The sequence below is a fragment of the Exiguobacterium sp. E17S genome (assembly GCF_057772545.1).
Window position 1 is genome coordinate 56,344 of record NZ_JBYLRU010000005.1, and the last position, 85,163, is coordinate 141,506.

The window sequence follows — 85,163 nt, forward strand, 5'->3', positions numbered from 1 at the left end:
CGGATCCAGGTGGTTTGATTGCTTCATTCTTTGTAACACCTAAAGTACAATTCCCGAATATCGTTAAAAATCCACGTCTTGTCGTTGCACCGTTTCTCGCAGCGATGATTTCAGCTCCTGTCGCGACGCTCCTTCTCTCTTTGAAAGTACCGTATGAACTCGCAGGACTTGGATTAAATTCGATGATTGCCCCACTCAATATCTTCGTCAACCAAGGTCCTCAGGCGTTCCTCGTCTTCTTCTTGACTGGTGTCGTTCTACCTGGCGTCTTGACGCTTGTCTTCTATCGATTGACGACCGTCGCAGGGTGGACGAAGCGTGGCGATCTTCATCTCGAAATTCAATAAAACAGTTTACCTGCCTACCAACTATTCCTGATTGATTTCGGGAATAGTTTTTTTAACGCAAAAAAAATCGCTCCTTCAAAAAGGAGCGATTTCGGTATGATTCTGACTGGGCTCGAACCAGCGACCTCTACCCTGTCAAGGTAGCGCTCTCCCAGCTGAGCTACAGAATCATGCTGTGTTGTTACTGGGTATGTTTTTATTATAGCAGCATATCGAAAAGTGTAAAGCCTTTTTAACAAAAAAAATTTATCTTTTTTCAAAAAGATCTTTTTAAATAAAAACAGTTTTAAAGTTGCGGGTTCTATGAGTGTCCTCTACTATGTAAATAAGCACATATAAAAAGAAAGGAGCGTTCATATGAACTTTTTAACCCGATTTAGTTTGAAGAACTCGGTTGCTGTCTTCATCATTGCAATCCTATTGATTTTAGGAGGCGTGTATTCCTTCTCACAATTAAAAGTCGATCAGTTCCCAGAAATCGAGTTTCCTCAGATTTCAATCGAAGCGGTTTACCCTGGTGCATCTCCTGACGATGTCGATAAACAAGTTGTCTCAAAGCTTGAAACTTCCCTTAAAGGAATTGAAGGGGCTACCAAGCTAACGAGTTCTTCTTATGAAAGTATCGGTATCTTAAACATCGAATTCCCGTTCGATACCGATATGGATAAGGTCGAACAACAAATCGATGCTGCAATCCAAGATGCGAATCTACCGGAGGAAGCAACGACGAAATTGAATCGTTTGTCCTTTGGATCGTTCCCGATCTATAACATCTCTTTCTTTAGTAAGGATGGTAAAGACATCGAAAAAATCCTAAAGGAAGATATCGAACCTGAACTTAGTAAGATTCCAGGAATCAACAGCGTCTCCGTTGGTGGCTATAAGGATGATCTCGTTCAAATCACCGTCGATAAGGAGAAAGCGACGGAAGCGGGTCTCTCGCTCTCGAGCATCAAGGAACAAATCAATGGAAAGTATGTCTCGTTCCCATCTGGTCAGCTATCAGAAAACGATTCGAAAATTCCGATTCGCGTTGAGGAAAAACTAGAAAATCTAGATAAACTAAAAAATCTACAATTGACACCTGCTGCAGGTGCGACTAGTTCATCAAGTAACGGTCAAACAGGTGGTTCATCTGCTGGCGGTCCACCACAAGGTGCAACGCAAGGTCCACCAAGTACAACAGGTGGAGCAGCTGCAGATCAGGCGTCTGAACCTGCAGAACCGATTCGCCTAGAGGATATCGCAAAAATCGAAGCAGTCTCGCAACAAAGTGAAAAAACACGTTACGACTTAAAAGATTCCTTATCGATGGCAATCACGAAAAAACAAGATGCCAATACAGTCGAAATCGCAGATGAAGTCACGAAGATCCTCAATAAATATGACGATCAAGTCGACTATACGATTGGAATCGATTCAGCGAAGGATATCGAGGAGTCCGTTGCGACACTCGTCAAAGAAGGATTACTTGGTGCACTCTTCGCATCACTCGCTGTACTCTTGTTCTTACGGAACCTTCGCGCGACGATCATCGCCATCGTCTCGATTCCATTATCATTACTCATCGCTGCTATCTTCTTGAACTGGCAAGATATCTCCCTGAACATCATGACACTTGGTGGGATGGCTGTTGCAGTCGGTCGTGTCTCGATGATAGTATCGTTGTCATCGAGAACATCTTCCGGCGCGTCCGAAAATCCGAATCCGGTATGACGGATGAGATCATCGAACAATCGACAAAAGAAATTCTAAAAGCAATCACGTCATCGACGCTGACGACCGTCGTCGTCTTCCTGCCGATTGGATTTGTCGGTGGCATTACTGGTAAGTTCTTCTTACCGTTCGCTTTGACGATTATTTTCTCACTACTTGCTTCACTACTTGTGGCAATCACGATCGTACCGATTCTCGCGAAGTTTGCATTCAAGAAGGTACCAGCGGAAGAAAAAGAAGGAGTTCTTCAACGGTGGTACGGCAAGCTGATTGAAAAATCACTCTCGCACAAGGCGATCATCTTGGTCGTATCGTTTGTCCTTCTCGGTGGTTCCCTGGCGATCGTACCGCGTCTCGGCTTTACGTTCATTCCGAACGAAGCATCGAAGACCTTGACGGCATCGCTTGAACTTCCGGCTGCCACATCACTTGAAAAAACAAGTGACGTCTCGTTTGAGATGGAAAAAATGTTTGATAAAGAAAAAGCCATTGCTGACGTGACGACTTCTGTCGGAGCGCGTGACTTCACGACAGGCTTACGTCTCGATAATAAAGCAAGTTACTTCTTGAATCTAAAAGACGGTGTAAACGTCGAGAAAACGATCAAGTCACTTGAAACACAGATGGAAGACATCGCTCAAGATGAAAACGTCGATGTCAAAATCAGTGTGGCTGAACTATCGACAGGTGGTCCTCCGTCGAATAACAATGTCGATGTCGACTTGTTCTCGAACGACCTCGAAGCCCTTCAAGAGGCGGCAAAACTCGTCGAGGATAACATGTCGAAAAATAATGATTTGAAATATATCACGAACAACTTCAGCGAAAAACAAAAGCAGTATCTCGTAGAAATCGATCCTGAGAAAGCAAGTGATCGCGGACTATCTGGTTTCCAGATTCTCGGTACCGTTAACGATCAAACGAAGCCAGTTACGGTCGGAACGCTCAATCTCGACAATAAGGATCAAGACATACAATTATCTTATGAAGAAGGACTCGTCTCGAAAGAAGATCTCGAAGACGTCCAACTCTTCTCAGCAAACGGACCTGTCGCTTTGAGAGATGTCGCGAACGTCAATGAAGTCGAGACCTTCACATCGATTCAGAAGCTCGACGGAAAAGTATATGCTCGCGTATCTGGACAAGTTAAAGGAGACGACGTTCAAAACGTATCGAACGCTGTAAAAGCTGACGTCGAAAAAATCGATTTACCAGACGGTGTCTCACTGACAAGTGGTGGTGGAAATGATGATACGGTCGAAATCTTCCAATCACTCGGAATTGCGATTGTCGTTGCCATCGGACTCGTGTACCTGACAATGTTGATCACATTCGGAAAAGCTCGGATTCCGTTCATCATCTTGTCCTCTCTGATCTTTGTTCCGATTGGTTCACTCGTCACGCTCTTCCTTGCAAATGAACCATTGTCTGTCAGTGTCATGATCGGCTTCCTGATGTTGATCGGAATCGTCACCACGAACGCAATCGTTCTCGTCGACCGCATCGGTCAAAACGTCGGACGTGGTATGCCGATTCGCGAATCATTGATTGAAGCTGGTAAAACGCGATTACGCCCAATCCTGATGACCGCATTTGCAACAATCATGGCATTGGTGCCTCTCGCATTAACCACTTCTTCAGGAACATTGATCTCAAAAGGTCTTGCCTTGACGGTCATCGGTGGATTAACGACCTCTACGTTGTTGACACTTATCATCGTTCCTGTCGTCTATGAATTGTTCTTCTTCAAAAAAGCAAAAAAAGAACGTACGACTAAGTAAATGCACATGAAAGAAGCCTATCGCTTGGATCGCGATAGGCTTCTTTTCATTCTATCAGGCTTACGACTCTAACTGTTCATCCGTTCGTTCCAACGTACCATCATGTTGCGCCACTAATCCGTCGAGGACGGATGGTTCAAACTCTTCACCGATCGCGATGATTCCTGTTTGCCCAGGCGGAATGACGCCGAGTGTTCGTTTGAATGTTTCTTGGATTTCTTGATTTTCCTTCATGTCTTTCGATCCACCAATCAGCATACCCGTCATCGAACCAAGTAAGATGCCGAATGGGCCTCCTAGAATACCAACCGCCATTCCAATTAACGACCCTTTGACGGCGCGATTCGATCCACTTAGGTCTACAGCATCTTCAAACGAAAAAGCACCATTCTCATTTCGCTTGATGACGGCAATCTGTTCGAAATCGACTTGACCTCGCGCATGATATTTCTTCAATTCACTGAAGACTTGATAGGATGTCGCTTCTTCTTTGAACGTAAACGTCATGATGTGATGTTTCGCATCTTTTTTTGCCATTCGTTCCACCTCTTTCACCTGAGACGAATAACCGACTAAGCCAACATCCTCTATTTACCATGTTTTTAAGGAGTCGAAACCTTTACCGGTTTCCATGGTGCGAGGTGGAAGTACTCTTCCATTGTTAGTCCACTGACTTTTAGACGAGCGGCAAGCGTTGCTCCGACATACCGATAGTGCCAGCTCTCATACGTATACCCCGTCCAAGATTCTTTACCAGATGGATAGCGGAGATGGAAGCCGTAGCGGTGAGCATTCGCAAACAACCATTTTGCCTCTTTTGTTTTTGAAAAGCTAAACGTGGCGTATTTTGTTGAATCAGCGCCTCCGATATCAAACGCAAGACCTGTTTGATGTTCACTTTTCCCAGGTTCCGCACTGTACGTACTCGCCTTCTCATATCCATCCCGCGCAACATATTTATCAAACAACGTTTTTTGATAGGCGTAGGAGCGATATGTACTAAACGCAACGAGCGTAATTCCCTCTTTTTTAGCCGCTACACGCATTTTCTCAAACGCAGCTCTTGCTTGTTGATTCTCACCAGGAGCGTACGTCGAGCGGAGCGCTAAGTTCTTATTCGCGATGAGTGTCTTACCGATCCGCTTTCCACCGATTTGTTCATCCGTCAGTAGATACTTCGTACTCGCATAACCAATCTTCGTACCATATTGTACTTTTGACCATGTACCGACTTTCGAAAGTTCCGTCACATAGATCCCTGTCGGAATAACCGCAAGACTCGGTTGATCAATCGATGCTCCTTTACGCAAATGAAGGGATGTCTTTGCTTGCCGATAAATAGAAGTCGATGCTTCGACCGTTGGTATATACACTGATGTACAGGCCGCTGTTAATGTCAACGTCGTGATGAGTGTCGTGATGTATTTCATGAATCGTATATCTCCTTTATGCATGTTCTAATCTGCATCCATATTTTAGATTAGAATACCATTCTTTTTTTCAAACAGGGTTCTTTCGGAATGCTTGTCATGAAAATGAAGTATTTCTGAAGTTTTCTAAATGTAGCTTAAGGACGAATTACAATGGGTAAATAACGATGTATGCGTTTTCGAAACATGATTCTGATGCAGAAAGGAGTAGCGTACGTGTCACTTTGGGAATGGATCTTCAGTATCGGTAGCATCTGTTGGATCGGTGAGATGATTCGTTTCCGGAATCGCTCTGAGTCCAAGTCAGGCGCAGCAGAACAAGTTAGTTTTTATTTGATTTTCCTTGTCCTAAGCGGAACGATCGTCTGCGCTTTCCTCTTTGCGAATGAGAGAGTTTCTACATTCATGCGCATCTCTTCATGCATTCTGTTGTGGTGTGGCGTTTCCTTACGTCTGTGGGGAATTCTTCACTTAAAACAACAATTCACACGTCATGTCGTCGTGGCATCTGGTGATCAGCTCGTCAGCAGTGGTCCTTACCGCTTTTTACGTCACCCATTATATAGTGGATTGTTATTGATTACGATGAGCTTCCCCCTCTTCACCGGTCAGTCCGGACTTTTTGTTCTCTCTGGACTTCTGATGTTCTTTTTCTTGCTTTACCGAATTCGAATCGAGGAAGCGATGTTAACGAAAGGTTTTGGACCTGCCTATACAGTATGGGCTGCGAAACGAAAGCGATTGATTCCATTCATCTACTAAAAGGAGAAGTGATTCATTTGAAGAAACGCGCAATTGTCATTGGAGCAGGTCTTGCTGGTATGTCTGCCGCCATTCGTTTGGCTGGAGATGGTTATGCAGTCACGATGCTTGAAAAGAATGCAAACGTCGGAGGGAAACTGAATCAACGTAGTGGAAAGGGATTTACTTTCGATACCGGTCCTTCCATCTTAACGATGCCTTGGGTACTCGAACAACTCTTCTCAAGCGTTCATCGTAACTTGGATGATTACTTAGAAATCGAGCGCATTGAACCGCAATGGCGTACATTCTTTGAAGATGGAACAAAAATCGATGTCAAAGGTGACTTACCTGGAATGCTTGAAGAAGTCGAACAAGTCTCGTCACGAGCTGATTTTGTCGAATTGTTCCGGTACTCCAAACAAATGTACGACTTGTGCCTCGACAGTTTTTATAAATACAGTCTCGAAGATTTAAAGGACTTAAAAAAATACCATACGATGTCTGATTTATTAAAGATGGATCCTATGAATACCGTCGCGACCGGAACAAAGAAACATCTCAATGATCCATATCTCGAACAGCTATTCAACTATATGGTCATGTATGTTGGTTCCAACCCTTATCAAGCACCTGCTGTCTTCAATCAGATGATTTACGTTCAAATGGGACTCGGCATCTATTATGTCAAAGGTGGCATGTACCAAATCGCGCGTGCCATGAAACGGTTGCTTGATGAGCTCCGTGTCACGGTTCATCTCAACTCACCCGTTGAACAAATCGTCCTTGAAAATAAAAAAGCGGTTGGCGTCTTATCAAACGGAACGTTTCATGCAGCCGATATCGTCGTCTCAAATCTCGAGGTCATTCCGACTTATGAACGGATCGTACCGGAGAAAAAAGCCCGGAAGCAGGCCAAAAAATTACAGGCGTCGTTCGCTCCTTCCGTTTCAGGTCTTGTCCTGCTGCTCGGTGTAAATCGCGAGTATCGCGGGCTAGCGCATCATAATTTCTTTTTCTCGGAAAATCCAGAGCGTGAATTCGCCCAAATGTTCAAAGAAGGTATCCCTCCTGAGGATCCGACGATTTACGTTGGTGTCTCGTCAAAATCCGACGCTTCCCAAGCTCCTGAAGGGAAGGATAACTTATTCGTCTTAACGCATGTTCCACCGCTAACACTTCAAAAAGGTGAGGTCGACTGGAATGCGTACCGCGAAGTCGTTCTCGATAAACTAGAGCGGATGGGACTTCACGGACTTCGTGAATCAATCGAGTTTGAATATCGCTTCACCCCAGAAGATTTGAAGGAATTATACGGTCCAAACGGTGGATCGATTTATGGTGTCGCAGCCGATCGGAAGAAAAATGGTGGATTCAAGATTCCATCGAAGAGTGACTTGTACGAAGGACTTTATTTCGTCGGTGGTTCGACACACCCAGGCGGCGGTGTACCAATGGTCACCTTGTCCGGTCAATTAACAGCTGATTTGATCCGAAAACATGAAGGTGCTGTTCCTACGCCTTAAGATTTCTCCAATTACAAAAGAGACGGAAACTGATTCACTCATCAGTTCCGTCTCTTTTTTTACTTTGTATTCGTCAAAAGTGGTACGACATGAATGTCCGCCTTTTCTCCTAATCTCACATCCATTCGACATACGGCTGGCATCGATAAGGATTTCCAAAATGCGTAATCAAACGTCGAATCAAATGTTTCTAAGAGTAACACCATGATGTTTCCGTGTGTTCCAAGAACGACTATTTCGTCAGGATGCTTCTCCACTAGTTCGTCGATGAATGGCCGAATGCGTTGCGACGCTTCGTTGTTCGTTTCGCCTCCATACGGATTTTCATTCGGATGTTGCCATACATATGTGACCGCTGCTTGAAAATCGTCAAGCTCTCCCGGTGCTAACAATCGCTCTCGTAGTTCCTCTACCTCAATGATTGGTTGTTGACGTGCCTCCGCAAGCGGTGCAATCGTCTCGATCGCCCGTTGATATGGGCTGCTGTAGAACCTGTCGATTGGAATTTCTTGAAACGTTTCAAGTAAACGTATCGCATCTGCTCGTCCTTTATCGGAAAGTGGCCGTTTCCGTTCATCTAGTGAATATGTCGAGTGTGCGTGCCGTACGAAATAGAGTGTCGTCATGTTTTGATTTTCCCCTTTATTGGTGTGTCCATCGGTATCCGATTCCGCGAACTGTTTCGAGATGCTGTTCAATCGGAAAACCGCAAACACGTAGTTTTTCTCTTAAATGTCTGATATGCGAGTCGATCGTCCGCTCGTCTACAGACGCTTCCGCTCCCCATAACATCGTCGTTAGTTGATCGCGTGTCCAAACACGTCGTGGAGAATCTAAAAATACACCTAACAACTCAAACTCCGTCTTCGTTAACGAAATCTTTTGTTGGAGGTAACTACAACGATAGCTTTCCCGGTCATAGGATAGACCATCATACTGTTGCTGTAATAAAACTTCCATTCGCCCGATCAGTTCCCCTTCTTGAATCGGTTTTGATATGTAATCATTCGCTCCTACTTCTCGTGTCCTAATGATGTCTTCCCGCTGATTCCGAGCCGTAACCATCAAGATTGGGATGTTAGAGTGTTCTCGAATGAGACGACAACATGTCCAGCCATCCATATCCGGCATCATGACATCTAGTAAAATCAGGTCGAATACGTGCTGACGGCAGAGATCAAGAGCTTGTTGCGCAGAATCCACAAGCTGACACGTGTACCCATACGGCTGAATATACAGTTTGAGCAGTTCAAGCATTCTTGGTTCATCATCTACGATCAATACATGCGGCATTTTATTTCTCCTTCCACTGCAGTGTCACTTGTGTTCCATGTCCAAGTTGACTCTTGATGTTCAATTCTGCACCATGTGTCTGAGCAATTGCTTCAACGATGGAGAGTCCGATTCCAGTTCCTCCATGTTTTCGAGAACGAGATGCTTCCGTTCGGTAGAGCCGTTTCGTTACATGAGGTAAAGATTCTGCAGCGATCCCTTCTCCTGTATCTTCGATTTGAATGAAAGCCCCTACTGCGTTGACACCATAACGAACGATAATTTTTCCCGACGTCGTATGTCGCCGTGCATTTTCAATGATATTCACGATCATCTGACGGAGCTGCTGAGCGTCACCCATCACTTCTAATCGCTCACCTTCTATCTCGAACGAAACATTTTCTTGTTCGATGTCTGGACGCATCAATCGTATCACTTGATGAATCAAGTCTTCGACATCGACAGGTTTTTGCTCCATCATAAAAGCATTGGCGTCAATTCGTGCTAGCCAAAACAATTGCTCAATCCATTCATTCATTTGCTGACTTTCTTCTCGAATGATCGTAATGTAGCGTTGTTGCTCATCCGGCGTCAACGTTTGGCGTTCGAGAATATCCGCGTATCCCTTTATATATGTCAATGGTGTTCGTAGTTCATGAGATACGGTTGCTAAAAATTCGGATCGTTCCCGATTCAAAAAATCGAGATCTTGTTTTAATTGCTGAATCGAACGCGCCAATTGTCCCAGTTCATCTTTTCGATCAATCGGCAACTCTCCACCTTCCCCATCCAATAGACGCGCTGTCGCTTTTTCCATCTGAATCAACGGACGAGAAATGAGTCGGGTCGTCCAAATGCTTGCCGCACCCGCTAATAAAAGCGCTAGCAGCCCCACTTGGAGAAACTGCTGTTTCAACGGATCAAGTACGTGATCTACGATTTCTTTAGAAGCGAACATGAATACATGACCACGATGTTCCCCGTCAATGGTGATGGGACTGTCCGTCATTAAAAAGTCACGCATCGTCACGATTTTTCCTTGTTGACGGTAATCAAAATCCGTATGCTCTAACATGCTCTTCATCTCATTCGACAAATGTCGTGACGCTTCGAGTTGTTTTCCATCTGCATCAGTGATCACCACAGTAAACGATGAATCTGCTTCCATCATGCTGACATGGCGCATCGTCGTTTGGTCATAGGAATCGACAAGGACATCACGGTGTGTATTTCCTCGGTTCAGTAAACCGTCTACTACTTCCTGCGTTCGTGTTTGAGACAACTGATAATACAATGTCCCAAACAACACACTGCCACAAATTAAAAATGCCGCAAGCACGATTCCTCCGACTGAGTATGAAATACGACGCATGACGATTCCTCCTTTTTCTCTCCATTTTTAGTATAGCTAAAAAAAACGCGATCGACGCAGGCAAACGAAACTGTCACCTCATCTGCACACGATTTGCATATACGCTGGGTATAGTAAAGAAGACTAGTGACTTCAGGAGGGTTTTATATGAAAAAATCATTGACATTAACCGCACTTGCTCTTAGTTCTACGCTTTGGCTCGGTGCATGTGGATCCGCCAATAACGATGGAAGTAATAGTGACTCACACGATATGTCTCATGGAGATATGATGCATTCGAGCGACGGAAAGCTACCATCCGGTTTAAAGGAAGCCAGTGATCCGACTTATCCGAAAGGAAGCAACGTCACGTTGACGACGGATCATATGGACGGTATGGACGGAGCTAAAGCAACGATTGCGGGAGCTTACGACACCGTCGTCTATGCGATCAGTTACAAACCGACTACTGGTGGAAAGATGGTGAAAAATCATAAATGGGTCATTCAGGAAGAACTCGATCCCGTTCCAACTAAGCCACTGCAAGTTGGTGATGAAACAACTGTCAAAGCGGATCATATGAAAGGTATGGATGGAGCAAAAGCGACGATTGATGAAGTAAAGGAAACGACGGTCTACATGGTGAACTATGAACCGACGGACGGTGGAGAGATGGTGAAAAACCATAAATGGGTCACAGAGGATGAGATAAAGAAATAATAAAAAAAGCCCGCTTTTCCTATAAAGGAAAAGCGGGCTTTCGGTATGATTCTGACTGGGCTCGAACCAGCGACCTCTACCCTGTCAAGGTAGCGCTCTCCCAGCTGAGCTACAGAATCATGTTTGCAGTACATTATGTACTTGCTAGGACATGTATTAATATATCAAGAAACTAAAAGGCTGACAAGTCTTTTTCTGAAAAAAAAATAAAAATTAAAATGGAGGAATTGAACCCCGCTTCCTCCATTTTGAATGACTTACAGGAAGGTCGATACTTGATCAATCGGTAAACGTAGTGCCGGACGCTTTTTCGCATCTTCAACCGCTTTTCCGACAGCAATCAACATGACCGGTACATACCGTGACTCGGTGATGAACGTTTCCGCAAAACGTTGATGATCGAATCCACCCATTGCGAGTGTTGATAATCCACGCGCTTCTGCCGCAAGCATCAATTGCATCGCAGCAAGGCTCGCATTCGACATTGCCGCATCGCGCCCATAGGCTTCACTTTGATAAGCGCCTTCTACCTGTGCCTTGATCGAATCAAATAAATCCTCTGTCATGCCACCTGCTTCTACTGCTGGACCGTACACCGGATTGTAGTTTCGATTAGCTTGAACATCACCTAAGATCGCAATGACTGCTGAAGCCGAAGTGATAGCCGGCTGATTGTATGCGATCGGTGCAAGCTGTTGCTTCGCTTCTTCTGAATGGAAGACCGTGAAATGCCAGTGTTGCAAATTCCAAGCACTCGGCGCCGCTGTCGTCCATTCTAATAGTTCTTCCACTTCCTGTTTTGAAAGTTTGAACATTTCGTCGTAATGACGAACCGAACGTCTTTCTGTTAAGACACGCATTGTATCAAGTGTTGCATGTGTCATGTGTAAATCCCCCTTATTATTATCAGATTACTTAGATATCGTAGCATGTCTCTTTTTTATTGTCCTCTATCAATACTTCAAACGAATTTACTGTTATAAAACAATAGTTGACATTAAACTTCTGTACTAATACAATAAAAACAAGAAAAAAGACCATTGCGTTTATTTTGAAGGAGGAAAAACACATGGAACAACCCCTTTACCAAGAAGCATCTGCTGCATTCTATCGTGAGCTTCCCGTCAAGACGTGTGCCCATTGCGGAAAAGAGATGGATGAACAATGTGAATCCTATCAAACAGAATGCGATGAGTGTGCTGTAACAGAACACTAATAACACATGAAACAATCACTTATTCAGTGGTTGTTTTTTTATTTCTTACAAACTTCTTCTAAATAAATCGATATTTTTTAGAAAAATCGATTTTTCGTCATCTTTTTGTCATCTGTTTGTTACAAAAGAAACAGTCAGAATGTTACATTATCTGTATATGATATTTTTGACAAAAGGAGCGACAGACAACGATGGATCCATTTACCTCAAGCCACGCTAGCGAACTCGGTCCACGACCGCGTACAAAAAAAAGAAAGTTTTTCCCTCGATTTTTCTTACTTCTCACACTTGTTTTTCTCGGAGTTGGGGGATATGTCGCTTATCGATACGTTTTTACTCCTGAACAGCAATCCATTACGACAGGTAAATCCATTACTGAAGTACCTGTCGTCAATATGGAAAAAGCACGCGTGGAAAAATGGAATGGTGTGACGAAAAAAGTCGCTTATTTAACATTCGAGGATGGTCCATCCGCATTAACACCGGACTTACTTCGAACATTGGATCAACTTCAGACTCGTGCCACTTTCTTTTATCTCGGATCACAAGTAGATGCTTTTCCGCAAGAAGTCAAAGCTACTGCTAAAGCTGGACACTATATCGGATTACACGGGGAAACACACGATTACGATACATTGTACGAAAAAGGAAAGTATGTCTCAGAGATGCAAAGTGTTCAGAAGAAAATCCATGAGTTGACGAAGCTAACACCACATTTGACACGACCACCTTATGGCTCTGATCCCGGCATCACGAAAAAAATGGCATCTGCCATTCATTCAGCAGACTTCCGTGTGTGGGACTGGTCAATCGATTCAATGGACTGGTATTACAAAGATAGTGCAAAAGAAGTAGCGAATACGGTCATTCGGCGAGCAGAGCGTCCGTTTGAAATCATACTCTTACATGAACAACCACAAGCCATCAAGGCACTTCCAGCCATTGTTGCCGGACTTCAGAAAAAAGGCTATCAATTCGCGATTTATGATGAAGATTTCCATATTCCGTACAACTTCGCGCAACACTCGAATTTATAAGGAGTTACTATCCAGATGAAAAAAACATTCGTAGCAATACTGTTCCTGTCGAACTTCGGACTCGCTGCCTGCTCCAACGATTCACCAGCCTCTCTTCATGAACAGCTAGAGCAACAAGTGAAAGGTGAAGAGAAGGCATTTACGCTAGCTGATCAACGTGCTCGTAAGGATGAAATTTCAGTTAATACGTACCAAGCTGTTCTTGATGCAGGTGCTGAAGAAATCAAACGCTCTCAAAATGAACGAGAGGAATTAGAAGCCTTAAATGACGAACGGCTTGCTTTATTGAAACAAGAAGAAACGTTACGTAAGGAAACGTACGCTGCACTCGATCTTGAAGAATTGAAGGATGCTGTCAACAAACTTGATGGTAAAGCAAAAACAGAAGGAACTGCCTTAGTGACAATCATCAAGGAACGCGAGCAGACATTTCAAACGTTCTCGAAAACGTATCGACAAGCGATGGACGCTGAAAAGAAAGTGCTTTCACGCTTGACGAAAAAACCGGATTTCGTTAAGATTGATGAGTCAACAGCGGATTTAAATCGTTTAACACGGAAAGCTACCGCGTCATTAAAGAAGTGGAATGCGCTGACCGTTCAGTATAATCAAACGAAAACCCGGCTGTATCGTTTGCTCGACACATCAACTCAATAAATCACACAGGTTGCAACCAAACCCTGTCCAAAAAACCTGGACAAGGCCCCGTTGCAACCTTTTTTGTGTGGTTTTTACTAAAAATGGAGGGAAATTATTCATGCATCGCTCAAAAGCCACTTTATTCGTTCTGATTGGCGCTATCAGTTATGGTGTCCTCTCAACGATCGTCAAACTCGCTTATGCTGCTGGATTCAACTCAGCAGCCGTTTCAGGTAGTCAATTTTTCTTCGGCTGGCTGATGATTTTCGGACTTGCCTTATTTACGAAAAACCTTCGTCTCGATCTCAAAACAGCTGGTCTTCTCATGCTGATTGGTATTTCAAGCGGTACAACCGGTTATCTCTATTACCAAAGTCTTCAGACCGTATCGGCATCCGTTGCGATCATTCTCTTATTCCAATTCACTTGGATCGGTGTCATCATTGATGCGCTCGCATTCAGACGTTTACCTACTCGCGCGCATTTCCTGTCCGCGATTCTACTGATTGGCGGAGCCATTCTTGCGAGTGCTGCTTACTCGAGCCCACTCGACCTGCGTGGAACATTATTCGGTCTTGGAGCTGCTGTTAGTTTTTCGATTTTCCTACTCGCTAGTGGACGCATCGCCAATCATTTACCCGTCATTAAGAAAAGTTTTTACATGATGACAGGTGGTCTTGCTTTCGTCATGATCATGTATCCACCAACGACGTTCTTGTCGTCTGCGAACTTCGAAAATGGACTTCTGTTATACGCGATTCCGCTCGGTCTATTCGCGTTGATTTTGCCACCACTCTTATTTGCTGCAGGCGCCCCTCATCTGTCTCCAGCAAGCGTTTCTTTGCTCGGAGCGGCTGAACTACCGACAGCAGTCATCTGTTCCGTCTTAATTTTAGGAGAACATCTGATGAGTTCCCAATGGATTGGGATCGTCATCATCTTGATCGGAATCTTTTATCCAATCTATCGCTCAAGCAAAACAGCACCTGTTGCGAACGTACAACAAAACGACCTTTCCTGAGTTCAGGAAAGGTCGTTTTGTTTACTTCTGTCGCTTCATCGCATCCGCAACGAATTCGACGTCTGTTCCAATGATGATTTGCACGCTGGTCGCGCCCATCTTCATGACACCTTTTGCTCCAGCCGCTTTAATCGCTGCTTCGTCAATGATGTTTGGATCTTTGACTTGAAGACGTAAACGTGTCGCACAATTGTCAATCGACGTGACATTTTCTGTTCCTTTCAATCCGGCAAAAATTTGAGCTGCTTGTTGCTCATATTTATCGTCTGAATCTGTCAAAACGACTCCCGTGTCTGTGACGAGCGATTCATCTTCACGACCTGGTGTCTTCAGATCAAATTTCGTGATCATGAAGTAGAACAGGAAGTAGTAGACGACCGCGAACGCGAGACCAACCGGGATGAGAAGTAATGGTTTTGTGGCAATACCGAAGTTCAAGGCATAATCAATGAAACCAGCCGAGAAGGAGAAGCCATGTAAAATACCGAGTAAGTTAACGATGGCCATCGATAGACCTGTTAAAACTGCATGAATGACATATAAAACAGGTGATAAGAACATGAACGAGAACTCGATTGGTTCCGTGATCCCTGTCAAGAAGGACGTCAGTCCAAGACCAATCATCGCTCCAGCAACTGCTTTTCGATTTTCCTTACGCGCAGCCATGACAATCGCAAAAGCTGCAGCCGGTAAGGCGAACATCATGATTGGGAAGAAGCCCGCTTGATAAATCCCAGCTGTCGGATCTCCAGCGAAGAAGCGCGCGATGTCACCGTTCGCGACCGTACCATCTGCTTTTTCATATGAACCGAAGACGAACCAGAAAATATTATTTAAGACGTGGTGTAAGCCGACAGGAATCAAGAGACGGTTAAAGAATCCAAACAGAGCAGCGCCTCCTGCACCAAGACCAACCATCCATTCACCAGCACCGTTGATGCCTTGCTCGATGAACGGCCAGACATAACCAAAGATGAAAGCAAGTACAAGCATGACCGCTGATGTAATGATTGGAACGAAACGACGACCACCAAAGAATGCTAACCAATCCGGTAACTTAATGTTATAGAACCGATTGTATAGAAGTCCTGCGACGATACCCGCGATGATTCCACCGAATACCGCCATATTAACGGTCGAACCGAGTGTCGCCTGATTCGCGATCGAACCAAGTGTCGCTCCGTCGACCTTGGTCGAGGAATCATTGACGATCGCAGCGATCGCATCATACTTCGCCTGAATCTGTGCACTGGAATAATCCTTGTTCATCGAGTCGACGCCATTCTTTAAGACGAGATACCCGATGGCCCCGGCAAGACCCGCTGCCCCACTCGCATCGATCGATAGACCAATCGCGACACCAATGGCAAAAATCAGTGGAAGGTTATCAAAAATAGCCCCTCCTGCTGCTACCATCAACGGAATATCAAGCATATCCGCCGAACCTAACCGGAGCACGATCCCCGCAGCCGGTAATACTGCGATTGGTAGCATCAAGGCTTTACCAATTCGTTGTAGAAACTGCAACATACCTTTCACCCTTTCCTGAATAAAACGATAATGACAGAACAATGTAAACGCTTTTACGTTTTTTATTATTCCACATAAATATCTAAATGACTAGACCTTTATACAAATTATTCATTATCTTTTTTTATTGATATAAAAATTCATTATAGCAGACGCTAAAAACCGGACTAGAGTCATTCTCCAGTCCGGTTTTTCTATTTAATTTCAACGGTCTTAGCGGCGATTCGTATCTTCGAAATTTTGTTGGACGTTTCCGACTGTTTTCTTCGCCTCGCCTTTTACTTGATCTTTTTTACCTTCACGTTCTGTTGATTTATCACCTGTTGCTTTCCCGAGCGCTTCTTTCGCTTTCCCTGCTACTTTATCGACGAGACCATCTACTTTTTTATTGAGACCACTGTTGTTTGACATAACCATTACCCCCATTTAAAAGTTTTTTTTGCGATAGTTGTCTGTTCCCTTGTCACTGATTTTCAAACGTTTCCTGTATCAAAACCGACACTTACCTAAACAAAAACAACAGTGAACGGTCTGTTCACTGTTGTCCAACCTGATTCTATTCTTTTATTTATTGCGCGACGGAGACACCTAATACTTGTTCGATCCGTTCGAATGCCCAGTCCAACTCTTCTTTTGTAATGACGAGCGGTGGTGCAAAGCGAATGACTGTCTCATGCGTTTCTTTACAGAGTAAGCCTTTTTCTTTCAACGCTTCGCAATATGGTCGCGCTGCTTCTGTCAACTCAACACCAATGAATAATCCACGACCACGTACTTCTTTGATCATCGGGTTGTTGATTTGTTTTAATTTCTCCATGAAGTACGTACCGAGTTCAAGTGAACGTTCCGGTAACTTTTCGTCTTCTAATACTTCAAGTGAAGCAATCGAGACGGCACACGCAAGTGGATTGCCACCAAACGTCGAGCCGTGTGAACCTGGATTGAAGACAGAAAGGACATCTTTATTCGCGGCAACACATGAGATTGGGAATACACCACCACCCAGTGCTTTACCAAGAATGTACATGTCTGGTGTTACCTCGTCCCAATCAGAAGCAAACCATTTACCGGAACGACCGAGTCCAGATTGAATCTCATCCGATACGAGCAACACGTTTTGCGCACGACAGACTTCTTGTGCGTCCTTCAAGAAACCATCATAAGGAATTAAGATGCCCGCTTCGCCTTGAATCGGTTCCAAGATGAATGCCGCTGTATTTTCAGTGATTGCCTGTTTTAATGCCTCAAGATCGCCATATGGAATCGTCTTGATTCCAGGAAGAAGCGGTCCAAATCCACGTTGGTATTCTGCTTCCGTCGACATCGAGACGGCTGTCATTGTCCGACCGTGGAAGTTTCCTTCGCAAACGATGATTTCAGCATCACCTGGGATTTGTTTGACTTCATATGCCCAGCGTCGTGCTGCTTTCACTGCTGTCTCGACAGCTTCCGCACCCGTGTTCATCGGTAACACCATGTCTTTACCCGTCAATTGTGCTACTTTTTCATAGAAAAAGCCCAGTTGATCATTGTGAAAGGCACGTGACGTCAATGTAATCTTGTCTGCCTGACGTTTTAGAGCCTCGATGATTTTTGGATGACGATGTCCCTGGTTAACGGCTGAATAGGCACTCAGCATATCCATATAACGACGTCCTTCAGGATCCGTAACGAAGACACCCTCCGCCTCTGAGATGACGATCGGGAGCGGATGGTAGTTATGTGCTCCGAACTGTTCTGTCTGTTGAATGATTTTCTCTGTTTGATTCATCGAGATTCCCCCTCATAACTCTTTAGAAAACGCTTTCAATATTATTATAGCAGATTCTTTCACAGAATCTTCATCTAAAAAGTATCCGAGCGAAAGGATTATAGTGCGTAAGAATTGAATATATTGGGAAAAGACAAGACAAGTGAACCGTCATCTCTTTTCATTATAAAGGAGCGTGCGCACGTAATGGACCGTTCGACCATTGATTCCTATGAAGTCGTCATTCAAGAATTCCCTTTACCCGCTTTCATATTGAATACTGACTTGACCATCCGCTCTTGGAATGAGCTAGCCGCACAGCAATGGGGCTGGACACAACAGGAAATCGTTGGCCAGATCGTCCCACTTCTCGAACGGGAAGACATAGCATTCAGCCAACAGATTTGGCATGCCTTCTTGGAGCGCCGTCAATCTGTCCAATTACCGAATGCCTCCTTGTTGCATAAGACGGGCACTTCTGTAACGTCAACACTTCTTTTATCTCCTTTACTTGATGATACAGGAACCGTTATTGCCGCCTTTGTTTGCTGTTTACCTTCAGCTGAGCAACAAACGAACATGAAACCACTCTTCCAAGGGTTGATGGATTTACGTCATGCATTCGATCAGATTGCTTCTGTCGCCGTCTTCGATGCACGAGGAACGATCACGTACGTGAATGATCAACTCATCGATGTGACAGGATATTGCTCTGAGATGCTTCTCAACCAGCCTTGGTCACTCATCTTAGATCCATCCAGTTCTGTCGTTTCGGAGATTCGTGCACAACTTCGTGAACGAAAAGCCTGGTCTGGTCGTCTTAGCCTTACTTCGCAAACGGGCGAACGAATACATCTCCAAGCGACGCTCATTCCGATCTATGATGCGAACGGCGTTCGCTTCCAACATTTGTTCATCGGGAACGACATCACGGAAACAACAGCACTTGAAGAAGAACTCGATTTTTTAGTGCATCATCATGAGATGACGCATTTATTAAATAAACGAGGATTTTTACGCGAAGGCGAAGCATTATTCCGTTCTGCCGCGTCGCATGATCCGATTGCGCTCATCTTGTTCGATATCGATCGTTTCAAAGTCATCAACGATTCGTTTGGAACACATGTCGGCGATCAACTACTTCAAGCGATGGCAACACGCCTTTTGCAACATACGACAGGTGTACTCGCCTTTCATCCGACGAGTGATCTATTTGGTGTCTTGTTACCTGCACCGTCGAGCAATCTGCTTTTCCAATATGCTCGAAAATTACAACAAGCACTGCAGCGCCCTTATTATATTAACGGTCATTCATTGATCGTTTCTTGTACGTTCGGGATCACGGTCTATCCGTCCGAAGCCAAAACATTGGAAGATTTATATCGCCGGTCGGAAACAGCTCTATACGCAGGAAAATCGATTGGTACTGGAACGATCCAGTATTTAACGCACGAGATGGATACACAGTTCACACGGAAAATCCAACTCGAGCGCTCCCTTTTCACAGCACTCGAAGATCAATCCCTTTATCTTGCTTATCAACCAATCATTGAACTTCAGACACAAGCCGTCAAAGGCTTCGAAGCGTTATTACGCTGGAATCACACGGCACTCGGGAGCATTCCACCAGATGAATTCATTCCACTCGCTGAAGAAGCTTCACTGATCACACCAATCAACAACTGGGTCATCATCGAAGCATGTGAACAGCTCGCAAAATGGCAACAGACGATTGATCCTAAACTGACGATGGCAATCAATATCTCACCACATCAGTTCCAAAGCGACTCCTTCATTCGTACATTACAACACATCGTAACAGAACGACTGGTATCTCCATCTTCGATTACTTTGGAGATGACGGAAAACATCGCGATTCTCCAGACGCAACGAACGGTCGAACGCATGCACCTCATCAAGTCGCTCGGCTTCCGTTTATCGATCGATGATTTCGGTACCGGTTATTCTTCTTTACAGTATCTCAGTGCTTTTCCAATCGATGAATTAAAAATCGATAAAGTATTCATTGATGGTCTGGCGACAAATGACCATGCTTTGCTCGATTCCATCATTCAACTCGGTCGCAATCTAGAGTTGAATCTTGTCGCTGAAGGTGTTGAGACTGAACACGCGTTAGATTATCTAAAAACGACATCGTGTCAGCACATGCAAGGATTCATCTTCTCTGAACCTCTATCCGTACAGGATGTCGAAAAAAGATTTTTAACACCTTAATCAAAAAAGAAGTCACGGTGGATGAAAACCACCGTGACTTCTTTTTGATAGCGTTTCTTACAATTGAATTTCCCCGACGACCATTCCGTAAACGGCTACTCCTGCTAATACAACAAGGACCATGCTGGCAATCCACTCATAACGTGACATGCCCGTCCGTTGCTGTTCTCGCTCTGCTAACGCATACGCGAGAATCCCTGGAGCATAGACTAATGCCGCGATGACGATGTACCAGATACCCGACGCATAGACGAGCCAAATCGAATACGCAGATGCGATGATGGAGAAAAGCAACATTTTCTGATTGCGCTCTTCGCGCGATATCCGAATGCTATACAACGCTGATAATAAATATGGTAATAACGCACAAATCCCAGCGATACTCGACAGGACAAGATAGGTTTGCGCTGAGAAAAGCGCGATTCCTGCGACGACCTGTGTCGCGATTTGTGTAATCAATAGCGCGCCGACTGGAGCACCTTTCCGGTTCGTTTTTGCGAATGCTTTCGGAAATGCACCGTCTTTCGCCACAAGATACGAAATTTCTGATGCGAGAATCGTCCATCCGAGAAGTGCGCCAGATAGTGAGATAATCAAACCGATCATGATGATCGTCGCACCGACCGGTCCAATCGCCGCCTCTAGTACATACGCCATCGTTGGTTCTTTTAATCCAGCTAGTTTTTCTTGACTGAGCACTCCGAGTGATAGGACGGAAATCAAAATGTAGATGACTAATACTCCAACGAGTCCTGTTACCGTCGCTTTCCCGACATCACTTCGATTTTTAGCACGACTTGATAAGACGACCGCTCCTTCAATTCCAACGAACGCCCAAAGTGTGACGAGCATCGTTCCTTTTACTTGATCGAAGATCGAACCGAGTTCTGTTCCCTCTCCCCAAATATCCAAATTAAACGTTTTGATATTAAAGGCAATTCCTACTAGAAGAATGAAAATCAAGATCGGGACGAGCTTTGCAATCGTTGTAATCAAATTGACGAGTGTCGCTTCCTTGATACCGCTCGAAACGAGCCAGAACAATCCCCAAATGACGACTACACTCATGAAGAGAAGGAATATTCGATTTTCTGCTGCGAAAATCGGGAAGAAATAACTAATCGCATTAAACACGAGCGTGATATTCGCAACCGTTCCAATCCACGCCGATACCCAGTATCCCCAAGCACTGTTAAAACCGACGAAACGTCCGAACCCTTCACGCGCATAGGCATAGATACCGCCTTCGAGCTCTGGTTTACTATTTGCGAGATGTTGGAATACTAACGCGAGCATGATCATCCCAATCCCCGTGATACTCCATCCGATGAGGATAGGTCCTGCACTTGCACTTTGGGCCATTGCACCAGGAAGGTTAAAAGCTCCTCCACCGACCATGGAACCGATGACCATTGCAGCGAGCGCAAAGAACCCGATTTTTTGTTGATTCATGATGAGACACTTCCTTTTTCGTATATCTATTACATCTTACGTATATTCATTCGAAAGACACAAAAGTCATTATAACAAATCACCTTTTAAAGTAAAGAAAGGATTTGAGACGAATGAACTGGATCCATGTATTTCAGCTTGAAGACCTTCTAAAACTCCTATTAGCCGCTACACTTGGAATTTTCATCGGATTCGAGCGTGAAATCAAAAATAAACCGGTTGGGATACGCACTAGCCTCGTAATTACCCTGATCAGTTGTCTGTTAACCATCGTTTCCATCAAATCGGTCTTACTCTACCATGACATGGCGACGAATGTTCAGATGGATCCGATGCGTCTCGTCGCCCAAATCATTACTGGAATTGGTTTTATCGGCGCTGGTGTCATCTTACGTCGACCGCATGATATCGTCAGCGGGCTGACGACTGCCGCGATTATCTGGAGTGCGAGCGGGATTGGGATCGCTATCGGTGCAGGTTTCATCTGGGAATCGATTTTTCTCGTTCTCTTTCTCTTTTTCTTACTGGAAGGCTTAACTCGGATAATGAGTCGTATCAACAATAGTCGGTTTGAAGCAAATGTCCTCGTCGCGCATCTGTTACTTCCTTCTGGACTTGATCCAACAGACATCGTTCTTGCTCTTGAGCGTAAAGGTGTACGTATTACGAATATGCGTTTACGTGGTGATCCCGTTCGATTGACGTTACGAATGTATTCCCCGCATGCGTTAACCTTATTCCTACTTTATGACTATTTGAAATCGCTTGGAATTGAGGAGATAGACCTTGATAAGTGAGAATTATCTGAAAATTTATGTTGCATTTTTAATCACTTTCACTTAAATTAACAATATGTTCACATTTTTCTGAAATATTTAACACTAACTCTCGGGGGGTCATCGTTCCATGAATAAACCATCGAAAATCGCTTTTGCTGGACTTTCCAGTATCGCGCTTCTTGCTGTCGCTGCATGCGGGCAAGGAAATGACGAAAACACAAGCGGATCAGATTCGAAAAACAAAAAAAGGAAGTCACACTCGTTTCGACGACGGATGTACCTCAGCTAGATCCGACGAAAACGACGGACTCGACTTCCATCATCGTCACGAACAACGTCTTCGAAGGGCTGTATCGTCTTGATGGTGATAACAAACCAACACCTGGAATCGCAGAAAGCGTTGAAGTGTCGGACGATAAAAAAACATACACGTTCAAACTGCGTAAAGATGCGAAGTGGTCAGATGGATCGGCCGTCACAGCAGATGATTTCATCTATGCTTGGAAACGTGCACTCAATCCAGAGACAGCAGCAGAATACGCGTACATTCTACAAGATTTAAAAAATGCCAACAAAATCATGGCTGGAGACGCTGAACTTGATGAACTGGGCGTCAAGAAAGTCGACGATCAGACACTTGAAGTCCAACTTGAAGCTCCAGCACCTTACTTCCTTGGTTTGACGAGTTTCCCGACGTACTTACCATTAAAACAATCATTCGTCGAAGATAAAGGCGATAAGTTCGCGACAAGTGTTGATACAATGGTCTTCAACGGACCTTTCGTCCTCGATAAATGGCAAGCGAATGCTGGTTGGACATACAAGAAAAATCCAGATTACTGGGATAAAGCGAATGTTAAGATGGACAAAATCGATGTCAAGGTCGTCAAAGAAATCTCAACTGGCGTCAACCTTTTCGAAGCGAAAGAAGTCGATTTTGCACCAATTACGTCTGAATTCGTTTCGCAGTACGAAAAATCAGATGATTACAAGACGCGTCCAGATGCTCGGATCAACTTCCTTCGCTTTAACCAAAAGAATAAAGCATTGAAAAACAAAAACATTCGAAAAGCGCTCGCGCTTGGTTTTGAAAAACAAGGGATTACAGATGTCATCCTAAATGACGGATCAAAACCTGCAAACTTCATCGTCGCGAAAGACTTCACGTTTACACCAGATGGGGAAGACTTCCGCGCGAAGTATCCGGATCTACAAAGCTACGATGCTGACGCTGCGAAAAAAGCTTGGGATGCTGGCTTGAAAGAACTCGGTGTGAAGACAGTCGAACTCAGCATGCTCTCACGAGATGAAGATGCCTTCAAAAAGGTTTCTGAGTACTTAAAAGGAGATCTTGAGAAGCACCTGCCTGGTTTGACGATCAAAATCAAACAACAACCGTTCAAGAACTTCCTCGAACTCGAATCGAAGGGAGATTACGATATCTCTGCGGCTGGTTGGGGACCTGACTACCAGGATCCAATGACGTTCCTCGATATGTGGTTAACGGATGGAAGCTTCAACCGAATGGAATACTCGAACAAAAAATTCGATGATCTCATCAAGGGAGCAAAACAACAAGCAGATGAAGCGAAACGTTGGTCGGACATGCAAGAAGCTGAAAAAATGCTGTTGACAGAAGACTATGCCATCGCACCAATCTACCAAAAAGGGGAAGCTTACTTACAACGTACAAACATTGATAAATTATACCGTCACCCATTCGGTGCCGATATGAGCTTTAAATGGATGGAAGTAAAATAATCCTTTAAAACATTGATGAACAAGTAGTGGACCTCGTTCCCTACTTGTTTTTTTATTTCCAGACGTGATTCTCAGAAAACAACAAAGACCCCTTCTGACGGAGCCATCGGGGGTCTTTACTGTGCAATTTGTTTATAAAAAGCAATCTCTTCATCCTGTCCTTCCTCAACTGCTCGGAAGAATTCAGCGAAGTAAGCATAAAGAACGGTGCGTTCCTCATACGTCGGTCGAGCTTGACGAATGACGGAGAATGCAAGATTTCTCAACTGACGTTTCGTTCGTCGATGTGTTGGTAACGCATGGAACTGACGCGTGAATGAGCGATAGACATCGGCAATCAAAGCTTCATGCCCTTCAAAATAAGTCTTATCCATAATGATGATCTCCTTTCTAATCTTGTTGTCCTACTATTTTCTACGATCCTTCTAGATAAAAGTTTCATAGAAAGTGAGGTTTCTCACAAATGATATAGAACCTACTATAACAAGCTTTCCAAAATGATTCAATATCCAAACTATTAAGTTTCATTAAGGATTTCTAACCGTTTTGTAAAGTGGCTTTTTTTGATTTTAACGTAACTTGATTGACAGAAAAACGGTCTGAGTCCCGGAATGAGACTCAGACTCGCGACGGACATCAGTCTGCTTGTACTGAAATATGCTGAAAGTGTTTTACGTCGAATAATCCACTGTCGGTCAGCTTTAACTCCGGAATGACCGGTAAGCAAAGGAATGACATCGTCAAATAGGGATTAAAGGAACGATCCGCCTCTAACACATCGAGTGCATCATTCAATGCTTCAAGTGTATCTCCAACTTCTTGGAAGGGACGATTCGTCATCAGTCCAGCGATTTCAAGCGGTAACTCAGCAAGTACCTCTTGCCCATTGACGGCAATGACTCCCCCACCCGCTTGGACGAGACGTTCCGCAGCCAGTTGCATTTCCTCATCCGACGCACCAACGATGACGAGGTTGTGCGAATCATGGGCAACAGTCGCCGCAATCGCTCCGCGTTTCATCTTGAAACCTTTGACGATCCCGACTGCCGAGAAGGATGTGCCGTGATGCCGTTCAATGACAGCGATCTTCAAAAGATCCTGCTCCGGTACAGGCACAAAATGTCCGTCTTGAAGTGGAACATCGAGAACCAGATGTTCCGTGACGATGCTTTTTGGAATGACTCCAATGACATGCGCCCGTGATGATTCAAGTGGCAGCGCAAATACTTCCGGCGTAATCGGTTTTGTATTCAATGCACCTCGTAACGATTCTGGAACATGCGCGCGCCGTACTGTTCGGGTCGTTTTTCCTGCTCGTGCGACACACTCACCTTTAATATAAACCTCGTCAATCACGACGTTATCGGCATCGGATAACAGGACGAAGTCCGCCCGGCGTCCCGGCACGATAGCTCCACGATCGTCCAGACGATAGGCATTCGTCGCATGCAACGATGCCATCGCATATGCTGTCTCGCGTTTAATCCCATGACGAATCGCATAGCGGATATTATAGTCGATCGTACCTTCGCGTAATGTATCGTCCAAATGTTTATCATCCGTACAGAAGAGGAAACGGCTCGCATTGCTTTCCGTCACAGCATCGAGTACTTCTTTTAAGTTTCGAGCTGCCGAACCTTCCCGTACTTCGACATACAGACCACGACGTGCTCGGGCGATCGCATCTTCCTTACTGACGGATTCATGATCCGTTCGAATTCCGGCGACACCATAAATGTTAATTTCGCGTGGTCCGAGTCCCGCCGCATGACCATCGACCAGTTTTCCTGCGTCTTCGATCTGTTTAATTTTTTGGAGCATATCGTGATCGGCTCGTTCGACCGCTGGATAATCCATGACTTCTCCCAAACCATGGACACCAGGATGATCGACGAACGGTGCAAGTGCCGCCGCATCAAGAGATGCTCCCGCGTGTTCAAACGAAGTGGCCGGTACGCAGCTCGGTAGCATCATGCGGACATCAAGGGCGAGACCTTCAGCATCGTCTAGCATGAAGGATAATCCTTCCGCTCCTTTGACATTCGCGATCTCATGCGGATCGGCGATGATCGTCGTGACACCTAATGGTAGAATCGCTTGCTCATACTCACTCGGTGGCACCATCGATGATTCAATATGGACGTGGGCATCGACGAAACTTGGTGCGATGAAAAGTCCTTCTCCCGGACGATTCTCGATTCCCTCATACCCCTCTCCGACAGCAGCAATATAGCCTGAATCAATCACTACATCTGCTGTATATGTCTCACGTGTCATGACATCAATGACTGAAATATTCTGATAGACGACGGCTGCTTTCTCTTTTTTTGCAGCAATCGCGATCAATCGTTCACGCACTGTTTGTTCCATCCTGTCTCCTCCTGTTGTAAGCGTATTTTTACCATCTTACAATTAGTTTGGAAGCTGTTGCAATTTATTTTTTGTAACGTCAAGATGAAAGAGTATCGATTTAATGTCTGAGGGGGAAAAACGCATGAAATATCGTGTCGGTTCACTTGTTCCAAACATCGATCCATCCGTTTATTTAGCGGACGGATCAAAGGTCATCGGAGAGGTCACGATCGGAAAAGACTCATCTGTCTGGTTCAATACGGTCATACGCGGAGATGAAGGTCCGATTCACATCGGGGAACGCGTCAACATCCAAGATGGTTCGATGATTCATCAGTATGAAGGGTATCCGACCATCATTGAAGATGAAGTGACGATTGGTCATATGGCGATGATTCACGGCGGAATCATTCGAAAAGGAGCGTTAATCGGAATGTCGGCGACGATCCTCGATGAAGCCGAAATCGGAGAAGGGGCATTCGTTGCTGCAGGGAGTCTTGTGCCGCCAAAAATGAAGGTACCTGCCGGCGCGATGGTCATGGGGGTTCCTGCAAAACTCGTCCGGGATATCAGTGACCATGATCGATTCATCATGGAACGAACAGTCCGAAAATACGTGAAACGAGGGCAGCAGTATGCTGACAGTTGTGAAGCCATCACAGAGGATTTGACAAGTTTGTGAGAACGTTTACAAAGTTCACGGGTTCTTAACACCTCCCCTCTTCCGTCTTTACAATTCTTTCGTACACTAAAGGTGTAAGAGATGAATCAAGACACAGAGAGGGGATTTTATATGATTCCAGTATACGAAGAACGCATCATGTCTGATTTGTTTTCATCTACGAATAACCCAAGTTACGGTTTGCCGACGTTACCCGAATCGGAAACGGATTGGTTGACAGTCGAGATCCAAGCACGTATCGTTAAAGATGCCGAGCACCGCCTTGGAACATTAAACCGAGAGGAAGAACGTGTATGATTCAGCAACGCACTGTTCGCGCTTGGCTCGCTAGTCGCATCAAAAAATAATTTAATCACTTGATTACGTATTTTCCAAAACGATATAGCGCGTCAGCGCGCATACCAAAAGAGCCGAAGCGGATTCCCGCCTCGGCTCTATCTGTTTATTTTGAAATTAATCCTTCTTCGATCAAGAAATCACGCGCGACTTTTTCAGGGCGCTGTTTCTCGACATCTGCTTTGTAATTCAATTCTTGCATCTTCTCATCCGTAATCTTATCTTTTAACGTGTTGAGGACTTTTTTCAGCTCCGGATGTTCTTCAAGTGTTTCTTGACGAACAAGCGGTACCGCATAGTATGGTGGGAAGAACTTTTTATCGTCTTCTAGCACTGTTAAATCGAATTTTTGTAACAAACCATCTGTTGAGAAGCTATCGATGACGTTCGTTCGACCATTTGTCAGTGCTGTATAACGGAGTCCTCCATCGACGGGTTGTACATCTTGGAACTTCATATCTGGATACTTTTTCTTCAGACCAAGATAACCATCTTCTCGGTTCGCAAATTCGATTGTTGATCCGAGAATCAAACGATCACTGACTTTTGACATATCTGATACCGTCTTCAAGTCATATTTTTCGATATCTTCTTTCGTCATAGCAAGGGCATACGTATTGTTGAAACCGATTGGGTCCAGGACGTCGACCTGACTTTTCTCAGGAATCATCTTCCCGACTTTTGCATAGACCGTTTCCGGATCCGTCTCAACGTCTTGCTTGAGCACGTCGATCAACAAAGTACCTGTGTACTCGACATACGCGTCAATTTCCCCTTTTTCAAGCGCCCCGTAAGCGACTTTTGTTCCGCCGAGGTTCAATTGACGTTCGACTTCTAAATCCGTTTTATCTTCGATTAAATCCGCTAACATATTTCCGAGAATCAATTGTTCCGTAAAGTTCTTCGATCCGATGACGATCTTATCTTCCTTGAGGAAAGAGTAAGCGACCGTTCCACCGATTAACAAGAAGACGATACTTGCAATCGCAATCTTACGTCCAGCTGGCATCGCCTTACGACGCTTCCGTGCCTTATTCTTGATCCGACCATCTGCAAGTGGAATCCCATTTGGCGCCACGGAGTATTCAATCCGACTGACGACGAAGTCGATGACGAGTGCTAAAATACCGGCTGGAATTGCTCCGGCAAGAATCTGGTTATTATCAACTGTTTGAATACCTGAGAAGACGAGGTAACCAAGACCACCGGCACCGATGAATGCTGAGATCGTCATTAAACCAACAGCTGTAACGGCTGAAATTCGAATCCCTGCCATCATGATCGGCAAGGCAAGTGGAATCTGAACCTTACTGAGGATTTGCCGATCCGTTAAACCAATTCCTTTAGCTGCTTCGAGCGTGTCCCCTGGAATGCTCGACAGACCCGTGTACGTATTTTTAACGATTGGCAAGAGTGAATAAAGCACGACCATGATGATCGCTGGTGTCGATCCGATACCAATGAACGGAATCAAGAAACCAAGTAAGGCAAGACTCGGAACGGCTTGCACGACACTCGTCAGCGCAAGGACAGGTTTCGCGAACTTTTGGTAACGGGTGATCAGAATTCCGATCGGAATCCCGAGAACGACCGCGATGACGACGGCAAAGACCGTCAACTGTAAGTGCTCTAGCAATAAATCACCGATCTGATCGGTATTATTTTTTACATAATCAAAGAATCCGTTCATTGGACTTCCTCCTCATGAATGAATTGCTCACTCAAGACGGAAAGTAAGCTACTACGTGTAATCAACCCTCTGAGTTTTCCTGTTGCATCCGTTACTGGTAGATAACCAGTCTCTTCCTGATTCATGACTTCAAGAACATCGAGTAATGAATCGTGTTCATTGACGGCGATGATTTCGCCCTCCATCACTTCTTCGATCCGTTGGCTCTTATCCGGAATCGTCTGGATGTTCTTCAACTTAATCAGCCCTTGTAAGACGCGGTCACGATCGGTGATCAACAGGCTGTCGACTTTGCGTCCACGCATGATTTCAATTCCCTGCAACAACGTCCGTTTGCCACTGATTGAAACTGGGTCCTCGATCATGATATCTTCTGCCTTGATGAATTCTGGACTACTCCAGATTTTATTTTTTCCGATGAACGATTCGACATATTCATCTTTTGGATGACGCAAGATTTCTTCTGGAGTATCGAACTGGACGATTTCCCCATCACGCATGATACATATCCGATCCGCTAACTTGATCGCTTCATCCATATCATGGGTGACGAAAACGATCGTCTTTTTCACTTCTTCTTGCAAGTTAAAGAGCTCTTCCTGTAGATCGTTACGAGTAACGGGATCGAGTGCACTGAATGGCTCATCCATCAAGATGACATCAGGGTCATTCATCAGAGCACGCGCGAAACCGACACGCTGTTGTTGTCCACCACTGAGTTCGCTCGGATATCGATCGATGAATTGCTTTGGATCAAGCCCGACCATCGTCAACAGTTGTTCTGTCCGTTGATCCATCTCATCGTGGTTCTTCCCCTCAAGCCCAGCAATCAATTGAATGTTTTCCCGGACCGTCATGTGAGGGAACAAGCCTGTTTGCTGGATGACATATCCCATATGACGTCTTAATTCAATCGTATCCGTCTTCATGATGTCCTTTCCGTTGACTAAAATCGTACCTGAAGAAGGTTCAATCAATCGATTGATCATCTTAAGTGATGTTGTCTTCCCACAACCACTTGGTCCGATGAAGACAACGAGTTCACCCTTTTGAATCTCGAGCGATAAGCCTTTCAAGACGACATTGTCCTTAAACTGCTTACCGACGTTTTTGAATTCGATCATTCCTTCTCACTCCTTTTTACTATTTCCATATATTATGGTTTCCCAAAAAGATTACGGTTTAAACAAATTTTCTGTAATTTAGTTTTATTTCTTTGCAAAACGGGAATTTCTTAGTTCTTTTTTTAAAATAAAGGGAATACCTTAATAAAGAGTACTTGTAAAGCATGTTTTTGATGAAGGAGGTCCTAGACGATGAACATCAAGAAACCCACCATCATGATGATCGGACTGCTTCTCCTGACTCCACTTTCAATCCCCTCACAGGTCGATGCAGCGAGCTCTACTTTTGTCACAAAAGGAACGACGACACAAAAAGTCGTCGCATTGACGTTTGATGATGGTTCAGACGGAACGAACATTGCCAAAATCTTGAGTATCTTAAAAAGTAACCAAGTGAAAGCGACTTTCTTTTTGACAGGCAGTGGTGCAAACAATCATCCTCAATCGATCAAGAACATCACAACCGCCTCTCCTACACACCAAATCGGCAATCACTCGTATTCGCATCCGGATTTTACGACCTTAACAGCAAGCCAGATGACGAGTGAATTATCCCGAACAGAATCCCTCATCCGGTCCTTGACCGGAAAAACGACGAAACCAATTTTCCGGGCGCCGTTTGGTGCAAGTAACAGTAACGTGTTGAGTGCAGTTGGGGCTGCAGGTTACACGAAAACGATTCAATGGAATATTGATACGACGGATTGGAAAGGCATCTCTTCAACAGCCATCTTGGATCGTGTAATACCAAAAGTCGTTCCCGGATCGATTATTCTGATGCATACCGGTGCTGGTGCGAAAGGAACACCAACCGCCTTGCCAACGATGATTTCAAAACTCAAAGCAAAAGGCTATTCGTTCGTCACGATTTCAGAACTGTTACGGTCACCGACTTCAACCGGTACGACGTATACCGTCAAAGCTGGCGATACACTCTATTCCATCGCCCGCAAATACAACGTCTCGGTCTCTGCCCTCGCGAGTGCGAATAACATCACGAACTGGAATCTGTTGAACGTCGGTCAAGTCTTGAAAATTCCAACAACGACTTATACGGTCAAAGCCGGTGATACACTTTACTCGATTGCGACACGATATGGTGTCACCGTCACAGCATTGATGCAGGCAAACAACATTACGAATCCGAACCTTCTGCTTGTCGGACAAGTCTTAAAAATTCCAAAATGAATATGCTGATCGCAACACAAAAAAACGATCCCTCTCTATTCAAGAGAAGAATCGCTTTAGATCGTATGCATGAAACCGGCGCGATAGCGTCGGTTTTTTTGTGCTCTAGTTTGACCCCGCACCTCTTACGACTCTGATCGGACCCCATTGATCCCAAGATCACACTGAATCAAATCCGCATACGTTTGTCGACGGACGACTTCACGGGATTCCCCATCCCGGACGAAGACAAGTGCCGGACGTAAGAACTGGTTGTAGTTGCTTGCCATCGAAAAGTTATACGCTCCTGTCCCAAAGACAGCAAGGGTATCGCCACCGTTCGGTGTGACCAACTGTGCTTTTTCAGCGACGAGATCCCCTGATTCACAAGCTGCTCCGACGACCGTCACTTCAGTCGTTTCGCCACTCATCCGGTTTGCGATGACGGTTTCATACACGGCACCGTAAAGTGCTGGGCGAATGTTATCCGTCATTCCGCCATCGACCGAAAGATATGTTCTGACGCCTTCAATTTCTTTGATTGCCCCGACCGTATACAGTGTCGTTCCTGCATTCGCAACGACCCAGCGCCCTGGCTCGATCCCGATTCGTGGACGTTCGATGCCGAGTCGCTCCGTTTCCGTCTCGATCACGTCCATGACGCGTGCGATCGTCGCTTCAAAATCAAGCGGCTGATCGTCCTGTGTATAGGCAATACCGAAGCCACCGCCAACATTGACTTCGCTGACTGTGAAGCCATGGTGCGCACGAATCGTTTCGACGAAGCCCATCATCGTCCGAGCTGTCTGTTCGAACAGTGACGGATCTTGGATTTGCGAACCAACATGACAATGGATGCCGAGTAACGACAGATGTTCCGATGCTAAAATCGCTTCGATTGCGTCCAAGTAATCTGACGCATGCGTCGAGAAACCGAATTTCGTATCGACACCACCTGTCTGGATTTTTGCATGCGCTCCACCGATGACTTGTGGGACGATCCGAATCAAGACATGAACCGTTTGACCGGCTTGTGCCGCAATCGATTCCAGTTGTGCAATCTCTGCAAAGTGATCGATGACAATCCGTCCGACTCCTTCCTCAACGGCATACTGAAGATCAGCCGTTGATTTATTCGAACCATGGAAATAGATTCGTTCTGCTGGAACCCCGGATTGACGGGCGATGAAGAGTTCCCCGCCTGTGACGACATCGATTCCAAGACCATGACGAACGACTTGTTCATATACGGCACTGACAGTCAGTGCTTTTGAGGCGAAGGAAGCATACGTGTTCGGATACTTATCAAGGAAGTGTTCCCGGACGGTCGCTAATCGATCCGTCAGCTCCCGCTCTGCCATCACATACAACGGTGTTCCGTACTGTGCTGCAAGATCGGTCGCTGCGACACCATCGATGTGCAACGTATTGTTTTCTTCTGTCAGGTATTGACTTCCATACATAATAAGTTCCTCCTTATAGATACTGATGCGTCAAACGCCACGACCGGGCACACATCTGCTCTGAATTGTTCGCTGCTCCTGTCCGAGTAATATCGTCAATTTCAACGCCATCCCCGTATAGCACGACCTCGTCTCCGACCTCAACCGTCCCATCGACAGCGACGAACGTATGACTCATGAATAATTTATTGATAACCGGATAAGGTTTTTCTTTAATATGAACAGGCAGAGCGGCACGCCCACGGACGACACCGTCTCCATAGCCGACTGGTAAGATGGCAATCCGCATCGGTTCTGTACTCGTAAAGTTCGTTCCGTACCCAACGTGTTCACCCGGTCCGATTTCGCGAATTTCAACGACCTCCGTCGTCATCCGTAGCGCAGGAACGAGCCAGTCCATCTTTTCAATCGGTGAATAGCCGAATAAGAAGATTCCAGGACGGACATAATTACAAAATGCGAGACGCGGATCGTGTTTGACGATCGTCGCACTGTTTTCCGAGTGCATATACGTAAACGTATGGCGCTTTCGTAACACATCGGCAATGGCGACGAAACGTTCGACTTGTCCATCGTGATCCGCATCCGGCTCATCGGCAAGCGGAAAGTGTGTATATAAACCTGTTAAAGCGAGCGAATCTGCTTGCGCAAGCGCAAGAACAGCTTCCGCCTCTTGAAGCGAACTGACACCAAAACGATTCATCCCGACGTTGATCTTCAAATGTAACTCGATTCCCTGCAGCTGTTTACTGTTTAGGGCGAGCCATTCTAGCGATGAGACACCGAGTGCAATTCCGAAACGTCGTGCTGTTTCAAAATCCTCCGTCGGATTCATCACCAGTACATAACTGTCTGGAAAATTCGTTTTGATTTCAATAGCTTCATACAACTCGGCGACAGCAAAGTGATGCACATCAGACGCCATCAGCGTTTCGACCATCTCGAGCATGCCTAAGTTGTACGCATTGTTCTTGACCACGGCAAAAATACGTTTACGTGACCGAGCGAAGACCGATGCGACGTTCTGTCGCACCGCCTTCCGATCGATCGTGACGAGTGTACGCGTCGTCATTCTGCGACAGCTGGTGTCACATACGTCAACCAATCCGCATATTGCGGCAATTGACCTGTGACAGCTTGACGGTAAAGATCGAGCAACTCATCTGCGACGTTCCGTGTTCCGCCGTTGATGGAGATATGATCGATTTCACCGACACTCGTGATTTCAGCAGCTGTTCCTGTTAAGAAGATCTCATCTGCGACATATAACTCATCGCGTCCGATGTGACGTTCGACGACAGGATAGCCTTGATCTTGTGCCAAACGGATGATGACTTGGCGTGTGATACCGTCGAGTACTGAACAATCAAGTGACGGTGTATGAATCGTTCCGTTTTTAAGAAGGAAGAGGTTCGCAACACTCGCTTCACTGACGTTACCGTTCATGTCGAGCGCGATAGCTTCATCAAATCCATCACGGATCGCTTCACCTTTTAAGAGTTGTGAGTTCATATAGTTCGCAGCCGCTTTCGCTTGCATCGGCATCATCGTTGATGAGACGCGGCGGTAAGATGCAACTTTGGCACGAATGCCAGCGCCTTTATCGAAGTATTCCCCAAGCTCCCAGCAAGAGATGCCGACATGAACCGTCGTATCTTTCGCCATCAATGCTTGCCATGGCGTACCGAGGAACACGAATGGACGGATATAACAAGATTCGAATCCGTTTTTCGCAACTAGATCAATCGTCGCCTGAACGAGTTCATCCACCGTATACGGAATCGTGACGTGGTAATACGCACAACTGCGGAAGAGACGCTCGATATGTTCCTTCAATTGGAAAATCGCCGGTCCGTCCGGTGTCGCGTATGCACGAATTCCTTCAAAGAATCCACTACCGTAGTGAATCGCATGTGACATGACGCTCGTGTTCGCATCTTTCGGATCATGAAAGACTCCATCTAACCAAATTGCTTCTCCATACTGTGTATCCACTGCCATGTGTTTTCCTCCTCTTCGACGTCAATCAGAGTGAACGTAAATCATCCACCAATTGCGTCTTCTCTTCTGTTTTCGCATCTTTCTGTTTGATGACACGTGCAGGTGTTCCGGCAACGACGCTTCCAGCAGGTACGTCTTCTGTGACGACACTACCAGCAGCGACGACGGCATCTTTGCCGACTTTGACGCCTTCAAGAATGACTGCATTTGCACCAATCAAGACACCGTCTTCAATGATGACAGGTGTTTTTGAAGGTGGTTCGAGGACACCCGCGACCACGGCACCTGCACCGACATGAACGTTTTTCCCGATCGTCCCACGTGCACCGACGACAGCGTTCATATCAATCATTGTACCATCTCCGATTGATGCACCGATATTGATGATCGCACCCATCATGACGACTGCGTTGTCACCGATGACGACATGATCACGAATCCATGAACCTGGCTCGATGCGCGCATTTAAGTGACGTGTATCAAGCATTGGTACCGCACTGTTGCGACGGTCATACTCCACGTGAACATCAGTGATGCGATCTGAATACTTTTCTAAGAAAGTAGCCGCAAGTCCTGCATCCGCGAAGAAAATCTTTGATTCATCTGATCCGAATGCAGTAGCGCCTTCGATCGTCAAGCCCGCTAAATCGCCGTTGACGTACAGTTTTACCGGTGTTTGTTTTTTAGCATCTTTAATGAATTTAGCAATTTCGTAAGCATCAGTGAGTAACATGTGAATCCTCCTGTGTGTAGAGCGTCTCTAATGTATAGAGTCCCGCTGTTTTTTGAATGAGTGCTTCAGCTGCTTTGATCGCACCAGAAGCAAATACTTTTTTCGATAACGCCGTATGTTTGATTTCAATCAATTCGTCGACACCTGCGAATAAGACTTCGTGTTCTCCGAAGATCGTTCCACCGCGCATCGCGTGCATCCCGATCTCGTTCGTCTCTCGCTTTTGCCGCGTCTGTGACCGATCATATACCGGTGTGACGTCACGTACCGTCTGAATCGTTTGCAATAACAACTCAGCCGTTCCGCTTGGCGCATCGACTTTTTGGTTGTGATGTTTCTCAAGCAATTCGATGTCATACGCTCCTGCTAGTGGTACGAGTGTCTTCAGCAGTTGCTGCACCATCGCGATGCCGTACGACATATTGTACGACTGGAAGATCGGAATTTCTTTTGCAGCGTCCTTGATCGATGCCAGTTCCGCCTCCGAAAAACCAGTCGTCGCGATGACGAGTGGTGTTTTTGTCGCCAGCCCATATGCGAGCAGATCCGGTAGCAAACTCGGATGCGAGAAGTCGATGATCGCATCGACCGTCTCTGCCATCTCTGTTAGCTCCGCATATGAAGCGATCGTATCGGATGACTTCGTCCGGTCAACGATCGCTACGACACTTTGTGGTGCGAGTTCGACGACGTATTGTCCTGTCGCCCCGTAACCGTGTAACGCGAGTTTCATCGAACCACTCCTTTGTAAGCCCGCATCGTTTCGAGTAAATGCGCGTGTCCTGCTTCCGATTGACGGACGAGCGGCAAGCGCGGCGCACCGACAGCAAAGCCAAGTTCTTCAAGCGATGCTTTGACTGGAATCGGATTAACGTCACTGAACAAGGCACCGATGACCGGTAACAAGTCTGCCTGAATCCGGCGAGCCGTGACGAGATCTTGCCCTAGTAACGCCTTAGCAAGTGCTTGTGTCTCTGCTGGGTACGGGTTAGAGAGAACTGAAATAACACCCTGTGCGCCCCATGCCATGTACGGCAGGATTTGATCATCATTCCACAGAAGACCGCGAAGTCTTCCGGAATCGCCGCCATCAGTTCACCCATGAAGCTGACATCTCCACTCGCTTCCTTAAAGGCTTGGATGCGTGGATGACGTGCTAACGTCACTGCTGTTTCGACTGCGATCGCAACGCCTGTCCGCGACGGAACGTTGTACAGCATGATTGGTAATTCTGTTGCATCAGCGACCGCCGTGAAGTGTGCAATGAGACCGGCTTGCGATGTTTTATTGTAATACGGTGTGACGAGCATCGCTGCGTCCGCACCGAGGCGTTCTGCGAGTAATGTTTTCTCGATCGTCGCTGCCGTATTGTTCGAACCCGTTCCGGCAATGACGGGCACTCGCCCTGCCGTGACTTGAACGGCAGTCGTCAGGAGTTGTTCGAATTCCGTGTTTGTCAGTGTCGAACCTTCTCCTGTCGTCCCTCCAACGACAAGTGCCTGAATTCCTGCTGCGAGTTGTTGCTCGATTAAGCGTTCAAATACGTGTAAATCCAACTCGCCTGCTTCATTAAATGGTGTGACGAGCGCTGTACCTGCTCCTTTGAACATGAAGAACTCCTCCTTTTTTATGAATGAATCGACTGTTCGATGGCTTGGCGTGCGACTTGTACGGCATTCGAGGCGGCACCTTTTCGAATATTGTCGGCTACACACCAAAGATGGAACGTATTCGCGAGACTATCATCTTGTCGAATTCGTCCGACATAGACATCGTCCGTCCCACTCGCGTCAAGTGGCATCGGATAGCGCGTATTCGCGACATCATCGACGAGGACGACGCCAGGTGCGTTTTCAAGTGCTTCACGGATCGCTGCAACCGTCGTCGGTTGTGTAAACGTGACGTTGATTGCAACCGAGTGAGAATTCGTGACCGGAACCCGGACACATGTCGCACTGACTGGTAATGCTGGAAGATTGAAGATTTTCCGTGTTTCATCAATCATCTTCTGCTCTTCTTTCGTATAACCGTTCTCAAGGAACACATCGATATGCGGCAAGATGTTGTCGTGAATCGGATGCGGATAATTGACGGGCTCTTCTCCACGTGCTCCACGCGCTAGATCCTCGATTCCTTTTTGACCAGAACCGGATACGGCCTGATACGTCGTATAGTTGACGCGTTCGAATCCTAGTGACTGGAGCGGTGCTAAAGCGACGACGGATTGAATCGTCGAACAGTTCGGATTTGCGATCAAGCGGTCCGTTGCTTGAATCGCTTGCGGATTGACTTCTGGCACGACGAGTGGAATCGTCTCCTGCATCCGGAAGGCACTTGAATTATCAACGACGAGTGTTCCGTTTTCAGCTAGTAACGGGGCATATTGCTCACTGATCGTTCCGCCCGCTGCGAACAACGCGACATCGATCCCGTCTTCCGTGATGTTTGGCGTCAGCGCTTGGATCGTGATGGCTTCTCCCTTGAACTGTACCGTGTTCCCTGCTGAACGAGCAGAAGCGTAAGCGGACAGGCGGCTGACCGGGAAGTCCAGTTCGGCTAGTACTTGTAACATTTTTTGACCGACGGCGCCGGTTGCTCCAATGACTGCTACATGATACATCCTGTTTCCCTCCTTATAACTCGAACGCGTTTGCAATCGCTGCAACCGTCCGTTCAATATCTGCTTGTGCAATCGTGTATGAGATGCTGATTTCTGAAGTCGTAACTTGATAGAACGGAATGTTCTCTGCTCGGAAGATTGCGAACAATTTCGAAGCGACACCTGTTGCATCCCGCATCCCGATTCCGACGACAGATAATTTCGCGTGTTGATTATGGCGATCGACCTTGACTGTCGTGAAGCGATCCATGATGTCTTTCAATGCTTCATCGAGGAACTCTTCCTCATCGAGTGGACATGAGAACGATAAGAAAATGTCACTGTCGAACGTCGTTTGACTGATCATGTCGATGTTGACGTGGCGATTGGATAACAGTTCGAAGATATCGGCTACTGCTGCATTCGTTTGCGGTACGTGTTTGATTGATACCGTCAAGACGTTCTTCGTCACACTGACACTCGTCACCGCTTTTTGTTCCATTGTTTCCGTCGCTTCCATGATCCATGTTCCCCTTTTCGATTCAAGTGTTTTCCCGACGAAGATGTGTACGCCGTATTTTTTTCCTAGTTCGACACTCCGCATTTCCATGACCTTCGACCCGAGGGCGCTCATTTCCATCATCTCATCATACGAGATATGTGGAATCGGTTGAGCGGCGGCATGGATTCGCGGATCAGCTGTATAGACACCGTCGACATCGGTATAAATTTCGCACCGTTTATCAAGGACTGCCGCAAGGGCAACTGCCGTTGTATCCGACCCACCCCGTCCAAGCGTCGTGACATCACCGAGTTCATTGACACCTTGGAATCCGGCGACGATGACGACATCGTACGTTTCGAGTTTTTGTCGTAACAGATCTCCATCGATCTGTTTGATCTTACTTTTCGTATGCACGCCCATCGTGCTGATTCCTGCTTGAGCGCCTGTTTGCGATAACGCTTTGACACCGAGCGAGTTGAGGGCGATGCTGAGTAATGAAATCGTCTGTTCTTCTCCGATGGCAAGCAGTCGATCGAGTTCTCTTCGCTCGGGGCGATCCGTGATGGCTTGCGCCTGAGCGATCAAAGAATCTGTCATCTTGCCCATCGCCGAAACGACGACGACGAGTTTTTCACCTTCGGCTGCGCGACTCTTCAAATAATTCGCAATAGACTGAATCTGTTCGACAGTCGCAACCGAGCTTCCACCAAATTTAAGTACAGTTGTCACAATCCTATCTCCTTTGTCCCGATACAGAAAAAAACGACGGGCCGGTAGGAGCGTTCCTACGGCCCGTCGTTATCACGATCGGACAAACGAAGACAAAGTCATTCGTTCTTTTACGTAAGATAGCGCTCCGAAACATCGGTTTCGGCAGTACAACGGATCTTAACCGTTGTACCAGCAAACAAGAAGAAGCATCTTCTCGTTCACTTCGGCGGACTTCCCCTTTCACATCATTCAGCATGCTTGCCTTCAAGAATGATGCTACTCATGTCATCCGCGCCTCTATCTGTCGGTTGTTAGTTACAGTTATAGCAGACATCTTTTGTTAAATCCAGTCATTTGACTGTTTTTTTTCAAAATTCGTCAATTCGCAAGATGCTGTTTCGCGAGTTCGAGTTGCTCCAACACGGCAGCAAACCCTGTCCCGCCGTAGCTAGTCCGGCGTGCTACCGCTTGAACCGGATCGAGGAGCGGATAGACGTCTTCTGTGATATCAGGATGGAACGTTTGATACGTCTCGAGGTTCAAATCCTTCAGGAAACAACCGTTCTGCACACAGTAAAGGACGGCTTTGCCGACGATTTCATGCGCTTCCCGGAACGGTATGCCTTTCGTTACAAGGTAGTCAGCGAGTTCCGTTGCATTCGAGAAGTCTTGCATTGTCGCCTTCTTGAGCGCTTCGGTCTTAAACGTCGCAGATTCAATCATTCCGGTGAAGATTTGAACGGATTGGAGAACGGTATCTGCTGTATCGAAGACCCCTTCCTTATCCTCTTGCATGTCTTTGTTGTAAGCGAGTGGTAATGCCTTCATCGTCGTCAAGAAGCCCATCAGATTGCCGTAGACGCGCCCCGTTTTCCCACGAATCAATTCAGCGAAATCAGGATTTTTCTTCTGTGGCATCATGCTCGATCCTGTCGAGAAAGCATCAGACAACTCGATGAAGCCAAATTCTTGCGATGCCCAGATGATGATTTCTTCACAAAAACGCGAGAGATGCATCATGACGGTCGAGGCGATCCCGAGGTATTCGATGACGAAATCGCGGTCGGAGACAGCGTCGAGACTGTTCGGATAGATTGACTCAAAACCGAGCAACTCGGCAGAACGGAAACGATCGATTGGGAATGTCGTCCCCGCGAGCGCGCCTGCCCCGAGCGGTGATTTCCGGATCCGCTTTTGATTATCCGTCAACCGTTCGACATCACGTTCGAACATCCAGAAATAAGCGAGCAAGTGATGGGCAAGCGAGATCGGTTGTGCCCGTTGCAAATGCGTATAACCTGGCATGACCGTCTCGATATGTTGCTCAGCTTGTTCCGTGATAACCGATTGGAGCTCGCGTAATGCCGTCGTCAACGCTTCAACATGTTGTTCCATCCATAGATGTAAATCCGTTGCGACCTGATCATTTCGGCTCCGTGCCGTATGCAGTTTTCCTGCAACCGGACCAATCTGTTCCGTCAATAGACGCTCGAGATTCATGTGAATGTCTTCATCTGCTAGCGTATACACATGATCCGCTAACGTCGTTTCCAGTTGCTTCAGTCCTTGCTCGATTTGTGTCCACTCGTCTTGAGCGAGGATCCCTTGTTCAAATAGCATCTGCGCGTGTGCGAGACTGCCTTTTAAATCGACGCTCGCTAATTTTTGATCGAACGTGATCGATGCTCCGAAGGCTTCCGCTTGAGCGGAAGCACTTTCCGTAAAACGTCCACCCCAGAGTTTGGTCATTTCGTTACACCCGCCTGACGATGTACGCTCGCATGAGTCGAAACGGCAAGTCCGTGTAATTTGATGAAGCCTTTTGCTGCTTCATGATCGAACGCGTCTTCTTTCGTGTACGTCGCAAGTTTCTCATCATAGAGCGAGACAGCGGACTGACGACCTGTCACGGTTGCGTTTCCTTTGAACAGTTTAACGCGAACTTCTCCTGTGACGTCCTGTTGTGTCGCCGTCAAGAATGCTTTTAAGCCTTTCGTTAATGGTGCATGGAAGAGACCGTTATAGATCGTTTCTGCGTATTGTTTGCTGAGAATTGGTTTGAAATGTGCGACGTCCTTCGTCAATGTAATCGTCTCGAGTGCAGCGTGCGCTTTGAGTAATACCGTTGCGCCTGGACACTCATAGACTTCCCGCGATTTGATACCGACGAGACGATTCTCGACGTGGTCGATCCGTCCGACCCCATGTGCACCAGCGATGATGTTCAGTTCCGTGATCAGTTTCGCCAGTGGATACGTCGTTCCGTTGATCGAGACCGGAACACCTGCTTCAAAGCCAATGATGACTTCTTCTGCCTGATCCGGAGCGTCTTCTGGCGCTACTGTTAACGCGTAAGCGTCTTGCGGTGGCTCTGTCCAAGGGTTTTCTAGGACGCCACACTCGTTACTCCGTCCCCAGAGGTTCATGTCGATTGAGTATGGGCTGTCGAGGTTGATCGGGATCGGCACGTTGTTTTCTTTCGCATAGGCGATCTCTTCTTCCCGTGACCATTTCCATTCCCGAACCGGTGCGATGACTTCGAGTGATGGATCAAGTGCTGCGACCGAAACTTCGAACCGGACTTGGTCGTTCCCTTTTCCGGTACATCCGTGAGCGACCGCCGTTGCACCATGTTGATGCGCGACTTCGACAAGCTTTTCTGCGATCAACGGACGCGAAAGCGCTGAAATCAACGGATAGGCATTTTCGTAATGAGCGCCATATTGAAGTGCCGGTAATACGAAGTCTTGTGCGAATTCTTCTTTAACATCGAGGACGATCGATTCGATTGCACCGACGAGGAGTGCTTTTTCTTTAATGACGGATAAATCTTTTCCTTCTCCGACATCCATGCATAAGGCAATGACGTCATAGTCCTTGCTCAACCATTTGATGGCTACCGATGTATCAAGTCCCCCAGAGTACGCTAAGATCAATTTTTGTTTCGACATGTATAATTCCCTCCTGGTTTTAAATTCATCTGTCTGTATAAAAATTCATTATGAATTATATATATACATAGAAAACAAAAAAAGAAACCCTTTTTGCAGGATTTCTTTCAAAATGACTTACATTTTTTTCTCCATCGTTCGGTGCGGGATGCCCGCATCATCGAATTCATCGGAGACGATCGTATACCCGAGTCCTTGATAAAACGGGATCGCTTGAACTTGTGCGCCGAGTGTTAGCAATTGCTTCCCTTCGCGACGTGCGACTCGTTCCATCGCCTGCATCAACTCGCCACCGTATCCTTTTCCTCGCGCTGTCGCTAGCGTCGCGACACGCTCTACCTTCATCCGTTGGTCGTCATATGGACGGGTACGCCCCGTTGCGACCGGTCGACTCTGCTCATCGAGGACAAGCAGATGAATTGCTGTTTCATCATGTGTATCGTATTCAAGATGGCGTGGTACGCCTTGTTCCTCGACGAAGACACGCTCCCGGATCATCCGGACGGCTTGATGTTGTTCTGCTGTACGTACTTGAATGACTGTCATGACTGATATTCCTCCCGTAATCGATCGACATATGCCAACGCATCATCCCGATTCGTAAATTGTGCCTGTGCCTGAACCGCACTTCCTCCGCCTCGCCCATTAAATGTTTTGACATGTGCTTTAGCGAACTTCCCGAGATGGGGTTCACCTGGACTACTCATCAGTAACTTGTTCGTCGTCGCATTCCAGACGACGCCGACGCGTCCCGCTTCTTGAATCGCTTTAGCAAGTTGCTCGGATATTTTGATTTCTTCATCCAGATGTTCGAACACAAGAATGCCTTCTTGTTGTTCTAAAGCATGAGCGAGTGTGAACGTCGCGAGTTGTTCCTGAGCGTGTTCGACCTGTTTCGTTAAGCGTTTCTGCTCTTCTTGTAACGCTTGGACGGCTTCTAGCATTTGAACCGGTTTGACTGATAAAGCTTGCGCTGCTTCCCGTAAAGCTCGTCGTTCTGCCTGTAGGAGTTGATATGCCCGTTCCTTTGCGACATAAGAAAGACGAATATTTCCACGAATTCGTTCGACTCCAGTAAAGAGAATCGACTCGAGCTGTGCCGTCGAATCGAGATGCGTTCCACCACAGGCACTATAATCGAGTGTACCGATTTGAACGACGCGAATTCGTCCTTCGACTTGTGGTGTTTTTCGTAATGGTAAGCGTAGCGCTTCCGCCTCGTCATACTCGGTCGCTGTGATCGGTAATCCTTGTTCAATCACCTGGCGTAATCGTCGATCCAGCTGTTCTTGTTGCATAGTTGTCCATTCAGGTGTCTCGATATCAAGCGTCGAGACCTCACTTCCCGTCCGAAAACTGAGTGTCTTAATATTTGATTCATCTTGTAGGATTGCAGAGATGACATGTTGTGCCGTATGCTGCGCCGCATGATCGATCCGGACTGCGTCATCTACGATACCGGTGACGTCACCTGTGAGCGGCGTCGCCAGTTGGTGCCAGACGACACCGTCTTCGATTTGAACGTCAAGGACCGGTTGGTCGTTCAATGTTCCACGGTCTGCCGGCTGTCCACCGCTCTCCGGATAGAAGTAACTTTTCTCTAGAGCAACCCAATAGCCATCTACTTGTTTTGTCGTGCGAATGGATGTCTGAAAGGTTCGGACATCGGATTCTATTTGTTCGGGGCGCATACCTCGACCACCTTTCTCTGTCAGTTTCACTCTGTATTATGCCATATTTCATCCAGAATCGTTTGTCGGCTTGCCTTTTTCCTAGTACACTAGACGAAAGACTACCGATCGCGAAGGGACGAAATGCCGTGATTCAGCATATCAATAAAAATTCACCACTCCCCATCTACTATCAAATCGAAGCTGCCTTAAAACAACAAATCGAAAGCGGTGTTCTTCAACCTGGCGATCTGATTCCGTCCGAGCGCGAATTTGCGGAAGCGCATCAAATTAGCCGAATGACGGTCCGCCAAGCCATTTCAAACTTGGTCAACGCCGGTTACTTGATTCGTCAAAAAGGACGAGGAACATTCGTCGCGAATAAAAAAATCGTCATGCAACTGTCTGGCTTGACGAGTTTCTCGGAAGAGATGGAACATCTTGGACTAGAACCGACGAGTGCGCTTCTCTCCTATCAAATCATCGACGCGTCGATGACGATCGCAAACAAGCTCCGGATTCGCGAAGGGGCATCCGTGTATGAATTGAAACGTTTACGAATCGCAGATGAGCAAGCGCTTGCTCTTGAGACCGTCTATATCCCGGAACAGCTCTTACCTGGACTTGATCAAGACGTCGCGACCGCATCGCTCTATGCATTTGCAGAAGCGAGCGGATTAAATCTTGGACGTGCGAGTCAAACGTTCGAATCACGTCTTGCAACGAAGGAAGAGGCGGGCCATCTTGGTCTATCGACCGCTTCGCCTGTCTTATCTGTCGAGCAACTAACGTACCTGACAACAGAGCAACCGTTTGAATACGTCATCTCCGCTTACCGCGGCGACCGCTATACCTTCACCGTTGAAATGGAACGCCAACGCTAAAAATCCCCTTGTATCGTCGTACAGTGACGATGATACAAGGGGATTTTTAGTGTGTCTTACTGTGCAGGAACGGCTTCCGTCTCTGTCACTGGTTCTTCTGTCGTACTTTGTGCCGGGTCTGTCTCTTCCTTGATCGGTTCGACTTCTTGACCTTGCATCGCTTTTGCTAAGTTACTTTTCACTTGCTCCAATTGATTCGGATCGAGGTGATACTCCCATTTCCCGCTGATACCAATATAACCTTCTCCAGCGAGTTGGTACTCCGTCGTGTTACGTAACGCTGCTGTGAAATCTGCTAAGCGTGTATAATCGTTCGGACCTAAGTTCGTTTCGACGTTATCACCGACAGCATCCAAAATATCACGGTATGCACTGAGGGAACGGAAACTTGCCGCTTCTTTCGCGACCGCTTGAATGACTTGCATCTGTTTTTGACCGCGTCCGATATCACCGAGCGGATCATCATGACGGTTCCGGACGTAAGCAAGTGCTTGCTCTCCTGTTAAATGTTGCATCCCTTTATCAACAGTGACAGTACCGGCTTTACGTTTTGAATCTTGCTCTTTGAACGCATATCGTACATCGATGTCTACGCCGTCCAATGCATCAATCAATTGAACGAATCCTTGGAAATTAACTTTAACGACGTGATCGATTTGAATACCGAGCAGGTTTTCTGTCGTTTCACGCGCTAATTTAATCCCATTATAGGAATTCGATTTATCCATCGAACCGAAGTAATGGGCATGGGTGATTTTATCTTGCTCAACACCTGTCTTACCATAAGGTACATCGTATTTCGAATAATCGATGTTCACGAGTGAATCACGCGGAATACTCGTCAACACTAATTGTTCCGTTTTTTTATTTAAGATTCCGACGATCATGACATCTGATCGCGCCGGTTCATTTCGTTCTTTACTTTTTTTCGTTTCATCCGTCCCAAGAATCAAGAACGATTCAGACGGAACATCATCATATTTAGAGCTCACCTTCGAGCCGGGAATGTTAATCTGCGTCTTTGCCAATGTTTCTTGCGTTTTAATAAAAACAGCTCCAGCATATCCAGAACCGATGATTGTGACAAGCAGGACGAGTGCAGCGATGACTTTCATGAACATCTTGCCAGCACTTGGCTGTCTCTTTCGTGCGGATCGCGTTTCCATCATGTAAACCCTCATTTTCATGTAAATTTTCCGTAAAGTTCGCTAATCTCCATTATCCGGACATTTAATGAAATGTCAATTTACGTTTCGATTAAAGAAATCGTATGGAATCGTTGCACTGAAAAAATCATGGATCCTTAGTGCGCTGTATCATGAGATTGAATGATCTTGGTATATGTCCCGCTGATGCCTGTCTATCAAAATAAAAAATCGCTTGAGACTAGGCTCAACAGAATCAAAAAAGGAATAGAGTCAATCCAGTGATTGTCTCTATCCCTTTTGATTCATCGTTCTTTCATCGTCATACTTTCATGAAATTCAGATATGCCGCTCGTCCTGTACGTTTAGCGTCATCTGACAATAAAGATGCGGCTTCTTCGTCCAAGATCACCATGACATCAGCATGACGCTTGAGTACAGTTGCTGGACAATCCGTTGTTGCGACACCTTCCATCATATCGCGAACCGCTTCTGCCTTTCGTGCACTAGAAGCAACGAGAAGGATCTTCTTCGCTTCCATGATCGTACCGATCCCCATCGTGATTGCCTTCGTCGGTACTTCCTCTAATCGATCAAAGAAACGTTGGTTCGCTTCTCGTGTCGACTCTGTCAATTCCGTTACGTGTGTCTTAGCGTCGAATGGTGTACCCGGTTCATTGAAGGCGATGTGTCCATTCGCTCCAATTCCGAGTAATTGAATGTCGATGCCTCGATTGCGGACGAGCGCTTCATATCGTTCACTTTCTCGCACGGGATCTTCTGTGTTCCCGATTGGAACGAATGATTCCTTAAATGCGACATCTTTGAATAGATGCTCTTGCATGAACGTATGATAACTTTGTGGATGCTCTGGGCTGAGACCGACATATTCGTCGAGGTTAACCGTTGTCACATGTCGACAATCGAGCGAATCCTTCCGCCATTCTTCATAAACGCCGACCGGTGAACTTCCCGTTGCCAGTCCTACCGTCAAACCTTCCGGGTGACGCTTAATTTCCTGTTTCAAAAATTGATAGGCCACCTGTGCTAATTCTTCTCCCTTTTCTACGATCATCCATTTCATGAGGTAGACTCCTTTCCGTTCGTGATCCGGTGTCGCGTACCACGATGAATCGTTTCTTGAATACGTAATCCCTCGTCGAGCAAGACGATATCTGCATCTTTACCGACCGCGAGGCTTCCCTTTTGAGCCAATTGAAGCTCTTTGGCCGCATTGACCGATGTCATGCGGACCGCTTCTTCGAGCGAACAGCCTGTATAGGCGATGATGTTTCGTAAAGCAGCGTCCATTGTCAGGACACTTCCAGCTAAGCTACCGTTTTCAAGACGTGCCGCACCGTCTCGAACGAATACAGCCTGACCACCTAACTCATATTCACCGTCTGCTAATCCTTTCGCTCGCATCGCATCCGTGATGACGATCAGTCGATCTGCGCCTTTCATTCGATAGGCAAAATCCACCATCTCCGGCGCACTGTGAATCCCATCCGGAATGATCTCCGCATAGACGTCTGGTGTCAGGAGGCAATATCCGACTGTGCCAGGTTCCCGGTGATGAAGTGCCCGCATTTGATTGTAAAGGTGGGTACCATGCGTGACGTGACCGGCTTGGTTTTGGGCATACGTCGCGTCTGTATGTCCGGCTGACGGAATCGCACCCGTCAAGCGCACCGCTTCTTCGAACGCCCGTGCTCCCGGGCGTTCCGGAGCGTATGTGACGAGCTTGATCGTGTTTCCTGCTGCTTTTTGCCATTTCAAGAACTGCTCGACATCCGGTTCGACGATATGTTCGTGAGGCTGTGCACCTGCATAATCTGGATTGATGAATGGTCCTTCAAGATGAACACCGATGATCGTCGTATCGTCTTGTGCTATGACTTCTCGAACCGTCTCAAGCGCGCGTGTGATATTTCCCCAGTCCTGAGTAATCGTCGTCGCTAAAAATGATGTCACACCTTCTTGTAACATCTGTCGGCTGAAATGACGCAGGCTATCGGCATCTCCATCCATGACATCGACATCATACCCTCCATGAATATGCACATCGATCATTCCTGGAATGAGTGATTGATGCTGCGCATCGATCGTCTCTTCTCCTGCGATTTCCTCGAATTCCGACATGGGTCCAATCGCCTCGATTGTTCGGTCAAAACGAATGAAGCCGTCTTCAATCGTCTGCTCTCCCGTGTAAATCCGGGCATTGGTGATCACTGTCATCTAGCATCTTCCTTTCTCTATCCGTTCCATGGCTTGCTTCGGTATTTAGTATAACGCGATTAATTCTAGTTGTATAGACCTTTGTACATTTCAACATAAATATAAAAGGACGATCTCACTTGTCTTTGGACAAGTGGTCGCCCTTTGTATACCCGTCGATTGCCGACTTCATGCGTCAGTCGATCATGGTAATAAAATTCGGTCTTTTTTTCGGGAAATCAGACGCGTGGCTTTTAGAATCGCCATTGGTAACGATTGACGCTTCCGGTAAGCCAGGTATCGTCCTTCCCATTTTGGATCATACTTTTCTTTATATCGTCGTAGACCGGTGAAACTATACATGTAGCGAATATTATTGAAGACATCCGCTGCCACACGTTCTTGCCAGAAGGACGTCTCGTCTTCTCCGACGGACGAAAGCGGAGCCATTCCCATGTTGAACGTGTGGTAGCCTTCATCTTTCGCATACTCGAATAGTCGGATGAACATCGCATCCATGATTCCATTCGGTCCATCTGGTCGAAAACGCATCAAGTCAATCGATAGGACCCCTTCTTGGTAAGCAGGCATGAATGTCATGAACCCGATCAATCGTCCTTCCGCTTCACGCATGATGCCAATCGGTGCCCGGTTTAAATAAGGTTCGTGGAAGTAACCGAGCGAGAAACCTTTCTCGGACTTCCCTCCTAACCATTCGTCGGAGACCTCTTGTAGTTCTGCTAATAGTGTTCCTGAAATAGGTGGCTCGACTATTTCGAACGTCATGCCCTCTCGTTCAAAGCGATTTTTAATCGATCGAAGTCCAGCTCGTTTTTTCCCTGATACAGTGAAAGATGGGATATCAACGATCGCTTCTTCCCCGAGTTTGAAGAAGTTGAAGCCAAAATCATGATAGAGAGACATATTTTGCGCTTGAATTTGATAGATGTTCGGAATATATCCAAGATCTTCGACGCGACGTAAGAAAGACGCGATGACTTGTGAATGCTCCTTCGGATCTCCACTAGGGTCGCCAAGGACCATGATCCGATTACCGGTCTGACTGAACTGGATGAATGAACGCCCTGTTTCGGAGAAGAAGAAACGTTTATCACCTAGAAACGCGAGATGGCTCAAATAATTCCCACCCTGCTCACGCAATACCGATTCGATCTTTTCAGCATCGAATCGCTCACCGAGAACCGGTTGATTGAATGTATTGAATAAGCGGATGAAGACGAGAACATACACGAGCGCAAAGATAGAGGCACTCGCTGCAAACATGAAAATTTCATGTGCCGGATATACTTTTGTTCCGTCTGCTGATCCGAGTGTATAGAAGGCGTATCCAAAAAAGACGAATCCTCCAATGTACAATATACCAGCGAAGGCAACTCGGATGAACCGTGTCGTCGTAATGAGCGTTCGTTCTCGGTGAAATGCTTTTCGCGACATCAGTAGCAAGACGAGGACGATGATGACGGCAAGGAAGGAAATCAAGTTAAAACCACGAAGTGCCATTCCAATCAACGCGAAAAAAGATGCCCCGTACATCATATATAACGACCGTTTTGTTCGACGATACAGTGCTGTCGATAAGAGGACGAACAATAAGCCGCCCATCAAGAAGAAACTATTCGCGAGTAACAGCGCTTCATGCGGTAATTTCGATTCCAAATATTCATATTGCGTCGAGACAGGTGGTAAAATCGCCAATCCCCAGATCGTGATCCCGGCAACGAGTGTGATCAATGCGAGTGTGAAATGACGAATTTTACTGAGGAATCGCAGTTGTAAGCGCCAAATGACACCCCCGACCTCCATCGATGGACCAACGATCGGTTTGTCTTCGATCATCTTGACGACCGGACCGCTGAACTCCCGAGCTGAGAAAATGACACCGATCAGGAACGGAATCAAGTAGTAGACAAGACGATAGATCAATAATCCTGTCAAGACGATGCCTTCCTCGACACCCGCACGCTGCATGCCGATCAAAAACACTAAGTCAAACGAACCAAACCCACCCGGTACCATCGAGATCAAACCGGCTGTCGCAGCGATGATGAAAACACCGATGACTTTTGAGAAACTAACATCCGTTCCAAGCGCCGCGAGGATCAGATAGACGACAACGCCAGCACTGAACCATTCTGCGAGTGAGACGAGTGAATATAACGCAATCGATTTCGGATGGATGCTGCTATTGCCTCGTCGAAACGAGAACAGCAAATAAAGTGGAAAGAAGAAGGCGACACCAATGATGACGGGCCACAGCCATTTCTTTAAATCGAGCACTTCAAACGCCGGAAAAACGTGCAAAAGCGATAAGGCCGATAAGATGGACAACCCACTGATCAACGTCGGTGCCATCCAGCCGATCGCTTTCAACAAACGACCGCCTTCAACAAATGGTCGATAAAGAGCGGATCGGATCGCCATCCCAGCGAGACCACCGAATCCGATGATCCCGTTAAAGGAGTTCGCAATCCAGGATGCTCGGAAAATCAGTCCGATCGGTGCTTTCGCCTCCAATGAACGTAATAAGAAGAAGTCATAAAAGAACATCGTCGAGACTGCCGTAAGACCTGCGAGAATCAACAGGATGAATTGCCAAGATGGGACTTGACGAATCGCTTGAATCGACTCCTGTAGCGATAAACTACGCAATTCGTTTTGTCCTTGATAAAAAATGAATCCAATCAAGACGATCGGCAAGATGATCTTCGCAATCGTCATGATGCGTTGTTTTGAGAATTTCAAGCTGCCAGCCTCCTTGATTTACGGATTAAATGCATAAGACGAACAAGTAGTAGCGTTGCTCCGACCGCAAGACCGATGATCAATCCCCACCAGTAACCATCTGGTCCGAGCGTCGTATAGCGTTCGAGATAAAAACCTAATGGTAGTCCAATGACCCAGTAGGCAGCAATCGTCAACAAGAAGGTGACGTTGACATCCTTGAATCCACGTAATGCACCTTGCGTCGGTGCAGCAACGGCATCCGACAGTTGAAAGAAAATCGCTAAAATCATGAAGTGTGCGGCTGCTTCGATGACTTGAGGATCACGACTATACAAAGCGGCAAGTTCTTCATTCTTTAAGTACAACAAGATCCCGGAGAACAAGGAGACGGCAACACACATCGTCAATCCGATGCCGACGTACTGAACCGCATCCTTGATCCGTTTTGCACCGACCTCGAAACCGACTGTGATCGTCAAAGCGGACGCAGCGGATAATGGAATCATATAGACGAACGAAGCGAAGTTGATGGCCGCTTGATAGGCACCGATGATGACATCGCCGTACGCTCCGAGCAGCAACGTGACCGCCGAGAAAATACTGACTTCAGAAAAAATCGCTAGACCAATCGGAGCACCAAGTAGAATCAATTCCTTGATTCGCTTCATGTCTGGACGATAAAAGCGCCGCAGAATCCCAAGGCGTTGAAATAACTCTCCTTTAAAGACGACAGCGATGATCGCTAGACAGAGAATCCAGTACGTGATGGCAGTCGCAACTCCTGCGCCCACTCCACCAAGTTCCGGAAAACCGAAGCTTCCGAAGATGAATAGATAATTGAAAAGGACGTTAATGGGTAAAGAGATTAGTAGTAGGACCATCGTGATATTTGATTTCCCCAACGAATCGACGAGTGTTCGTAACACGAAGAAAACGAACATCGGTACGATCCCGAGTGCTAACATCACGAGATAATTTCGCGCGACTTCACGCGCTTCTGTCGATAACTCCATCCGTTCGAGAATCGGATTGACAGCGATAAGTCCGATGACGACAGTCAAACCAATGATCACGACAGCAACGTACAGCGCCTGCATGACGATTCGTTTGACTTCCCGCTCGCGTTTCGCTCCCATCGCTTGGGAAACGAGCGGTGCGACGGCAAGTAGAATACCCGTCAGTCCTGTGTAGACGGGTGCCCAGAGACTTGCTCCGACCCCGACGCCTGCTAAATCAGCAGAACCATATCGACCGGCCATGACCGTATCGAAAAAACTAATTAAGTAAAACGCGACTTGCGTTACGAGGATGGGAAAGAAAATTTTCATGAATTGCTTCATCTTTCCTGAGAACGTAACTGTTTCTAACATGTTTCCACCACATTTCAGGAGGAGTCCTCCTTAATTTTAAAACCTAGCACTCTTGAACTCTTACGAAAATAATCCGAGGAGGGATTCATCTCATGAACCATCGAGATACTGAAAAGCTGACTTTCGAACTGCTTGAGACATGGTCGACCTTCAATCATTATGCCAAAGAGACTCAAACGTTTGAAAATCCGGAAGATGTCCATCAAGCGCGGATTCGGTTACGGAAACTAATCACATTCGCCCGATTGGTCGATTTGACGGAGGAACCCGTTTATTTGATTTGGAAGCGACTGATGCATGCTTTCGGCGAAGTCCGTGACCTCGACGTACAACTCGAAGCGACCTCAAACAAAACAGAAATCGATCAGTTGTTCGCGAACCATGTCGCTCTGCAACTTCAAGGGAAACGTTCGACTTTAATCGAGACGATGCATCTCTTGATCTCAAATGAACTGGATCGATCCGTTCGTCGCTTTTTAGCCGGTCCGATGACAAAGCGCCTCAAGCGGATGTCAGAAAAAGAGCTGATTCAGGCCGCTGAGAAACGCTATGAGAAAAAACGTGAACAATTTGAAAAAGTACAACGAAAGGATGGAACAAAGCGTGTCGAACGGATGCATGAATTACGGCTTGCTACAAAAGCATACCGTTATACGGTCGAGTATCTTCGTCCCTACACGCATCAACCGAAGTCTGCTGTTGATCGTCTAAAGACAACCCAGACACGACTCGGACACATCAATGATACGTATCAGCGATTAGAAAGATGGCGCTCTTTCGAGGTTCCATCTGCTTATCAAGAAGAGCGTTTGCGTCAGATCAAGCGCTTAGAGGACGAGCTACGTTCTGCGCTTGATCAGATTGAAATCGCTCATGGATGACGTTGAACGAGTAATTCCAGCATCTTTGTTCCGGCAATCGAGTTCCCTTTGGCATCAAGCGATGGTCCAAAGACACCGATTCCGAGATCAGCCATATCGAAATCGCTTCGACCGCAAGCAACGACTGCACCGGAAACACCACTTTTTCCTGGAAGCCCGACTTGGACGGAAAATTCTCCAGATGCATCGTACATGCCACACGTCGTCATGATCGCTCGAATGATTCGTGCGTTCCGACGTGAAATGACTTGGCGTCCTGATGGCGTCTTACCGGATGTACTCAAAATTTTCCCCATCATGGCAAGTCCTTTACAGTTCGTCAAAATCGCACATTGTTTCGTATAGACGTCGATGATTTCTTCGACATTGCCTTCGATGACACCGTGATAGCGCATGAAGTAGAGCAACGCCCGATTCAAATCCGTCGTTTCGAATTCTGATTCAGCGACATCTGCGTCATATTTTACCATTTCTACTTCAATATCCAATAGCTTTGCGATGAATTGACGCAATTGAAGTAATTTATCGGCAGCATCTGTTCCCGGTAACATGCTCGTCACGGCTAGTGCTCCTGCATTGATCATTGGATTAAGCGGTTTTGTCGGAATCGTCTCTTCAAGTTTTGCGATCGAATTGAACGCATCGCCTGTCGGTTCCATCCCGACTTTTGAAAAGACATAATCTTCTCCGAATGTCTCGAGGACGAATGCGAGCGTGATGATCTTCGATACACTCTGTAGTGTAAACATCGTATCCGCATCACCTGCCGAGACGAACGTTCCGTCGGCGTTACAGACGGCGATTCCGAGTTGTGTTGGATCAACCTTCGCAAGCTCTGGAATATAACTGGCGACTTGTCCAAGCACTGTATATGGACGGCATTCTTCAATCAACTCCTCGAGTTGGGCTTGTGTAACATTCATGGCGTTCCCTCTTTCTCTTTTTTTCTAGCTTATCACGCATCTGACGAATACGGATATGGTTCTTCCGTAAACGCTAAAAGGAGTCGACTCGTTTCAGCCGAGTCGACTCCTTTTTCTAGCATCTGCTTCATCCGTGTACGACTAGTTCGCCGTCTTCTACGTCAATCGCAATCCGGGCACCATCTTGAATCGCCCCACTGATCAAGGCACGGGCAAGTTTCGTCTCAATCGTCCGTTGCATATAACGATTGATTGGACGTGCGCCGTATTGTGGTTCAAATGCTTCCTCGAAAATCAACGTCTTCGCAGCATCCGTAACATCAATCGTAATGCCACGTCCAGATAAACGTGAACTCATTTTCTCGACCGCTTTGTCGATGATTCGTTCGATTTCCGTCCGGTGGAGTGGATGGAATAAAATCGTATCATCGATCCGGTTCAAGAACTCCGGTCGGAAGTGGCGCTTCAATTCTTGGCGAACGGCTTCCTCTTCCGCTGCATCGATGACACCATCTTTGGCTGCTTCAAGCAGGATCGGCGCCCCGATGTTTGACGTCATGATGACGATCGTGTTCTTGAAGTCAACGACGCGTCCTTGCGCATCCGTCAATCGACCATCGTCGAGTAACTGAAGCAAGATATTAAAGACGTCCCCGTGCGCTTTTTCGATCTCATCGAACAACAGCACTGAATACGGGCTCCGTCGGACGGCTTCCGTCAATTGACCGCCTTCTTCATAACCGACGTATCCCGGAGGCGCACCGACAAGACGGGAGACATTGTGTTTTTCCATATACTCCGACATATCGATGCGGACGATGTGATCTTCACTATCGAACATCGCCGCTGCCAAGGCTTTGGCGAGTTCTGTCTTCCCGACCCCTGTCGGACCGAGGAACAAGAACGAGCCAATCGGGCGGTTCGGATCCTTGATGCCTGCGCGCGCTCGAATGACAGCGTCCGCGACGAGACGGACTGCTTCGTCTTGACCGAAGACGCGCTCATGAAGCGTATCTTCGAGATAAAGTAATTTTTCCCGTTCGCCCTGAGCAAGCCGCGTCACCGGAATACCGGTCCATTTCGAAACGATGTCGGATATCTCTTCTTCCGTCACCGCTTCTCGAACGAGTTCGTGTGAGACGTGTTCAGATGACTCTTCCGCGACTTTCAGACGTGCCTCAAGATCCGGAATTTGCCCGTACTTGATTTCCGATGCCCGGTTCAAGTCATAGCGCCCTTCCGCTTCTTGTAACGCCAGTTTCGCTTTCTCAAGATCCGCACGTAACTGCTGAACACTTTGCGAACTTTCTTTTTCCCGTTCCCATCGCGTCCGCAATGCACTCTCGTCTTCTCGGACAGAACTGAGTTCTTGCTGTAAAACCATAAGTCGTTTCCGAGATGCTACATCCGTTTCTTTTTTTAACGCCGCTTCTTCGATTTCGAGCTGCATGACCCGACGAACGAGTGAATCGAGTTCAGCCGGCATCGACTCCATATCGGTCCGAATCATCGCACATGCTTCATCAACGAGATCGATTGCCTTATCCGGCATGAACCGGTCCGTGATATACCGATCGGATAACATCGCCGCCGCGACGAGCGCATTATCATGAATCCGTACACCGTGGTGAATCTCAAATCGTTCTTTTAATCCACGCAGAATGGAGATCGTATCCTCGACATCCGGTTCCGCGACGAGGACTTGTTGGAAGCGACGTTCGAGCGCCGGGTCCTTTTCGATATACTTCCGGTACTCCTCTAGCGTCGTCGCACCGATACAGTGCAATTCTCCTCGCGCAAGCATCGGCTTGAGCATATTTCCGGCATCCATTGCGCCGTCCGTCTTCCCAGCACCGACGATTGTATGCAGCTCATCGATGAATAAGAGAATCTGTCCTTCGGCTTCCTTGACTTCATTCAAGACTGCCTGCAGGCGTTCTTCAAACTCACCCCGATACTTCGCACCAGCGACGAGCGCACTCATATCTAAACTGAACAACTGCTTGTTTTTCAGGCTCTCCGGTACATCCCCTCGCACGATCCGTTGCGCGAGTCCTTCAACGATTGCCGTTTTCCCGACGCCGGGTTCTCCAATCAAGACGGGATTGTTTTTTGTCTTCCGACTCAAAATCCGGATGACACGTCGAATCTCATCATCACGTCCGATGACAGGATCTGTTTTCCCGGACCGGAAATCCGCTACGAGATCACGTCCGTATTTTTTCAGCACATCAAACGTCTCTTCAGGATTTTTCGTCGTGACCTTCCGATTGCCTCGCATACTGACGATCGCTTCTCGGAGTGTCTCTTCCGTGATGCCTTGACGACGTAGGTACTGAGCTGCTGGACTTGATTGTTTGATTAATGCTAACAATAAGTGTTCGACGGAGACATAGTCATCCTGCATGAGACGCGCTTCCGTCTCTGCTTCCGTCAACACGTTCAGCAACGAGCCCCCGATCCGAGGCGTCGTCGCCTGGGACAAGGCAGGAAGTTTACCGATCGCCTCGTCAATCGCTCCATTCAATGTCTCAATCCGTTGATTCAACTTTTCAAAGACGACTCGTGCAATCCCTTCTTCTTGAGCAAGTAAGGCAAGTAACAAATGCCATTCTGTGATTTCACTATGACGACGTTGTTTCGCGATCGCTTGGGCAGAGACGATTCCCTCGTGTGCCCGATCCGTTAAACGTTCAAAATCCATCCTTGATCACTCCTTCACTGCAAGTTGACGTTCCCACTCTTCATAAAAGGCACGGTCCATCTCAGGTAACTTGACTTCGAGTTGGACAAGTAACGCCCCACGATGACCATTCGCTTGACTCAGACCACGATTTGGAATCCGGAGTCGCGCTCCTGGTTTCGTGCCCGGTTTGACTTTCAGTTTGATTCGTTTTCCTTCAAGCGTATCCGCGACGACTTCGCCTCCGAGCACAAGCGTCGTCGGATGAACACGGACGGTTGAGATGACGTCTTGGTCGACCCGTCGGAACTGATCGTCATCCTTCAAGTGAATCGTCACGTAAACATCTCCCGCGACACCTTGTCGGTTACGCATCGAACTTTTTCCACGTAAGCGAACTTTTTTACCGTCATAGACGTCTTTCGGAAGCGTCAGCTGGATCGAACCCGTCGCAAGACGCACCGTGACTTTTTCGTTCGTACTAAGATGACTGAGTGGGACCGTCAATTCAAGCTCTTCATCGGTCGACACTTCTTCCTGACTAAAGAACGAACCGAACATGTCTTCAAATCCGAACGATTGTCCAGGTCGTGTCCGTCCACCACCTCCGAACTGTCGGAACAGATCTTCGTAATCTCCAGCGCCACCAGCCCCAGCACCTGCCATCTGATCGAAGTTACTGCCGTATCGATCATACTTCGCTCGTTTTTCCTCATCTCCAAGCACATCGAAGGCTTCTTGGATATCCTTGAAACGCTGGTCCGCACTCGCCTCTTTATTGACGTCTGGGTGATACTGCTTTGCCAATTTGCGGTACGCGCGCTTAATATCTTGATTCGATGCATCCTTTGCGACACCGAGTGTTTGGTAGTAGTCTTTTGCCATTCGAATTCACTTCCTTTTCCTATACTTCATTACCTTAATTATAAAAGTCGTATCTTAATTGGTCAAATATAGTCAAACTTTTTTCTGACATTCTGTTCTCTTTTCACTTTACGTCCTTGCGACAAACAAGTTTCACCGACTGAACCATGGTATACTGATAGCCAAACAGGAAATGAACGATGGGAGGATCTACAGATGGATGGTAAAACACGTAAAAATATCACGCCCGGTCTTAAAGTCAGCATCGTATTGAAGCAAGATCAACGAACAGGTAAACGAACAGAAGGAATCGTCAAAGACCTTCTCACGAAATCTCCGCAACATCCGCACGGGATTAAAGTGCGCTTAGAAGACGGTCAAGTCGGTCGTGTTCAAGAAATTTTAGGATAAAAAGACAGCAATCGCTCGTCCTGATTCCTTTTCGGAGTCAAGACGAGCGATTTTTTCATGATTCAGTAGCTTGTTCTAAGTAACGCCATGTCGCTTCGACGAGAATACGCGCTGCATCGAGCATCGCCGGCTCCTTAAAATCAAACTGTGGATGGTGATGCGGTGGATACGAAGCATCTCCCGCTCCTGTAAAGAAGAACGCACCAGGTACGTGTTGCAAGTAATAAGCGAAGTCCTCGCCACCCATCGTCGGTTCAATCTCAAATACACGCTCGTCTCCTAAAACTTCTCGTGCGACAGATTCAATCAATGCGGTGGGTGAAGCATGATTGACGACAGCTGGATAGCCTTTTTCGTATGTAAAGTGATACGTTGCTCCGACTGCCTCACAGATTCCTTTGATCGTCCGCTCCATCCGCTCAATGATCTCGTCCGCTGTCGCTTCATCAAACGTCCGGACCGTTCCTGTCAACATCGCTTGATCTGCAATGACATTAAACGTATTCCCAGCATGTAATGTTCCAACGGTCACGACTGCCGGCTCCAGTGGATTGAGTTGACGACTGACGATCGATTGTAATTCCTTAACGATTGTTGCCCCGAGTAAGACAGCATCAATCGTCTCATGTGGTTTCGCACCGTGTCCGCCTTTTCCATATAAGGTCAGTTCGAACTTATCCGCCGCCGCCATGATCGGACCAGTCCGAACACCTACGTGTCCTAAATCGATCGTTGACCAAAGATGCGTTCCAAAGATGACATCGACTCCTTCGAGACAACCGTCCGCAATCATATCGCGTGCACCGCCCGGAACGACTTCTTCCGCATGTTGATGAATCAAAACGACGTTCCCCGGTAATGATTCTCGCTGTTGCATGAGCGTCTCTGCGACAGCAAGTAACGTCGCCGTATGACCATCGTGACCGCATGCATGCATCACACCCGGAACCGTCGACCGATACGCGACCTCTTTAGCGTCAGCAATCGGTAAGGCATCGAAGTCGGCGCGTAACGCGACGGTCTTTCCCGGTTTTCCTCCACGAATATACCCGACGACACCACGTCCGCCGACTTCCGTCTTGACTTCGATTCCGAGCGCTTTTAAATGTCGCGCGATATAACGCGGGGTCTCGACTTCGTGAAACGACAACTCTGGGTGCTGATGTAAATAGCGACGGCGCTCGACCATTTCTGGATACAACGCGTCTAGTCCGGCAGTTCGTTCTGACATATATGTATCCCCCTTATTTCTTTTGATGCAGTGTCTTAACGCTTTCCCGCGTGTATTGGAGGCGTTCGAGTGTGTCTTCATAATGTCCCGCAGCATACGATAAGAACAAGACATCGATCGCAAATAGTTGGGCGAGACGCGAACTGAGCGCTGCACTACGAAGCGGCGCTTCTGGTGCGCGTGATGTCCAAAGCGCGATATCCGCTAGTTGACTGATTCGATTGTCCCCGAAACGTGTCAGACTGATGACCTTTAGTCCTTGGATTTTCGCCAAACGGATCAACTCGACGACCTCTTCCGTTTCTCCGCTGTAGGAAATCGCAAAGAAGACATCTTCCTTACGTGCATTCGCTAAGATCGTCGCAAGTAGATGCTGGTCCGTTTCTTGAATCGCTAGTTTCCCGACACGCGTCCATTTTTGAGCAGCGTCTTCGGCTACGACATGCGATGCCCCAATCCCATAAAAATAAATCGCACGTGCCTGATCAATCACATCAATCGCATCTGCAATCCGTTCATCATTCAACTGCTTCGCAGTATCCTGTAACGCTTGAATGCTGTTACTAAGCGTTTTTTCAATCAAGTCGACGGGACGTTCATCCTTTTCGATATCGTGATACCCTTTTAAATCCGTCCGTGCTGTATCGGCAGAAATGCGCATCCGCAACTCCGGGTATCCTTTTAATCCAAGCGCGCGACAGAAGCGGACGACTGCAGCGGCACTTGTATCTGATTCCTCTGCAAGTTGGTGGATCGTCATGCGCGCAATTTGGTTCATATGCGTCAAGACATAGTCTGCGACTTTTCGTGAGGACGATGGTAGTTCCTCTCGAACTGCACCGATTTGTGAATAGATACCGCCTTTCATCTACATCTCTCCTTTATCCTCTTCTTCTTAAAAGAACTGACGATTCATCACTTACCGCGTCGTTCCTGTGTGTAGAACTGTTCTTCTTTCATTATGCTCTCTCCTACTGGCTTTCGTAAATCTAAAAAATGGGAAAGTGAAACAAAATACCATTCTTCTTCCATACCCTTCCTTTCTGATTCATATGCTTCTCTCTTCCAGCGTCCGTCGTACAAAAAAGCGACATTCCGCCCATTGGAGGAATGTCGCTTCATAAAGTGAATGGAGGAATCAACGAATCTTGACGATCGGTTTTTTTGTATCCGGATCGAGGAATAGCATCGCTTCCGTATCCCCGTTCAAGTTCGTCACAGTGATCGTCGTTGGAATGTTTCGATTATATTCCCAACGATTCTCAAGCAGGTACGTCACGTACTGAACGAATGCGACGAGTTCTGCTTTTCCGTAAAATTGAACGGGAATCTTCATCTCAAGCTTTTTAAGTTCATCTTCTTGATAGAAGCCTTCCCCCATCATACCGGTGTAGTTCGGGAAGTAGTCTTCTAGGCGGTCTTTGAATAAATCGAACTTCGCTGCATCATCCCGCACGTCATTCGTTGCGCGTGCTGACGGGTAGTAGTAATAGCGCTCATTATAGTTTTTCCAGTCGTTCGCACTGATTTGATTCCCGCGACCGATGAATGCAGACGAGAGATAGTGACCGGAAACCGGTGACCCTTCTTTTTCCTGGAGGTAGAGGGCGACGTGAATCGGTGTCGTCTTCATCCCTTGTGTCTTACGCATCTTCTTGACTAAATCGTTTGCCATCCGCTTCCCTTCAGCAACGACTTTCTTTTCATCAAGTTTAACGGTATAGGTCGGTCCATAGTTTTCATCTTGGAACACATACTCACTATTTAAGACAAGCGCAATCGACGTGCCACCAAGTTCGAGTTTCTTATCTTCTTCAAGCATGTAGTCTTGCTCTAAGATATGCGATAGAATCATAGGTGACTTTTGGTTTTTTTCTTTATACGACTTACCAGACGTGTAGGCTGGGTTCAGACCTTCAGGATCGCTGACGCCATCGCCTGCTTTTCCTTTTCGCAACAACCATTTCGCGATTTGGTCGGCTTCGAGTAACTGACCTTCTTGGTAATAGTATTTTTCCGGATCAAAAAACTGTGTCGAATGACGCATTAAACCCGTTTCGATTTCATCGAGCTCAAGACGTGAACTGACACGTTTTTGTGTCATTCCACGTGCGACGCTTGGACGAAACGGTAAGACCGTCCGGTAGTACGAATCCGTCGTATCAATGGCTGGACTGACGACGGCTTGGACTTCCTTACCTTGTTCACTTTCAGTAATGACTTCTTTTGTATCGCTACTTGGCGAAAGGTCGAACGAACAAGCACCTAAAAATAACGTGCTCGATAACGTCAACGCTACTGCTGTTTTATAGTTCATCTCTATTTGCACCCCATGTTTTTAAATCGTTCTCTTTATCATAACAGAATCGTTTTCCATCGGGGAAGGACAAGTTTTTCCCTGATTTTCAAAAAAGATGATGCGCCTTGGTGTATCCGAAAGGACTTTTTCTCATGACACGTCGTAAATTCATCGGTCTGCTTTTTTTACTGGCAGGCATCGCCCTTATTGCTTGGCCCTTCATCAGTGACTATCAGCGTGAACAGGAAGCAGCAAATTTAAAGGAACAATGGACCAAAAGTTTGAAGACCGTCGATGCGAAAGAGACAAAACAACCCCTTGCTAAATCTGGTGTCGGATTGCTCTCGATTCCAAGCATTGATTTTGAACAAGTCATCTTAGAGGGCTCGACGACAGCAGTGTTGGACCGTAGTATTGGTCATATTCCAGAAACCGGATCACCCGGAAAAGGCAATTATGCGCTCGCCGGACACCGAAGTTTCACGGAAGGGCTTCACTTCAATCGTCTGCCTGACGTCAAAAAAGGCGATACCGTCGTCGTCACGACAAAAACACATCGGTATACGTACCGCATCACATCCAGTCGTCTTGTCACACCGACGACATTGTCCGTCCTCGACCAATCCGTCGCTTCCCCAACCATCACATTAATCACCTGTGATCCACCAGAAACGGCAACGAATCGTCTCATCAAACAAGGTACTTTGATTCGGAGCGAAACGATTGCTTCGTGACAAGGATGAACACGAAAAAAGGAAGGCGGAATTCCGCCTTCCTTTTTATTTGATCGTTCTCATTCATTCTGCTCACGCTTCGTGTTTAGCTAGTTCTTCTAACAGACGCGCTTCATCCCAAATTTCGATACCGAGCGATTCTGCCTTCGTCAGCTTAGAGCCTGCCTTTTCCCCTGCGACGAGTACGTCCGTCTTTTTACTGACGCTTCCTGTCACATCGGCTCCGAGTGCTTCGAGTCGTTTACCAGCATCTGACCGTTTTAAGCTCTCGAGCGTTCCCGTCAAGACAATCGTTTTGCCACCGAGTGGTGCATTCGTCTGATCAACCCGTTCCCCAAGGAAACGTTGATTGACGCCCAGTTGTTCCAAATCACGAATCAATGCCTGTGCTTCCGGATGTTCGAAGTACTTCACGATCGAATCCGCGATTTTCCCACCGATGCCATCGATTGCGACAATCTCCTCGTAGCTTGCTGCTGCTATCCCTGCTAACGAATCAAAACGTTCCGCTAGAAGATACGCCGCTTTTTGACCGACGAGTCGGATTCCGAGACCAAACAAGAGACGCTCAACCGAGTTCTGTTTCGAAGCTTCGATTGCCGCAAGTAATTTATCGACGGACGTCTCACCCATTCGATCAAACGTCAATAATTCCTCACGATCGAGTCGATATAAATCGGCAATCGTCCGGATTGCTTCATGATCATACAATTGACGGACGACTTTTTCACCGAGACCATCGATGTTCATCGCCTGACGCGAAACGAAGTGAATGATACCTTCCATCAATTGCGCTGGACATTCCGGACTGACACAGCGGATGTCGACTTCACCTTCGAGACGGACAAGTTCCGATTGACAGGCCGGACAATGTGTCGGGAAGACGATCGGTGTCTCTTCCCCTGTCCGTTCTGCCGTGACGACTTGTACGACTGCCGGGATGACATCGCCTGCTTTTTTAATGATGACCGAGTCCTGAAGGCGGATATCTTTTTCAGCGATGAAGTCAGCGTTGTGTAGTGTCGCATACGTCACCGTCGATCCTGCGACGACGACCGGTGCAAAACGGGCGCGAGGTGTGACTTTCCCGGTCCGACCGACACTGAAATCAACGTCTTCTACCGTCGTCATGACTTCTTCCGCCGCAAACTTATAGGCTGTCGCGAAGCGGGGACTTTTTGCTGTGAAGCCGAGCTCCTCCTGATCATCGTATCGATCGACTTTCAAGACGATTCCGTCGATCTCATATGGCAGGCTCGCGCGTGCTTCCGTCCAGTGCGCGATATAGGCAAGAATCTCTTCCACCGTCTCACATGTCTGCATATGTTGATTGGTCGGTAACCCAAGTGAAGCGAGTTGTGCCATCGCTTCGCTATGCGAACGAGCCGTCAACGTATTGACGCCGACGCCATACACGAACAACGACAGATTGCGCGACGCCGTGATCGACGAATCCAGCTGACGCAGACTACCTGCGGCCGCGTTACGCGGATTCGCGAACAATGTCTCTTCCCGGCTTGCCCGGTCTTCATTCAAGCGTTCGAACGATTGTTTCGGCATGTAAGCCTCACCGCGGACTTCGACCGTCTCTTCCGCCTGCAAACGAAGCGGTAACGCTTTGATCGTACGTAGATTCTGCGTGATGTTTTCGCCGACTGTTCCATCGCCACGCGTCGCCCCACGGACGAATCGCCCGTCTTCGTATTTCAGCGAGATGGCAAGTCCATCGAATTTCAGTTCGGCGACATACGTCGTCGAACGTCCGAGCGACCGCTCAATCCGAGCGACCCATTCGCGAATTTCCGTCTCATCAAAGACGTTTCCGAGCGACAGCATCGGTAAATCATGCGTCACCTTCTCGAATGCTTCGAGCGGTGCTGCGCCGACGCGTTGCGTCGGCGAATCCGGTGTGATCAGTTCTGGATGCTCTGTTTCTAACTCCGTCAGTTCACGAAGTAATTGATCGTACGTCGCATCCGGTACCGTTGGTTGATCCAGTACGTAGTATTCGTAGCTGTATCGGTTCAATGTTTGACGAATCTCATCTATACGCTGGCTTGCGTCCATCTGTGGACCTCCCGTCATACCTTTTTAATCGGTGCGAATTTCGCGAGCAATCGTTTGATTCCGACTGCTGGGAATGCGATATCGATTTCAAGATTATCCCCTTCACCACGAGTCTGGACGACTGTACCGAGTCCCCATTTCCCGTGCTCTGCCTTATCTCCGACCGACCAACCGAGCGTTTCCGCACCTGACGTCTTCATTGCTGTCGGTTTGCTGATCGAGCGACCGATGACGGCCTTGCCTTGCGGGACAGGGCGGTCTTCCCATGGAAGTGGCTTCGCTTTTTTACCGGTCCGCTCAATGACGACTTCCGGCAGCTCTGCTAGGAACCGTGATTCTTGGTTCGCATTCGTCCGTCCGTACAGAGAGCGCATCCGAGCATGTGACAAGTAAAGACGTTTCTCAGCACGTGTGATCCCGACGTACGCGAGGCGACGTTCTTCTTCCATCTCGTCTTCATCTTGAAGCGAACGGCTATGTGGGAACAACCCTTCCTCCATCCCAATCAAGAAGACGACCGGGAACTCGAGTCCTTTTGCCGAGTGGAGCGTCATCAATGTAACTTGTTCTTCCGGATCCGTCTCGTCGAGTGAATCGACATCGGCGACGAGTGTCAAATCAGTCAAGAAGGCGATGATCGTCCGATCTTCTGGATCGGCTTTCGCCGTTTCCTTCTCAAAGTTTTGCGCAACAGTGATGAACTCGTTGATGTTCTCGAGACGACTTTGTGCTTCAAGCGTCTTATCTTCCTTCAGCACTTGACGATAGCCTGATTTCTCGAGTACTTCTTCGACCAGTTCCGACAGGCTGATGAATTCTTGCATTTGGCTGAGTCCGAGAATCATCGTCCGGAAATCCGTCAGCTTCGCTGCCGTCTTCGGTGCGATACTCGACAATTCGATATCGCGAATCGCTTCCATCAATGACACACCCTGTAAGTCGGCGAAATCACGCAGCTTATCAATCGTCGTTGCGCCGATGCCACGTTTTGGTTCGTTGACGATCCGCGCGAAGGACAGGTCTTCATCCGGATTCGAAATCAAACGGAGATAAGCGAGAACGTCCTTGATCTCTTTACGATCGTAGAACTTCGTGCCGCCGATCATTTTGTACGGAACGTTCGATTTCAGAAGCGTTTCCTCGATCGCACGCGATTGTGCATTCGTCCGGTAGAGAATCGCGATATCGCTCAGTTTCATCCCGTAACGAAGTGAGTTCCGAATCTCTTGGACGATATAAAATGCTTCTTCCCGCTCATTCTCCGCCGTATGAACGACGAGCTTCTCGCCTTCATCATTATCCGTCCAAAGTTTCTTGTCTTTACGCGTCGAGTTATTTTGGATGACATGGTTAGCCGCCTCCAAGATTCGTTTCGAAGAACGGTAGTTTTGCTCGAGTAAGATGACAGCTGCATTCGGATAGTCCTCTTCGAACGAGAGGATGTTCGCGATGTCAGCACCACGCCAGCGATAGATCGACTGATCCGAGTCCCCGACGACACAGAGATTCTGATGTCCCGATGCTAACAGGTTAACGAGATCATACTGGGCTTTGTTCGTATCTTGATACTCATCAACATGGATGTAGCGGAATTTCTTTTGATAGTAAGCAAGGACATCCGGACTCTTCTTGAACAATTCCGTCGTTTTTCCGATCAAATCATCAAAGTCGAGCGCGTTGTTCCGGCGTAAGACCGCTTCATATCCTTTATAGATTTCAGCAACGGTCTTTTCATACGGGCTCGTCACGATCGAGGCGTAGAATTCAGCACTGCGTAATTCATTTTTCTGTGACGAGATGATCGTCAGCATCGAACGTGGATCCCATTTTTTCGGGTCCAAGTTTTGTTCCTTTAAGACGAGCTTGATCGCCGACTGCTGATCACTTGAATCAAGAATCGTGAAGTTGCGGTCGTACCCAAGCTGATCGATGTCACGACGTAACATCCGGACACACATCGAGTGGAAGGTCGAAACCCAAATATCATTCGCGACACCACCGACCAAACGACCGATCCGGTCTCGCATTTCCCGCGCCGCTTTGTTCGTGAACGTAATCGCGAGGATGTTCCACGGTGCGACTTGTTTAGCCGCCATCAAATAAGCGACCCGATGTGTCAGGACGCGTGTCTTCCCGGAACCGGCTCCTGCCATGATCAGCAGTGGACCTTCCGTATGCTTGACTGCTCTTGCTTGCTCAGGGTTTAGTCCACTGACGAGCTGTTCACTCAAATTAAACATATCAATAGCCTCATTTCTTATATTCCGAACTTTTGTTCCTATATTTTATCGTGTCGCTGCGACAGTCGCAAGCGCTGCTTTTAAATCCTCATAAATGACGTTCCCGACGACGATCGTATCCGCATACTGCAACATCTCACGCGCTCGTTCCTCGGAGTCGATCCCTCCACCGTAAAACAGGCGTGCCTGCTTCAAGACATCGCGAACGGCTGCGACTCGTTCCAATTCTCCGTAAACGCCGCTGTATTCGAGATACACGACCGGTAGACGGAAGACGCTATCCGCTAACTGCGCATAAGCGACCGTTTCATCTAATGTTAGCGGTTTTGCTTGTGTCACACGCGCGACCTTCGCATCAGGATTCAGGACGATATACCCTTCCCCGACAAGATCAGCGTGTGCCAGCATATGACCGACTTGTTCTAACGCCTCGACTTGTTTTTCGACGACGTACTCTAATGTTCCCGCATTCAGGACCGTCGGTGTCAGATACGTATCAAATCCCATCGTTGCGGCTTCGAGTTCAGAAATCTCAAGTGCCACTGCGACTGGATACCGTCGCAAACGCATCAAGAGATCAAGCGTCGCATCGAGTGTAATGTCATCTGTTCCACCGACAAGGATTGCATCCGTTCCGGACGTCGCAATCGCCTGCAGGCTAGCATCATCAATTGGTTTTGCTGGATCTAGTTTAAAGACATGTCGCCATTCATTAAAAGGTAATAACACGGTTCGTCCCATCCTCTCTTTCTCATTCCACATTCAGTATAAAACAAAAAACCATCTCGCGCAGGGCGAGATGGTTAGACGTGTGTCCGTCGTTTCGTCAAGAGTGACGCCAGTAACAACGCAAAGACCGCATATACCGGCACGAACGCCCACGGTTCTGCCAAAAAGAAGCCGAGTACCGGAACGTCCAGTAACGGTGAATCCGGTGAACAGAGTGCTCGCCCATTGACGAGCGCCAAAAACGGTAAGACAGGAACAGCAAAGATATAGGCGAAGTTGATCCAAAAGGCACGTTTCATAAAAGAGCCTCCTTATCCGATGATGACGGATTCCTTCGGATAGTTGTAGTTACGTTTCGGTTGGTTCGCTTTCAGGAGAAGAACGAACGAGATGACACCGATTCGACCGATGAACATCAGCACGGACAACGTCCATTTTCCAATATCCGATAATTGATCCGTGATGCCGAGCGATAGACCGGTCGTTCCGAACGCTGAACAGGCTTCAAAAAACAGCACGAGGAACGGGGCATCTTCGACAAGCAATAAGACGATCAATCCGACCATCGTCACACCAGTCGAGACGACGATGACGACGAAGGCTTTCCAGATGTCCGACTGACCAATCTCACGACCAAAGATTTTGATGCCGTATTCGCCTCGGATGAAGGCGATGACACTCAAGACGGCGACCGCGAACGTCGTCGTTCGAATCCCCCCACCAACGGAAGACGGTGACGCCCCGATGAACATCAAGAGCGACAGGACGAAAATCGACGCTTGTGAGAAGGAGGTGATGTCGACCGTCGTCAATCCCCCGTTTCGGGTCGTGACGGATTGGAACAAGGCGTCGACGAGCTTCTCATCGATCGGTAAACCTTTAAAGGATTGGTTCCATTCAAATAGCAGCAATGCTACCGTTCCAAACAGGACGAGAATGAAGAACGTTGACGCCGTCAATTTTGTAAATAGTGAAAAATGATACGGTTGACGAGTCGCTTGGCGTGTCGCCCGGTAGGAAATATAGCGCCTGACTTCGACGAGTACCGGAAACCCGATTGCGCCAAGCGTCAGCAACAAAATTTGCATGAAGACGACGAATAAATCACCCCGAAATGGTAGTAACGATTCACCCGTGATATCAAAACCAGCATTCGTCGTCGCACTGACCGATCCGAACAGTCCTTGGAGCATCGCTTCTCCAAGTGTCGGAAAATATTTCGTATAGTACAGCCCAAGAATCAAAGCCCCGATCAATTCAATCGAGACGATGATCAAGATGACTTCGCGAATGTATTTGACGACCCCTTGCATCGTCGTCTGGTTCTGATCTCGGACGACGAGTTGGCGTTCCCGAAAGCCGATTCGTTTTCCGAGAATGACCCACATCGCGATATGAAGCGACATCAAACCGATTCCGCTGACTTGCACTAAAATCATGATCATGAAGTAGCCGAACGTCGTGAAGGTTTCTGAGACCGAGACCGTCGTCAAACCCGTGACACTGACACAACTAACCGCCATGAAGACGAGGTCCGTGAAATCCCAGTTGTAGTCTCCCTTGGTCGACCACGGCAGACCGAGCATGATGATCCCGATGATGACCGCAACGAAGTAGATGATGACGAGCGACTGGATGGGCGTCAGCCTTCGAATGAAATGCTGAATTTTATGTTGTAACGCAAAATCCAATATGATACGCCCCCCTTCATAGAAGTAGCGGATAACATTAGTTATCCGCTACTTCTTGCTCGATAAGACCTAGGCGGGCAAGCGCCAGATCATAACCGCCCGAACCGTAGTTCAAGCAACGTTTGACACGCGAGATCGTTGCTGTTGAAGCACCGGTCGCCTTTTCGATTTTGTGATACGTATTGCCTTCACGTAATTGACGTGCGACTTCAAGACGTTGGGCGAGCGCCTGGATTTCGTTGACGGTCGCTAAGTCTTCGAACAACGTATAACAATCTTCTAATGAATCCATCTTCATGATGGCTGTAAATAACTGATCCAATTCTTTTCCACGCAATTTATCGAGTTGCATCTTGTGACTCCCTTTCCCATTCAATTGCTCTTTAATAGTTTAAAGCGCGACGTTTTAAAATTCAAGCATCATCGCAAAATCGCTGGGAAAAGGACTTTTTTCCGAAGGACTTCGTATATTCCCTGCGGCGTGATCCGCACATATGGCAAGTGAGTTGACGCTAGGAATAGCAACGTATAGACAGGATCTTCAAACGCATAACCGCGTTCGAACAATGCTTCCCGTAGAGCGGTTTCCTGAACGATCAAATCTTCGAGTGGCAAGTCGGACGTCTGCCCCATCAAGGTCAACGGAACTTCAGCGATGACTTCTCCGTCCTCGACGAGAACGATTCCGCCGCCGAACGCTTTCATGCGATCAAACGCGACTTGCATGTCTCGTTTCGATTTACCGATCATCAAGATATCACCGCTAATCGAGTACGAACTGACGAGACCACCGACTTGTGTCGCAAAGTTTTTCAGAACGGTATTCAGTCGCCACTTCCCTTCCCGGTCGAGTAACATCAGGAAGGATTCATCACATCCTGCCGGTAGCACAGGCACACTTGTATCGTGTTCGACTTGATAGAGCTTCATGATGACGGAATTGACCATCTCAAGACCAACCGGCATGCTAAACGAAAAATCCTGTTCCGTTAAGGAAACCTGGACTTCCGAGCGTGGCATGAGCGCATAGACAGCATCGAGCGCTTCTGCCGGGTAACAGGGGATATCGGCTTGACGGACCCATGTGCCGCGCGCAAGTACGGCGACAGGTGTCGGTGCATCTTTTGCCTCAAGGAAATTGAGATGCGCGATTCGTCCTGGTGCGATACTCCCGAGTAGATGATCGAGATTAAAATGACGCGCTGCATTATACGATGCGATCCGGTACGCTTCTTCGACCGGGATGCCTGCCTCGAGCATCAATCGGATCGTCTCATCCATCATGCCTGCCTTATAAAAGGACGGCGTTGAACCATCTGTCGTCACGAGTACCTTATCGAACTGCGTCAACCCTGCTTCGACGAGACCTTTAAAGATATCCGGTAGATCTGGACGAATTGATGAATAACGAATTGTCGTCGTGTAGCCAAGTTCAAGACGTGTCATCGCTTCTTCAACCGTCATTGCTTCGTGATCGCTCGTCACGCCATAAAGCGCCATCTTCGTCAGCGTCTTCGCTGAAGCACCAGGGAAATGACCTTCGATTGGCTTTCCAAGTTTGATCGCATCCTGCATCCAATGGAGCAACTCATCGTCCCCTTGCGAGAGACGTGGCCATCCCGTCAACTCACCTGCTTGGATGACTTGTGGATGCTTGAGCCACGCTTGAATCCGGCGATTATCGATCGAGATACTGTCGGCATCAAGCTCGGTTTGTGCGTCGAGTCGTGCCCACCAGTACATTGAGGTCGGTAAGTCTGCTAGCGCCTCGACTTGAGCAAACGCTTGCTCCGTCGGCTCTAATAATAACAACATGTTGTCGTTGACGAGCGTCGATGTTCCCCGCTCTGCTGCGAATTTTGCAAGACTCGCTGGATTGTAAAGTTGGAACGGATGGGCATGGGGTTCAATGTAACCGGGTACGATATATTGACCTGTCGCATCATGATACGCATCAGCTTGTTCCGGCATTTCTGGACCGACATAGACGATCCGGTCGCCACTGATCCAGATGTTCGCCGTCCGCCATGCTTTGACACCATGATTCAGGTAAGTGGCATTCTGTATGACAAGTGTCGGTGCAAGCTTTCCGCTGATGACCGCTTGGTGTGTTCGTACTTCAGATTTCGTCCAAGGGGATCTTCCACAATTTTTTTTCACGAAAGCTCGACCTCCTTTGTTTTATTGAAAACGCTTTCTTATAGTTCTTATACTAAAATGTTGCTAAGTAAGTTTCAAGAAGTTTTGCCCTGTTCCGGATTCATTTGGTCAAAATAACACAAATTCGCCATGGAAGACAAATCTTTTCGTGCACTTCGCCAAGAAACAAAAACCAGACGCGGCTCCTTCGAGCACGTCTGGTCCAGATATCACGATTCATGCGAGGCACGAAAGGCTTTTTGAGCGATATCAGTTCGGTAAAAGAATGGTTGATTCGTCACGTCTGGTAAGTTCGCATAGACCTGTTCGACAGCCTGCTCGATCGTCTCGGCACGGCTGACACATACGAGGACACGTCCACCAGCTGAGACAAGTTGATCGTCTCGTTCTGCCGTGCCGGCATGAAAGACGAGAAGACCGTTCCCGATCTGATCAAGTGGAATCGCTTGTCCCGTTTTTGGCGCTTCCGGATATCCTTCTGCTGCGACGACGACACCGACAGCTGCTTGATCCGTCCAAACGACTTCTGGTATCTGTCCGTCCATCAGCGGCATGATGACATCAAGCAACGGCGTCTCTAAGCGCGGAAGAATGACCTCTGTTTCCGGATCACCGAACCGGGCATTGAACTCGATGACGAATGGTCCTTGTTTCGTCAGCATCAGACCGGCATAGAGGAAGCCGGTGAACGGAATTCCTTCGCTTGCCATCTGATCGACGAGCGGCTGAATGATGCGATCAACAGCTTCTGTCGTCAACGCTGCTTCGTCCCACTGAGGAAGCGGAGAATACGCGCCCATGCCTCCTGTGTTCGGACCTAAGTCACCGTCAAACGCCCGTTTATGATCTTGCGACAATACCATCGGGATGACCGTCTCTTCGTGCACGAATGCCATCAACGAACACTCTTCCCCGATCAGGCATTCTTCGATGACGACCCGGCTTTGTTGACCGTATTCTCCGGCAAACGTATCGTGGATTGCAACAAGCGCCTGGTCCACGGTTTCTGCGACCGTGACTCCTTTTCCAGCAGCAAGTCCATCGGCTTTGATGACGATCGGTGCACCCGCTTTGCGAACATACGCCTCTGCATCTGCTGCTGAAGTAAAGACGGCGTGAGCAGCGGTCGGAATACCGGCACGCTCCATCAATTCTTTCGCGAACTGCTTACTTCCTTCGATCGCTGCCGCTTCCCGTGTTGGTCCGAAGATTTGCAGTCCCGCTGCCTGAAAGGCGTTAACGACTCCGAGAACGAGTGGTCCTTCTGGTCCGACAATCGTCCAATCGATCTGTTCGTCTTGTGCGAACGCCACGAGTTCATCGATAGCATCTTCGGCGATCGGAACACATGTGGCTTGTGTCATCCCGGCATTCCCAGGCGCAGCATACACGGTCTCGATCCGTTCATCCTGTGCCAGCTTCCAGACGAGCGCGTGTTCACGCCCTCCTTTACCAATCACCAATACCTTCATTCAAATCGCCTCCACTTAGTGTTTGAAATGTCGAACGTTCGTAAAGACCATCGTAATGCCATGTTTGTTACACGCATCGATCGACTCTTGGTCGCGAATCGAGCCGCCTGGTTGGATAATTGCCGTAATGCCAGCTGCTGCTGCTGCTTCGACCGTATCGCCCATTGGGAAGAAGGCATCGGAAGCAAGGGACGCGCCAACTGCTTTCTCTCCGGCTTGCGTAATCGCGATGTTCGCTGAACCAACACGGTTCATCTGTCCTGCACCAACGCCGACCGTTACTTCGTCTTTCGCGAGAACGATCGCATTCGACTTGACGTGTTTGACGGCGCGCCATGCGAGTTTCAAGTCCTCCCATTCCGCTGCTGTCGGTTTGCGGTCTGTCACGACACGTGCTGCTGCATCATCGAGCGTCTCATCGTCACTGTCTTGGACGAGCATGCCGCCAGCGACTGCCGTATAACGGATCGCTTGGACACGTTTGACGTCGAGTTCAAGCAGACGGATGTTCTTTTTCGCTGACAACAAGGCGAATGCTCCTTCCGTGAAGGATGGGGCGATGATGATCTCAAGGAAGATGCCGCTTAATTGTTCTGCTGTCTCTAAATCGACTTCACGGTTCAAGGCGACGATGCCACCGAAGATCGACACTGGATCGGCTGCATGAGCGCGGCGGAATGCCTCTCCAATCGTTGGACCGACGGCAACTCCACACGGGTTCATGTGTTTGACGACGACGGCTGCTGCTTCGCGGAACTCGTCGAGAATTTCGAGTGCGGCGTTGGCATCTTGGATGTTGTTATACGACAACTCTTTACCGTGTAACTGTTTCGCTGAAGCAAGGGAAGCCCCACGGTAAATCGGTGTTTTATAAAAGGCTGCTTCTTGGTGTGGATTTTCTCCGTAACGGAGATCCTGAACTTTCTCAAGCGTGATCGTCAACTGATCGGGGAACTTCTCGCCTGTTTGCGTCAAGAAATAATCCGCTATCAACGCGTCGTACGCCGCTGTATGCCGGAAGGCTTTCGCTGCAAGACGTTGACGTGTCTCAAACGTCGTACCGCCTTCACGAATCTCAGCAATGACAGTTTCGTAATCAGCTGGGTCGACGACGACCGTGACAGCTGCGTGGTTTTTCGCTGCTGAACGCAACATGCTTGGTCCACCGATATCGATGTTCTCGATCGCATCGGCATAGGCGACGTCTTCTTGTAAGACCGTCTGCTTGAACGGATACAGATTGACGACGACGAAATCAATCGGTTGAATCTGTTGCGCAGCCATCTGCTCACGATGGGATTCAAGATCACGACGACCGAGTAATCCACCATGAACCATTGGATGGAGCGTCTTGACACGCCCATCGAGCATTTCTGGGAATTGTGTGACTTCACTGATACCAATGACCGGAAGCCCAGCTTCCTCTAATGCTTGATGTGTTCCGCCTGTCGAGACGAGCTCGATCCCTGCTTCATGGAACGCTCGTCCTAATTCGACGATTCCTGTTTTATCAGACACACTAATTAACGCTCTCATACGTTTGCCTCCTCTTTCATCCACTCTTCGATGACTTGCGGATACAGTCTATGTTCGACACGCTGAATCGCTTGTTGCAATGTTTCACGCGTCATCTCTTCTGTAATCCGGACGGCTTCTTGGGCCATGATCGGTCCTGTGTCCATGCCTTCATCGACTATATGAATTGTAACACCTGTGATTTTAACTCCGCCACGAAATGCTTGACCGATCGCATCTTTTCCCGGGAAGGCCGGCAGTAGCGACGGGTGGATGTTGACGATCCGCCCTGCGTATCGTCCGAGCAACTCTTCCCCAATCAATCGCATATAGCCGGCGAGAATGATCCGTTTAACGCCTTTTGCTTCAAGACGGGCAATGATTTCCCGCTCAAAACTCGGTTTATCCGGATAGTCCTTCGCCCGAAAGACGAAGACGTCACATCCGCGTCGTTTCGCCCGTTCAATGACTGCTGCGTCCGGTTGATCGCAGACGATCAGTTCAATCGAGGCATGTAACGTTCCTGCCTCGATTGCTTCAAAAAGTGCTTCGACATTACTACCGCTTCCCGATGCAAAACAGGCGATCTTCATGCGTCGACTCCTTGAATTCGAACACCTTCTTGATCGGTCACGTGACCAATCACGTACGCCGTCTCATTTTCACGAGCGAGGCGTGCTGTTACTTCCGCTACATCTTCTGGTTTGACGATCAACATGAAACCAATCCCCATGTTGAAGACATTATACATGTCATGTCGTGGAAGGTCACCCGCTTGCTCGAGCCAGTCGAAGACTGGTAACGTCGGCCACTTTTTCGGGTCGAACGATGCGCCGAGACCTTCTGGCAAGACGCGTGGTACGTTCTCGTAGAATCCCCCACCCGTAATATGAACCATCGCTTGGATCTTTTCCGTCTCAAGGGCTGCTTTGACCGCTTCGACATAGATACGTGTTGGCATGAGGAGCGCATTTCCGAGCGTATGACCGAGCATCATGACTTCATCTTCGTATCGGAGACCACTGTCGGCGACGATTTTACGAACAAGTGAGAACCCATTTGAATGGACGCCGGACGAAGCGAGACCGAGAATGACATCTCCTGCTGCGACCTTATCACCTGTGATCAATTTTTGTTTCTCGACGGCACCGACGGCGAACCCGGCGATATCATATTCGCCGTCCGCATACATCCCTGGCATTTCCGCTGTCTCGCCGCCGATTAACGTACATCCCGCCTGGACGCAACCTTCTGCGACACCTGCGACGATCCGTTCGATCTTCGCCGGAATTGCCTGACCGAGCGCGATGTAGTCAAGGAAATAAAGTGGTTCCGCGCCTTGGACGATGATATCGTTCACACACATCGCGACACAGTCGATTCCAATCGTATCGTGTTGTTCCAGTGCGAAGGCGAGCTTGAGCTTCGTACCGACACCGTCTGTCCCACTGACAAGGACCGGTTCTTTCAACTGCAATTGGCTGAGGTCGAACATCGCACCAAAGCTACCGAGTCCCGTCAATACTTCTTTGCGCATCGAACGGGCGACGTGTTTTTTCATTCGGGTGACTGACTCATATCCTGCTGTCAGACTCACACCTGCTGCTTCGTAATGTTTGCTCATGTTCTTCCCCCATCTATCAAAGTTTAGCTTCTAACTCGAGCGAACCGAGCGGTGTCGGATACTCTCCTGTGAAGCAAGCGGTACATTGTCCTTTTAACGGTCCATCGAACGGGCGATCGATGGCATCGACCATGCCCGGTACAGTCAAGAATTCAAGTGAATCCGCACCGATTTCCTGACGGATTTCTTCCGGCATCAACCGAGCAGAGATCAGTTCTTCCTTCGACGAAGTATCAATTCCGTAATAACATGGATTCGTGATCGGTGGTGCCGTGATGCGGACGTGCACCTCCGTCGCACCCGCTTCACGTAACAAACCGACGATGCGACGACTCGTCGTTCCCCGGACGATTGAATCATCGACCATGATGACACGCTTTCCTTGTACGACGCCGCGTAGCGCGGACAACTTCATTTTGACCCCACGTTCCCGTAACTCCTGTGACGGCTGGATGAACGTCCGTCCGACATACCGATTCTTGATCAATCCCATTTCATATGGAATTCCACTCGCTTCCGCGTAACCGATCGCTGCCGAAATACTTGAATCCGGCACCCCGGTAACGACGTCTGCTTCGACCGGTGCTTCTTCATACATCTTTTTCCCAAGTGCTTTGCGTGCTGTATGGACGTTGACGCCATCAATGATTGAATCCGGACGTGAGAAGTAGATGTATTCCATCGAACACATCGCCCGTTCGCGTGGTTCCATGTATTGACGAGACGACATGCCGTGTTCTGTGATCGTTACGAGCTCCCCTGGCTCGATATCACGAATGAACTCCGCACCGACGATATCAAAGGCACATGTCTCTGACGCGAATACGATGCCACCGTCCGGTGTCTTCCCGAGTGACAGTGGACGCAGTCCGTGTGGATCGACCGCTACGAATAACGTATCTTCCGTTAAGAAAAGAAAAGCGAATGCCCCGACGAGACGCGCGAGACTGTCAGCAATCCGGTCTTCGAGTGTGTCGAGCTTACTGCGTTTGACGAGATGGGCGACGACTTCCGTATCACTCGTCGTCTGAAAAATGGCACCTTCTGCTTCTAACAGGTGCTTCAGTGAATCCGCGTTGACGAGGTTTCCGTTATGTGCGAGGGCGAGATCTCCCGTCCGCGATTTGAAATGCAGCGGTTGAGTGTTCTCAAGCGTGTTTCCCCCTGCTGTCGAATACCGGACGTGTCCGATCGCGTGATGTCCTTTAAGATCCGTCAGTGTCTCTTCCGAAAAGACTTCCGTCACGAGTCCTTGCCCGCGGTGCGGGAAGAGGTCGTCGCCGTCACTCGTGACGATGCCTGCCCCTTCCTGTCCCCGGTGTTGCAAACTATGCAAGCCGTAATAGGCGAGTTGCGCTGCATTCGGTTGTCCGAAGATCCCGAAGACGCCACACTCCTCATTTAGTCCTTTGATGTCATATAACACGCGATTGCTCCTTCCCAGTCTCCCTGTAAGGTCGAACGGTCTGCTTCGATCCGTGTATCTGTCGTCTCGATGACGAGAAGCTCATCGTTCGTGACGACACCGATCGCTTGAGCACCAGTCCGTTGTTCGAATGCTGTGACGTGCGCTTGTGGCACCGTGACGACGAAGCGTGATTGCGATTCACTGAACAGGTGTAACGTTGGTCCGTCAAACTGAACCGTCAACCCGAGATCCGTTCCAAACGTCATCTCAGCGAGAGCGATTGCGAGACCACCTTCTGACACATCATGCATCGCATTGACTTCACCTGCTTGTACTGCCTGCTGTAACAATTGTAAGCGCGCGTGTTCGACGGCTAAATCAATTTTTGGTGCGCGACCGAATGATTTACCGAATTGCATATATTGAAGCTCACTGCCACCAAACTCGGCTGTTGTTTCTCCTAATAGATAAATCTGGTCACCAGCTTGTTTGACGTGTTGTGTCGTGATCCATTCGGTTTGCTCGTGTAATCCAACCATTCCGACGACCGGTGTCGGGTGAACCGCTTGACCGGCTGACTCGTTGTAGAGTGAGACGTTTCCACCGATGACAGGTGTCTCAAGGACACGACATGCTTCTGCCATACCGGCTGTTGCTTGCTGCAACTGCCAGAAGCCTTCTGGTTTATCCGGATTTCCGAAGTTCAGGCAATCCGTGATGGCGAGTGGTGTCGCCCCACTCGCGACGATATTACGGGCTGCTTCCGCAACCGCGATCTGTCCACCGACATATGGATCCAAGTAGACGAAGCGGCTGTTACAGTCGGTCGTCATCGCGAGCGCTTTGTTCGTGCCGCGGACACGAATGACGGCTGCGTCTGATCCTGGTGCGACGACGGTCGATGTCTGGACCATATGATCGTACTGATCGTAGACCCAGCGTTTTGAAGCGATCGTCGGCTGACGGAGTAACGCCCGCCATGTCTCAACGACATCTTCGACGACTGGAAGCGTCTCTTCCATCGCTTGGAATTCTTCATAATACGCAGGAACGCGGGATGGTTTTTCGTAAACTGGTGCTTCTTCTGCTAACGCATCAACCGGAACTTCTGCCACGATATCTCCATGATGAATCAACCGTAAGACTTTCTCTTCAATGACTTCTCCGACGTGAACGGCATGGAGTCCCCATTTGCTGACGATCGCTTCGATCTCTGCTTCGCGACCACGCTTGACGACGAGTAACATCCGCTCTTGTGATTCCGAGAGCATCATTTCGTAAGCAGTCATCCCTGTTTCTCGTTGCGGAACGTCATCGAGGTGCATCTCGATGCCCATACCGGCTTTTGAAGCCATCTCTGCTGAAGACGATGTCAGTCCGGCAGCACCCATGTCCTGCATCCCGACGAGTGCCGGATGCCCGACGATTTCAAGACAAGCTTCAATCAATAGCTTCTCCATGAATGGATCACCGACTTGAACAGCCGGACGTTTTGCTTCCGTATCCTCTCCGAGATCCTCCGAGGCAAACGTCGCACCATGGATCCCGTCGCGTCCAGTAGCTGCACCGACGTACATGACCGAGTTGCCGACACCTTTTGCTTGACCCTTTTGAATATCCGCATGGTTGATCAAACCGACACACATCGCGTTGACGAGTGGATTGCCTTCATATGAGCGATCAAATCCGATTTCGCCACCGATCGTTGGGATCCCGACACAGTTGCCGTAACCGGCGATTCCGGCGACGACTTGTTCGAACAGTTGATTGACACGCGGTGTACCGAGATGCCCGAAGCGGAGCGAGTTCATAAGTGCGACTGGTCGTGCGCCCATCGAGAAGATGTCACGAATGATTCCGCCGACGCCCGTCGCAGCCCCTTGGTACGGTTCAACAGCGGATGGATGGTTGTGGCTTTCGATTTTAAAAACGACTGCCTGCTCATCGCCGATATCAACGACACCTGCACCTTCCCCTGGTCCTTGTAAAACACGTGGTCCAGTCGTCGGGAATTGACGGAGGACGGGTTTAGATGTCTTGTATGAACAATGCTCGGACCACATGACCGAGAACAATCCTGTTTCCGTATAGTTCGGTTGGCGTCCGAGTAAATCGACGACCATCTGGTATTCCGTATCACTCAAGCCCATCGTGGCATAGACGCGTTGCTCTTGAATCAATTCTGGTGTTGGTTCAGACTGTTGTTTTAGCATGGTGTGCCCCCTGTTTGACGAGTGAAGTAAAGAGTTTTAGTCCATCTGTTCCGCCAGTCAATAACTCGACCGCTCGTTCCGGGTGTGGCATCATCCCGAGAACGTTGCCGGCTTTGTTCGTGATCCCGGCGATATCACCGCGTGAGCCGTTCGGATTATCGACATACGTGAAGGCGATTTGTCCGTTCGTTTGGAGCATCGCGTAAGTCGCATCGTCACAGTAGTAGTTTCCTTCACCGTGCGCGATTGGAATCGAGATCGTCTCGCCTGGCAGATAATCCGATGTAAAGCGTGTTTTCGTATTTTCAACCTTCAGTTCAACCGTCCGGCACATGAACTTTAAGCCGTTGTTGCGATGCAAGACACCTGGTAAGAGTCCCGCTTCGACAAGGATCTGGAATCCGTTACATACCCCGAGGACCGTTTTCCCTTCTGCCGCAAAACGTTTGACTTCTTCCATGATTGGTGAGAAGCGCGCGATCGCGCCGCAACGGAGGTAATCTCCGTAGGAGAATCCGCCCGGCAGTAGGACGCCGTCGTAGCCTTCAAGTGATGTTTCGGTATGGAAGACGTATTCCGCTTCTTCTCCGAGGGCATCCTTGACTGCATGGTACATATCTAAATCACAGTTCGATCCCGGAAAGACGATGACCGCGAACTTCATGCTGGCGTCACCTCTTCGATCGTAATCTGGTAATCTTCCATCACTGTGTTGACGAGTAATTTTTGACACATCTCATGAATCATCGCTTCTGTCGTTTCCGTTTCAACGAGCAGTTCAATCTGTTTTCCGATTCGAACACTCTCGACACCCGTAAAACCAAGCTGTTGCAATCCGCCTTTTACAGCAACTCCTTGTGGATCTAAAATGCTTTCCCGTAATGCGATCGATACGATGACTTTTTTCATTGTGTGTTTCCTCCTAGGCGATTGAATAGTGTTTGGTAGGTCTCTGTCAGTGAACCGATGTTGCGGCGGAAGACATCTTTATCGAGATGTTCTCCTGTCGCCTGATCCCACAGGCGGCATGTATCAGGTGAAATCTCATCAGCTAGTAGAATCGTTCCGTCTGCCGTCTTTCCGTATTCCAGTTTAAAATCAATCAACGTGATTCCGTTTTGACGGAAGTAGGGTTGCAATACTTCGTTTACGCGAAGCGCCTTATCCGACAACTGTTTCAACTCTTCAGAAGTCGCAATCTTCAGTAAATTGATGTGTGATGAGGTGACGAGTGGATCGCCTAACGTATCATCTTTATAGTAGAACTCAACGATTGGTGTTTCGAGCACCGTACCTTCTTCGATACCGAGCCGTTTACTCAAGCTTCCCGCGACGACGTTTCTGACGACGACTTCGAGTGGAATGATGGTGACACGACGTACGAGCTGTTCGCGCTCCGAGACACGTTCAATGAAATGTGTCGGAATGCCCGCTTGTTCGAGGATTTCAAAGAAATGACTCGTCAACCGGTTGTTCAATTCGCCTTTTCCAGCAAAGACTTCTTTTTTCTCGCCGTTGAATGCCGTGGCCTCGTCTTTATAGACGATCCGGAGCACATCCTGCTCCTGCGTCGTGTACAATCGTTTTGCTTTTCCTTCATAAAGTGGTTGCATCGCTTTCGTCCCCCATGATCCTAAGATGTAGACGGGGCACGTGCCCCGTCTCAGGTTGATTAGTTCAAGCCACACCGTTCAAAGATTTCATCGACACGACTCGTATGATACGTCGGATCGAAACACGCATCGAGCTCTTCTTCTGTGAAAAGCTGTTGAATGTCCTGTTCTTGCCACAATAAGTCACGGAACATGATTTGTTCTTCCCACGCCTGCATCGCACGCGGTTGAACGAAATCATACGCTGCTTCACGCGACCACCCTTTTTCGATTAAAGCGAGTAAGACATGTCCAGAGAAGATGACACCAAACGTCCGGTCCATGTTCCGCTTCATGTTGTCCGGGAAGACCGTCAAGTTCTTCACGATGTTTCCGAAACGGTTCAACATATAGTTGAGTAGTCCTGTCGCATCCGGAAGAATGATGCGTTCTGCCGAAGAATGCGAGATGTCACGTTCGTGCCAGAGTGAGACGTTCTCGTATGCCGTCACCATGTGTCCACGGATGACTCGAGCAAGACCTGTCATGTTCTCTGAACCGATCGGATTTCGCTTGTGCGGCATCGCCGATGATCCTTTTTGACCTTTAGCGAAGAATTCTTCGACTTCACGTGTTTCCGTTTTTTGCAGACCTCGGATTTCCGTTGCCATCTTTTCGATCGATGTCGCGATCAGAGCAAGCGTCGACATATAGTGTGCATGACGATCACGTTGTAACGTTTGCGTTGAGACCGGAGCGGGCTTTGTTCCTAACTTTTCGCAGACATACTTTTCAATGAATGGGTCGATGTTCGCGAATGTCCCGACGGCACCTGACATCTTGCCGTATTCGACCGTCTCACGTGCTGCTTCGAAACGGACTTTGTTTCGTTTCATCTCTTCATACCAAAGCGCTAGTTTCAGACCGAACGTCGTCGGTTCTGCATGTACGCCATGCGTTCGTCCCATCATGACCGTATATTTATGTTCGTTCGCTTTGACTTTTAAGATGTCGATGAATCGATCGAGATCTGCAGCGAGAATGTCATTTGCTTGCTTCAACAAATACGAGAGTGCTGTATCGACGACGTCCGTTGACGTGAGTCCGTAATGGACCCACTTGCGTTCTTCTCCGAGTGTCTCAGAGACGGCACGCGTGAAGGCGATGACATCATGACGTGTCTCTTGCTCGATTTCAAGGATGCGGTTGACATCAAAAGAGGCATTGTCCCAAAGCAACTGGACGTCCTCTTTCGGGATGACTCCTAGTTCGCTCCATGCTTCACACGCAAGGATCTCGACTTTTAACCAAGCCTCGAATTTGTTTTGTTCGGTCCAGATCGCTTTCATCTCAGGACGTGTATACCGTTCGATCATTGAACTGTCTCCTTCCATATCGACAGGCGTTCGACTTCTGCCAAAGCATCGTCGACGGTGTCCGCAAGAATGTTCAAATGGCCCATTTTGCGTCCTGTCTTGGCTTCTGCTTTTCCATATAAGTGAACTTTCGTCCGAGCGCTTAGTCTCGGTAGTTCCTCGTATAATGCTGTGACATGCTGACCCAGGATGTTCGCCATGACGACCGGTGTCGTCAGACGGGTATCACCGAGTGGGAGACCACTGATGGCACGGATATGCTGCTCGAATTGGGATGTTTCGCAAGCATCGATTGAATAGTGTCCCGAATTGTGTGGTCGGGGTGCTAGTTCATTGACGATTAGTCGAGAACCAACGACGAACAACTCGATGGCCAGTGTACCGATTAGCCCGACGGCATCCGCGATCGATTCAGCGAGCGCAATCGCTTCTTGTTCGAGTGATTCAGAGATACGTGCCGGTACGATCGATAGATGCAAAATGTTCTCTTGGTGAATGTTCTCACTGACCGGGAAGACACGTGTTTCTGTTGCGCTTCGAGTGACGATGACGGAAATTTCCTGATCAAACGGTAACCACTGCTCCGCAACATACTCTGTTGGTTCGAATCGCTCGATTGCCGCTTGGAACTGTTCTTCCGTCCGGATGACGGTCTGTCCTTTTCCGTCATAGCCGAATCGTGCTGTCTTCAAGACGAACGGTAACCCGAGTCGTTGTTTTGCTTCCTCTAAGTCAGACGGATGCGTCACCGGATAGTACGGAGCGACAGAGTGTCCAATGCGTTCAATCATCTCTTTTTCCCGTACCCGATGTTGCGTTTGAAAAAGAAGATCCGTTCCATGAATCAGTTTCGTCCCGATCGCTTCAGCGACCTCCGTCGAGATGTTCTCAAATTCGTAGGTGACGACATCTGATTCAGCTGCGAGCTGTTTCGCTACCTCGACATCCGTGAAAGCAGCTTGAATATGTTGATCCGCCACTTGCGCACACGGTGCGTTGTCTGTTGGGTCGAGTGTCAAAATCTCAAAGCCCATCTCACGGGCGGACAGTGCCATCATTCGACCAAGTTGACCGCCGCCTAGTATCCCGATTCGTTTCATAGCAGGTTCCCTCCAGATGCAATGACGTCTCCTTCTAGTTCGACTCGCATATGATCGAGCTTGCGGGCAAGTCGTTCATCTTGAATCGAGAGAATTTGAGCAGCTAGCAATCCGGCGTTTTTTGCACCTGCTTCTCCGATGGCGACCGTTGCGACCGGTACGCCACCTGGCATTTGAACGATCGAGAGCAAGGAATCAATTCCTTGGAGCGCTCTACTTTTCACAGGAACACCGATGACGGGTAATGTCGTTTTAGCAGCGACCATGCCCGGAAGATGAGCAGCACCGCCTGCACCAGCAATGATGACCTTCAGTCCTCGTTCACGTGCTGATTCAGCATAACGAAACATTAGATCCGGTGTCCGGTGTGCGGAAACGACTTTCTTTTCGTATGGAATCTCAAGTTGCTCCAACACATCACATGTATGTTTCATCGTTTCCCAATCCGATTGACTTCCCATGATGACGCCGACTTCTACATTTCCCATCGCTGTTTCCTCCTTTGTGCATAAAAAAAGCCCAAACCACGGCTAAAAGGGTGGCTTAGGGTATAAAAAGGTACGCCAAAGAAATATCGACGAACATCCATATACCCCATAGTCCAACGATTTAGGGTCGTTGGGTAGAAACTTGCAAGCCATATCCCTGCTATTATACGAGGTGTTTATATTCAATCATCCTGTCACGACTTCATCTTAACAAGTCCATCCCAAGGCGTCAACCAAAGGCGAACAATTTAATTGTCTGAAAATTTATCGTTCGGTTTTAAAAGGTGTTTTTCTGATTTCATTTAGTGTCCATTCGGACTTTATTTCTTGGGAGGCATCAAATGAAATAAAGTATAAAAAAAGCATCGTCCGAATGAATCGGATGATGCTTGAGGAGTTATTCGCTCTCTTTCACTTTGCAATCGAAGACGATTTGCTGACGAATTGGATACGGTTCGCCATTCGCGTCTAATCCAAAGATCGGCTCTTCTCGTCGGACCGTCGGGCGGTATCCCATGGCATCGATACGATCCAAACAGGCACCAATCGTCTCGTTCTCTTCGACGGCTACGCGTAGTTTCGTTTTTTTCGCCATATCCCTGTTCAGTCCCTTCATTAAATAGATGCATGCCTTTCTACAAAAAGACACAAAAAAGCGGCGGCCCTTGAGCGTATGCTCCAGAACCACCGTTTGCCTGGCAACGTCCTATCCTCACAGGGGGAAGCCCCCAACTACTTTCGGCGTTCAAGTGCTTAACTTCCGTGTTCGGCATGGGAACGGGTGTGACCACTTGGCTATCGTCACCAGACGAT

The 85,163-nt window shown here is 47.8% G+C and carries 73 protein-coding genes, 2 tRNA genes, 1 rRNA gene, 3 pseudogenes and 2 riboswitches (1 of these 81 running past the window's edge); of the genes and pseudogenes, 19 read left to right on the top strand and 60 right to left on the bottom strand.

The window, feature by feature from the left end; all coding sequences use genetic code 11:
• On the top strand, window positions 1–347 hold the end of the coding sequence (locus AC3B4V_RS13925; protein WP_029340800.1) for a PTS sugar transporter subunit IIC. The gene continues 676 nt to the left of window position 1, outside the view; 347 of the gene's 1,023 nt are visible here — the last part of the coding sequence; its start codon lies beyond the left edge, outside the window; its stop codon occupies window positions 345–347.
• A 97-nt stretch (window positions 348–444) separates the two neighbouring features.
• Here AC3B4V_RS13925 and AC3B4V_RS13930 read toward each other — a convergent pair.
• Window positions 445–517: transfer RNA gene (locus tag AC3B4V_RS13930), tRNA-Val, on the bottom strand.
• 187 nt (window positions 518–704) lie between these two features.
• On the opposite strand from AC3B4V_RS13930, the pseudogene AC3B4V_RS13935 reads away from it, so the two are divergent.
• Window positions 705–3,844 (top strand): annotated as a pseudogene (locus tag AC3B4V_RS13935) (efflux RND transporter permease subunit).
• A 60-nt stretch (window positions 3,845–3,904) separates the two neighbouring features.
• Here AC3B4V_RS13935 and AC3B4V_RS13940 read toward each other — a convergent pair.
• The gene (locus AC3B4V_RS13940) at window positions 3,905–4,381 is read right to left on the bottom strand and encodes a hypothetical protein (RefSeq protein WP_023467153.1); all 477 of its coding nucleotides are present in this window, start codon (window positions 4,379–4,381) and stop codon (window positions 3,905–3,907) included.
• A gap of 65 nt (window positions 4,382–4,446) precedes the next feature.
• Entirely contained in the window at window positions 4,447–5,274 is an 828-nt protein-coding gene (locus tag AC3B4V_RS13945; RefSeq protein ID WP_290716494.1) for a M15 family metallopeptidase, read from the bottom strand.
• A 216-nt stretch (window positions 5,275–5,490) separates the two neighbouring features.
• Here AC3B4V_RS13945 and AC3B4V_RS13950 point away from each other — a divergent pair, with 216 nt between their 5' ends.
• Both AC3B4V_RS13950 and AC3B4V_RS13955 read left to right on the top strand, forming a co-directional pair.
• On the top strand, window positions 5,491–6,036 hold the full coding sequence (locus AC3B4V_RS13950) for a methyltransferase family protein (protein WP_488378738.1): 546 nt from the start codon (window positions 5,491–5,493) through the stop codon (window positions 6,034–6,036).
• A 17-nt stretch (window positions 6,037–6,053) separates the two neighbouring features.
• A complete protein-coding gene (locus tag AC3B4V_RS13955; protein ID WP_488378739.1) occupies window positions 6,054–7,541 on the top strand; it encodes a phytoene desaturase family protein in 1,488 nt (495 codons plus the stop codon).
• A gap of 59 nt (window positions 7,542–7,600) precedes the next feature.
• On the opposite strand, the gene AC3B4V_RS13960 is transcribed toward AC3B4V_RS13955, so the two are convergent.
• Genes AC3B4V_RS13960 through AC3B4V_RS13970 form a run of 3 tightly spaced genes read right to left on the bottom strand, consistent with a single transcriptional unit; the run spans window position 7,601 to window position 10,185 of the window.
• Entirely contained in the window at window positions 7,601–8,167 is a 567-nt protein-coding gene (locus tag AC3B4V_RS13960; protein WP_488378740.1) for a histidine phosphatase family protein, read from the bottom strand.
• A 16-nt stretch (window positions 8,168–8,183) separates the two neighbouring features.
• Window positions 8,184–8,834 carry a response regulator transcription factor gene (locus AC3B4V_RS13965; RefSeq protein ID WP_023467148.1) on the bottom strand — a complete coding sequence of 217 codons (651 nt, stop codon included), beginning with the start codon at window positions 8,832–8,834 and terminating at the stop codon, window positions 8,184–8,186.
• 1 nt (window position 8,835) lies between these two features.
• Window positions 8,836–10,185, bottom strand: a complete 1,350-nt coding sequence (locus tag AC3B4V_RS13970; protein WP_488378741.1) for a sensor histidine kinase — start codon at window positions 10,183–10,185, stop codon at window positions 8,836–8,838.
• Window positions 10,186–10,332: 147 nt separating this feature from the next.
• On the opposite strand from AC3B4V_RS13970, the gene AC3B4V_RS13975 reads away from it, so the two are divergent.
• Window positions 10,333–10,884: a YdhK family protein gene (locus AC3B4V_RS13975; protein ID WP_133208512.1), complete on the top strand. Its 552-nt coding sequence runs from the start codon at window positions 10,333–10,335 to the stop codon at window positions 10,882–10,884.
• A gap of 46 nt (window positions 10,885–10,930) precedes the next feature.
• Here the strand turns inward: AC3B4V_RS13975 and AC3B4V_RS13980 are convergent.
• Both AC3B4V_RS13980 and AC3B4V_RS13985 read right to left on the bottom strand, forming a co-directional pair.
• Window positions 10,931–11,003: transfer RNA gene (locus AC3B4V_RS13980), tRNA-Val, on the bottom strand.
• A gap of 138 nt (window positions 11,004–11,141) precedes the next feature.
• The gene (locus AC3B4V_RS13985; protein ID WP_488378742.1) at window positions 11,142–11,768 is read right to left on the bottom strand and encodes a nitroreductase family protein; all 627 of its coding nucleotides are present in this window, start codon (window positions 11,766–11,768) and stop codon (window positions 11,142–11,144) included.
• A 185-nt stretch (window positions 11,769–11,953) separates the two neighbouring features.
• Here AC3B4V_RS13985 and yhfH point away from each other — a divergent pair, with 185 nt between their 5' ends.
• The 4 genes from yhfH (at window position 11,954) to AC3B4V_RS14005 (ending at window position 14,797) form a co-directional block, all read left to right on the top strand.
• Window positions 11,954–12,100 (top strand): protein YhfH, encoded by a 147-nt coding sequence (yhfH, locus tag AC3B4V_RS13990; RefSeq protein ID WP_064505459.1) that lies wholly within the window; start codon window positions 11,954–11,956, stop codon window positions 12,098–12,100.
• Between the two features lie 410 nt (window positions 12,101–12,510).
• The gene (locus AC3B4V_RS13995; protein WP_370567813.1) at window positions 12,511–13,137 is read left to right on the top strand and encodes a polysaccharide deacetylase family protein; all 627 of its coding nucleotides are present in this window, start codon (window positions 12,511–12,513) and stop codon (window positions 13,135–13,137) included.
• A 15-nt stretch (window positions 13,138–13,152) separates the two neighbouring features.
• Window positions 13,153–13,794, top strand: a complete 642-nt coding sequence (locus AC3B4V_RS14000; protein WP_488378743.1) for a YkyA family protein — start codon at window positions 13,153–13,155, stop codon at window positions 13,792–13,794.
• 100 nt (window positions 13,795–13,894) lie between these two features.
• On the top strand, window positions 13,895–14,797 hold the full coding sequence (locus tag AC3B4V_RS14005; protein WP_064300855.1) for an EamA family transporter: 903 nt from the start codon (window positions 13,895–13,897) through the stop codon (window positions 14,795–14,797).
• 21 nt (window positions 14,798–14,818) lie between these two features.
• Here the strand turns inward: AC3B4V_RS14005 and nagE are convergent, their stop codons facing one another.
• From nagE to AC3B4V_RS14020, 3 genes are all read right to left on the bottom strand, one after another.
• Window positions 14,819–16,327: an N-acetylglucosamine-specific PTS transporter subunit IIBC gene (gene nagE / locus AC3B4V_RS14010; RefSeq protein WP_195865870.1), complete on the bottom strand. Its 1,509-nt coding sequence runs from the start codon at window positions 16,325–16,327 to the stop codon at window positions 14,819–14,821.
• A gap of 213 nt (window positions 16,328–16,540) precedes the next feature.
• Window positions 16,541–16,738: a CsbD family protein gene (locus AC3B4V_RS14015; RefSeq protein WP_023467139.1), complete on the bottom strand. Its 198-nt coding sequence runs from the start codon at window positions 16,736–16,738 to the stop codon at window positions 16,541–16,543.
• A gap of 157 nt (window positions 16,739–16,895) precedes the next feature.
• Window positions 16,896–18,098, bottom strand: a complete 1,203-nt coding sequence (locus tag AC3B4V_RS14020; protein WP_023467138.1) for an ornithine--oxo-acid transaminase — start codon at window positions 18,096–18,098, stop codon at window positions 16,896–16,898.
• A 186-nt stretch (window positions 18,099–18,284) separates the two neighbouring features.
• On the opposite strand from AC3B4V_RS14020, the gene AC3B4V_RS14025 reads away from it, so the two are divergent.
• On the top strand, window positions 18,285–20,312 hold the full coding sequence (locus tag AC3B4V_RS14025) for a putative bifunctional diguanylate cyclase/phosphodiesterase (RefSeq protein WP_488378744.1): 2,028 nt from the start codon (window positions 18,285–18,287) through the stop codon (window positions 20,310–20,312).
• A 57-nt stretch (window positions 20,313–20,369) separates the two neighbouring features.
• Here AC3B4V_RS14025 and AC3B4V_RS14030 read toward each other — a convergent pair whose 3' ends face one another.
• On the bottom strand, window positions 20,370–21,767 hold the full coding sequence (locus AC3B4V_RS14030) for a basic amino acid/polyamine antiporter (RefSeq protein WP_197484541.1): 1,398 nt from the start codon (window positions 21,765–21,767) through the stop codon (window positions 20,370–20,372).
• A 110-nt stretch (window positions 21,768–21,877) separates the two neighbouring features.
• On the opposite strand from AC3B4V_RS14030, the gene AC3B4V_RS14035 reads away from it, so the two are divergent.
• On the top strand, window positions 21,878–22,561 hold the full coding sequence (locus AC3B4V_RS14035; RefSeq protein WP_488378745.1) for an MgtC/SapB family protein: 684 nt from the start codon (window positions 21,878–21,880) through the stop codon (window positions 22,559–22,561).
• Between the two features lie 109 nt (window positions 22,562–22,670).
• Window positions 22,671–24,304, top strand: a pseudogene (locus AC3B4V_RS14040) (peptide ABC transporter substrate-binding protein).
• A gap of 116 nt (window positions 24,305–24,420) precedes the next feature.
• Here AC3B4V_RS14040 and AC3B4V_RS14045 read toward each other — a convergent pair.
• Window positions 24,421–24,678: a hypothetical protein gene (locus AC3B4V_RS14045; RefSeq protein ID WP_023467133.1), complete on the bottom strand. Its 258-nt coding sequence runs from the start codon at window positions 24,676–24,678 to the stop codon at window positions 24,421–24,423.
• 262 nt (window positions 24,679–24,940) lie between these two features.
• Window positions 24,941–26,674, bottom strand: coding sequence for an adenine deaminase (ade, locus tag AC3B4V_RS14050; RefSeq protein WP_488378746.1), 1,734 nt, complete (start codon window positions 26,672–26,674; stop codon window positions 24,941–24,943).
• Window positions 26,675–26,798: 124 nt separating this feature from the next.
• Here ade and AC3B4V_RS14055 point away from each other — a divergent pair, with 124 nt between their 5' ends.
• Together AC3B4V_RS14055 and AC3B4V_RS14060 are read left to right on the top strand one after the other, a co-directional pair.
• Window positions 26,799–27,338 carry a gamma carbonic anhydrase family protein gene (locus tag AC3B4V_RS14055; protein ID WP_488378747.1) on the top strand — a complete coding sequence of 180 codons (540 nt, stop codon included), beginning with the start codon at window positions 26,799–26,801 and terminating at the stop codon, window positions 27,336–27,338.
• Window positions 27,339–27,449: 111 nt separating this feature from the next.
• Window positions 27,450–27,635: a hypothetical protein gene (locus tag AC3B4V_RS14060; RefSeq protein WP_050678068.1), complete on the top strand. Its 186-nt coding sequence runs from the start codon at window positions 27,450–27,452 to the stop codon at window positions 27,633–27,635.
• Window positions 27,636–27,780: 145 nt separating this feature from the next.
• Here AC3B4V_RS14060 and AC3B4V_RS14065 read toward each other — a convergent pair whose 3' ends face one another.
• Window positions 27,781–29,364 (bottom strand): ABC transporter permease/substrate-binding protein, encoded by a 1,584-nt coding sequence (locus AC3B4V_RS14065; protein ID WP_029340779.1) that lies wholly within the window; start codon window positions 29,362–29,364, stop codon window positions 27,781–27,783.
• Window positions 29,361–30,488 carry an ABC transporter ATP-binding protein gene (locus AC3B4V_RS14070; protein WP_029340778.1) on the bottom strand — a complete coding sequence of 376 codons (1,128 nt, stop codon included), beginning with the start codon at window positions 30,486–30,488 and terminating at the stop codon, window positions 29,361–29,363. Before AC3B4V_RS14070 ends, AC3B4V_RS14065 begins: the two co-directional genes overlap by 4 nt.
• A gap of 192 nt (window positions 30,489–30,680) precedes the next feature.
• On the opposite strand from AC3B4V_RS14070, the gene AC3B4V_RS14075 reads away from it, so the two are divergent.
• A complete protein-coding gene (locus tag AC3B4V_RS14075) occupies window positions 30,681–31,676 on the top strand; it encodes a LysM peptidoglycan-binding domain-containing protein (protein WP_411212273.1) in 996 nt (331 codons plus the stop codon).
• 125 nt (window positions 31,677–31,801) lie between these two features.
• Here the strand turns inward: AC3B4V_RS14075 and lysA are convergent, their stop codons facing one another.
• From lysA to AC3B4V_RS14135, 12 genes and pseudogenes are all read right to left on the bottom strand, one after another.
• Window positions 31,802–33,118: a diaminopimelate decarboxylase gene (lysA, locus tag AC3B4V_RS14080; protein ID WP_488378748.1), complete on the bottom strand. Its 1,317-nt coding sequence runs from the start codon at window positions 33,116–33,118 to the stop codon at window positions 31,802–31,804.
• 13 nt (window positions 33,119–33,131) lie between these two features.
• A complete protein-coding gene (alr, locus tag AC3B4V_RS14085; RefSeq protein WP_488378749.1) occupies window positions 33,132–34,190 on the bottom strand; it encodes an alanine racemase in 1,059 nt (352 codons plus the stop codon).
• Window positions 34,187–35,119, bottom strand: coding sequence for a branched-chain amino acid transaminase (locus AC3B4V_RS14090; protein ID WP_023467124.1), 933 nt, complete (start codon window positions 35,117–35,119; stop codon window positions 34,187–34,189). Before AC3B4V_RS14090 ends, alr begins: the two co-directional genes overlap by 4 nt.
• A 25-nt stretch (window positions 35,120–35,144) precedes the next feature.
• Window positions 35,145–35,852 (bottom strand): 2,3,4,5-tetrahydropyridine-2,6-dicarboxylate N-acetyltransferase, encoded by a 708-nt coding sequence (gene dapD / locus AC3B4V_RS14095; RefSeq protein WP_029340774.1) that lies wholly within the window; start codon window positions 35,850–35,852, stop codon window positions 35,145–35,147.
• A complete protein-coding gene (dapB, locus tag AC3B4V_RS14100) occupies window positions 35,839–36,585 on the bottom strand; it encodes a 4-hydroxy-tetrahydrodipicolinate reductase (RefSeq protein ID WP_488378750.1) in 747 nt (248 codons plus the stop codon). The genes dapD and dapB overlap by 14 nt, the downstream gene beginning before the upstream one ends.
• Window positions 36,582–37,462 (bottom strand): annotated as a pseudogene (dapA, locus tag AC3B4V_RS14105) (4-hydroxy-tetrahydrodipicolinate synthase). Before dapA ends, dapB begins: the two are co-directional and overlap by 4 nt.
• Window positions 37,463–37,479: 17 nt before the next feature.
• On the bottom strand, window positions 37,480–38,472 hold the full coding sequence (locus AC3B4V_RS14110; RefSeq protein WP_488378751.1) for an aspartate-semialdehyde dehydrogenase: 993 nt from the start codon (window positions 38,470–38,472) through the stop codon (window positions 37,480–37,482).
• A gap of 13 nt (window positions 38,473–38,485) precedes the next feature.
• Window positions 38,486–39,685 (bottom strand): aspartate kinase, encoded by a 1,200-nt coding sequence (locus AC3B4V_RS14115; RefSeq protein ID WP_047395005.1) that lies wholly within the window; start codon window positions 39,683–39,685, stop codon window positions 38,486–38,488.
• Window positions 39,686–39,797: 112 nt separating this feature from the next.
• Window positions 39,798–39,975: riboswitch (Lysine riboswitch) on the bottom strand.
• Between the two features lie 70 nt (window positions 39,976–40,045).
• Window positions 40,046–41,416 (bottom strand): argininosuccinate lyase, encoded by a 1,371-nt coding sequence (gene argH / locus AC3B4V_RS14120; RefSeq protein WP_488378752.1) that lies wholly within the window; start codon window positions 41,414–41,416, stop codon window positions 40,046–40,048.
• Window positions 41,413–42,618, bottom strand: a complete 1,206-nt coding sequence (locus AC3B4V_RS14125) for an argininosuccinate synthase (RefSeq protein ID WP_488378753.1) — start codon at window positions 42,616–42,618, stop codon at window positions 41,413–41,415. Before AC3B4V_RS14125 ends, argH begins: the two co-directional genes overlap by 4 nt.
• A 117-nt stretch (window positions 42,619–42,735) precedes the next feature.
• Window positions 42,736–43,164: a GNAT family N-acetyltransferase gene (locus AC3B4V_RS14130; protein WP_023467111.1), complete on the bottom strand. Its 429-nt coding sequence runs from the start codon at window positions 43,162–43,164 to the stop codon at window positions 42,736–42,738.
• A complete protein-coding gene (locus AC3B4V_RS14135; RefSeq protein WP_488378754.1) occupies window positions 43,161–44,309 on the bottom strand; it encodes an alanyl-tRNA editing protein in 1,149 nt (382 codons plus the stop codon). The genes AC3B4V_RS14130 and AC3B4V_RS14135 overlap by 4 nt, the downstream gene beginning before the upstream one ends.
• A gap of 128 nt (window positions 44,310–44,437) precedes the next feature.
• On the opposite strand from AC3B4V_RS14135, the gene phnF reads away from it, so the two are divergent.
• Complete coding sequence (gene phnF, locus AC3B4V_RS14140; protein ID WP_029340766.1) at window positions 44,438–45,172, top strand: phosphonate metabolism transcriptional regulator PhnF; 735 nt, start codon at window positions 44,438–44,440, stop codon at window positions 45,170–45,172.
• 56 nt (window positions 45,173–45,228) lie between these two features.
• Here the strand turns inward: phnF and AC3B4V_RS14145 are convergent, their stop codons facing one another.
• From AC3B4V_RS14145 to AC3B4V_RS14165, 5 genes are all read right to left on the bottom strand, one after another.
• The gene (locus AC3B4V_RS14145) at window positions 45,229–46,341 is read right to left on the bottom strand and encodes an LCP family protein (RefSeq protein ID WP_231681811.1); all 1,113 of its coding nucleotides are present in this window, start codon (window positions 46,339–46,341) and stop codon (window positions 45,229–45,231) included.
• A gap of 298 nt (window positions 46,342–46,639) precedes the next feature.
• Window positions 46,640–47,401 carry a glucosamine-6-phosphate deaminase gene (nagB, locus tag AC3B4V_RS14150; protein WP_481266741.1) on the bottom strand — a complete coding sequence of 254 codons (762 nt, stop codon included), beginning with the start codon at window positions 47,399–47,401 and terminating at the stop codon, window positions 46,640–46,642.
• Window positions 47,398–48,555: an N-acetylglucosamine-6-phosphate deacetylase gene (gene nagA / locus AC3B4V_RS14155; protein ID WP_488378755.1), complete on the bottom strand. Its 1,158-nt coding sequence runs from the start codon at window positions 48,553–48,555 to the stop codon at window positions 47,398–47,400. Before nagA ends, nagB begins: the two co-directional genes overlap by 4 nt.
• 183 nt (window positions 48,556–48,738) lie before the next feature.
• Window positions 48,739–51,297 carry a bifunctional lysylphosphatidylglycerol flippase/synthetase MprF gene (mprF, locus tag AC3B4V_RS14160; protein WP_488378756.1) on the bottom strand — a complete coding sequence of 853 codons (2,559 nt, stop codon included), beginning with the start codon at window positions 51,295–51,297 and terminating at the stop codon, window positions 48,739–48,741.
• The gene (locus AC3B4V_RS14165) at window positions 51,294–52,649 is read right to left on the bottom strand and encodes an MATE family efflux transporter (RefSeq protein WP_488378757.1); all 1,356 of its coding nucleotides are present in this window, start codon (window positions 52,647–52,649) and stop codon (window positions 51,294–51,296) included. The genes mprF and AC3B4V_RS14165 overlap by 4 nt, the downstream gene beginning before the upstream one ends.
• Window positions 52,650–52,741: 92 nt before the next feature.
• Here AC3B4V_RS14165 and AC3B4V_RS14170 point away from each other — a divergent pair, with 92 nt between their 5' ends.
• Window positions 52,742–53,530 (top strand): CHAD domain-containing protein, encoded by a 789-nt coding sequence (locus tag AC3B4V_RS14170; protein WP_488378758.1) that lies wholly within the window; start codon window positions 52,742–52,744, stop codon window positions 53,528–53,530.
• On the opposite strand, the gene glsA is transcribed toward AC3B4V_RS14170, so the two are convergent.
• The 3 genes from glsA to AC3B4V_RS14185 form a co-directional block, all read right to left on the bottom strand.
• On the bottom strand, window positions 53,521–54,453 hold the full coding sequence (gene glsA, locus AC3B4V_RS14175; protein WP_023467099.1) for a glutaminase A: 933 nt from the start codon (window positions 54,451–54,453) through the stop codon (window positions 53,521–53,523). The two genes, AC3B4V_RS14170 and glsA, sit on opposite strands and share 10 nt — an antisense overlap.
• Before the next feature lie 127 nt (window positions 54,454–54,580).
• Window positions 54,581–57,157, bottom strand: coding sequence for an ATP-dependent chaperone ClpB (gene clpB, locus AC3B4V_RS14180; RefSeq protein WP_488378759.1), 2,577 nt, complete (start codon window positions 57,155–57,157; stop codon window positions 54,581–54,583).
• Between the two features lie 6 nt (window positions 57,158–57,163).
• Window positions 57,164–58,021, bottom strand: coding sequence for a DnaJ C-terminal domain-containing protein (locus tag AC3B4V_RS14185; protein ID WP_050678995.1), 858 nt, complete (start codon window positions 58,019–58,021; stop codon window positions 57,164–57,166).
• Window positions 58,022–58,216: 195 nt separating this feature from the next.
• On the opposite strand from AC3B4V_RS14185, the gene AC3B4V_RS14190 reads away from it, so the two are divergent.
• On the top strand, window positions 58,217–58,411 hold the full coding sequence (locus AC3B4V_RS14190) for a YwbE family protein (RefSeq protein ID WP_023467094.1): 195 nt from the start codon (window positions 58,217–58,219) through the stop codon (window positions 58,409–58,411).
• A gap of 55 nt (window positions 58,412–58,466) precedes the next feature.
• Here AC3B4V_RS14190 and AC3B4V_RS14195 read toward each other — a convergent pair whose 3' ends face one another.
• The 3 genes from AC3B4V_RS14195 to AC3B4V_RS14205 form a co-directional block, all read right to left on the bottom strand.
• The gene (locus AC3B4V_RS14195) at window positions 58,467–59,642 is read right to left on the bottom strand and encodes a M20 metallopeptidase family protein (RefSeq protein ID WP_214858952.1); all 1,176 of its coding nucleotides are present in this window, start codon (window positions 59,640–59,642) and stop codon (window positions 58,467–58,469) included.
• A gap of 13 nt (window positions 59,643–59,655) precedes the next feature.
• Window positions 59,656–60,510: a MurR/RpiR family transcriptional regulator gene (locus AC3B4V_RS14200; RefSeq protein WP_050678993.1), complete on the bottom strand. Its 855-nt coding sequence runs from the start codon at window positions 60,508–60,510 to the stop codon at window positions 59,656–59,658.
• 270 nt (window positions 60,511–60,780) lie between these two features.
• Window positions 60,781–61,959 carry a CamS family sex pheromone protein gene (locus tag AC3B4V_RS14205; RefSeq protein ID WP_047394974.1) on the bottom strand — a complete coding sequence of 393 codons (1,179 nt, stop codon included), beginning with the start codon at window positions 61,957–61,959 and terminating at the stop codon, window positions 60,781–60,783.
• 134 nt (window positions 61,960–62,093) lie between these two features.
• Here AC3B4V_RS14205 and AC3B4V_RS14210 point away from each other — a divergent pair, with 134 nt between their 5' ends.
• The gene (locus tag AC3B4V_RS14210) at window positions 62,094–62,675 is read left to right on the top strand and encodes a class D sortase (RefSeq protein WP_023467085.1); all 582 of its coding nucleotides are present in this window, start codon (window positions 62,094–62,096) and stop codon (window positions 62,673–62,675) included.
• 72 nt (window positions 62,676–62,747) lie between these two features.
• On the opposite strand, the gene ligA is transcribed toward AC3B4V_RS14210, so the two are convergent.
• The 21 genes from ligA to rrf all read right to left on the bottom strand — a co-directional run bounded on the left by ligA (window position 62,748) and on the right by rrf (window position 85,159).
• A complete protein-coding gene (gene ligA, locus AC3B4V_RS14215; protein ID WP_488378760.1) occupies window positions 62,748–64,742 on the bottom strand; it encodes an NAD-dependent DNA ligase LigA in 1,995 nt (664 codons plus the stop codon).
• A gap of 14 nt (window positions 64,743–64,756) precedes the next feature.
• Entirely contained in the window at window positions 64,757–66,982 is a 2,226-nt protein-coding gene (gene pcrA, locus AC3B4V_RS14220; RefSeq protein ID WP_050678990.1) for a DNA helicase PcrA, read from the bottom strand.
• Window positions 66,983–67,027: 45 nt separating this feature from the next.
• The gene (pcrB, locus tag AC3B4V_RS14225) at window positions 67,028–67,711 is read right to left on the bottom strand and encodes a heptaprenylglyceryl phosphate synthase (protein ID WP_488378761.1); all 684 of its coding nucleotides are present in this window, start codon (window positions 67,709–67,711) and stop codon (window positions 67,028–67,030) included.
• A 74-nt stretch (window positions 67,712–67,785) separates the two neighbouring features.
• The gene (locus AC3B4V_RS14230) at window positions 67,786–68,010 is read right to left on the bottom strand and encodes a hypothetical protein (RefSeq protein ID WP_035398958.1); all 225 of its coding nucleotides are present in this window, start codon (window positions 68,008–68,010) and stop codon (window positions 67,786–67,788) included.
• Window positions 68,011–68,022: 12 nt separating this feature from the next.
• The gene (locus AC3B4V_RS14235; protein WP_029340750.1) at window positions 68,023–69,402 is read right to left on the bottom strand and encodes a TrkH family potassium uptake protein; all 1,380 of its coding nucleotides are present in this window, start codon (window positions 69,400–69,402) and stop codon (window positions 68,023–68,025) included.
• Between the two features lie 37 nt (window positions 69,403–69,439).
• Window positions 69,440–69,754: a YerC/YecD family TrpR-related protein gene (locus tag AC3B4V_RS14240; RefSeq protein WP_023467078.1), complete on the bottom strand. Its 315-nt coding sequence runs from the start codon at window positions 69,752–69,754 to the stop codon at window positions 69,440–69,442.
• Between the two features lie 68 nt (window positions 69,755–69,822).
• The gene (locus tag AC3B4V_RS14245; protein WP_064300875.1) at window positions 69,823–71,562 is read right to left on the bottom strand and encodes an adenine deaminase C-terminal domain-containing protein; all 1,740 of its coding nucleotides are present in this window, start codon (window positions 71,560–71,562) and stop codon (window positions 69,823–69,825) included.
• Window positions 71,563–71,771: 209 nt separating this feature from the next.
• On the bottom strand, window positions 71,772–73,034 hold the full coding sequence (purD, locus tag AC3B4V_RS14250) for a phosphoribosylamine--glycine ligase (protein ID WP_290716654.1): 1,263 nt from the start codon (window positions 73,032–73,034) through the stop codon (window positions 71,772–71,774).
• 15 nt (window positions 73,035–73,049) lie between these two features.
• Window positions 73,050–74,570 (bottom strand): bifunctional phosphoribosylaminoimidazolecarboxamide formyltransferase/IMP cyclohydrolase, encoded by a 1,521-nt coding sequence (gene purH, locus AC3B4V_RS14255; protein ID WP_488378762.1) that lies wholly within the window; start codon window positions 74,568–74,570, stop codon window positions 73,050–73,052.
• Window positions 74,567–75,142, bottom strand: coding sequence for a phosphoribosylglycinamide formyltransferase (purN, locus tag AC3B4V_RS14260; RefSeq protein WP_488378763.1), 576 nt, complete (start codon window positions 75,140–75,142; stop codon window positions 74,567–74,569). The genes purH and purN overlap by 4 nt, the downstream gene beginning before the upstream one ends.
• Window positions 75,139–76,173: a phosphoribosylformylglycinamidine cyclo-ligase gene (gene purM, locus AC3B4V_RS14265; protein ID WP_058713878.1), complete on the bottom strand. Its 1,035-nt coding sequence runs from the start codon at window positions 76,171–76,173 to the stop codon at window positions 75,139–75,141. Before purM ends, purN begins: the two co-directional genes overlap by 4 nt.
• 16 nt (window positions 76,174–76,189) lie before the next feature.
• Window positions 76,190–77,599: an amidophosphoribosyltransferase gene (purF, locus tag AC3B4V_RS14270; RefSeq protein WP_488378764.1), complete on the bottom strand. Its 1,410-nt coding sequence runs from the start codon at window positions 77,597–77,599 to the stop codon at window positions 76,190–76,192.
• Window positions 77,575–79,794, bottom strand: coding sequence for a phosphoribosylformylglycinamidine synthase subunit PurL (purL, locus tag AC3B4V_RS14275; protein WP_488378765.1), 2,220 nt, complete (start codon window positions 79,792–79,794; stop codon window positions 77,575–77,577). Before purL ends, purF begins: the two co-directional genes overlap by 25 nt.
• Window positions 79,775–80,458: a phosphoribosylformylglycinamidine synthase subunit PurQ gene (gene purQ / locus AC3B4V_RS14280; RefSeq protein WP_050678983.1), complete on the bottom strand. Its 684-nt coding sequence runs from the start codon at window positions 80,456–80,458 to the stop codon at window positions 79,775–79,777. Before purQ ends, purL begins: the two co-directional genes overlap by 20 nt.
• Window positions 80,455–80,703, bottom strand: coding sequence for a phosphoribosylformylglycinamidine synthase subunit PurS (gene purS, locus AC3B4V_RS14285; RefSeq protein ID WP_023467069.1), 249 nt, complete (start codon window positions 80,701–80,703; stop codon window positions 80,455–80,457). Before purS ends, purQ begins: the two co-directional genes overlap by 4 nt.
• The gene (purC, locus tag AC3B4V_RS14290; RefSeq protein WP_058704942.1) at window positions 80,700–81,407 is read right to left on the bottom strand and encodes a phosphoribosylaminoimidazolesuccinocarboxamide synthase; all 708 of its coding nucleotides are present in this window, start codon (window positions 81,405–81,407) and stop codon (window positions 80,700–80,702) included. The genes purS and purC overlap by 4 nt, the downstream gene beginning before the upstream one ends.
• A gap of 59 nt (window positions 81,408–81,466) precedes the next feature.
• Window positions 81,467–82,762 (bottom strand): adenylosuccinate lyase, encoded by a 1,296-nt coding sequence (gene purB / locus AC3B4V_RS14295; RefSeq protein ID WP_035398969.1) that lies wholly within the window; start codon window positions 82,760–82,762, stop codon window positions 81,467–81,469.
• Window positions 82,759–83,862, bottom strand: coding sequence for a 5-(carboxyamino)imidazole ribonucleotide synthase (gene purK / locus AC3B4V_RS14300; protein ID WP_488378766.1), 1,104 nt, complete (start codon window positions 83,860–83,862; stop codon window positions 82,759–82,761). The genes purB and purK overlap by 4 nt, the downstream gene beginning before the upstream one ends.
• Window positions 83,859–84,350, bottom strand: a complete 492-nt coding sequence (purE, locus tag AC3B4V_RS14305; protein WP_058704939.1) for a 5-(carboxyamino)imidazole ribonucleotide mutase — start codon at window positions 84,348–84,350, stop codon at window positions 83,859–83,861. The genes purK and purE overlap by 4 nt, the downstream gene beginning before the upstream one ends.
• A gap of 89 nt (window positions 84,351–84,439) precedes the next feature.
• A riboswitch (purine riboswitch) is annotated at window positions 84,440–84,541 on the bottom strand.
• A 206-nt stretch (window positions 84,542–84,747) separates the two neighbouring features.
• Complete coding sequence (locus AC3B4V_RS14310) at window positions 84,748–84,945, bottom strand: NETI motif-containing protein (protein ID WP_029340738.1); 198 nt, start codon at window positions 84,943–84,945, stop codon at window positions 84,748–84,750.
• Window positions 84,946–85,043: 98 nt separating this feature from the next.
• Window positions 85,044–85,159: ribosomal RNA gene (rrf, locus tag AC3B4V_RS14315) — 5S ribosomal RNA — on the bottom strand.
• Window positions 85,160–85,163: the final 4 nt, after the last annotated feature.

Coding starts and splice junctions, on each gene's coding strand:
- AC3B4V_RS14035 (WP_488378745.1), top strand. CDS start 21,878: ATGAACTGGATCCATGTATTTCAGCTTGAAGACCTTCTAAAACTCCTA.
- yhfH (WP_064505459.1), top strand. CDS start 11,954: ATGGAACAACCCCTTTACCAAGAAGCATCTGCTGCATTCTATCGTGAG.
- AC3B4V_RS13985 (WP_488378742.1), bottom strand. CDS start 11,768: ATGACACATGCAACACTTGATACAATGCGTGTCTTAACAGAAAGACGT.
- pcrA (WP_050678990.1), bottom strand. CDS start 66,982: ATGTTTAATTTGAGTGAACAGCTCGTCAGTGGACTAAACCCTGAGCAA.
- nagA (WP_488378755.1), bottom strand. CDS start 48,555: ATGACAGTGATCACCAATGCCCGGATTTACACGGGAGAGCAGACGATT.
- AC3B4V_RS14185 (WP_050678995.1), bottom strand. CDS start 58,021: ATGGCAAAAGACTACTACCAAACACTCGGTGTCGCAAAGGATGCATCG.
- nagB (WP_481266741.1), bottom strand. CDS start 47,401: ATGAAATGGATGATCGTAGAAAAGGGAGAAGAATTAGCACAGGTGGCC.
- AC3B4V_RS13940 (WP_023467153.1), bottom strand. CDS start 4,381: ATGGCAAAAAAAGATGCGAAACATCACATCATGACGTTTACGTTCAAA.
- dapB (WP_488378750.1), bottom strand. CDS start 36,585: ATGAAACTCGCGTTACACGGTTACGGGGCGACAGGACAATACGTCGTC.
- purB (WP_035398969.1), bottom strand. CDS start 82,762: ATGATCGAACGGTATACACGTCCTGAGATGAAAGCGATCTGGACCGAA.
- AC3B4V_RS14240 (WP_023467078.1), bottom strand. CDS start 69,754: ATGCAACTCGATAAATTGCGTGGAAAAGAATTGGATCAGTTATTTACA.
- nagE (WP_195865870.1), bottom strand. CDS start 16,327: ATGTTGCAGTTTCTACAACGAATTGGTAAAGCCTTGATGCTACCAATC.
- AC3B4V_RS13945 (WP_290716494.1), bottom strand. CDS start 5,274: ATGAAATACATCACGACACTCATCACGACGTTGACATTAACAGCGGCC.
- glsA (WP_023467099.1), bottom strand. CDS start 54,453: ATGAATGTTACACAAGCCCAACTCGAGGAGTTGATTGAAGAATGCCGT.
- AC3B4V_RS14200 (WP_050678993.1), bottom strand. CDS start 60,510: ATGAAAGGCGGTATCTATTCACAAATCGGTGCAGTTCGAGAGGAACTA.
- AC3B4V_RS14060 (WP_050678068.1), top strand. CDS start 27,450: ATGATTCCAGTATACGAAGAACGCATCATGTCTGATTTGTTTTCATCT.
- AC3B4V_RS14230 (WP_035398958.1), bottom strand. CDS start 68,010: ATGAAACGTGCCTTTTGGATCAACTTCGCCTATATCTTTGCTGTTCCT.
- AC3B4V_RS14170 (WP_488378758.1), top strand. CDS start 52,742: ATGAACCATCGAGATACTGAAAAGCTGACTTTCGAACTGCTTGAGACA.
- dapD (WP_029340774.1), bottom strand. CDS start 35,852: ATGTTACTCACTGATGCTTACGAAATTGCTAAATTCATTAAAGATGCT.
- AC3B4V_RS13965 (WP_023467148.1), bottom strand. CDS start 8,834: ATGCCGCATGTATTGATCGTAGATGATGAACCAAGAATGCTTGAACTG.
- purK (WP_488378766.1), bottom strand. CDS start 83,862: ATGAAACGAATCGGGATACTAGGCGGCGGTCAACTTGGTCGAATGATG.
- AC3B4V_RS14065 (WP_029340779.1), bottom strand. CDS start 29,364: ATGAACGGATTCTTTGATTATGTAAAAAATAATACCGATCAGATCGGT.
- AC3B4V_RS14210 (WP_023467085.1), top strand. CDS start 62,094: ATGACACGTCGTAAATTCATCGGTCTGCTTTTTTTACTGGCAGGCATC.
- AC3B4V_RS14070 (WP_029340778.1), bottom strand. CDS start 30,488: ATGATCGAATTCAAAAACGTCGGTAAGCAGTTTAAGGACAATGTCGTC.
- AC3B4V_RS14125 (WP_488378753.1), bottom strand. CDS start 42,618: ATGTCGAAACAAAAATTGATCTTAGCGTACTCTGGGGGACTTGATACA.
- AC3B4V_RS14110 (WP_488378751.1), bottom strand. CDS start 38,472: ATGTATCATGTAGCAGTCATTGGAGCAACCGGCGCCGTCGGTCAAAAA.
- purC (WP_058704942.1), bottom strand. CDS start 81,407: ATGCAACCACTTTATGAAGGAAAAGCAAAACGATTGTACACGACGCAG.
- purD (WP_290716654.1), bottom strand. CDS start 73,034: ATGAAGGTATTGGTGATTGGTAAAGGAGGGCGTGAACACGCGCTCGTC.
- clpB (WP_488378759.1), bottom strand. CDS start 57,157: ATGGATTTTGAACGTTTAACGGATCGGGCACACGAGGGAATCGTCTCT.
- purL (WP_488378765.1), bottom strand. CDS start 79,794: ATGCTAAAACAACAGTCTGAACCAACACCAGAATTGATTCAAGAGCAA.
- purH (WP_488378762.1), bottom strand. CDS start 74,570: ATGAGAGCGTTAATTAGTGTGTCTGATAAAACAGGAATCGTCGAATTA.
- AC3B4V_RS14190 (WP_023467094.1), top strand. CDS start 58,217: ATGGATGGTAAAACACGTAAAAATATCACGCCCGGTCTTAAAGTCAGC.
- AC3B4V_RS14205 (WP_047394974.1), bottom strand. CDS start 61,959: ATGAACTATAAAACAGCAGTAGCGTTGACGTTATCGAGCACGTTATTT.
- AC3B4V_RS14135 (WP_488378754.1), bottom strand. CDS start 44,309: ATGCGCCCCGAACAAATAGAATCCGATGTCCGAACCTTTCAGACATCC.
- AC3B4V_RS14045 (WP_023467133.1), bottom strand. CDS start 24,678: ATGGATAAGACTTATTTTGAAGGGCATGAAGCTTTGATTGCCGATGTC.
- AC3B4V_RS14075 (WP_411212273.1), top strand. CDS start 30,681: ATGAACATCAAGAAACCCACCATCATGATGATCGGACTGCTTCTCCTG.
- argH (WP_488378752.1), bottom strand. CDS start 41,416: ATGACCAAACTCTGGGGTGGACGTTTTACGGAAAGTGCTTCCGCTCAA.
- AC3B4V_RS14015 (WP_023467139.1), bottom strand. CDS start 16,738: ATGTCAAACAACAGTGGTCTCAATAAAAAAGTAGATGGTCTCGTCGAT.
- AC3B4V_RS13975 (WP_133208512.1), top strand. CDS start 10,333: ATGAAAAAATCATTGACATTAACCGCACTTGCTCTTAGTTCTACGCTT.
- ade (WP_488378746.1), bottom strand. CDS start 26,674: ATGGAACAAACAGTGCGTGAACGATTGATCGCGATTGCTGCAAAAAAA.
- AC3B4V_RS13960 (WP_488378740.1), bottom strand. CDS start 8,167: ATGACGACACTCTATTTCGTACGGCACGCACACTCGACATATTCACTA.
- AC3B4V_RS14025 (WP_488378744.1), top strand. CDS start 18,285: ATGGACCGTTCGACCATTGATTCCTATGAAGTCGTCATTCAAGAATTC.
- purN (WP_488378763.1), bottom strand. CDS start 75,142: ATGAAGATCGCCTGTTTTGCATCGGGAAGCGGTAGTAATGTCGAAGCA.
- AC3B4V_RS14000 (WP_488378743.1), top strand. CDS start 13,153: ATGAAAAAAACATTCGTAGCAATACTGTTCCTGTCGAACTTCGGACTC.
- purQ (WP_050678983.1), bottom strand. CDS start 80,458: ATGAAGTTCGCGGTCATCGTCTTTCCGGGATCGAACTGTGATTTAGAT.
- alr (WP_488378749.1), bottom strand. CDS start 34,190: ATGACGACGCGTACACTCGTCACGATCGATCGGAAGGCGGTGCGACAG.
- purE (WP_058704939.1), bottom strand. CDS start 84,350: ATGGGAAATGTAGAAGTCGGCGTCATCATGGGAAGTCAATCGGATTGG.
- purM (WP_058713878.1), bottom strand. CDS start 76,173: ATGAGCAAACATTACGAAGCAGCAGGTGTGAGTCTGACAGCAGGATAT.
- AC3B4V_RS14165 (WP_488378757.1), bottom strand. CDS start 52,649: ATGTTAGAAACAGTTACGTTCTCAGGAAAGATGAAGCAATTCATGAAA.
- AC3B4V_RS14130 (WP_023467111.1), bottom strand. CDS start 43,164: ATGACAGTCATTCAAGTACGTACAGCAGAACAACATCAAGCCGTCCGG.
- AC3B4V_RS14005 (WP_064300855.1), top strand. CDS start 13,895: ATGCATCGCTCAAAAGCCACTTTATTCGTTCTGATTGGCGCTATCAGT.
- lysA (WP_488378748.1), bottom strand. CDS start 33,118: ATGTATGGAAGTCAATACCTGACAGAAGAAAACAATACGTTGCACATC.
- ligA (WP_488378760.1), bottom strand. CDS start 64,742: ATGGACGCAAGCCAGCGTATAGATGAGATTCGTCAAACATTGAACCGA.
- AC3B4V_RS13970 (WP_488378741.1), bottom strand. CDS start 10,185: ATGCGTCGTATTTCATACTCAGTCGGAGGAATCGTGCTTGCGGCATTT.
- AC3B4V_RS14055 (WP_488378747.1), top strand. CDS start 26,799: ATGAAATATCGTGTCGGTTCACTTGTTCCAAACATCGATCCATCCGTT.
- AC3B4V_RS14310 (WP_029340738.1), bottom strand. CDS start 84,945: ATGGCGAAAAAAACGAAACTACGCGTAGCCGTCGAAGAGAACGAGACG.
- AC3B4V_RS14145 (WP_231681811.1), bottom strand. CDS start 46,341: ATGATGGAAACGCGATCCGCACGAAAGAGACAGCCAAGTGCTGGCAAG.
- purS (WP_023467069.1), bottom strand. CDS start 80,703: ATGAAAAAAGTCATCGTATCGATCGCATTACGGGAAAGCATTTTAGAT.
- AC3B4V_RS14195 (WP_214858952.1), bottom strand. CDS start 59,642: ATGTCAGAACGAACTGCCGGACTAGACGCGTTGTATCCAGAAATGGTC.
- AC3B4V_RS14020 (WP_023467138.1), bottom strand. CDS start 18,098: ATGAATCAAACAGAGAAAATCATTCAACAGACAGAACAGTTCGGAGCA.
- AC3B4V_RS14090 (WP_023467124.1), bottom strand. CDS start 35,119: ATGGCAGTGGATACACAGTATGGAGAAGCAATTTGGTTAGATGGAGTC.